107 protein-coding genes and 4 pseudogenes (1 of these 111 only partly in view) are annotated in these 115,104 nt (G+C 57.4%); 47 read left to right on the top strand and 64 right to left on the bottom strand.

What is annotated here, in order from left to right; translation table 11 throughout:
• From QLG10_RS12960 to QLG10_RS12950, 3 genes are all read right to left on the bottom strand, one after another.
• Nucleotides 1-625, bottom strand: partial view of an amidohydrolase gene (locus QLG10_RS12960; protein WP_188263851.1) — the 5' portion only. It extends 554 nt beyond the left edge of the window; the window shows 625 of its 1,179 coding nt (coding positions 1-625); the start codon lies at nt 623-625; the stop codon falls past the left edge of the window.
• Nucleotides 626-629: 4 nt separating this feature from the next.
• Nucleotides 630-1,919 carry an MFS transporter gene (locus tag QLG10_RS12955; RefSeq protein ID WP_282487468.1) on the bottom strand — a complete coding sequence of 430 codons (1,290 nt, stop codon included), beginning with the start codon at nt 1,917-1,919 and terminating at the stop codon, nt 630-632.
• Between the two features lie 336 nt (nt 1,920-2,255).
• The gene (locus QLG10_RS12950) at nt 2,256-3,179 is read right to left on the bottom strand and encodes a LysR family transcriptional regulator (RefSeq protein WP_110754860.1); all 924 of its coding nucleotides are present in this window, start codon (nt 3,177-3,179) and stop codon (nt 2,256-2,258) included.
• A 387-nt stretch (nt 3,180-3,566) separates the two neighbouring features.
• Here QLG10_RS12950 and QLG10_RS12945 point away from each other — a divergent pair, with 387 nt between their 5' ends.
• Complete coding sequence (locus QLG10_RS12945) at nt 3,567-4,436, top strand: methyl-accepting chemotaxis protein (RefSeq protein WP_282487467.1); 870 nt, start codon at nt 3,567-3,569, stop codon at nt 4,434-4,436.
• A 168-nt stretch (nt 4,437-4,604) separates the two neighbouring features.
• On the opposite strand, the gene QLG10_RS12940 is transcribed toward QLG10_RS12945, so the two are convergent.
• Together QLG10_RS12940 and QLG10_RS12935 are read right to left on the bottom strand one after the other, a co-directional pair.
• Entirely contained in the window at nt 4,605-5,246 is a 642-nt protein-coding gene (locus QLG10_RS12940; protein WP_188263854.1) for a 3-oxoacid CoA-transferase subunit B, read from the bottom strand.
• 8 nt (nt 5,247-5,254) lie between these two features.
• Nucleotides 5,255-5,947, bottom strand: a complete 693-nt coding sequence (locus QLG10_RS12935) for a 3-oxoacid CoA-transferase subunit A (RefSeq protein WP_168758081.1) — start codon at nt 5,945-5,947, stop codon at nt 5,255-5,257.
• A gap of 339 nt (nt 5,948-6,286) precedes the next feature.
• On the opposite strand from QLG10_RS12935, the gene QLG10_RS12930 reads away from it, so the two are divergent.
• On the top strand, nt 6,287-6,556 hold the full coding sequence (locus tag QLG10_RS12930) for a hypothetical protein (protein ID WP_110750204.1): 270 nt from the start codon (nt 6,287-6,289) through the stop codon (nt 6,554-6,556).
• On the opposite strand, the gene QLG10_RS12925 is transcribed toward QLG10_RS12930, so the two are convergent.
• The 3 genes from QLG10_RS12925 to QLG10_RS12915 form a co-directional block, all read right to left on the bottom strand.
• Entirely contained in the window at nt 6,543-6,779 is a 237-nt protein-coding gene (locus QLG10_RS12925) for a hypothetical protein (protein ID WP_110750202.1), read from the bottom strand. The genes QLG10_RS12930 and QLG10_RS12925 overlap by 14 nt on opposite strands.
• 93 nt (nt 6,780-6,872) lie before the next feature.
• Nucleotides 6,873-7,121: a hypothetical protein gene (locus QLG10_RS12920; RefSeq protein WP_042955357.1), complete on the bottom strand. Its 249-nt coding sequence runs from the start codon at nt 7,119-7,121 to the stop codon at nt 6,873-6,875.
• Nucleotides 7,122-7,257: 136 nt separating this feature from the next.
• Nucleotides 7,258-8,073, bottom strand: a complete 816-nt coding sequence (locus tag QLG10_RS12915; RefSeq protein ID WP_110750166.1) for a DUF1206 domain-containing protein — start codon at nt 8,071-8,073, stop codon at nt 7,258-7,260.
• 495 nt (nt 8,074-8,568) lie between these two features.
• Between QLG10_RS12915 and ilvA the strand changes: the two genes are divergently transcribed.
• Nucleotides 8,569-9,582 (top strand): threonine ammonia-lyase, biosynthetic, encoded by a 1,014-nt coding sequence (gene ilvA / locus QLG10_RS12910; RefSeq protein WP_282487465.1) that lies wholly within the window; start codon nt 8,569-8,571, stop codon nt 9,580-9,582.
• Nucleotides 9,583-9,617: 35 nt separating this feature from the next.
• Here ilvA and QLG10_RS12905 read toward each other — a convergent pair whose 3' ends face one another.
• Nucleotides 9,618-10,508, bottom strand: a complete 891-nt coding sequence (locus QLG10_RS12905; protein WP_110750162.1) for a LysR family transcriptional regulator — start codon at nt 10,506-10,508, stop codon at nt 9,618-9,620.
• A gap of 166 nt (nt 10,509-10,674) precedes the next feature.
• On the opposite strand from QLG10_RS12905, the gene QLG10_RS12900 reads away from it, so the two are divergent.
• From QLG10_RS12900 to QLG10_RS12885, 4 genes are all read left to right on the top strand, one after another.
• Nucleotides 10,675-11,757: a 4-oxalomesaconate tautomerase gene (locus tag QLG10_RS12900; protein WP_248677536.1), complete on the top strand. Its 1,083-nt coding sequence runs from the start codon at nt 10,675-10,677 to the stop codon at nt 11,755-11,757.
• A gap of 44 nt (nt 11,758-11,801) precedes the next feature.
• Entirely contained in the window at nt 11,802-13,133 is a 1,332-nt protein-coding gene (gene dctA, locus QLG10_RS12895; RefSeq protein WP_110750160.1) for a C4-dicarboxylate transporter DctA, read from the top strand.
• 141 nt (nt 13,134-13,274) lie between these two features.
• Entirely contained in the window at nt 13,275-14,579 is a 1,305-nt protein-coding gene (locus QLG10_RS12890; protein ID WP_020797484.1) for a citrate:proton symporter, read from the top strand.
• A gap of 92 nt (nt 14,580-14,671) precedes the next feature.
• The gene (locus QLG10_RS12885) at nt 14,672-15,925 is read left to right on the top strand and encodes an OprD family porin (protein WP_282487464.1); all 1,254 of its coding nucleotides are present in this window, start codon (nt 14,672-14,674) and stop codon (nt 15,923-15,925) included.
• Between the two features lie 190 nt (nt 15,926-16,115).
• Here QLG10_RS12885 and QLG10_RS12880 read toward each other — a convergent pair whose 3' ends face one another.
• From QLG10_RS12880 to QLG10_RS12820, 13 genes and pseudogenes are all read right to left on the bottom strand, one after another.
• A complete protein-coding gene (locus QLG10_RS12880; protein WP_248677534.1) occupies nt 16,116-17,414 on the bottom strand; it encodes an MFS transporter in 1,299 nt (432 codons plus the stop codon).
• A 47-nt stretch (nt 17,415-17,461) separates the two neighbouring features.
• The gene (tcuB, locus tag QLG10_RS12875; protein WP_282487463.1) at nt 17,462-18,619 is read right to left on the bottom strand and encodes a tricarballylate utilization 4Fe-4S protein TcuB; all 1,158 of its coding nucleotides are present in this window, start codon (nt 18,617-18,619) and stop codon (nt 17,462-17,464) included.
• On the bottom strand, nt 18,606-20,057 hold the full coding sequence (gene tcuA / locus QLG10_RS12870) for an FAD-dependent tricarballylate dehydrogenase TcuA (protein ID WP_110750200.1): 1,452 nt from the start codon (nt 20,055-20,057) through the stop codon (nt 18,606-18,608). Before tcuA ends, tcuB begins: the two co-directional genes overlap by 14 nt.
• 170 nt (nt 20,058-20,227) lie before the next feature.
• Nucleotides 20,228-21,163, bottom strand: coding sequence for a LysR substrate-binding domain-containing protein (locus QLG10_RS12865; RefSeq protein ID WP_110750156.1), 936 nt, complete (start codon nt 21,161-21,163; stop codon nt 20,228-20,230).
• A gap of 49 nt (nt 21,164-21,212) precedes the next feature.
• Nucleotides 21,213-21,317, bottom strand: a pseudogene (locus tag QLG10_RS12860) (DUF2256 domain-containing protein); the annotation flags it as partial.
• Nucleotides 21,318-21,330: 13 nt separating this feature from the next.
• Nucleotides 21,331-22,869 carry a cryptochrome/photolyase family protein gene (locus tag QLG10_RS12855; RefSeq protein ID WP_282487462.1) on the bottom strand — a complete coding sequence of 513 codons (1,539 nt, stop codon included), beginning with the start codon at nt 22,867-22,869 and terminating at the stop codon, nt 21,331-21,333.
• Nucleotides 22,870-22,895: 26 nt separating this feature from the next.
• Nucleotides 22,896-23,201 carry a DUF6482 family protein gene (locus QLG10_RS12850; RefSeq protein WP_110750154.1) on the bottom strand — a complete coding sequence of 102 codons (306 nt, stop codon included), beginning with the start codon at nt 23,199-23,201 and terminating at the stop codon, nt 22,896-22,898.
• A gap of 14 nt (nt 23,202-23,215) precedes the next feature.
• A complete protein-coding gene (locus QLG10_RS12845; RefSeq protein ID WP_282487461.1) occupies nt 23,216-23,926 on the bottom strand; it encodes an SDR family oxidoreductase in 711 nt (236 codons plus the stop codon).
• A 35-nt stretch (nt 23,927-23,961) separates the two neighbouring features.
• A complete protein-coding gene (gene folE / locus QLG10_RS12840) occupies nt 23,962-24,522 on the bottom strand; it encodes a GTP cyclohydrolase I FolE (RefSeq protein WP_110750152.1) in 561 nt (186 codons plus the stop codon).
• A 618-nt stretch (nt 24,523-25,140) separates the two neighbouring features.
• Entirely contained in the window at nt 25,141-25,911 is a 771-nt protein-coding gene (locus QLG10_RS12835; protein ID WP_218278469.1) for an EAL domain-containing protein, read from the bottom strand.
• 72 nt (nt 25,912-25,983) lie between these two features.
• Nucleotides 25,984-27,300 carry a PAS domain-containing methyl-accepting chemotaxis protein gene (locus QLG10_RS12830; protein WP_110750149.1) on the bottom strand — a complete coding sequence of 439 codons (1,317 nt, stop codon included), beginning with the start codon at nt 27,298-27,300 and terminating at the stop codon, nt 25,984-25,986.
• 262 nt (nt 27,301-27,562) lie between these two features.
• The gene (gene uraH / locus QLG10_RS12825) at nt 27,563-27,973 is read right to left on the bottom strand and encodes a hydroxyisourate hydrolase (RefSeq protein WP_083349085.1); all 411 of its coding nucleotides are present in this window, start codon (nt 27,971-27,973) and stop codon (nt 27,563-27,565) included.
• 10 nt (nt 27,974-27,983) lie between these two features.
• Nucleotides 27,984-28,487, bottom strand: a complete 504-nt coding sequence (locus QLG10_RS12820) for a heme-binding protein (protein WP_110750147.1) — start codon at nt 28,485-28,487, stop codon at nt 27,984-27,986.
• Between the two features lie 150 nt (nt 28,488-28,637).
• Between QLG10_RS12820 and QLG10_RS12815 the strand changes: the two genes are divergently transcribed.
• Both QLG10_RS12815 and QLG10_RS12810 read left to right on the top strand, forming a co-directional pair.
• Nucleotides 28,638-29,309, top strand: coding sequence for a heavy metal response regulator transcription factor (locus QLG10_RS12815; protein ID WP_110750146.1), 672 nt, complete (start codon nt 28,638-28,640; stop codon nt 29,307-29,309).
• On the top strand, nt 29,306-30,667 hold the full coding sequence (locus QLG10_RS12810) for a heavy metal sensor histidine kinase (protein WP_282487459.1): 1,362 nt from the start codon (nt 29,306-29,308) through the stop codon (nt 30,665-30,667). Before QLG10_RS12815 ends, QLG10_RS12810 begins: the two co-directional genes overlap by 4 nt.
• A gap of 171 nt (nt 30,668-30,838) precedes the next feature.
• Here the strand turns inward: QLG10_RS12810 and QLG10_RS12805 are convergent, their stop codons facing one another.
• The 3 genes from QLG10_RS12805 to QLG10_RS12795 all read right to left on the bottom strand — a co-directional run bounded on the left by QLG10_RS12805 (nt 30,839) and on the right by QLG10_RS12795 (nt 34,094).
• Nucleotides 30,839-32,134, bottom strand: a complete 1,296-nt coding sequence (locus QLG10_RS12805) for an OprD family porin (RefSeq protein WP_282487458.1) — start codon at nt 32,132-32,134, stop codon at nt 30,839-30,841.
• Between the two features lie 133 nt (nt 32,135-32,267).
• The gene (locus QLG10_RS12800; RefSeq protein WP_282487457.1) at nt 32,268-32,723 is read right to left on the bottom strand and encodes a type II 3-dehydroquinate dehydratase; all 456 of its coding nucleotides are present in this window, start codon (nt 32,721-32,723) and stop codon (nt 32,268-32,270) included.
• A gap of 15 nt (nt 32,724-32,738) precedes the next feature.
• Nucleotides 32,739-34,094: an MFS transporter gene (locus QLG10_RS12795; RefSeq protein ID WP_042955354.1), complete on the bottom strand. Its 1,356-nt coding sequence runs from the start codon at nt 34,092-34,094 to the stop codon at nt 32,739-32,741.
• A gap of 166 nt (nt 34,095-34,260) precedes the next feature.
• Between QLG10_RS12795 and QLG10_RS12790 the strand changes: the two genes are divergently transcribed.
• Complete coding sequence (locus tag QLG10_RS12790) at nt 34,261-35,145, top strand: LysR family transcriptional regulator (protein WP_282487456.1); 885 nt, start codon at nt 34,261-34,263, stop codon at nt 35,143-35,145.
• A gap of 253 nt (nt 35,146-35,398) precedes the next feature.
• Here the strand turns inward: QLG10_RS12790 and QLG10_RS12785 are convergent, their stop codons facing one another.
• A complete protein-coding gene (locus tag QLG10_RS12785; RefSeq protein ID WP_248677525.1) occupies nt 35,399-36,313 on the bottom strand; it encodes an SDR family oxidoreductase in 915 nt (304 codons plus the stop codon).
• A 70-nt stretch (nt 36,314-36,383) separates the two neighbouring features.
• Between QLG10_RS12785 and QLG10_RS12780 the strand changes: the two genes are divergently transcribed.
• The gene (locus tag QLG10_RS12780) at nt 36,384-37,304 is read left to right on the top strand and encodes a LysR family transcriptional regulator (protein WP_282487455.1); all 921 of its coding nucleotides are present in this window, start codon (nt 36,384-36,386) and stop codon (nt 37,302-37,304) included.
• Between the two features lie 176 nt (nt 37,305-37,480).
• Here the strand turns inward: QLG10_RS12780 and QLG10_RS12775 are convergent, their stop codons facing one another.
• A complete protein-coding gene (locus QLG10_RS12775; RefSeq protein ID WP_282487454.1) occupies nt 37,481-38,401 on the bottom strand; it encodes a LysR family transcriptional regulator in 921 nt (306 codons plus the stop codon).
• 275 nt (nt 38,402-38,676) lie between these two features.
• Here QLG10_RS12775 and QLG10_RS12770 point away from each other — a divergent pair, with 275 nt between their 5' ends.
• Nucleotides 38,677-39,588: an SDR family NAD(P)-dependent oxidoreductase gene (locus QLG10_RS12770; RefSeq protein WP_282487453.1), complete on the top strand. Its 912-nt coding sequence runs from the start codon at nt 38,677-38,679 to the stop codon at nt 39,586-39,588.
• A gap of 137 nt (nt 39,589-39,725) precedes the next feature.
• Here the strand turns inward: QLG10_RS12770 and QLG10_RS12765 are convergent, their stop codons facing one another.
• The 4 genes and pseudogenes from QLG10_RS12765 to QLG10_RS12750 all read right to left on the bottom strand — a co-directional run.
• Nucleotides 39,726-41,117: an MFS transporter gene (locus tag QLG10_RS12765; protein ID WP_282487452.1), complete on the bottom strand. Its 1,392-nt coding sequence runs from the start codon at nt 41,115-41,117 to the stop codon at nt 39,726-39,728.
• Nucleotides 41,118-41,462: 345 nt separating this feature from the next.
• Entirely contained in the window at nt 41,463-42,002 is a 540-nt protein-coding gene (locus QLG10_RS12760) for a cytochrome P460 family protein (RefSeq protein ID WP_110750137.1), read from the bottom strand.
• A 134-nt stretch (nt 42,003-42,136) separates the two neighbouring features.
• Nucleotides 42,137-42,913 (bottom strand): alpha/beta hydrolase, encoded by a 777-nt coding sequence (locus tag QLG10_RS12755; protein ID WP_110750136.1) that lies wholly within the window; start codon nt 42,911-42,913, stop codon nt 42,137-42,139.
• Between the two features lie 309 nt (nt 42,914-43,222).
• Nucleotides 43,223-44,053: pseudogene (locus QLG10_RS12750) on the bottom strand (AraC family transcriptional regulator); the annotation flags it as partial.
• Between QLG10_RS12750 and QLG10_RS12745 the strand changes: the two are divergent.
• From QLG10_RS12745 to QLG10_RS12695, 11 genes are all read left to right on the top strand, one after another.
• Nucleotides 44,003-44,350, top strand: coding sequence for a DUF417 family protein (locus tag QLG10_RS12745; RefSeq protein WP_282487451.1), 348 nt, complete (start codon nt 44,003-44,005; stop codon nt 44,348-44,350). The pseudogene QLG10_RS12750 and the gene QLG10_RS12745 overlap by 51 nt on opposite strands.
• Nucleotides 44,347-44,589: a hypothetical protein gene (locus QLG10_RS12740; RefSeq protein ID WP_282487450.1), complete on the top strand. Its 243-nt coding sequence runs from the start codon at nt 44,347-44,349 to the stop codon at nt 44,587-44,589. The genes QLG10_RS12745 and QLG10_RS12740 overlap by 4 nt, the downstream gene beginning before the upstream one ends.
• A 108-nt stretch (nt 44,590-44,697) precedes the next feature.
• Nucleotides 44,698-44,931, top strand: a complete 234-nt coding sequence (locus tag QLG10_RS12735; RefSeq protein WP_282487449.1) for a hypothetical protein — start codon at nt 44,698-44,700, stop codon at nt 44,929-44,931.
• 46 nt (nt 44,932-44,977) lie between these two features.
• On the top strand, nt 44,978-46,339 hold the full coding sequence (gene gorA / locus QLG10_RS12730) for a glutathione-disulfide reductase (RefSeq protein ID WP_110750133.1): 1,362 nt from the start codon (nt 44,978-44,980) through the stop codon (nt 46,337-46,339).
• A 412-nt stretch (nt 46,340-46,751) separates the two neighbouring features.
• Nucleotides 46,752-47,375 carry a glutathione S-transferase family protein gene (locus QLG10_RS12725; protein ID WP_110750190.1) on the top strand — a complete coding sequence of 208 codons (624 nt, stop codon included), beginning with the start codon at nt 46,752-46,754 and terminating at the stop codon, nt 47,373-47,375.
• 234 nt (nt 47,376-47,609) lie between these two features.
• Entirely contained in the window at nt 47,610-48,494 is an 885-nt protein-coding gene (gene cynR, locus QLG10_RS12720; RefSeq protein ID WP_110750131.1) for a transcriptional regulator CynR, read from the top strand.
• Between the two features lie 139 nt (nt 48,495-48,633).
• Nucleotides 48,634-49,263 (top strand): glutathione S-transferase, encoded by a 630-nt coding sequence (locus QLG10_RS12715; RefSeq protein WP_282487448.1) that lies wholly within the window; start codon nt 48,634-48,636, stop codon nt 49,261-49,263.
• A gap of 203 nt (nt 49,264-49,466) precedes the next feature.
• Nucleotides 49,467-50,387, top strand: coding sequence for a LysR substrate-binding domain-containing protein (locus QLG10_RS12710; protein WP_110750129.1), 921 nt, complete (start codon nt 49,467-49,469; stop codon nt 50,385-50,387).
• On the top strand, nt 50,387-51,298 hold the full coding sequence (locus tag QLG10_RS12705; protein ID WP_282487447.1) for a LysR family transcriptional regulator: 912 nt from the start codon (nt 50,387-50,389) through the stop codon (nt 51,296-51,298). Before QLG10_RS12710 ends, QLG10_RS12705 begins: the two co-directional genes overlap by 1 nt.
• A 222-nt stretch (nt 51,299-51,520) precedes the next feature.
• Nucleotides 51,521-52,144, top strand: a complete 624-nt coding sequence (locus QLG10_RS12700; protein ID WP_110750126.1) for a DJ-1/PfpI family protein — start codon at nt 51,521-51,523, stop codon at nt 52,142-52,144.
• A gap of 214 nt (nt 52,145-52,358) precedes the next feature.
• Nucleotides 52,359-54,431, top strand: a complete 2,073-nt coding sequence (locus QLG10_RS12695) for a pyridoxamine 5'-phosphate oxidase family protein (protein ID WP_110750124.1) — start codon at nt 52,359-52,361, stop codon at nt 54,429-54,431.
• A gap of 17 nt (nt 54,432-54,448) precedes the next feature.
• On the opposite strand, the gene grxC is transcribed toward QLG10_RS12695, so the two are convergent.
• The 4 genes from grxC to cynS all read right to left on the bottom strand — a co-directional run bounded on the left by grxC (nt 54,449) and on the right by cynS (nt 56,263).
• Nucleotides 54,449-54,712, bottom strand: coding sequence for a glutaredoxin 3 (grxC, locus tag QLG10_RS12690; RefSeq protein ID WP_110750122.1), 264 nt, complete (start codon nt 54,710-54,712; stop codon nt 54,449-54,451).
• Nucleotides 54,713-54,742: 30 nt separating this feature from the next.
• Nucleotides 54,743-55,405 (bottom strand): carbonic anhydrase, encoded by a 663-nt coding sequence (locus QLG10_RS12685; RefSeq protein WP_188263870.1) that lies wholly within the window; start codon nt 55,403-55,405, stop codon nt 54,743-54,745.
• 37 nt (nt 55,406-55,442) lie between these two features.
• Complete coding sequence (locus QLG10_RS12680; protein ID WP_188263871.1) at nt 55,443-55,691, bottom strand: DUF2790 domain-containing protein; 249 nt, start codon at nt 55,689-55,691, stop codon at nt 55,443-55,445.
• 104 nt (nt 55,692-55,795) lie between these two features.
• Nucleotides 55,796-56,263 (bottom strand): cyanase, encoded by a 468-nt coding sequence (cynS, locus tag QLG10_RS12675; RefSeq protein ID WP_110750117.1) that lies wholly within the window; start codon nt 56,261-56,263, stop codon nt 55,796-55,798.
• A 251-nt stretch (nt 56,264-56,514) separates the two neighbouring features.
• On the opposite strand from cynS, the gene QLG10_RS12670 reads away from it, so the two are divergent.
• Nucleotides 56,515-56,724 (top strand): hypothetical protein, encoded by a 210-nt coding sequence (locus tag QLG10_RS12670; RefSeq protein ID WP_282487446.1) that lies wholly within the window; start codon nt 56,515-56,517, stop codon nt 56,722-56,724.
• Between the two features lie 153 nt (nt 56,725-56,877).
• On the opposite strand, the gene QLG10_RS12665 is transcribed toward QLG10_RS12670, so the two are convergent.
• From QLG10_RS12665 to QLG10_RS12645, 5 genes are all read right to left on the bottom strand, one after another.
• Entirely contained in the window at nt 56,878-57,225 is a 348-nt protein-coding gene (locus QLG10_RS12665; RefSeq protein WP_282487445.1) for a hypothetical protein, read from the bottom strand.
• 470 nt (nt 57,226-57,695) lie between these two features.
• Nucleotides 57,696-58,838: an ABC transporter permease gene (locus tag QLG10_RS12660; protein WP_248677514.1), complete on the bottom strand. Its 1,143-nt coding sequence runs from the start codon at nt 58,836-58,838 to the stop codon at nt 57,696-57,698.
• The gene (locus QLG10_RS12655) at nt 58,835-60,322 is read right to left on the bottom strand and encodes an efflux transporter outer membrane subunit (RefSeq protein ID WP_282487444.1); all 1,488 of its coding nucleotides are present in this window, start codon (nt 60,320-60,322) and stop codon (nt 58,835-58,837) included. Before QLG10_RS12655 ends, QLG10_RS12660 begins: the two co-directional genes overlap by 4 nt.
• Entirely contained in the window at nt 60,319-61,212 is an 894-nt protein-coding gene (locus tag QLG10_RS12650) for a biotin/lipoyl-binding protein (RefSeq protein WP_282487443.1), read from the bottom strand. The genes QLG10_RS12655 and QLG10_RS12650 overlap by 4 nt, the downstream gene beginning before the upstream one ends.
• A complete protein-coding gene (locus QLG10_RS12645; RefSeq protein ID WP_282487442.1) occupies nt 61,209-61,841 on the bottom strand; it encodes an ABC transporter ATP-binding protein in 633 nt (210 codons plus the stop codon). Before QLG10_RS12645 ends, QLG10_RS12650 begins: the two co-directional genes overlap by 4 nt.
• A gap of 73 nt (nt 61,842-61,914) precedes the next feature.
• Here QLG10_RS12645 and QLG10_RS12640 point away from each other — a divergent pair, with 73 nt between their 5' ends.
• The gene (locus QLG10_RS12640; RefSeq protein ID WP_256874145.1) at nt 61,915-62,043 is read left to right on the top strand and encodes a hypothetical protein; all 129 of its coding nucleotides are present in this window, start codon (nt 61,915-61,917) and stop codon (nt 62,041-62,043) included.
• Between the two features lie 103 nt (nt 62,044-62,146).
• Here QLG10_RS12640 and QLG10_RS12635 read toward each other — a convergent pair whose 3' ends face one another.
• The 3 genes from QLG10_RS12635 to QLG10_RS12625 form a co-directional block, all read right to left on the bottom strand.
• Complete coding sequence (locus QLG10_RS12635; RefSeq protein WP_188263874.1) at nt 62,147-63,028, bottom strand: universal stress protein; 882 nt, start codon at nt 63,026-63,028, stop codon at nt 62,147-62,149.
• Nucleotides 63,029-63,262: 234 nt separating this feature from the next.
• The gene (polX, locus tag QLG10_RS12630; RefSeq protein ID WP_282487441.1) at nt 63,263-65,089 is read right to left on the bottom strand and encodes a DNA polymerase/3'-5' exonuclease PolX; all 1,827 of its coding nucleotides are present in this window, start codon (nt 65,087-65,089) and stop codon (nt 63,263-63,265) included.
• A gap of 173 nt (nt 65,090-65,262) precedes the next feature.
• Entirely contained in the window at nt 65,263-65,823 is a 561-nt protein-coding gene (locus QLG10_RS12625) for a nitroreductase (RefSeq protein WP_110747114.1), read from the bottom strand.
• Between the two features lie 215 nt (nt 65,824-66,038).
• On the opposite strand from QLG10_RS12625, the gene QLG10_RS12620 reads away from it, so the two are divergent.
• Together QLG10_RS12620 and QLG10_RS12615 are read left to right on the top strand one after the other, a co-directional pair.
• The gene (locus tag QLG10_RS12620) at nt 66,039-66,536 is read left to right on the top strand and encodes a BCAM0308 family protein (protein ID WP_110747116.1); all 498 of its coding nucleotides are present in this window, start codon (nt 66,039-66,041) and stop codon (nt 66,534-66,536) included.
• 67 nt (nt 66,537-66,603) lie between these two features.
• Complete coding sequence (locus tag QLG10_RS12615) at nt 66,604-66,780, top strand: hypothetical protein (RefSeq protein ID WP_158539226.1); 177 nt, start codon at nt 66,604-66,606, stop codon at nt 66,778-66,780.
• Between the two features lie 112 nt (nt 66,781-66,892).
• Here QLG10_RS12615 and QLG10_RS12610 read toward each other — a convergent pair whose 3' ends face one another.
• The 7 genes from QLG10_RS12610 to acsA form a co-directional block, all read right to left on the bottom strand.
• On the bottom strand, nt 66,893-67,354 hold the full coding sequence (locus QLG10_RS12610) for a hypothetical protein (protein WP_179055933.1): 462 nt from the start codon (nt 67,352-67,354) through the stop codon (nt 66,893-66,895).
• Between the two features lie 154 nt (nt 67,355-67,508).
• Complete coding sequence (locus QLG10_RS12605; protein ID WP_282487440.1) at nt 67,509-68,168, bottom strand: c-type cytochrome; 660 nt, start codon at nt 68,166-68,168, stop codon at nt 67,509-67,511.
• Nucleotides 68,169-68,301: 133 nt separating this feature from the next.
• Nucleotides 68,302-68,577, bottom strand: coding sequence for an acyl carrier protein (locus tag QLG10_RS12600; protein ID WP_110747123.1), 276 nt, complete (start codon nt 68,575-68,577; stop codon nt 68,302-68,304).
• 10 nt (nt 68,578-68,587) lie between these two features.
• Entirely contained in the window at nt 68,588-69,706 is a 1,119-nt protein-coding gene (locus QLG10_RS12595) for a dihydrolipoamide acetyltransferase family protein (protein ID WP_282487439.1), read from the bottom strand.
• A gap of 45 nt (nt 69,707-69,751) precedes the next feature.
• Nucleotides 69,752-70,738, bottom strand: coding sequence for an alpha-ketoacid dehydrogenase subunit beta (locus QLG10_RS12590; RefSeq protein WP_110747127.1), 987 nt, complete (start codon nt 70,736-70,738; stop codon nt 69,752-69,754).
• Nucleotides 70,735-71,730, bottom strand: coding sequence for a pyruvate dehydrogenase (acetyl-transferring) E1 component subunit alpha (pdhA, locus tag QLG10_RS12585; RefSeq protein WP_110747129.1), 996 nt, complete (start codon nt 71,728-71,730; stop codon nt 70,735-70,737). Before pdhA ends, QLG10_RS12590 begins: the two co-directional genes overlap by 4 nt.
• A complete protein-coding gene (gene acsA / locus QLG10_RS12580; RefSeq protein WP_110747130.1) occupies nt 71,727-73,490 on the bottom strand; it encodes an acetate--CoA ligase in 1,764 nt (587 codons plus the stop codon). Before acsA ends, pdhA begins: the two co-directional genes overlap by 4 nt.
• Before the next feature lie 457 nt (nt 73,491-73,947).
• Between acsA and QLG10_RS12575 the strand changes: the two genes are divergently transcribed.
• On the top strand, nt 73,948-75,627 hold the full coding sequence (locus QLG10_RS12575) for an HAD-IIB family hydrolase (RefSeq protein WP_282487438.1): 1,680 nt from the start codon (nt 73,948-73,950) through the stop codon (nt 75,625-75,627).
• Nucleotides 75,628-75,631: 4 nt separating this feature from the next.
• Here QLG10_RS12575 and QLG10_RS12570 read toward each other — a convergent pair whose 3' ends face one another.
• The gene (locus QLG10_RS12570; RefSeq protein ID WP_110747134.1) at nt 75,632-75,886 is read right to left on the bottom strand and encodes an Lpp/OprI family alanine-zipper lipoprotein; all 255 of its coding nucleotides are present in this window, start codon (nt 75,884-75,886) and stop codon (nt 75,632-75,634) included.
• A 223-nt stretch (nt 75,887-76,109) separates the two neighbouring features.
• On the opposite strand from QLG10_RS12570, the gene QLG10_RS12565 reads away from it, so the two are divergent.
• The 3 genes from QLG10_RS12565 (at nt 76,110) to QLG10_RS12555 (ending at nt 78,920) form a co-directional block, all read left to right on the top strand.
• Nucleotides 76,110-76,757, top strand: a complete 648-nt coding sequence (locus tag QLG10_RS12565; RefSeq protein ID WP_083349104.1) for a BON domain-containing protein — start codon at nt 76,110-76,112, stop codon at nt 76,755-76,757.
• A gap of 185 nt (nt 76,758-76,942) precedes the next feature.
• A complete protein-coding gene (locus tag QLG10_RS12560) occupies nt 76,943-77,461 on the top strand; it encodes a GNAT family N-acetyltransferase (protein WP_282487437.1) in 519 nt (172 codons plus the stop codon).
• 91 nt (nt 77,462-77,552) lie between these two features.
• Nucleotides 77,553-78,920, top strand: a complete 1,368-nt coding sequence (locus QLG10_RS12555) for an erythromycin esterase family protein (protein ID WP_282487436.1) — start codon at nt 77,553-77,555, stop codon at nt 78,918-78,920.
• A 230-nt stretch (nt 78,921-79,150) separates the two neighbouring features.
• Here QLG10_RS12555 and QLG10_RS12550 read toward each other — a convergent pair whose 3' ends face one another.
• The 3 genes and pseudogenes from QLG10_RS12550 to QLG10_RS12540 form a co-directional block, all read right to left on the bottom strand.
• A complete protein-coding gene (locus QLG10_RS12550; RefSeq protein WP_282487435.1) occupies nt 79,151-79,807 on the bottom strand; it encodes a dienelactone hydrolase family protein in 657 nt (218 codons plus the stop codon).
• A pseudogene (locus QLG10_RS12545) lies at nt 79,800-80,503 on the bottom strand (phosphoribosyltransferase). The gene QLG10_RS12550 and the pseudogene QLG10_RS12545 overlap by 8 nt, the downstream one beginning before the upstream one ends.
• Before the next feature lie 61 nt (nt 80,504-80,564).
• Nucleotides 80,565-81,455: a universal stress protein gene (locus QLG10_RS12540; protein ID WP_110747142.1), complete on the bottom strand. Its 891-nt coding sequence runs from the start codon at nt 81,453-81,455 to the stop codon at nt 80,565-80,567.
• A 311-nt stretch (nt 81,456-81,766) separates the two neighbouring features.
• On the opposite strand from QLG10_RS12540, the gene QLG10_RS12535 reads away from it, so the two are divergent.
• Nucleotides 81,767-82,333 (top strand): phosphoribosyltransferase family protein, encoded by a 567-nt coding sequence (locus tag QLG10_RS12535; protein ID WP_188263886.1) that lies wholly within the window; start codon nt 81,767-81,769, stop codon nt 82,331-82,333.
• Between the two features lie 56 nt (nt 82,334-82,389).
• Nucleotides 82,390-83,442, top strand: coding sequence for a phosphotransferase (locus QLG10_RS12530; RefSeq protein WP_188263887.1), 1,053 nt, complete (start codon nt 82,390-82,392; stop codon nt 83,440-83,442).
• 22 nt (nt 83,443-83,464) lie between these two features.
• Here QLG10_RS12530 and groL read toward each other — a convergent pair whose 3' ends face one another.
• Both groL and QLG10_RS12520 read right to left on the bottom strand, forming a co-directional pair.
• Nucleotides 83,465-85,081, bottom strand: a complete 1,617-nt coding sequence (gene groL / locus QLG10_RS12525) for a chaperonin GroEL (protein WP_188263888.1) — start codon at nt 85,079-85,081, stop codon at nt 83,465-83,467.
• A 169-nt stretch (nt 85,082-85,250) separates the two neighbouring features.
• Nucleotides 85,251-86,123 carry a DNA-binding protein gene (locus QLG10_RS12520; protein WP_110747149.1) on the bottom strand — a complete coding sequence of 291 codons (873 nt, stop codon included), beginning with the start codon at nt 86,121-86,123 and terminating at the stop codon, nt 85,251-85,253.
• Nucleotides 86,124-86,201: 78 nt separating this feature from the next.
• Between QLG10_RS12520 and QLG10_RS12515 the strand changes: the two genes are divergently transcribed.
• Entirely contained in the window at nt 86,202-87,311 is a 1,110-nt protein-coding gene (locus QLG10_RS12515) for a site-specific integrase (protein WP_282487434.1), read from the top strand.
• A 24-nt stretch (nt 87,312-87,335) separates the two neighbouring features.
• Here QLG10_RS12515 and QLG10_RS12510 read toward each other — a convergent pair whose 3' ends face one another.
• The 3 genes from QLG10_RS12510 to QLG10_RS12500 form a co-directional block, all read right to left on the bottom strand.
• Nucleotides 87,336-92,840 carry an AAA family ATPase gene (locus QLG10_RS12510; RefSeq protein WP_282487433.1) on the bottom strand — a complete coding sequence of 1,835 codons (5,505 nt, stop codon included), beginning with the start codon at nt 92,838-92,840 and terminating at the stop codon, nt 87,336-87,338.
• 182 nt (nt 92,841-93,022) lie between these two features.
• The gene (locus tag QLG10_RS12505) at nt 93,023-93,436 is read right to left on the bottom strand and encodes a hypothetical protein (protein WP_110747155.1); all 414 of its coding nucleotides are present in this window, start codon (nt 93,434-93,436) and stop codon (nt 93,023-93,025) included.
• A 210-nt stretch (nt 93,437-93,646) separates the two neighbouring features.
• Nucleotides 93,647-94,039 carry a response regulator gene (locus QLG10_RS12500; RefSeq protein ID WP_110747830.1) on the bottom strand — a complete coding sequence of 131 codons (393 nt, stop codon included), beginning with the start codon at nt 94,037-94,039 and terminating at the stop codon, nt 93,647-93,649.
• 334 nt (nt 94,040-94,373) lie between these two features.
• On the opposite strand from QLG10_RS12500, the gene QLG10_RS12495 reads away from it, so the two are divergent.
• From QLG10_RS12495 to QLG10_RS12455, 10 genes and pseudogenes are all read left to right on the top strand, one after another.
• Nucleotides 94,374-95,303, top strand: a complete 930-nt coding sequence (locus QLG10_RS12495; RefSeq protein ID WP_110747833.1) for a LysR substrate-binding domain-containing protein — start codon at nt 94,374-94,376, stop codon at nt 95,301-95,303.
• Between the two features lie 146 nt (nt 95,304-95,449).
• Complete coding sequence (locus QLG10_RS12490) at nt 95,450-96,124, top strand: response regulator transcription factor (RefSeq protein WP_110747157.1); 675 nt, start codon at nt 95,450-95,452, stop codon at nt 96,122-96,124.
• Nucleotides 96,125-96,369: 245 nt separating this feature from the next.
• Entirely contained in the window at nt 96,370-96,903 is a 534-nt protein-coding gene (locus QLG10_RS12485; RefSeq protein ID WP_188263950.1) for a lecithin retinol acyltransferase family protein, read from the top strand.
• A gap of 306 nt (nt 96,904-97,209) precedes the next feature.
• On the top strand, nt 97,210-98,061 hold the full coding sequence (locus QLG10_RS12480) for a TIM barrel protein (protein ID WP_110747161.1): 852 nt from the start codon (nt 97,210-97,212) through the stop codon (nt 98,059-98,061).
• A gap of 14 nt (nt 98,062-98,075) precedes the next feature.
• Entirely contained in the window at nt 98,076-99,146 is a 1,071-nt protein-coding gene (locus QLG10_RS12475) for a 2-oxoglutarate and iron-dependent oxygenase domain-containing protein (RefSeq protein WP_110747163.1), read from the top strand.
• 45 nt (nt 99,147-99,191) lie between these two features.
• Nucleotides 99,192-99,986, top strand: a complete 795-nt coding sequence (locus QLG10_RS12470; protein WP_110747165.1) for an ABC transporter substrate-binding protein — start codon at nt 99,192-99,194, stop codon at nt 99,984-99,986.
• A gap of 64 nt (nt 99,987-100,050) precedes the next feature.
• The gene (locus tag QLG10_RS12465) at nt 100,051-101,598 is read left to right on the top strand and encodes an amino acid ABC transporter permease/ATP-binding protein (protein WP_248677493.1); all 1,548 of its coding nucleotides are present in this window, start codon (nt 100,051-100,053) and stop codon (nt 101,596-101,598) included.
• 161 nt (nt 101,599-101,759) lie between these two features.
• Nucleotides 101,760-101,825 (top strand): annotated as a pseudogene (locus tag QLG10_RS29625) (outer membrane lipoprotein carrier protein LolA); the annotation flags it as partial.
• Between the two features lie 490 nt (nt 101,826-102,315).
• On the top strand, nt 102,316-103,104 hold the full coding sequence (locus QLG10_RS12460; protein ID WP_282487432.1) for an SDR family oxidoreductase: 789 nt from the start codon (nt 102,316-102,318) through the stop codon (nt 103,102-103,104).
• 266 nt (nt 103,105-103,370) lie between these two features.
• A complete protein-coding gene (locus QLG10_RS12455) occupies nt 103,371-104,708 on the top strand; it encodes an MFS transporter (RefSeq protein ID WP_248677491.1) in 1,338 nt (445 codons plus the stop codon).
• Nucleotides 104,709-104,846: 138 nt separating this feature from the next.
• Here QLG10_RS12455 and QLG10_RS12450 read toward each other — a convergent pair whose 3' ends face one another.
• The 4 genes from QLG10_RS12450 to QLG10_RS12435 form a co-directional block, all read right to left on the bottom strand.
• Nucleotides 104,847-106,220 (bottom strand): LLM class flavin-dependent oxidoreductase, encoded by a 1,374-nt coding sequence (locus QLG10_RS12450; protein WP_188263896.1) that lies wholly within the window; start codon nt 106,218-106,220, stop codon nt 104,847-104,849.
• Nucleotides 106,221-106,257: 37 nt separating this feature from the next.
• A complete protein-coding gene (locus QLG10_RS12445) occupies nt 106,258-107,103 on the bottom strand; it encodes an amino acid ABC transporter permease (protein ID WP_083349115.1) in 846 nt (281 codons plus the stop codon).
• Nucleotides 107,100-107,921: a transporter substrate-binding domain-containing protein gene (locus QLG10_RS12440; protein WP_282487431.1), complete on the bottom strand. Its 822-nt coding sequence runs from the start codon at nt 107,919-107,921 to the stop codon at nt 107,100-107,102. Before QLG10_RS12440 ends, QLG10_RS12445 begins: the two co-directional genes overlap by 4 nt.
• Before the next feature lie 135 nt (nt 107,922-108,056).
• Entirely contained in the window at nt 108,057-110,222 is a 2,166-nt protein-coding gene (locus tag QLG10_RS12435; protein ID WP_282487430.1) for a methyl-accepting chemotaxis protein, read from the bottom strand.
• A 288-nt stretch (nt 110,223-110,510) separates the two neighbouring features.
• Here QLG10_RS12435 and proS point away from each other — a divergent pair, with 288 nt between their 5' ends.
• Nucleotides 110,511-112,001 (top strand): proline--tRNA ligase, encoded by a 1,491-nt coding sequence (proS, locus tag QLG10_RS12430; RefSeq protein WP_282487429.1) that lies wholly within the window; start codon nt 110,511-110,513, stop codon nt 111,999-112,001.
• Here the strand turns inward: proS and QLG10_RS12425 are convergent.
• Nucleotides 111,993-112,208 carry a hypothetical protein gene (locus QLG10_RS12425; protein WP_282487428.1) on the bottom strand — a complete coding sequence of 72 codons (216 nt, stop codon included), beginning with the start codon at nt 112,206-112,208 and terminating at the stop codon, nt 111,993-111,995. The genes proS and QLG10_RS12425 overlap by 9 nt on opposite strands.
• A gap of 82 nt (nt 112,209-112,290) precedes the next feature.
• Here QLG10_RS12425 and QLG10_RS12420 point away from each other — a divergent pair, with 82 nt between their 5' ends.
• Both QLG10_RS12420 and QLG10_RS12415 read left to right on the top strand, forming a co-directional pair.
• Nucleotides 112,291-113,856: a PAS domain-containing methyl-accepting chemotaxis protein gene (locus QLG10_RS12420; RefSeq protein ID WP_188263899.1), complete on the top strand. Its 1,566-nt coding sequence runs from the start codon at nt 112,291-112,293 to the stop codon at nt 113,854-113,856.
• Between the two features lie 315 nt (nt 113,857-114,171).
• Nucleotides 114,172-114,852, top strand: coding sequence for a class I SAM-dependent methyltransferase (locus QLG10_RS12415; protein WP_282487472.1), 681 nt, complete (start codon nt 114,172-114,174; stop codon nt 114,850-114,852).
• Nucleotides 114,853-115,104: the final 252 nt, after the last annotated feature.

Raw genomic sequence — 115,104 nt, 5'->3', positions numbered from 1 at the left:
CGACGGCGCGCTCGGGCATTGCGCCATGGCCGCCGCGACCTTTGATCAACACGCGCACGCATTCCGAAGAGGCCATGGTCGGACCTTCCTGGGCCACAGCGGTGCCCACCGGTATTCCCGGCAAGTTGTGCAAGGCAAAGATCGCGTCACAAGGAAAACGGGTGAAAAGGCCGTCGTCCATCATGGCCTTGGCTCCACCCAGACCTTCTTCGTCAGGTTGAAAAATCAGGTTAAGCGTGCCATTGAAGTCCGACGACTGAGAGATTCGCCACGCGGCTGCCAACAGGATGGCAGTGTGGCCGTCGTGGCCGCAGGCGTGCATGCGGCCCTCGATCTGGCTGGCATGGGCGAAGCGGTTTTTCTCCTGCATTGGCAGGGCATCCATGTCGGCACGCAAGCCCAAGCGGCGAGTGCCGTTGCCTCGGCGCAGTACGCCGACCACGCCATGCCCGCCGATACCCCGATGTACTTCGTAGCCCCAGCTTTCCAGCTTGCTGGCCACCAACTCGGCGGTCAGCGGGGTATGCGCACCCAGTTCCGGGTTTTGGTGGATGTCCCGGCGCAATTGGATAAAAGCGTCCAGGTCCAGTTCGGCAAGGGGCCGGGTTTGGTTTATTGCATTCATCAGGTCACTCCCGACCAGGGTTTTCGGGGAATACCGCCAGGCACGCCAGACTGAGGGCGCCGCCGGCGAGCAGGTACAGGGCCGGTGCCTGGGGGGTATCCAGGGCCGACGTAAGCCATGTGGCGATCAAAGGGGAAAAACCACCGAACAACGTGACGCCGAAGCTGTAGCTGACGGCGGTGCCCAGGGCCCGACGATTTTTTGGAAAGGCTTCCATGATCAGGGCGAAGAAGGCACCCGAACCGATACAGCCAGGCAGTACCAGAATCGCTATGACGAACATCGCCACGAACAAATCGGTGCTCAAACTGAGCACATGGAACGCTGGCCACGCCAGCAACACGGGCAAGGTGATGGTCCAGGCCAGCAGTTTCTTGCGCAGGCCGTGGCGATCGGCAAAACGTCCTGCCAGAGGCGTAATGACTGCCAGGCAGGCACTTGCCACGCAGGCGATAGCCAAGGCACTGCGTTGCGGGTAACCCAGGGTGACCGTCAGGTAGGCGGGCATATAGAAAATGAACAGGTAGATGCCGATGGTGGCGCTGGCCATCAGCCCGATCGCCAGCAGGGTGTGACGCAGATCGATGTGATCGCGCAGTCGACCGGCGCGCTTGGCCGGTTCGGCTTCATGGGTTTCCGGCAGGCAGCGACGGATGTACCAGCCTAGCGGTCCGATGAGCAGCCCCAGCACAAAGGGGATGCGCCAGCCCCAGCTTTCAAGGTCTTCTGCGCTCAACGCGTTGTTGAGCAATAAACCCAGACCTGCGCCTACCATGGCCGCGTAGCCCTGGCTGGCCGCTTGCCAACTCACATTGCGACAGCGATTTGCGGTAGCGCTGGACTCCATCAGATACACCGATGCGGTGCCGATTTCTCCGCCAGCGGAAAAGCCCTGGGTGAGGCGACCCGCCACCAGCATCAAGGTGCCGAACAAACCTATGTCCTGGTAGGAAGGCGCGAAGGCAATCATCGCTGTGCCGAAGGTCATCAAGCTGATGGTGAGGCTCAAGGCGGCCTTGCGACCACGGCGGTCGGCAAAGCGGCCAATCACGAGTGCGCCCACCGGTCGCATGAGAAAACCCACGCCAAAGGTGGCCAGCGACATCAGTAGCGATGCCATGGCCGACTGTGCGGGGAAGAAGTTCTTGGCGATCACCACGGCAAAGAAGCTGTAGATCGTGAAGTCATACATTTCCAGGGCATTGCCTAGGGCGCAGGCGACGGTGGCTTTCCTGGAACCGATCACGGAGGGCGTTGCGGCGCAAGGGAGGGGAGACGCTTGCAGAGTTGTCATCGATTGATCCTGTGACAGTTTTGTTGTGGCCTGAATATCCGGCAAACATTGTCACTGCGCACTTGCGCTTTTTTTCGATGATTAACCGTTGGTTATGATGCCGGGACGCGGCGATGGAGGACCGCGCCAGCAAGGTTCGATTTCGCCCGATTATCGATCAAACGCACTGTTTGACGACAACGAGGCAGGCGTCGTGGCAAGCCACCACAAGAAAAGGGTACAGGGTTTGCCCCAATATGCCGGACGTCAGGGTGGTCGGCCCCAACGAAACAGGGACAGACTTAACCGTTAGGCATATCGTTGCGTTTTTCTTAAGCTTCTCGAATCGACCGCGCGCTAGCGTGAAGCACCCATTGGCTGATTCTGCGAGAGCACGCTGCGAATCGCGTAGTAGAGGTCTCGAGCCGTAGTGGTCAGGGCGTGTCGGTCAATGCAAACCAGGTAGATGGGATACTCGGGGATGCTTTCTTCGATCATGACCTGCATCAGGTCTTCAATGAGCCCCTTGGGCAGCGTGTTCTCCATTCCCGCTTCACTGAGCGTCATGAACCCATCCGCATGGTGCAATAGATCAAGGGCCAACAGGACCGATGAACACTCGGTTATCCGCTGTGGGGCAGGTATCTCGTTGTCTTCAAACATCTGGTAGAACTGAGACGAGTGATCGTCGATCGCATCGAGGCTGATCCAGTTCGCAAACTGCAACTGGCGCAGCGAGTGGGAGTGGCGAAGTGGATTGTTTTTTCGACACACCACCAGACCCCGCATGCGGCTCAGCGCTTCCCAATCCAGGTTGAGCCTTTGTGTATGCTGCTGCGAAGTGATGGCGAAATCCAGGGTGCCGTCCCGCAGTCGCTGCAGCATCTGGTTGGGACGAAGGTCCACCAGGCGGATGCGAACACGCGGATTTTTCGTCTGGAACCCGGCGATGCATTCTCCCAGTCCTTTGAGCACGGATGTCAGGGACGTGACACCGATGGTGACTTCACCGACCTGCATATCCCTGATGTTTTCAGCCTCCAGTTGTAGCCGTCGCATGCTCTCGACAGTCAACTGTGCATGGCGAATGATGCGACGGCCTTCGTCGGTGAGCGACATCCCCCTGTGGGAGCGTTGCAGCAGGGCCAGGCCCAGCTCGCTTTCAAGGTCCTTGATCGATCGGCTGATGGCTGGCTGGGTGACATGCAGAATCTGCGAGGCCTCACTGATGCTTCCGGTCTGGTGGATGGCTACCAGTGCCTTGATTTGATGGAGTTTCACGTACTGACAGGTCCTTGCGGTGCGATGAAGATTCAATCGCTTGCATAGTGTCATGCCTGTCACAGCTGCAACAATGCGATGGCAATCTGAAGAACCCCGGAATCAGCGCTGCTGGCGGACGCTTGTGACTGCAAGCCCCATGAGCCAAAAAGCCAGGCATCGTTTCTCTCGCGATATCACCCTTTGCACAAAGCGGATAGCGATAAGCGCAAAGCGGATATTGCCACTCTCACAGTCTCAATACCTTCCACTTGCTTCCTGCGTAACGGTGCTTTACATGGCGCGCAACAATGCTGCCGCCACGCCTTGCCTCGTTCATAACAACAATAAGAGCACACTGATCCTGAGCTGCACCTGGACGTTGCTGTGAGTGACCTGGAGACAAGTATGGATAATAAAATTCTGGCGCGATTGGCCCTGGTTGCAGCTGGCGGCGCGGTGCTGCTGCTCGCTGCCGGCAATGGCCTGCACCTGATATATGCCGGCATCATCGACCTGTTGCTGGTGGCAGCGGCGTTCCTTTATCACCGTCAGCCAGTGCGGGTGGTTGAAGTGCTCGTACAGCGGGAGCCGGAACCGATGATTTGCAGCGAGCCGGTCCCGCTCGTGTCGTTGCCAGTGGTCGAGCCTGCTTGGCCGGGGGCTCAAGTAAAGGTGGCACTTGAACACCTGACGCGAGTGGTGCTGCAAACTGAAGAAGACATGCGCTTTGCCAACCAGTTGGCGCGTGGCGCGGGCGAGCGGGTACAGGCCAGTGCGGTGAGCATGCAGTCTTCGGCTGCGGTGCTTGGGGACCTGGATCAGTATCTGCAGCGCCTGGATCAGGTGTTCGATGAGTTGGGCAGCCAGTCGGTGCGCATTGGTGCGATTGTCGGCAGCATCCAGGACATCGCCCGGCAGACCAACCTGTTGGCACTCAATGCCGCGATCGAGGCCGCACGGGCCGGTGATCATGGCCGCGGTTTCGCAGTGGTGGCGGACGAGGTCCGTAATCTGTCGCGCCAGGCAGCGGACTCCAGTGCGCAAATCCGGCAGATTGCCACAGGCCTGGAAAAGTCGGCCCAAGATGCCCGTCAGGGGCTTGAACAGCTTACCGATTCAACGCGCCTGGGCCTGGACAAGGCCGAGGTCGCCTTGCAATCGATGGGGGAGTTACGCAGTGGTGCGGTGGCCAGGCTGGAAGTGGTCGAGCGCATCATGCAGCGTTTGGCCAGCTTGCACGAGCTGGCGCTGCAGGCAACCCGGATAGCGGCCTGAACAGGCTGACTATTCTTCCCCGTTCGACCCAGGGCGACAACGTCGACATGACGTTCAATTTCAGCCTGCGTCCGGCTGCCCGCAAACAAGCAACCCAACGCAGCCACGTTGCCGGACAAGCTTGAAGCCGTCCGGCACATGGCTGCGTGGCCACGCAAACTCGAGCCGTTATCGAATCAACGGCACGCCACTGAGCGTTTGCAAGTCCTCAAAGCTGATATCGGCAACGATCTCCCGCACCTTCAAGCCTTGGGCAGTCACGTCCAGAATAGCCAGGTCGGTATAAATACGAGTCACGCAGCCAATGCCGGTCAGCGGGTAGGTGCATTGCGGCACCAATTTGCTTTCGCCAGTCTTGGTCAGGTGATCCATCATGACGAACACCTGGCGTGCGCCTGTCGCGAGGTCCATCGCGCCGCCCACTGCGGGAATGGAACCTTCGGCGCCGGTGTGCCAGTTGGCAAGGTCGCCGCTGACCGAAACCTGGAAGGCGCCCAGCACGGCAATATCGATGTGCCCACCGCGCATCATCGAGAACGAATCGGCGTGGTGGAAATAGGCACCACCGGGTAGCAGCGTCACATGCTGCTTGCCCGCGTTGATCAGGTCATCGTCTTCCTCGCCCGGTGCAGGACTCGGGCCCATGCCCAGCACACCGTTTTCACTGTGCAGGAACACTTCCTTGTCACCCAGGTAGTTGGCCACCAGCGTGGGCACGCCAATGCCCAGGTTCACGTAAGAGCCTTCGAGAATATCGTCGGCCACACGTTGGGCCATTTCGCTACGCGATAGTTTTTTCATGACAGTCATGGCGGGCCTCAGTTGACGTTGGCATTCGAGATAGGGGCGAGCGGCACTGCTACCACGCGCTGAACGAAGATCCCCGGGGTGACAATGTGTTCGGGGTCCAGCTCTCCCAACTCGACGATCCGGTTGACCTGGGCGATTGTCGTTTTCGCTGCCATCGCCATGATCGGTCCAAAATTTCGCGCGGCTTTGCGATAGGTGAGGTTGCCCCAGCGATCGCCCTTTTCGGCCTTGATCAAGGCGACATCAGCGTGCAACGGCATTTCCAGTACATAGTTACGACCGTCGATTACCCGGGTTTCCTTGCCTTCGGCCAGCAACGTGCCATATCCGGTAGGCGAATAAAACGCACCGATTCCAGAGCCTGCCGCACGAATACGTTCGGCCAGATTGCCCTGCGGCACTACTTCAAGCTGCACCTTTCCCGCCAGGTAGAGTTCGTCGAATACATAGGAATCGGATTGGCGCGGAAACGAACAGATGACCTTGGCAACGCGCCCGGCCTTGAGCAAGGCGGCCAGGCCGATTTCACCATTGCCGGCATTGTTGCTGATGATGGTCAGATCGCGAGCGCCCGAGGCGATGACGCCATCCACCAGCTGCGACGGCATCCCGGCCGTGCCGAAGCCACCCACCATGATGACCGAACCATCGGCAATACCGTCCAGTGCAGCAGCGACGGATTCAAATGTTTTATTGATCAAGGCTTACTCCTGTTTTCAAGTTGGCCGAACAGAATGCTCTGACGCCAAACCGCATGAATTCATGGTTACTGCAACGATGTGCATAGGGTGCCAAACAATGGGCGCAGGCGGGTGTCCTGGCAGGAGATGTCGTGCGATTAGCGAACGAAACCGTAACCCGAAGGCTTCGCTTAGAACTTTGAGCTGTGCAGCGGTGTCCAGACCCTTACATCTACCGCGCCGATGGCCCGAATCACCTATTCGCCATATCCACGGTTTGAGTGGACTGCCCACTCTCAACTCGCTGGCCAGTGCTGGCGTTGCACATTGAATAAGGCTGTAGCGCGAGGGGGGGCTGGCTTGGAATACATCGATCTTGTGCAATGGCCCGCTATGGTGGTCACGGTGATCTCGGCCTGGTTCGTCGGTTCCCAACGACCACGCCGACGGATGATCGCTTTTTGGGGGTTCATCGCAAGCAATGCGTTGTGGGTTGTCTGGGGCCTTCACTCGCACGCTTATGCGTTGATCGTACTTGAGTGTGTTCTTCTAGGGATGAACGCCCGGGGTTTCAGAAAGAATCTCAAGGGTTCGAGGGTATCCCGGGATCCTGATGCTACGGGGCTCTAGAGTTCTTTTTGAACCCACGGAGATTCATCAGGAACAGGCAAATCTGTAACACGATAAGGGCATGAGCTTGCGCATAAATGCCCCAAATCACCCATAGCACGTTACTCAAGCTGAACAATACGAACCCGGTCATTCGCCTTCCAGGGCGCTGTGATCCGATCAGCCACGCCGCAAGTACCGTGACGAACATCGCCGGCCATTGAACCCAATCAAGATTGTCCAAATGCTCCACCTTCATGGCGAAGGTACTGATCGCGGTTGCGAACAGCTCGGCCTGAGTAAGCTAGGGCGTAAAGCCCTAGCAAATACCAGGATGTCACTTTTTCTTTTTCGTGGACTTTTCTGCTTTCTCTGATTTCTTGGCCTTTTCTGGCTTGCTATCAGCTTTTTTTGCAGATTTCTTTGGTTCGGCATCTTTTTTCTTGTCTTTCTTTTCGGAAGACTTCGAAAGAGCCGAGGCCGCAGCTGATTTCTTCGCCGGTGATGCCTTTTTGTCTTTCAAATCCTTGCTTGCTTTCGAAGCGTCACCTTTGCTTTTCTTCTCGTCTTTAGCCACGTCGATCACCTCTCGGAGTATGCCGTTATTGGCACATTGCCTGTGCAATTCATCACAAGCTGATCATTAGGCGGGCACGTCCCAAAGCGGTTCAAATTAATTTAATACTGAGGGTTCGGCCTTGGCGGTGGCTCCTGCCACGCGCCTATGTTTTCGTTACCCCAGGCACATCCATGTTTATCTTGCGCCATGCGGCTTCGGAGAAGCTGTAGGCCGAAAAGGCGATCAATCCCAAAGCCATCACCATCAGAATCAAACCGCCAACAGGCAGGTTCTGAAGGGCATCGAGCGCTTCCTTCATGCCGGGTGGATCCGTGGCTTGATAACGGGAGCCGCTGATCGCCAGCAGCAGGGCGATCTCAATAAACACCACGCCGCGAGCCATGAGTCCGAAACGAGCCACCGGACGGACGTATCGCATCACGTCCTCATCAGCCTCAAGATACTTCTCGAACGACGCTTTCCATCCTTTGATGATGTGAGCAATTCCTACGCCTAATGGAACGAGCGCCACGAGGTAGACGACCACGTTTGAGTGATCCCAGGACAAAAGATGCGCCAGTAGATCCTTCGTCTCCCCAGCTCCGGCATTACCTGAGCTTCTGACGCCGCTAATGAGCAGCCCTAAGGCAAAAAACGCAAGAGCACCATTGAGTAAACCGCCCGCCAACAAACCCGCACGAATCACCAATCCCTTTAGTTTCGTACCGTGATGATCGACGTCGCGAATGGCTTGCAGCACTCGCCACCCTGCGAAGGCCAGCAGACCCGCCACCACTAGCCCAACCAGGACATATCCGAATGGCTGGCTCAACAACGCTTCAAGGCTCTTGTGGCTGTCCTTCGGTTTTGTTGAATCTTGAGCCGCCAGCAGCGCGAAGATACCAATGATCAGATACAGAACGCCGCGAGCGGCATATCCGCCCCGAGCGAGGACGACAAGGGTGTGTTGAGCGGACATTCGGTTATTTCCGTGGACGTGTACAAGAGCAGACCTATCGCTTCGGCAAGGGTTCGATAAAGGTCGAGTTCTTCAATCACTCAGAATGGACACTCTGTAGTGGGCAACTAATCCCGGACACGGCGTTCAGTTCTTTCTCGGCCTTAGCTGGGGCCAGTCCGTTGTTGAATGGGTGCGGTCTAATCCCACTGCGATGTTTCACATAAAGGGGCAACTGTGTGACGAAACACTTCCAAGTCGGTGCTTTTGTCGCCACGCAGACGTAGATGAAGTGTTGCCGATCAGCTACCGAAGTATTTGAAAATTGGCCGTTGACTTGCCATCGGCACCCGGTTAATTTCCGAGCATGACTTTCACCGTATTGCGCTGCCAGCCAAGCATTATTACCGCCATTCCTCATTTGGCGGGCTAGCTCACGACTGCAGCACCCAACCCGCCCTGGAGGCGGGTTTTCATTTTCTGTCTCGGGGCTCTGATCAATGTCAGGAGACGATCATGCCCAGTACGCTCGCCCAACACACCCTACTTGAGCAGTACGTCAAAAAGATCCTCGCCGCGCCGGTTTACGAACTGGCCGTGCATACGCCCCTGCAGCCGGCACCTGCATTATCCTTGGCCTTGGGTAACCAGATCCTGCTCAAGCGCGAAGATCTTCAACCGACCTTTTCCTTCAAGATCCGAGGGGCCTACAACAAACTGGTCAACTTGAGCGCGGCGCAAAAGAACCGTGGAGTGATCACCGCTTCCGCGGGCAATCATGCCCAGGGGGTGGCATTGGCCGCACGGCAACTTGGCATCGACGCCATGATTGTCATGCCCACCACGACGCCAGCGTTGAAGGTGTCAGGTGTCCGTAGTCGTGGCGCCCAGGCACTGCTGCACGGCGAAAGCTTTCCGTTTGCCTTGTCTCATGCACTAGAACTGGCAAGCCAAACCGGCAAAACGTTTGTTTCGCCTTTCGATGATCCGGATGTGATTGCCGGGCAGGGCACGGTCGCCATGGAAATACTGCGTCAGCATCAAGGAGGGCTGGATGCCATCTTTGTTCCGGTGGGCGGTGGCGGTTTGATCGCCGGCATCGCGGCTTACGTTAAATACTTGCGGCCAGAGGTGCGCATCATTGGCGTCGAGTCGCAACATTCAGCCTGTTTGGATGCAGCCCTCCAGGCCGATGAACGAGTGGTGCTGCCAAGTGTGGGTACCTTTGCCGATGGCGTGGCGGTCGCGCAGATCGGCGCCCACGGCTTTGAGGTGTGCAGGTTTTGCGTCGATGAGGTACTGACTGTCAGTAACGACGAGCTTTGCATCGCGATGAAGAATATCTACGACGATACACGCTCTATCACTGAGCCTTCTGGCGCCCTGGCCGTTGCTGGCATCAAGAAATACGTTGCGCGAACGGGTGTGCGGGATCAGACGCTGATTGCCATCGACTCCGGTGCCAATATCAATTTCGACGCTTTACGCCATGTGGCCGAACGCGCTGCATTGAGTGAGGCATCAGCGTAATGCCGGATTCCAGGGCGGGTTAATCCGGCCATGGGTCATTGCTCCCACTGTTCCAGGAGGATGGAGACGAATTTTTCCGCTGCCGGGGAGAGGGAGGCGCCCCGTCGGTAAACCAGTCCCAACGAACGGTTCACAACAGGCTCGGTCAAAGGGATGCTCACCAACGTTGGATGATCCACTGCAGGCATCGCCAGGCTCGGCATTGCCGAAACGCCTAATCCAGCTTCTACCAGACCCAGCGATGTAGACAGGTGTTGCACCTCATAAAACCACTGCGGACGCCAGCTCAAGCCCGACAGAGCGTGGTCGAGCAACATTCGGTTGCCGCTCAGGCGACCGACCCCGATCAGGCGGTAATTGCTGAGTTCAGACCAGGTGACGGAGCTTCGTTTGGCCAACTCATGATCGCGTCGACATGCCAGGACAAAAGGCTCGTTGACCAACGGCACGAATTCTATGTCCGGGTGCTGGCCGCTCATCATGTTGATGCCAAAGTCGGCTTCGCCGCGCAGGACAGCCTCCAGTCCTTCGTTCGCACTCAGGTCAAGCAAGCGAATGCGAATTTGTGGATAGCGCTCGTTGTAGAGGCGGATGACCGATGGCAGAAAGTAGAAGGCAGCGGTGGGGATGCAGGCCAGGGTTACCCGGCCGCTCTGGCGCTCCGCCAGCTCCCGGATGTTGAGTATCGAGTCGTCGAAGTCATCCAGTAAGCGTCGTGCCTTGGGCAGGAAGTCTCGCCCGACACTGGTGAGGCTTACCCGTCTTGTCGTGCGATCGAGGAGCGCTGTTCCCAATCCTTCTTCTAGCTTTTTCATCCTGCGACTCAACGCCGGTTGAGAGAGATGCAACGCATCGGCTGCTTCGTGGAAACTGCCAAGTTCTGCGATCTTCACGAAAGATCGGATGTCATTAAGCTCATAATTCACTTTTTTATCCCCTCAGAGGAGCGTTGTTCAGCCCAGTCATCCTAGATTTATCATTCGTCAAACGCAATAATCAGGCTGATATTTGCATTGGAAACAATTTTGAAAGCCTGCGACTCTTGCTCACAAGACATCAATAACCCCCATTGATCAACAAGAGTCAGTATTCATGCAACGAATTCCCTGTGTGCTAATGCGCGGTGGTACTTCCAAGGGCCCAGTGTTTCTCGCCTGGGATTTACCTGTTGCGATCGCAGAGCGTGATGAACTGCTGCTGAACCTTATGGGTTCTGGACATGAGCTGGAAATTGACGGTATCGGTGGCGGCAGCCCACAAACCAGCAAGGTGGCGATCGTCAGCCCGTCGCTGCATCCTGAGGCAGATGTCGACTATTTGTTCGTTCAGGTCATGGTGTCCCAACGTCGAGTCGACACCGCGCCCAATTGCGGCAACATGCTCTGCGCCGTTGGCCCGTTCGCCATCGAGCAAGGGCTGGTCAAAGCCTGCAAAGACCTGACCCGTGTGCGTATTCGCAACCTCAATACCGGGACTTTTGTGAACGCCGAGGTTCAGACCCCCGGTGGCACGGTCAGCTATGAAGGCGACACCGCCATCGATGGTGTGCCGGGTACCGCCGCGCCTGTGCAACTGACGTTCCTGGATGCTGCGGGCAGCAAGACCGGTAAACTTTTCCCGACGGGGCGAACGCAGGATTTTATCGACGGTATCGCAGTGACCTGCATCGACATGGCAATGCCGATGATGATCGTCGAAGCCGGCCAACTGGGTAAACGGGGTGATGAAAGTCCTGCTGAGCTGGATGCCGACAAAGAGTTCTTGCGTCGCCTGGAGTCCTTGCGACTGCAAGCCGGCCTGGCAATGGGCCTGGGTGATGTCAGCGATAAAGTGATTCCCAAGCCCGTGCTGGTATCTCCGGCCAAGGCTGGCGGCACAATCCAGGTGCGCTACTTCATGCCCCACAACTGCCACCGGGCCTTGGCGATCACCGGTTCCATCGGCCTGGCCACTGCTTGCGTCACGCCAGGCAGTGTGGTCGCGCAATTGCTTGGCGGGGTTAGCGAGCCGCGCTTGAAGCACGTACGCATTGAACATCCAAGTGGTGGAATAGATGTCGTTTTGTCCTACACCGGCGATCAGGGTGAGACCATTCGCGCCTCGGTGGTACGTACAGCGCGCCGGCTGTTCTCCGGTTTTGTCTACGCCGCGGCTTCCCAACGACTCGCCGGATAATTCCCCCTAGTCATTGCCGTTTTTGCATCAGCACAATTCTAAAAATGGGTGATGCCATGAAAATTGTAAAATCGCTCTACTTCCAGATCCTCCTCGCCGTGTTGTTGGGCGTGCTCGTCGGACATTTTTGGTCGCAACAGGCCATTGCCTTGAAACCGCTGGGTGATGCCTTCATCAAGCTGATCAAGATGATGATCGCTCCGGTGGTGTTCTGCACCATCGTCACCGGCATCGCCGGCATGAGCGACAAACGCTCCCTCGGCCGCCTGTTGAGCAAGACCATGCTGCTGTTCCTGGCGCTGACCGTGATCAGTTTGATCATCGGCCTGGTGTCGGTCTACCTGTTCAAGCCCGGTGTGGGCATGAACATTGACCCCACCCAGTTGAGCACCAAGGGCCTGTCGCAGTACACCGATTCTGCCGCGAAGCTGGGAGTGGTCGAGTTTTTCATGCACATCATCCCTGATACGTTCATCGGGGCTTTCAATAAAGGTGAAGTACTGCCGGTGTTGTTCATCGCAGTGCTTAGCGGTTTTGCACTCTCGGCCATCGGCGAGCGTGGCAAGCCGGTACTGGATGTACTGGAGTCTGCCTCGCACATGGTGTTCAAGATCTTCTCCTACCTGATGCGCTTCGCTCCGATCGGTGCCTTCGGCGCCCTGGCGTTCACCGTAGGCCAGTACGGTATTACATCGCTGGGCTCGTTAGCCAAGTTGATCATGACGTTGTACATCGCCTGTGCGTTCTTCGTCTTTGTGGTGCTGGGGAGCATTTGCCGAGCCAATGGTTTCAGCCTCTGGAAGTTGCTGCGTTACTTCCGTGAAGAATTCCTGGTGGTGTTGGGGACGTCTTCCACTGAGCCTGTGATGCCGCGGATGCTGGAAAAGCTGCAAGCCCTGGGTTGCAAGAAAGGTGTGGTGGGGTTGGTGCTGCCAACAGGTTACTCGTTCAACCTCGACGGTACGGCGATCTACCTCTCGCTGGCAGCAGTGTTCATTGCCCAAGCCTGCAACATCGAACTGGGCCTGACCCAGACCGTGACCATGCTGGCGATCATGCTCTTGTCCTCCAAGGGGGCAGCGGGTGTCACCGGCGCCGGTTTTGTCGCGCTGGCTTCGACACTCACCGTGATCCATGACATTCCCCTGGCCGGCCTCGCCCTGCTGATCGGTATCGACCGATTCATGTCGGAAGCCCGGGCATTGACCAGTCTGGCAAGCAACGCGGTGGCTACCGTGGTGATGTCCATCTCGGAGAACGCCTGCGATCGCGAGACCCTGATGCGCACCCTGGACGGCACACCTTTGCCCGCGGTAACCCCTACCCAAGTCCAGAAGCCGGACTGGGACGGCCTGAAGGTCACGGAACACGTCTGACCGGTCACGGCTGAATCGAGCTCCCTTAAATACCTCAATGAACACCCCCCGCCAGGTTACGTTGATCGTGCCATCTGGCGGGCGCGGGGTCGTGCGTCTGTGCGTCGGCCACGCTACTCATAAGAACAAGAGAACTTACCTATGCTCGCATTGCTTGGCTTGGCCATGGTGGTGGTCTTCACCGTCCTGATAATGACCAAACGGTTGTCGCCGATTGTCGCCCTGACAGTGGTGCCGATTGTGTTTGCCGTCATTGGCGGTTTTGGGGGCACTACCGGCAAGATGATGCTCGACGGCTTGAAAATGGTCGCACCTTCGGCCGCGCTCCTGCTGTTCGCGATCTTGTTTTTTGGCTTGATGATCGACGCCGGCCTGTTTGACCCGCTGATTCGCAAGATCCTCAAACGCGTCAACGGCGACCCGATGAAAATCGCGGTCGGCACAGCGTTGCTGTCGCTGCTGGTGGCCCTGGATGGTGATGGCACCACCACCTACATGATTACCTGTGCGGCAATGCTTCCCCTGTACAAACGTATCGGGATGAATCCAATGATCCTGGCGACCATTGCCATGCTTTCTCTGAGCATCATGAGTGGCATGACCCCTTGGGGAGGGCCCGCGACCCGAGCGATCGCGGCGCTGGGCCTGGATGCCGGCGCCTACTTCGTGCCGTTGCTGCCGACCATGATCGGCGGTGCAATGTGGGTGGTCTTCACCGCCTTCCTGCTGGGGCGTGCCGAGCGCAAGCGTATCGGTAATATCCAACTGGAAAGCGGCGGCGGTGATTGCTACATCAAGGCGATTCTTGAAGACACTCCGCACAAGCGCCCGAAGCTGGCCTACGTCAACCTGCTGTTGGTGATCGTGGTGATGGTCGCGCTGGTGATGGGGATCATGCATTCCGCAATCCTGTTCCTGATCGGGTTCGTACTGGCGCTGATGATCAACTATCCGCAACTGGATATTCAGAAGGAACGCATCCTTGCCCATTCGGGCAACGCGATGACAGTCGTACTCCTGGTGTTTGCCGCCGGTATCTTTGCCGGGATTTTTTCGGGCACCAAGATGGTGGACTCGCTGGCGCAAACCCTGGTTGACTGGATTCCACCGTCTTGGGGGCATCTGTTCCCACTGGTCGTGGCGATTACCAGCATGCCGCTGACCTTCGTCCTGTCCAACGATGCTTACTACTTCGGTGTGGTGCCCATCCTGGCGAATGCCGCCGCGGCGTATGGCATTGATCCGGTGGAGATCGCCCGCGCATCGATTCTCGGCCAGCCAGTACACCTGATGAGTCCGTTGGTGGCTTCAACCCTGTTGCTGGTGGGCATGGTTGATCGCGATATCGGCGACTTCCAGAAAGCCACCGTCAAATGGGCGGTGCTCACTTCCCTGGTGATTACCGCGCTAGCGCTGTTGACCGGGGCGATCAGTCTGTTTACCTGATTCCCCCAACTCCATTGCATTTTCCTGACGCGCCTCGCCAGTGAGGCGCGCGCTGTCCTGCACTCCAAAAAAACAACAATGAGTAGCTTGTCATGACCACTTTGCACACCCAACGGGCGCTGTTTCCACTTCTTTGTCTGTTGCCGCTGGCCAGTGCCAGTGCGCAAGGATTTATCGATGACAGCAAGCTCAAGCTGCAACTGCGCAATGTCTATTTCAATGAAAACTTCCGCGACGAGCATGGTTTGAGTGCCAAATCGGCAAGGACGGCCAAGAGCGAGCGAACCGAGTGGGCCCAGGGATTCCTGTTGGATTACCAGTCAGGGTTTACCCCCGGCACCATCGGGTTTGGTGTGGATGCCATTGGCCTGCTCGGGGTCAAGCTTGACTCCGGCCGGGGCCGCAGCGGCACTGGCTTGTTGCCCGTCCATGATGACGGACGTGCGGCTGACGAGTTTTCAAGCCTGGGCATGACCGCCAAGGCCCAACTGGCCAAGACCACGGCCAAATACGGCACCTTGTTACCCAAGACTCCGGTGCTGATCTACAACGATGCGCGACTATTGCCGCAAACGTTCCAGGGCACACAGATCAGTAGCGGCGACATCGACAACCTCACCCTCACCGGGGGCTACCTGGATCGATTCAAACAGCGTGACTCCACCGACAGCATGCCGATTGTGCCCGACGGTTATGGCGGTGATAAATCAGGCGACTTCAGCTACGCAGGGGCCGAATACAAGCTGGGGAAAACCATTCGCTTGAGTTACTTCTACGGCGAGCTGGAAAATTTCTACCGTCAGAATTTTGCGGGTATCCAGCACGATCTTCCGTTGGGCGGCGGCGTGCTGACCAGTGATTTGCGCTACTTCAACAGTGTTGATACCGGTTCTGCCTACAGCGGCAAGATCGACAACAACATGCTGAGCGGGCAACTGTCCTACGCCATCTCCGGCCATACCTTCGGTGGCGGATACCAGACCCTGAGTGGTGATGCTGGTTTGCCCTTTATCAGTGGCGCTACGGTTTACTCGTTCAGCAACGCCGGGATAGGCAAGTTCGTCGAGGAAGATGAAAAAACCTGGATGCTCAATTACGGCTATAACTTTGCTGCCGTTGGTGTGCCGGGCCTGACGTTCTCCACCCGCTATTTGAGCGGCAACGACGGTAAATCCAACACCACGGTAAAAGAGTGGGAGCGTGATGCCGAACTGGCTTACGTCGTACAGCAAGGCACCTTCAAAGGCCTGGGTGTGCGGTTGCGTAACTACGTTTACCGCTCGGATTATTCCCGTGGCCGAGACAGCAACCGGGTCTACTTTACCTACGACATCGTTCTTTGGTGATCCCCTGATCGCGGCCTCGCGCCCCCGTAATGTTGTTTGCTCTGGTTTTAGGTTTGGGCACCGAGGAGCAGGGCTCTGCAAAGGATAGGTCGGTTGTTGGCCTGCATTGAGACGAAAACCAGTCAATGCAGGCCAGGGCGCGATATTTATTCAGCGCGAAGCCCTGAATTACGCCGAAACCCCCGTTTGATCAAGCGTTGACTGGCACAGCTTTTTGCCTGCGATACAAGATCGTCGTCGCTGTGAACCCACACAGCGCAGCAAACATCAGCCAGTAGGCGGGCGACGCCTTGTCACCTGTTGCCTGCACCAGGATTGTTGAAATGGCGGGCGTAAAACCGCCAAACACAGCCGTTGCCAAACTGAATGCCAGCGAAAATCCTACGACTCGTACATTCTGTGGCATAACCTCGGTCAAAGCCGCAACCATCGCGCCGTTGTAAATGCCAAAGAAGAAAGAGAAGTACAGCAGCACGGCGAGCAGTCGTTCGAAGCTTGCCGCCGCGGCCAGCCAATGCATGGCGGGATAGGCGGTGAAGATGCACAGCAAGCTGACCGCCAGCAACAAGGGGCGGCGTCCAATGCGATCAGAGATCGTACCGCCGATGGGCAGCCAGATGAAGTTGCTCAGGCCGACGAAGAGCGTGACCACCAGACTGTCGCTGGTGCTCAGGTTCAGTACAGACCGACCGAAAGTCGGGGTGTAGACGGTAATGAGGTAAAACGTGGTGGTGGTCATCGACGCTAACAGACCGCCAGCCAGTACCGTGCGCCAGTTGTCGCGCATCGAGCGAAAGACTTCACTGGCACTTGGGTGATGGCTGCGCGCTTTGAAAGCATCGGTTTCCTGTAGCGAGCGGCGAATGATGAAGATGAACGGGATAATCAGGCAACCAATGAAAAATGGGATACGCCAGCCCCATGCTGCAACGTCGGCAGCGTCCATGGACGCGTTAATCGCATAACCCAATGAAGCCGCAAGAATGATTGCCACTTGTTGGCTGGCCGACTGCCAACTGGTAAAGAAACCCCGGCGTCCGGGCGTGGCGATTTCAGCCAGGTACACGGAAACACCCCCCATTTCCGCACCCGCGGAGAATCCCTGCAACAATCGCCCGAGCAACACCAATATCGGCGCTGCGATGCCTATGCTGGCGTAGCCGGGCACCAACGCGATCAATACCGTTCCGGCAGCCATGATCGACAGTGTCACGATCAATCCCTTGCGCCGTCCCACCTTGTCGATGTACGCCCCCAGCACGATAGCGCCCAACGGACGCATCAGGAACCCCGAGCCGAATACGGCGAAGGTCATCATCAGCGAAGCGAACTCGCTGGTGGCGGGGAAGAATGTCTGCGAGATGTAGGTCGCGTAGAACCCGAACAGAAAGAAGTCGAACTGTTCGAGAAAATTGCCGCTGGTGACCCGCAGGATGGCGCCCAGTTTCGACCCCTTGGATCGGGTGTCTTGAGTTGTTGTTTTCATCATGGCTACCGTGGTGATCAATATTGTTTTTGGAATGGATGACTCAACGATCAGTCGCTTCCAGCGTTGATCGGGTTCGGTTGGCGTTTTTCGATTGAGTATTTGAGCAGCGCGGCGCTGCGGAAGATGCCATGGGCGAATTTGCTGTAGGGCATGGTCAGGAAAAACGCCATGACCAGGCCGAGATGGATCGCCAGCAACAGGCCCAGGGCAGTGGTATCGCGAAACGCGAGAAGTGCGAGGCCGCTGGCGCTTACTAGAAACAGCAGCGCGATAAAGCCGCGATCCATGGGTTTCTGATTTTTGTCGCCGTGCTCGGGGTGGCGACGCAGGTTCAGCCACAACAGGCCTGCGGGGCCGATCAGCAGGCCGAGCCCGCCGGTGATACCCAGCATTACCGGCAAGCTCAAGACAGGGTAGGGCGCCGACCAGTCCAACAGGAAATGGTAGAGCGTGGCGACACCCGTGGCGGCGAAGCACAGCATGAAGCCGTAGAAGGTGAAGTGGTGGAAGCGCCGCCGCCACTGGGTGAATTGATCATCGGCGTTATTGCAGCCCTCGCCATGACCCCCGTCCAGGTATTTGAGTCGGGCGACGTTGGCCGTGGCTTCCAGCGCAGCGGCTGTCTTTTCCTGGTGGGGTGCATCCGCCGGTGAAACGTTGCGCCAGAAGCGCCGCACGCCAATCGTCAAAGCCAGTACCGCGAAACCGAAGACCGCACCGAACATCAGTGCCAGGGTGTTATGCGGGAAGATCCCATAGAAATTCCCCCCGGGCATTGCGGTAAACAGATTGCCCATGGCCAACAACGTGAGGCAGAGAAACAGCGCGAGCCCTGCACCGGATGCCAGCGCCAAAGTCAGTCCGTTGCGCCGGTACAACTTGCCCATCACCTGTGGCCAGGCGTACTCGGCGTAAGTGTCGAGGCGGACCTTGGCCATGGCCTTGGGCACATTGATTTCGAACTCGTGAGGGGCAGCATACTGACAGGCATGCAGGCACGCACCGCAGTTATGGCACAGGTTCGCCAGGTAATGGATATCCGCCTGAGAAAACTCCAGACGCCTTGTCATGGCCGGGAATACAGCGCAGAAGCCCTCGCAATAACGACAGGCATTGCAAACGGTCATTTGTCGCTGGACTTCGCTTTCTTCAAGGTTGAGTACCGGTATCAATTGACCCGGTGCCTGGGGATCAAACAGCTGCATGTTGGGGCTCCGTGGATGAAGAGGTAAGGAAGCCGGCCGCAGCCGCGGCTTGCACACCGGCGATGCGACCGAATGCGGTACCGATGGCCATGCCGATGCCGGCGGTATAGCCCTTGCCCAATACGTTGCCCGCCATCATTTCTCCTGCGACAAACAGGTTGGGGCTAGGCTTGCCGTTGAAGTGAACGGCGGCGGTTTCGTCGGTAGCGAGACCTAAATAGGTGAATGTCACGCCGGGCTTGAGTGGGTAGGCGCAGAACGGTGGCTTTACCAGCGGGCGGGCCCAATGGGTTTTGGCGGGCGCCAAACCCTCGGTGTGGCAATCGTCCAGTGCGGTGTGGTCGAACGTGCCGACGCGGCAGGCCGCGTTGTATTGCTCGATGGTTTTGACGAATTGGGTAACGGGAAGCTTCAACTGGCGGGCCAGATCTTCCAACGAGTTGGCTTTAGTGCCCGGAAACACAGGCGGCATGAACCGGCCGAGGGCTTGTTGGTCGATGATCGAGTAGGCCTGTTGACCGGGTTGACCCGCGACCAGGCGCCCCCAGATCGCATACCGCTTGGGCCAGAAGTCTTCGCCCTCGTCATAGAAGCGTTCACCGTCGCGATTAACCACCACGCCCAGCGATACGCAATCGATACGGGTACAGATACCTCCGTCATACAGGGGGGCGCGGGCGTCGATGGCCACCATGTGCGCTTGCGTCGGGTCACCAATGAAATCGGCACCGAGGGCCTGCATGCGCCGAAGCAGTACGCCGGTATTGAAACGCGTCCCGCGAATCAGAAAGTTGTCTGAAGGCCATTCTCCACGCTCGTTTTGACCCCAGGCTTCACGGAGCCATTCGCGGTTGGATTCGAATCCGCCAGCGGCCAGAACGCAGGTCTTGGCCTGGATACGCTCGGCGGGAAAGCGCTGACCATCGACCTCACGTTCACCGATGTACGCCGCGACGAACTCCCCACCCTTCAACTCAATGTCAGTGACTTGTGCGTTGTAGCGGATCTTGACGCCCAGCTGCTCGGCGCTGCGGAAGTAGGCATTAACCAACGCTTTGCCGCCGCCCATGAAAAACGCATTGGTGCGCGCAACATGTAGGGCACCAGACAACGACGGCTGAAAATGCACACCATGGGAGCGCATCCAGTCACGGCAGTTTGACGAGGCGCGGATGACAATACGAGCAAGCTTTTCGTTGGTAATCCCACCGGTGACTTTCAGCAGATCCTGCCAATATTCTTCTTCGGGATAGGCATCGACCAGTACATCTTGCGGCGCGTCGTGCATGCAGCGCAGGTTTCGGGTGTGTTGCGAGTTGCCGCCGCGCCAGATCTTCGGTGCGCCTTCCAGCAGCATCACGCTAGCGCCGGCCTCTCGCGCCATCAATGCTGCACACAAGGCGGCATTGCCGCCGCCAATTACTAATACGTCGATCATCATCACTCCTCAATCGCAAGGAGGCATGAACGAAGTGCTCCTCGCGAGTGGGGAGAAGGTAGAGCTGTCAGCTTATTGTCGAAAGGCGCGAAATGAGTTGGGGTGTTTAGTTTTCGTAAAGGCTTTTCCGGTTGGCGCTCATCGTAAAGCCGGGGCAGGGGGCATGGAGATCATGGCGCGACGTCTTCGATCCACGAAGCGCCCGGCCACTGATGATCAATCACCAACTGTCGCGCGACATCAGTGATGACCACCCGCGCCGCCAGAGCAGCGGGAGACAGCTCATCATCAGGCAGTGTCGCCAGCAGGTTTCGTCGACCCACGTGAGCATCGGAAATTTCCACCACTGAAAGTCCCGACTCACCCTTGAGCGCCGCTGCCGCACCGGGCTGGATGGTGGCGGCATGACCTGCGCGAACGGCGTTCATCAATACGGCAAGACCATCCACTTCCATGATGATGTTGGGCGCCAATCCCGAACGTTCAAACGCAACCATCAGCGTAGAACGCAAACCGTGTTGCACACTCGGCATCACCAGTGGAAGTTGACCCAGATCCGCGAGTTGCACGCTGGTTCCCTGGGGTGCGTGGAGCAGGTGAGGTGAGCTGATGACAAATAGTTTCTCGTCGAGCAGCGGTGTCACGCTCCAGCGCTTACCCCCTTCGAGTTGGAACAGAATGGCCAGGTCGATCTGGCGAGCATTGAGTTGCGTGGCCAAATGCCCGGACAGCATCTCGACCAGGTGCAATTGAATATCCGGGTAGCGCTCTCGCATCGCGTTGATCAATGGCAGGGCGAGAACCGTGGCAGTCGTGGGCGCCATTCCGACGGTGACATACCCACTCATTCGCCCACGGTGAGCCGCCATGATCGCATTGTCGGCCTGCCGCAAACACAGCTGGGCATGGTGCAGGAACGCCATACCGGAGCTGGTTGGTGTGACGCCAGTGGTGGTGCGATTAAGGAGGCGGGTTGACAGTTCACTTTCAAGTTTCGCGATCTGTTGGCTAAGGGCTGATACGCCCACGTCCAGTTCAAGCGCTGCGCGTCCCAGGCTGCCGTGTTCGAGGATTTTTACGAAATAACGCAGTTGTCTTAATTCCAAGCGTTGCTGCTCCAGGTCAATTTGTTGTTGGAATGCCTACGTCTGAAGACTACCTATGGCAGCATTCCGGGCAGTAGTGCACTTCCTCCCGGCCGTGAGCCCACTTCTTCCTCCATGTGAAGGGAACGCCGCATGCCAGGCATGCTTTGACAGGCGTTCACTCTTTTTCAGAATGACTCACCTTCATCTAGTTTCGCGAGCAAAAATTGGCCACGTTGCCATAGCGCCTGCTGCCTGGATTCAGGCATGCGATCAAGGTTCTTATAAATCATGCTCATGCGCTGATTGCCACGCAGAAGGTCACCGTGACGCATCAGGAAATGCCAGTAGAGCGAGTTGAAAGGGCAAGCGTCGTGCGTCATACTTTCACTGACTTTGTAAGCGCAGTTACGGCAGTAGTCAGACATTCGCTTTATATATTGGCCACTGGCGCAATAAGGCTTGGAGCCCACGTAACCGCCATCGGCGTGCATGACCATCCCCAACGTATTCGGCAGTTCGACCCAGTCGAACGCGTCCATGTATATCGCCAGGTACCAGTCGCAAATCTGGCTCGGCACGATGCCGGCCAGCAGCGCAAAGTTGCCGGTCACCATCAGGCGCTGGATATGATGGGCATAGGCGTGTTTCAAACTTTGACCGATCGCCTGGCTCATGCAGTTCATCTTCGTAGCGCCTGTCCAATAGAACTCCGGAAGCGGCCTGCTGTTGCCAAACAGATTGCCGCCGGCGTACTCGGGCATTTTCAGCCAGTAGACGCCTCGCACGTATTCACGCCAGCCGATGAGTTGGCGGATAAAGCCTTCGGCAGCGTTCAGCGGAATTCTGTGCGCCCAGTAAGCAGCTTCCACGTCATTGCACAATTCACGCAGATCCAGCAGGCCAATATTGAGTGCAGCGCTGATCCGCGCGTGGAACAGGAAGGGCTCATCACTGGCCATCGCATCTTGGTAGTCGCCGAAGGCTGCCAGGCCCCAATCGAGGAAATAGTCCCACAACGCCTGGGCATCGGCGTGGGTTACCGGGTAGTCAAAGGTGTCGAGGACGCCATAGTGGTTGGAGAAATTCTTTACGACCAGCGCCAGCACTTCCTGGGTAATCGCATCTGCCGAAAAGCGCACGGGCGAGGGGGGGCTCACGCCTTTGGGTAATGCCTTGCGGTTTTCGGCATCAAAGTTCCAGGAGCCGCCGACCGGGCTGCCGTCGCCATTGAGCAACAGGCCACTCTTGCGCCGCATCTCTCGGTAGAAGAACTCCATGCGCAGTTGTTTTTTATCTTTGGCCCAGGACGAAAATTCGGCGCGGCTGCAGAGAAAACGGCTATCGCTATGCCATTGGATCGCTAAGCCGCAGTCCTTGAGCGACTGCTCCAAGCGCCAGTCACCACACTCAGTCAGGTGCAGTTCCTCTGCGTGCAGCAGCGTCTGCCAGCGGCGCAATTCGCCCGGCACCGTTCCGCTATTGTGTGGGTCATCAAGGGTGACGTACTGCACGCGGATGCCACGCTGCTTCAACGCTTCGGCAAAATGGCGCATGGCGCTGAAGATCAGGGTGATTTTTTGCGGGTGATGGGGCACATGGCTGGCTTCCTCCATTACCTCCACCAGCAAAACCGTATCCTGCTCCGCATCCAGCCCTTTCAATGAGGCCAGGTCGAAGGACAATTGGTCGCCCAAGACCAGGTATAGTCGGTGAGTCTTGTTCATTTGACAGGATCCAGCGTAAGTGTGACTTACCAAGGCGCAGCCAGGGAGAAAGGAATGCGCAACGGCTCGATGGGACCCTCACGTGAGCCGCACATCTCGTCATGGACACACTGCTGCACAAGCACGCATGGAAATGGCGGGACAAGCTGCATTAACTCACGCAGGTGATTGATGGAGCGAAGGTGCATAGGCTTCGCTACATCGTCCAGTAACGTTAACTGGCCGTGATCCAGCCTGACTCGCGCCAGATAAAAACCGCCCTCCAGCGACAGCAACTCCAACTCGCGCACTTCGCCATTCGTGGCCCGTTCGGTCAACGCTTGCAGATTCAAGGTTCACTCCCTGCCTACCAAGGTAGGCGTTCTCCGTTATAAGCAAAGAAATTGCCGCTGTCCGCGGGCCCCAAGCGGTCAATCAGCGATAACAATTCATGGGCAGCGATATTTGCCGGCCTGGCTGCAGAGGCGCCACGAAAGGGTTGTGACAGGATGGAAATGACGGTGCCGGGATGTAGACTCAACAAGCGGGCATGAGGACGCGTTCTTGCCAGTTCGATGGCAGCGGTTTTAATCAGCATGTTCAACGCCGCCTTGGAGGCGCGATATGCATACCAGCCGCCCAAACGGTTATCGCCGATACTACCCACCTTGGCGGAGAGCACAGCCATCGCGCCACGAGGGTCAAGCAAGGGCAGAAAGTGACGCAAAACCAGCGCAGGCCCGAGTGCGTTGACTTGGAATACTGCCAGTAACGCATCCGCTTCAATTGCGGAGTAACTCTTTTCTGGCTTGATTTCATCACGATGGAGCAGACCCGCAGCATGCACAATCAACTGGTACGGGGCTTCTTGAGATACTGCGGCAGCCGCCCTGGCGATACTTTCGGGCTTTTCAAGATCCAATCCTGGAACACTGTTGCGTCCCAGCTCACGAACAACCGAGCATTTTGGATCTTCGTTGAGCAACTCACAAAACGCCGAGCCGAGCGCTCCATTGGCGCCTATCACCAAGGCACGGTAGCCCTCGCCAAGGGAGTTCATCCTCAAGGAACTGTTCATTTAGCCTCTGCGCAGACAGACATGATTTTTTGGCGCTAACCGATTCGCCCTATCAATTGGAGAAATTCGTGACGCGTAGCGGACGACTCGCGAAAGGCGCCCAGCATCACCGATGTAGTCATCACCGAGTTTTGCTTCTCCACGCCTCGCATCATCATGCACATGTGCTTTGCCTCAATAACCACTGCCACGCCCGCTGCATCGGTCATGTGCTGAAGAGCGTCGGCAATTTGTTTGGTGAGGTTTTCCTGAATCTGTAAGCGGCGGGCATACATATCGACTATTCGTGCGACCTTGGACAGGCCTAATACCCTCCCTGTCGGGATGTACGCGACATGAGCTTTGCCGATGAAGGGCAGCATGTGGTGCTCGCATAATGAATACAGTTCGATGTCGCGCACGATGACCATTTCGTCGTTCAGCGATTCGAACAGTGCGCCGTTGATGACTTCCTCCAGAGTCATCGTGTAGCCGTTGCACAGGTACTGCATCGCTTTGGCTGCACGCTTGGGCGTGTCCAGCAGTCCTTCACGCTCAGGGTTCTCGCCTACGGCGACGAGAATTTCACGGTAATGCTCGGCTATTGATGGGTTCATTTAGATTCCTCGCAGCCATGCTGCGCTTCATGTGATGGCAATCCTTGGCAGTAGGGGCGTTTCTGCTGCGTGTGATCTGACGCAGATAACACGGGGTTCGCCAAATCACCTATGTCTCTGGTTATTCGTCGGGCCAAAGTGAAGCGATCTCCGGCTGCTTTGCTTTGAAGGTGAGCAGGGTGAGGTAACCACGCCAAATGGGGACGGCGACTACAGCCTCAGCGGACGATGCTCTTTATTGTACAATCTGCGTTGTCTTGTATAGGTTTTGTATAAAATAGGCCGAAAATTACGTCCTGACAATCACCTGCTTTCTGATGTTTGCGTTTGCGTTTGCCGAGGTGGCTCCCTCTTTGCCGGCAATCAAGAGGGCGACAGCGTGCAAATCCCCTATGACGGTTGGCGTACGTTAGAACGGCCACCTCTGCGCTTTGCAGCCTCTGCTCTCAAAAAATCTGAGATCTCATTGGTAGGGTTAGCAAAACTGCTGGCGAAATCAAAAGGCAAAAAAAAGCCACCTGAAGTGGCAGCGCACGCGTTGAATAGCTCGATATTACTGTCGTACGGTCACAACGTGATGCGAACGTATACCGGCTTTAAGACAGCTCGGTCACAAGTCTAGCCAATGGTTGGGGCTGGCCAATTCACCTTTGGCAGCGTTTCATATTCTGGTTTTGCGAACAGATAGCCTTGATAGAGGTTAATGCCGAGCGTTAGTAACTGCTGTAATTCAGCATGGGTCTCGACGCCCTCTGCAATCACGTCAATTTTGAGCGCTTTGCATACACCGAGTATGCCTTGGACGATTGCCTGTCGCACCGGGTCAGTGCAGATGCTACGGACCAAGGCCATGTCCAGTTTGATGATGTCGGGTTGAAACTCTGCCAGCAAATTGAGCCCCGAGTACCCAGCACCGAAATCATCTATCGCTGTCTTGAAGCCTTTACGACGATATTCTCGAATGATGTTTTTTAGATGCTCCTTGTCCACCAGTTCTTCGTTTTCGGTGATCTCAAAAATCAGCCGTTCGGTGGGAAATCCAAATCTGCTTGCGGCTTCAAGCGTCGCACGAATGCACGTGGCTGCTTGATATACCGCATTGGGTAAAAAATTGATGCTGACAAAACAGGGGATTTGCAGGCGTGAAGCAAGCTCAACAGCCTTGACCCGACAGGCTTGGTCAAAGGCATACCGGTTTTGTTCGTTCACCTTTCCAAGAATGGCAGCGGCACCATTGCCATCGTCACCTCGTACCAAAGCCTCGTAGGCAAAAATACTGTTGTCGCGCAGATCGACGATTGGCTGGAACGCCATGCTGAACTCAAAATCCAGTTCTTCGCCATCCCTGCAGGCACTACAAGGAGGGACTGGTCGTGTTTTTTCGTTCATTCAAAACCCATTTATCAATGACTATTAATGTGTCGATCTAGTCAAGACTTTGCACAAGGCTGCAAGACTGAATCATCGCGCTAATGCCGACGAGAAATTGCTGATCGCGTGTACGACTTGGCGAGCACTGTCCTGAATATCCAGGATCACTTGTCCAGCCTCACCGGCTAATTTGACGCCTTGTTCTGCCTTGTCTTTACTCGCCTCCATCCTGGTCACTGCCCCCTTGGCCAATTCACGATTGTGTTGCACCACCTCGACAATCTTGATGGTGGCTTGGCTTGTGCGCGAAGCGAGATTGCGCACTTCGTCGGCGACCACCGCAAAACCACGACCCTGCTCTCCGGCACGAGCCGCTTCGATGGCTGCGTTAAGTGCGAGAAGATTCGTTTGTTCGGCGATGCCACGGATGGTCTGCACGATGCTGCTGATGACTTCCGACTGCTGACTGACAGCATTGATACCGTCGGCTGCGTGATTCAATTCGCCAGCCAGGCTTTGCATGACATCCACTGTCTCCTGCACCACTCGTGCTCCTTCGTGCGCTGCACCATCGGTTTTCAATGAAGTCTCATAGGCCATGCGCGCGGCTCGTGACTCAGCTTCCTGCTGGAGCACCTGAGCAGTGATATCGCTCGCAAACTTGACGAATTTGTAAAGGCTGCCGTTGGCGTCGAACACCGGATTGTAAGTCGCACGTAACCAGACGGTGTGTCCTTGGTTGTTGAGGCGCTTGAAGTTACCGGAGAAAAATTCGCCTTGATTCAAGCGCTCCCAGAACTGTCGGTAGTCATTGGATTCACTTTCGCTATGCTCACAGAACAGACGATGGTGCTTGCCAATAATCTCATCCAGGCGGTAACCCATCACTGCAAGGAAGTTTTCGTTGGCGCTGATCACTTCTCCCTGCCGGTTGAACTCAATGGTTGCCATGGAACGGTTAATCGCCTTGATCTGGCTCGCCTGCTCTTGTTCCTTCTGTACCCGGGCAGTGACATCAGTCGCAATCTTGACGACCTTGATCACCCGTCCGGATATGTCGCGAACTGGGTTATAAGTGGCCCCAAGCCAGATCTCACGCCCTTGTTTGTCCAGGCGCAGGAAGTGGTCGTTTATGACCTCACCCTTGCTCAGGCGCGACCAAAAATCTTGATAAGCAACGCTGTTGGCGTATGTCGGCGTACAGAACAAGCGGTGATGCCGGGATTGAATTTCCTCAAGGCGATAGCCCATCAGTCTCAGGAAATTGGTGTTGGCGTCGAGGACAGTGCCATCAGGTTGGAACTCAATCAAAGCCATGGAGCCACCCAGTGCAGCGAGGGTGGCTTCGCAGTCGGCCAAGCGCTGCTGGCTGATGGCCAGTTCTTTTTTGATTTGCGAGTTGAACATATGTACCTCAGTGGGATGGACTGCTTGGCACTTTCATTAAACGCAATACTTATACATGGTGATAGATATTGTACAAGAAAATCCGTGTTTAAACACAAGGGATGCACGTTGATCGCGGATCATGCATTGATCGGGTAGGGGATTGCGCATCGGCGTTATCGCCCAAGGTTTTGACGCCGCAAAGTCAGGCCACAGTGCCGCCCTCTCGAGTAGGGCGGCTGTCTTCACCTTCGGGCGGCTACCATTGGGTATCGCTTAACTATCAATTTCCTCGGTATGTGGAGAAACCGTAAGGGCTCAGAAGCAAGGGGATGTGATAGTGAGGAACGGTACCGTCCACCTCAAAAATGACGGGTACCTCCGGAAAGAAGCTGGATGTTTTGTGCGACTTGAACCACTCGCCAGTCTTGAAGGTGACACGGTAGGTGCCTTTCTCCAAACCTCGACCTTCCGGATACAGCCCGGTGATACGACCTTGCTCGTTGGTGGCCGCGCTGTTGAGCATGTCCCAGTTTTTCCCGTCCTGTTTTTCCAATGTGACATTGACGCCAGGGGAGGGCAGGCCATCCTGCAAGTTGAGTACATGCACGCTCAATGGATTTGCTGCCGCTGATGCAAGGGTTGAAAGGGCACTCAATACAGCGCCAGCGAAGAAACTTTTCAAAACAGTCATGGTGATGTCCTTAATTTTTAACGGCAGGTAAAACTTTGTTGATAGCGACCTCTGCACAACCTTCATCGTTTGCAGCGCCCCCTGCACCGGCCACTCCGATGGCGCCAATGACCTGACCATCGAATTTCAATGGCACGCCTCCACCGAGCAGTAACAATTCATCAAGGGTGTTGAGGTTTTCAGCATCCGGATTAGAGCGAGCGCGTTCAGCTAACAACCGCGTCGAAGTCTTGGTCGACAGGGCGGTATAGGCTTTGCGTTGCGCGGCTAACGTGTTGTGCGGGCCGACATTGTCATCGCGTTGCACGGCAACCAGATTGCCCCCTCGGTCAACAACGGCGGCAACGGCTGTGAGGCCATCGGCGTGACAGGCCGTCAGCGCGGCATTTAGCAAATCGTTGGCCATTGCAAGTGACACGTCCTTGCGCTGCGCAACTTGATCCGGGGCTGCAACGGCGAATGCAGAGCTCATTGCGAGTGTGATCAGCAATGAAGTCGATAGGCTTTTACGCATGCTGTTTCCTTGGTGGGTTGGGTCTGTCTGAGTCATTGCCAGACATCATGAACAGCGCACCCCGTCAGAATGATTGCCTGCGGATTACCAATATGTAATGTGAGAAATCAGCGAAGCGGGCTAGCCTGTGCTCCAGTCCTGGAGGAAAAAATGCGTATCCTGGTGGTTGAAGACGAAACGAAAATGGCGGATTACCTGCGCAAAGCCCTGACTGAATCGGGCTATGTCGTAGAAATCGCCCTTGACGGGCTGGATGGCCAACATTTGGCACAGGAGAGTGAGTTCGATCTGATCATTCTGGATGTCATGCTGCCGGGGTTGGATGGCTGGCAATTGCTGCAAATCATCCGGCGTAAGTGGCAGACCCCGGTGCTGTTTCTCACCGCACGTGATTCGGTTGATGATCGGGTCAAGGGGCTGGAGTTGGGGGCCGATGATTATCTGGTCAAACCCTTTTCCTATGCCGAGCTGTTGGCGCGCGTACGCACTTTGCTGCGCCGTGGCCCGCCTCGCGAGGTTGAGCATTTTGTGGCGGGCGACCTGAGCCTGGACTTGTTGCGGCGCAAGGTGACGCGCAACGGAGAGCGCCTCACCCTGACCAACAAGGAGTTCTCCCTGCTGCATCTGTTGCTGAGTCGTGAAGGGGAGGTTCTATCGCGCTCGCTGATCGCCTCTCAGGTCTGGCAGATGAACTTCGACAGTGACACCAATGTGGTGGATGTCGCTATCCGTCGACTGCGGGCCAAGGTTGACGATCCATACACGCTCAAGTTGATACACACAGTGCGTGGTATCGGATACATGCTTGAGGTGCAACCTTGAATCTGTTTCCGCGCACCTTGAGCCTGCGTCTGGCGATCATGTTCGCATTGGTCAGCGCAGTGTTACTGGGCTCCATTGGTTTTTATCTTTATCAATCATTACAGCGAGAGATTGCCTGGCGCGATGACCAGGCCTTACTGGGACGCCTGGAGCGAATGCAAGCCTTGATCAGCGATAGCGACAGCATTGAGCAACTGCGAGGTCGGCCCAAGCTCTATGAAAACATGTTGGGCAATCGCGACAGCCTGCTATGGATCGTCGATGACACTGGCAAGGTGTTAATCGAAATCAACCCAGTGCGAATGACTTTGCCTAAGTTGCCCGCTGCACCCCACGCACGCCTCGTCGACGATCACTCCTCCGAGCCAGTGCGGCTTGCCTGGCAGGATGTAATAGAGGGTGATCGCGGTTTGACCCTGATTGCTGGCAAGTTATTGGGGGAGCGCGACCAAATGCTGGGGGCTTACCGGCTCAAGCTCTGGCTGGCCATGTCAGTCGGTGCGCTGCTGGCGTTCGCATTCGGCTGGTGGGTCAGTCAACGAGGCTTGCACCCTGTGCGCCTGCTGGCCAAGCGCGCAGCGGGAATCGATGCGCAGCATCTGCATCTGCGGCTGGATCAGTTCGATGAACTGAATGAGCTCAAGCTGCTCTGTAGCGCCCTCAACCAGATGCTTGCACGCCTTGAGGATGGATTCGCCCAGCTTTCACGCTTCTCGGAAGACCTCGCCCATGAGATGCGAACCCCGCTTGGCAACCTGATGGGACATACCCAGCAAGCCCTGAGACGCAGTCGATCTATCGAGGACTATCAGAACTTGCTGGTTTCCAATCAGGAAGAGTATGAAAGGCTGGCGAGAATGATCGACAGCATGCTGTTTCTTGCTCGCACCGAGCAGCCAAACGCTTGCGTAAAACGCGAGCAAATCAACCTGCACGGTCTGATCGAGCAGCTATGTGAGTATTTTGAAGGCGTGGCGCAAGAGCGAGATGTGGAACTGATAAACCGGACTCAGGATCAGTTGGTGGGTGATCCAGGCTTGATCCGTCGAGCATTGGCTAACGTGCTGGCCAATGCGCTGCGCTACGCAATTCCCGAATCTGCAGTGACGATTAGCAGCAGGGTTTCGCAAGACACGCTCGAAATTACAGTGCACAACCACGGCGAGCCGATTGCAGCAGAACATCTACCGCGTTTGTTTGAGCGCTTTTACCGGTGCGACCCTTCACGCAATCAACCCGACGATTCCGGTGGTCTGGGATTGGCCATTGTTCGCTCAATCATGCAACTGCATGGCGGTCGCGTATCCGTTGATAGCATTGAAGCAGGCACGACCTTTCACTTGGAATTCCCTCTTTAAAGCCGGGTAGAGCTGTATAAAACTCAATGCTGCGAGAGAGGTTCACAACACATAAAGGCACAATTCATCGGCGGGCTGGCCCCAGCTCGCGCCGAAGAAAAACTTAACGTCGTGTCCGGGATTAGTTGACCACTACATACTGATGAGCGCAGTTGGCTCAACTGCCCCCCCCTACAACAACGACATTGGGTAGCTGATAAACAGCCGGTTTTCGTCAAACTCATTGGTGCTGAAAGTCTTGCGGATACTTGAGTTTCTCCATTTGACGCTTAGATTTTTCAACGTGCCGGACTGCACCACATAAGCCAGTTCTGACTCGCGCCCCCATTCCTTGCCATCGGTAAACGCTCCCGAGTGCACGTTGTCGCCACTGATGTAGCGGTTCATCATGGTCAGTCCCGGGAGGCCCACTGCGACGAAATTAAAGTCATGGCGCACCTGCCAGGAGCGTTCCTGAGCATTATCAAAACTTGCGTTGTAGCTGTCGTTCGCCAGCGTGCCGCCACTGGCTCCATTGACGCGCATCCAGGCAGTGTCTCCGGTCAGCTTCTGTAAGCCCACATAGAAGGTGTTGCCCCCCAGTTTTGCCGAGAACAGGCCGAAGGCGGTTTTGTTGTCCATGTCCCCAGCGAGGGCGGCACCGTCTTCCTTGCCGGTGAAAAAGCCCATGTTGGCGCCGAGCATCCAGTCGCCCACCGGCTGGCTGTGGGTCAAGCTGATGTATTGCTGCTGATAGATGTCTTTGAGTTCGTCATACCAGAGTCCAATGGTGGTGCGTTTCTCGTTGAAGGTGTATTCACCACCACCGAAGTTGAATCGGTCAGACGTGAACGCCGCTTTGCCGTTCATGGACATGTCTTCCATGCTGGCGTCGTTACGCGGGCTGTTCTGCCTGATCTGACCGCCGTACAACGTCAATCCGCTGATTTCCTGGGAGGTGATCTGGGCGCCTTGAAAGGTCTGCGGCAACGAACGGCCGTCATCGGAACGGAGAATCGGCAGCGTGCTGACCCACTCGCCCACCTTGACCACCGTTTTCGACACCTTGGCCTTGGCGGCAACGCCAAGCCGTCCGAAATTGTCGGCCGGGCGTCCGTCATCATGGATAGGCAAAAGCTGAGTGCCGCCCGTGCCTTTGCCACCGTCAAGTTTCTGTGAATAAAGCCCCAGCACATCAACACCAAACCCTACGACTCCCGGGGTGTAACCGGAGCGGGCGTCAAGGATGAAGTTTTGCGTCCACTCCTCAGCCTTACCCTGAGGCGCGGCGCTGCTGGGATAGGCGGGGTTGACGAAATTGCGGTTGATGTAAGCGTTGCGCAGATTCAGCGTGGCGCTGGCGCCCTCGATAAAACCGCTGTTTTCATCGGCCTGGACAACGGCGACCTGTCCCGCACCGAGTGCCAGGGCCAGGCTTATCAAGGAGCGTCGCACGGGCACGTTGCAGTGAAAAAGAGGGGAGTACATGGAGGTGTTCTCGCAGTGGATTATTGTTTTTTTGTGTGCACTTATGAGGTCGGCACCTGGATTTCAGGCGCAGGCGGCCCGGGCAACCTTCTGCCAAAGAGACCGCCGTATCAGGGGTAAGCGATGAGATGCGTCAGTTGCCCAGGGCCTTGCGGCGCAGCAGGCCATCAATGGCCCTGATAGCCAGGGGATAACCGTCGGCCCCCATGCCGCAAATCACGGCGTTGACCACCCCGGACATGATCGAGTGACGATGCAGTTCATCGCGGGCGTGGATGTTCGACAGGTGCAGTTCGATCAGCGGTGTGTCGAGCAACTTCAGGGCATCGAGCACCGGAATCGAGTGAAACGAAAAGCCGGCCGGGTTGATGATCAGCGCCGCGCCCTGTTCAAAAACCTCCTGGATCCAGTCGACCATCACGCCTTCGTGGTTGGTCTGGCGAAAGTCGCAGACCAGGTCAAGTTCCTCGGCCAGTCTTTCACTGGCCTGGCGAATCTGATCAAGCGTGGTGTGGCCGTAGATGTGCGGCTCGCGACGACCCAACAGGTTCAAATTAGGGCCGTTGAGGATGAAGACAGTGCGGTTCATGGTCGTCCTGCTGCTTTATTTAGTGAGTATGGCGGTGGGGGTGGTATCAACGGTGTCTTGTGCGGCGACGGTATTTAGGTCAATACCTCGGGTTTCCGGACCGATGACGATCATCGCCAGCGAGATCAGATTGATCACCGCGCACAGCGTCACCAGAGGCCACGGCGAGTTGTTCGACTGGGCCATCAGATAGACCGCGATCATTGGCATTGGGCCGCCAATGACCAGGTTGGCGCCGGTGTAGGCCAGTGCGGACCCCGAATAACGAACCTGGGTCGGGAACGCTTCGGCGAACGCCACGGGCTGGATGCCACTCTGGAATTGGGTGAAGCCCAGGAACAGCCCCATGATTGCCATGATGGCGGGGACGTTCAGGGTGTTGAGGATCGGGAAGTACACGAACAGGATCAGCAAGGTCATGCACGAACCCAGCGCCAGCGCCTTTTTTCGACCCCAGCGATCGGCCAGGTAACCACCGGCCAGTGCACCGAAAATCGCGCAGACGTTTGCCACCATCAGCGACATAAAACCCGTCTGCTGGCTAAAGCCCAGGTGCTTGGTCAGGTAGCTGAGGGAAAAGATCACGATCAGATAGAACAGGGCAGCGGGCGAGCAGAAGAACAACATCAAGCGCAGGATGGTCTTGTAGTGGCTGCCGACGGCGGATTTAAGTGGGCTCTTTTCCTGTTTGACCGGAGTTTTTTTCAAGGCAACGAACGCGGGTGTTTCATCGACTTTCAGGCGGATGAAGATTCCGACCACCACCAGTATGAAACTGAGGAGGAAGGGGATTCGCCAGCCAAAACTTTCAAACTGCTCGCTGGACAACGTGGCGGCCAGTCCCATGAGCACGCCGTTGGCCAAAATCTGGCTAAGCGGTGAGCACAGGCCCAGCATGCCCGAATAGCGACCACGGCGATCGGGTGAGGCGTGTTCCAAGGCCATCAGTTGGGCGCCGGTGGACTCACCGCCCAGCGCGAAGCCTTGAATGATGCGCAGCAGCACCAGAAGAATCGGTGCCCAGACGCCGATCTGACCATAAGTCGGCAACAGGCCCATCAGTACTGACGCCAGACCCATCAGGGTCACGGTGGCCAGCATCAGGTTGCGACGGCCCAGTTTGTCGCCGAGGTAGCCACAGGTAATCGCGCCCAATGGGCGAGCGGCCAGACCCACACCGAAGGTTGCCAGCGAGGCCAGAAGGCCCGCCGTTGGTTCCATCGCCGGGAAAAACAGCTTGGGCAAGATGGTTGCCGAAATCGCGCCATACAGCGTGAAGTCAAACCATTCCAGCGCGGTGCCAATAGTCGCGGCGGTCACCGCTTTGCGAGGCATGCGCGAATCATGAGTCTCGTGACTTGTCGTGCTCATAGAGGTGCTCGTCGTTGTTTTTATGGTTATGGGTACTCACGCGTTCCCGTTCAGGCCAAGGCTGCTGACAGAACGTGTCGAAGTGGGTAGACGTTAACGCATCCTGCTTGCAGAATAATTATCGAAATCTGCACAAATACATAAGCCAACCTTATGAGCACGCCTAATGGAACTGCGACATCTGAAGGCCTTTGTCGTTGCGGCCGACCTCCAGCACTTCAGCAAGGCCGCCGAGCAGCTGGGCATTGCACAACCGGCGCTCAGTCAATTGATGCGTACCCTTGAATCAGAGTTAGGCCTGGCACTGTTCAGGCGTGAGAACCGTGGCGTAGCATTGACCGCTGCCGGCGTGGCGTTTCTGCCCCATGCCAGGCAATCCATTGAGTCCAGCGAACTGGCGATTGCGGCTGCGCGGCGTGCCAGGAGGGGCGAAGTCGGCGAAATCAACATCGGCTACCATTCGGCATTGTTCGAGGCCAATTTGCCGCAATTGCTGCGGCATTACTTCAGCACTTTCCCCGAAGTCAAAGTGTCGCTGGTGGATGCGGGTATTCGCGCGCAGTTTGAAATGCTGCTCGATCACAAGCTGGATCTGGCATTTGCCAGGGTGTTCAAGGATCACCTTCCAGACCGGTTGCGCACGCATCATTTCAGTCAGTCCAGTCTCGTCCTGCTCATGCCGGACAACCACGAACTAGCCGAACGCTTTACCGGCGAGCTGGCGATGCTGCGGCACGAGAAATTCGTATTTTTGCAGGACACTGCCGGTATCGGCTTAACCTCGCACACACTCCAGGCCTGCCGACAGAATCAACTGCATCCGGAGAACATCATGTATGTGCCCTCGTTGATGAGCATCCCCGGACTGGTCGCAGCGGGCATCGGTTTGAGTATCGTGCCGGAAACCATGACCCGACTGACCATGCCTGGCGTACGGATAATTCCGTTGGCTCAGCCAGAAATGGTCAGTGAGCTTTCTCTGATTTCGCGCATTGATGAGCGTTCCAGCGCCGTGTTGCACTTCATCGAGGAAGCTCATGGTTGGGGTTGATGCTATTGCGAACTTAATCGCCTGGTAATTACATTTTCGCGCATGAAGGTCTTCTTTGACTCCAGCAATTCAACGTCGAAGGCGAGCGGCGGTTTGGCATGTTAATCCTTCCAGTTTCGAGCTGAAATGATAGCTGGAAACTGGAAGGAGTTTGATTCTATGACCTGACTTCGCAGCTGCTTGACCCGTACATACGTCCTGGCATCCAGGCCTCAACCCGCCGGCTCTTCACACAGAAGCTAAGAATGATGACTCACAGGGAGTAAACTTTCCGAAGCATTTCGTGTAGGGATTTTGGCTTACGCCCCAGCAGTCTTTCCAAGGCGTGACTGCTCTGGTCGAAAGCGCCTTTGTCGATGGCTTTACCCCAGCCACTGAGGAATTTCGCGACCGCAGTGGGCCAGCCCTCAGCCTCTCGAGCGGCGATAAATGCTTCAACGGAAATCGGTTGGTAACTAATCGCTTTGCCCGTCAGTAAGGCCAGGCCGTCAGCGATCTCCTGGAATGACCAGGTCTGTCCCGCGTTCAGCAGACAAGTGCGGTCTTCATATCCTGTTTGGGTTAACAGTGAAGCACCGGCCTCTGCCAGTTCTGCATAAGTGGCGAAGCTAGCGCGACCTTTACCTACTGGGGCACTGAAGTCTTCTTTTGCTGCATTAGCACCAATGAGGAAGGGCAAATCGTCGGCGTATAACGGGTGTTGAATGATTGTGTACGTGAGGCCGGACTTCACCAGCAATTGCTCGGTAGCTATATCGCTCTCTGTCACGCCCTCAATAGGAGCCAGCTCGTCGTTGATCCGCTGAATACTGGTGTAGACCACATGACGAACGCCCGCCCGGCTGGCGGCAGTGATCGCGTTTTGATGCTGGCCAATACGATCACTGAACGCGACGGCGGACACCAGGTAGATTTTTTCTACTCCCCTGAACGCTGCCACCAGCGAATCGTAGTCCGTGTAATCCCCGTAGCGTACCTCAACACCTAATTCGGCCAGAGGCCTGGCCTTTTCAGTATCACGTGCCATTGCTACGACTTCTGATGCCGGGATTTTTTGTACCAGTGACCGCAGGACAGCATTGCCCAATCTGCCTGTCGCGCCAGTAACGAGAATTTTTGCCATGGTGCTTTGATTTCCAATCTTGATAACCAGGTGAGAAGCCATCATGACCAAAGCATCAAGGATAAATTAGTCTTCAAAAGGTAGTATTAGCTTTAACCAAAAGTTGGAGATGAATATGGAAACCCTAGGTAATCTCGAATCCTTCGTCCGTGCCGCGGAAGCCAGCAGCTTTTCCGAAGCCGCACGGCGGATGGGGGTTTCCTCTGCTGCCGTGAGTAAAAACGTGGCTCGTCTTGAAGCCAACTTGGGGACTCGCTTGTTCCAACGCAGCACCCGCAGCCTCACCCTTACCGAGGCGGGAGAGTTGTTCTATCAACAGGTCTCCCAAGGTCTTGAGACTATCCAGGACGCCATCGCTCAAATAGGTGATGCCCGAGAAGTCCCCGAAGGGCGATTGCGGGTCAATTTGGCCCCATCACTCGCTTATGATTACGTATTGCCATTGCTCAAGACTTTTAAGCAGCGTTACCCCGCTGTGGTACCGGATTGGCACTTGGAAATCCGACGCGTAGATTTGATCGGCGAAGGTTTTGACGTCGCTATCGGTGGTGGAATGGAACTGTCACCTGGCGTCGTCGCGCGCGAGTTGTCCAAACTTCATCTCGTGGCTGTCGCAGCTCCGTCATGGCTTGAGGGTAAACCGCTACCCACTACGCCCAGCGATTTGCAGGGGGTAGATGGCATCGTGATGCGTTCGACAAACTCAGGGCGTTTGCTGAGCTGGACGCTTCGTGATTCTGAAGAGGGAAGGTTCGATCTTAACCTGAAACCAGCTGCGATCATGAACGACCCGGAAGCGCTATGCAGCTGTGCCGTGATGGGATTAGGTGTCGCACTGCTACCCTTGGATCGCGCGTGGCCCAGGTTGCAGCGCGGTGAGCTGGTTCGACTGTTGCCAGATTGGTATGTGGATCTAGGCGTTGTCTCGATTTACTACTCCTCCAAAAAATCTTTGCCGGCCAAAACCCGGGTGTTCATCGACTTTCTGTTGGAGCATTTTCAACAATCGCTCTGCCAACACTTTCGTGCCGATTGACGCCTACGCCAATTGAGCGCACGCCACAATTCCGCTTCGCTACAAGATCAATATCGAATTCACTGGATCCTCCGATGGATATAAAGCACAGGCAGTATCACCTTCGCTAAAAACTCCTCGCACGTTAATGCGAAGGCAGGTAGATGGGGTAGAGCCCCCAACCTGTGTGTAAAAGCTCAGCCTCTCTTTTTCATGTTTGAGGTCTGCGACACAATCTCACGGACGATGTTGACGAAAGCCCTGAGTCCCGCTGGCATATGGTGATTCGCAGGATAGTAAAGGCGCAGCCCCGGGTACGAAGGAGTCCAGTCCTCCAATACGCGGATAAGGCTTCCTGACGCTATATGGGCGCAAGCGGCGAAATCATTAGTCCAGGCGATACCGGCGCCTTGCAAAGCCGCCTCTAACATCAGGTGGTGGCTGTCAAGCGTCAACGATCCGCTGACGTCTACTGTTTGCTCTTCACCACGCTTCTCGAATTCCCATTTGTAGATCGTGCCACTGGGGAAACGCACGCGTATGCAGTTATGTGCGAGGAGATCTGCCGGAACCTTTGGTTTTTTGCATTTCGCGAAGTATTGAGGGGAACCGACCACTGCAAAGCGCAGTGGGGGAGTGATCGCAATGGCAATCATGTCCTGCGGAACGCTTTCCGCCAACCGTATGCCGGCGTCGAATCCACCAGCAACGATGTCAACCAGACTTCTATCGGTAACGATGTCTACCCGCATGTCTGGATAACGCCTCAGGTACTCCAGTACCACTGGAGTCAGCACCATTTGCGCAGCACCTTCGGAGGTGTTCAGACGAAGGGTTCCCGCCGGTGTATCGCGGAATTCGCTTACCGCCTCCATAGCCGCGGAAATATCACGCAGAGCGGGCTGCACACGAATCAGAAATTGCTCCCCGGCTTCAGACAGAGAAACGCTTCGCGTGGTTCTGTGGAACAACCTCACGCCAAGGCGTTTCTCCAGTGCAGCGATCGCATGACTGAGTGCTGATGGCGACATTCCCAATTCCACGGCCGCACGACGAAAGCTGCGATGAGTAGAAACCGCGACCACGGCGTTAAGTTCGAGCAGCCCGGATTTCTGCATTGTGCTAATTCCTGCATCAGTTCATCCAATATTAGCCCGATTGTTTGCGACAGTGCTGAGGCTTATCTTGGTCCACAGCAACTTTGCACGGATCGGGTTTCATAGGGAGATGTTGGCATCCAGAGCATTCAGGGATTTGATCGGGCTCAGCACGATCCGGCTCGGTACCCGGTGCAGTTGCCGCTTGGAGTTGAAGGCATCTTCCTCCGCCGGTCATCCGGCGGTCCCGCAAGTCAGTTCGACTCAGCGGCCATTAAACATGCGAGCAATAATTCATGACGCGTATCACTACACCGTTCGGGTTTCATTCAACCGCACAAGAGGTCATTGAAGGGGTCGATCTCACTGGTAAACGGGCGATCGTAACCGGCGGAGCCTCTGGTATCGGTATTGAGACAGCGCGCGCATTGGTCAATGCCGGCGCAGACGTGACGCTTGCAGTACGGCGTCCGGAAGCGGCGGAATCGGTTGCTGCCGAACTGCGCTCTGGGGGCAGGGGCACCGTTGAAATCCGCTCAATCGAACTGGCGGATCTGTCCTCTGTGAAATCGTTTGCTATGTCTTGGTCAGAGCCACTTGATATCCTGGTCAATAACGCAGGGATCATGGCCGTTCCTGAGAGGAAGCTGACATCACAGGGTTGGGAAATGCAATTTGCAACCAACTTTCTCGGACATTTTGCGCTCGTGCTTGGCTTGCAAGACGCCCTGATCAAAGCTGAAGGTGCGCGAATTGTATCGCTGAGTTCAAACGCTAATCTATTAGGGCCAGTGGTTTTCGATGACATCAATTTCGACTTCCGCACATACGATGCTTTCGCGTCATATGCCCAGGCCAAGTCGGCATGCGCACTCATTGCCGTAGAAATCACCCGCCGCTGGGCGGAGCAAGGCATTTTCGCGAACGCTTTGAACCCTGGGGCAATCGCAACCAACCTTCAGAAGCACACCGGTGGGCTCAAGACCCCAATTGAACGTCAGAAGAACGTGCAACAGGGTGCAGCGACATCTGTATTACTGGCGGCGTCTCCACTGTTGGAAGGCATTGGTGGTCGTTATTTCGAGGACTGTAATGAAGCGTTGGTGGTCACCAAGCGTCCTGCCGATTTCACAGGCGTGGCACCCTACGCCGTTGACCCAGATAACGCGCAGCGGTTGTGGGAAGTTGCCACGCGGATGATTGGGTGAGGTTATGTCCAAAAAAAACAACCTTGATAGGCATCGGAAGTGTTCAGGTTGTTGGCGAAGGCACGCTTCTGGCCGATGACTGCCTATGAGGGAGCAATCGGCTGAGCGGTCATTAAAGTATGCTGGCCTACGAGATTTCAAGTTCGCACAGCAACGACTCGGGCAAAGCTTGCAATGCTTGCGGTCGCTGCGAACCCAGCGGCTGCCCATAACGCGAACGTTGCGCCATGCTCGCTCGATAACATGAAGCAATAAGCAACCAGCGCCGCACCAATTGACTGTCCAACCAACCTTGACGTGGCCACCATGCCACTTGCACTGCCGGCACGTGTCGTTGGTGCGCTACCCATAAAACCTTTGAGGTTAGGTGCCTGGAAAAAACCAAACCCAATGCCTGACATAGCCATGCGCCAGCTAATATTCAAAGTCGACGGGTCATCAGGCATAAGTACTAGCGTTACCAACCCCACCGCCAGTATCGAAAGACCGATTCCGCCTAATGCGCCAGGAGAGTAGTGATCACTCAAGCGGCCGGCAATTGGGGCCATTGTCGCGACCATGACAGCCCATGGCGTCATTAGAAAACCAGCCTCTACTGGGGATTTTCCAAGGGCCGTGTAGAAATAAAACGGCAGGGCTACGAACGCCAGTCCTTGTGCTGCGAAGGTGCATACGGACGTCACGACAGAAAGCGCAAACATGGGCCGGCGCAGCAGATCAATCGGCAGCATCGGTGCCTTGTGGTCTGCCTGCCGATTCAAGAGCAGTGTGAAGAACAAGGCAGTTGCGGCCAATTCCAATGCTAGGGTGGTGAACTTTTCCTGGTGAGCAGCATCCCCGAATAACAAAATCAAAAAGCTGAACGCGAGTATGTTGTAGAGGGCAGTAAGACCATCAAACTTGTGGCTCGCCCGGCGGGTATCAGGCAATACTTTGCGCCCTAGGAAAAGTGCGACCAAGCCAAGCGGAACGTTGATTGCGAATAACCATGACCAGCTCGCGACTGACAAAATAAGGGATGACAGGGTCGGCCCGATTGCAAAAGCAACCGCAACAACCAAGGCATTGGTTCCGTAGCCACGACCTAGCATGCGCGTCGGATAAATAGCTTTAAGCATGGCTGTATTTACACCCATAACGGCGCTAGCCCCTATTCCTTGAAATAACCGAGCTATGACCAGTGAAGGCAACGACCAGGCTAGAGCACAGGCAAGCGATGCCAATGTGAATAAAAACAGTCCGAAAAGTAGAACCCGCCGGTAGGAGATGATTTCACCCAGCGCAGCGAATGGAAGGAGCGTTGCAACCATCGCCAACTGATAGACGTTGATGATCCAGACCGATGATGCAGGTGTTGTCTGCAATTGAGTGGCTATTGCAGGTAAAGCGACATTGGCTATTGCAGTATCGAGTGACGCCATGGCGACACCGATCGCCAAAGAAAATATAGCGAGGCGGCGGGCGTTTTCAGGCAACCCATCAGGCTGAGAAATGGTGGTCTGCGCATCCATTGTTGTTAGTCTGGACATGCTGGCTCCTAGATGTAGAGGGGTGGTTTCTTCTATCAAGTTTGCTTCGTTGGAATTGCTCAATGGGTGGTGCTTAGGTGTGAAGCAATCTTCTGTCGCTTGCTTGATAGCGTCCAAGACCGATATGCAATCCTTTGGATAAGTCCAGCCTATGGATATACGTCGTGTCTTCTTGATCGCAGGGAGACACTCATTGGCCAACCCCCGCCTTACGTGAAAGTCAGCTTTGTGGCGGTTAGCGGCCACCATGCACTGCGACTGATCCACCTTGTTGTCCCCCGACGAGGAGGACAAGGCATGAGCACATTCATGATCGATACAAAGCTGAGTAACTGAGACGGTCAATTACTCGGAGTATTTTGTGAAGATCAGGTCCGTCGCTGGGGGCAATTTCTTATGGCAAGCGAAGCAGCCATTGATGATCTGTTCACTGGGATTGGGCTTGCCTTTTTCAAACTGCCCGTAGCCCCATCCGCCCGTGCTGGCATAACGCTTAGAGTCTTTGACTTCGATCTGGACGTTGGTGGGCTCCCCAGCGATGAACGATTGTTCCCGGCCAAAAGCGGCATTGTTTTGCGCGGAAGACTCATACTTGTAAGCGAGTCGAGCGATGATCGTGCCATCTGGAAATGGAAGAGTTCCATCCCGAAATGCCTTCATCGCGACATCATTTCCCAGAATGACTCGAATGTCAGGCTTGTCACCTTCTTCATGAGCAATGCTGACGAACTGCCAATTTCGGTAGCCCGGCGGGAGTGTTACGCCAAACACTGGAGATCCTTCTGCGACTGGGCCAGGGGTTGAATCAGCGGATGCAGCAACTGAAAAAACTAGCCCACAGAGAAAACTGACGGTCGCGGTTAGAACAAGCAATTTGGAAGTCATCACGAATTCTCCGACGATGAATGTACGCAATTTTGTCGACTACATTGTCGAGGGTCTGCAAGTGCATCCGGCCTTGCGGCCAGATGCGGTAGATCGATTGCCGCGACCGCTCCATTGACGGTTGCGAGCAGTCGTCATTTGGCGGTGGCAGCCGTTTCAATCAGGCTGGCAACAACCTTCGGATTGGATACCATCACGACATGGGACGCGCCTTTGACCACAACGGTCTTTTTGGCGTGCGCACGTTCAGCCATGAACACTTGGGCTTGTGCCGGAATGTTCTTGTCCTTGTCGCCGTAAACGAACCATGAAGGGATCGTTTTCCACGCGGGTTCGCTCGACTTTTCATTGAGCGCTGCTGCAGTCACAGGGCGTTGGGTCGCAGCCATCACTTTCGCGTCGGCGTTCGACACGTCTGCAGCGAACTGATCGTGAAACTTGTCCTGTTGGATGTAGAGGTCCTTACCGCCGTCGGCCAATTCAACGGGCGGAGCCAGGGTTGGACCCAGGGTGTTACCTGGGAAGCGGCCAGCCAAGTCGGCAGTGGATTCACCTGTATCGGGTGCAATACCGGCGACGTACACCAGAGCTTTGACGTTGGCATTTCCGTAGGCAGCTTCGCTGATAACTGGACCGCCATAAGAGTGACCGACCAAGACGATGGGTGTCTTGATGCTGGCCAGCACATCAGCTACCGATTGTGCGTCGCCCTTGAGCGAACGAAGAGGGTTGGAGGCCGAGATCACCGGGTAGCCATCTTTCTCCAAGATCTTGATTACACCATTCCAAGAGCTGGAATCGGCGAAGGCACCGTGCACCAGCACCACGGTTGGTTTGACCGGAGCAGCGAGCGCAGCGGTCGAACTGACCATCGCCGTCGCCAGGGCCAGACCTGCGAATAACTTGTTCATCTCATGTTCCTGTATATGAATAGGTTTGACGCAGTGGGGGCGATTTGACATTGATGTGGAGGCGCCTATGCGTCCCAAGGGAAGGGGAGTGGCATAGCGTCCGTGGAGCGTTTAGAACACGCGCCTCTATGACCGACAGCAAATCGGGCAACTGCGAGGGTCATGGTCTGCTTGAATCAAGAGGGTGAGAACGACCAGAAAAAACAATCTTCTGTTTCACTGCATGAAATGGTCGTGGATGCGTTCTCAATGGAGAGATCCTTCCTTTCGAGCGCATAGTTCTCCGACAAATGGAAAGCTCGGAGAACGTTAAATTCCGCGCCGCACCCGACCTGGTGCCTCACCATAAATCTCCTTGAATTTCTTGCTGAACGCCGCCTGCGATTGATACCCAACCTGGGCTGCAATATCGCTCAATCCCAAGTGGGAATGACTCAGTAGGCTGAAGGCCAATTCCATCCGGACCTGCGTAAGCAACACCCACGGTGAAACGCCGGCCACCTTTACAAAAGCCCGCATAAATGTTGCACGAGACATACTCGCGGTCTCGGCCAGGCCCTCTATTGTCCATTCATAAGCAGGATCAGCCAGCATCGCCTGCCAGGCACGACCCAATCGTTTATCACTGAGTAATGCAAGCGTGCCGCTGTCTTGACCGTGACTTACCAGATGCGCGCGCAGAATCAAAGTGAACAACGCTTGAGACAACGCATCGAGCAAAAATCGAGCGCCTATCTGGTCGCCATCTGCTTCACTGCGCAATATCTCGACCAACGCCGTTAACACACCATTGTCCGCTAAGGCCCCCCTGGGAATCACCAGGTACTCAGGTAGAGCTGCAAACAACATCGAAGCCCGATTGTAGTGAAAGCCACCACACAGCATGTCCAGATCTGTGCTGACACTCCCAATGCGGTATGTCGGCAAAATCCCACCTGAGACGAGCGTCGGTGATGTTGGTTGTACCGTTTTCCCGAGGCTATGCATGACATGTGGTGCGCCCCTGGGCAGCAGCAAAATGTCACCGGCGCGCATGGGGAGGCGCTGACCATCCGGAAACTCCACTCGGCACGCTCCCTCCAACACAATGTGATAGGGCGCTTTCCCCAAGGCTTCCTGTTTGTGATCTCGAGCCCAATCTCGACTGGATTGGGTATTGTCGAACTGCTAATTGGCTTGTTGGTACTGTCCAACCCGATCTCACGGCGCACCGGGTTGCTCGGTGGTGCATTGGCCTTCGGCACGCCACTGGTGACGTTGAGCTTTCTGATCACTACGCCCGAAGCCTGGGTGGGTGCTCTTGGTGACGCTCAACACGGTTTTCCTTACTTGTCCGGTGGCGGTCGTCTGGTGCTCAAGGACGTGTTGATGCTTGCCGGCTCTTTACCCGTCATGGCCGACTCCGCTCGCCAGCTCCTGCGGGAAAGTCGCGCATGAATCGCTTATCGGAAAATATCTGGAAACCCGTGATGGCTCAAACGTTTGCCATCTTATCCAGCAGCGCCTTGGCCGCACCGGCGGCGGAGGAGGTTGCTTGGACTGGGGTGCCCCTCGATATCGCCAAAACCTACACGCCATCGCCGGAGAGAATCGCGCTGCGGGCGAACAGGCGGCCGCTCTTCCAGATACATTTCCAGAGCAATGCATCACCGGATTGTTTCACCCAGCACAATTAAGTCATGACATCCGTGCTTGTTCTCTAATCGCCTTTAGATGGCGAGACTGGCCCTCAGAAGCAATTACTCATTTCGGGCTAATTCGTTGTCCACCCTGGGAGTCCCCACATGATTGAAGTTACTCATTCCTGCGACGGTAATCTTTGGTTGGACACTCCAGCCATAAACGCTACCGAATTCGAAGGCGGCTTCTTGTTGCCACACCTGATGGGGGCGCTGGCTAGCGAACTCAGGGCGGCGCCTGTCACGCGCAGATTCAATACGCACCAGAACAAGACTTCGGTCTTGAAACTGTATGCGCCATTTTTTCGTGCATTGAAACTTCGTTTTTCTCCCCTTTAACGACATTCGACAGCACCTGTGTAATGCTGCCTTGCAGAGAATTGAGATGACTTACGACTTTGACTTATTTGTGATCGGTGCAGGTTCCGGTGGTGTGCGTGCAGCGCGTTTTGCCGCAGGATTCGGTGCGAGAGTAGCGGTAGCGGAAAGTCGCTACCTCGGTGGTACCTGCGTCAACGTCGGTTGCGTACCGAAAAAGCTGTTGGTCTATGGGTCGCATTTTGCAGACGACTTTGAGCAGGCCGAGGGCTTTGGCTGGACTGCTGGCAAGGCCCAATTCGACTGGGAAAAATTGATCTCAAACAAGAACCGTGAAATCGAACGGCTCAATGGCATTTACCGCAAACTGCTGATCAACAGCGGCGTAACACTGCTTGAAGGTCATGCACGACTGGCCGATGCGCATCATGTAGAGATCAATGGGCAGCGTTTCAGCGCCGAACGCATTTTGATTGCCACAGGCGGCTGGCCGCAAATTCCGGAGATTCCAGGCCGCGAACATGCCATCACCTCGAATGAGGCGTTCTTTCTCAAGCAGCTGCCGAAACGTGTTCTGGTTGTCGGTGGCGGTTATATCGCCGTCGAGTTCGCCGGAATCTTCAACGGCCTGGGTGCCGACACGACTCTGCTGTATCGCGGCGATTTGTTTCTCCGTGGTTTTGATAAATCAGTTCGCACGCATCTGGTTGAAGAACTGACCAAGCGTGGACTGCAACTGCAATTCAACACCGATATAGTGCGGATCGACAAACAGTCAGATAGCAGCCTGCTGGCGACGCTCAACGACGGTCGTCAACTAGAGGCTGACAGCATTTTCTACGCCACGGGTCGGCGGCCGATGCTCGACAATCTGGGGCTGGAAAATACGCGCGTCGAACTCAACGAGCGGGGATACATCGACGTTAATGACAATTTCGAAACTCACGAGCCATCGATTCTTGCATTGGGCGATGTGATTGGCCGAGTGCAACTGACTCCAGTGGCGACAGCGGAAGGTATGGCAGTTGCACGCCGACTGTTCAAACCCGAGCAATATCGTCCAGTGGATTACCGCCACATCCCCACTGCGGTATTCAGCCAGCCCAACATCGGCACCGTTGGCCTGACGGAGGAACAAGCGCTCGAAAACGGCCACGAAGTCGTGGTGTTCGAGAGCCGATTCAAACCGATGAAACTGACCCTCACGGAGTCGTCCGAACAGACGCTGATGAAGCTGGTGGTGGATGCTCATACTGATCGTGTACTGGGCGCGCACATGGTGGGGCCCGATGCTGGAGACATCATCCAGGGCTTGGCCATCGCGCTCAAAGCGGGCGCCACCAAGCGACTGTTCGATGAAACGATCGGCGTGCACCCGACCTCAGCAGAAGAGTTTGTGACCTTGCGGACACCAGTCTCTGGTCCATGAGCGCCTGGTATGTGTTGCCGTTTGGCATCATGTTTTCGGCCGTTGCGATCCGGTTGGTAGGCAAGCTCGCACTGAAGAACAGGCGGAATCGGCCTCGCGCCTTTGCTTGAAATTGAGCTGGGTTTGAACGGAGTAGTGGAAGTAAGCCTCGATGAAACTCGTCGTCAATGCTCCGTTCACTCATCATCGGATGGTCTACATTAAATGGGCTTGCCCGGGTGTACGCCAACTCCAACATCGGTTACAGCAGCGTCAAACTGACGTTGACCTCCTTAGTGGCCTTCACGCCCCCGTTGCTCCCGTATGCCGACAAGCTCGTTTTTGATGTGTTGCAGACTCGGTTCTTCTGGCACCGCAACAAGGAGTGCAGGCCAGGGTCTCGATAATGTCCATCCAGGTTGGAGCAATTGTCATGAGCCTCACTCTCTATGGTTTTGATGGCAGCCCATACGTACGCACGGTAAAGATGCTGCTAAAGGAGAAAGGTGCGGAGTTCAATCAGCTACAAGTAAACGTGATGAAAGGTGAGCCGCATTCACCGGAACATCTTGCACGTCATGCATTCGGCAAGGTGCCGGTAATTGATCACGATGGATTCAGGGTGATCGAAACGGCGGCGATCATGAGTTACCTGGACGAGGTCTTGCCTGGGACTTCGCTTACCCCAAAAACGCCACGGGATCGAGCCAGAAGTCATATGGCTCAGTCAATCTACGACTCCTATGGCTATGGCTCGATGGTTCCAGTCTTCGGTTATTACCTGTTCCCCGACTTTATCGGAGGACAGAACGATGCCTCCCGCCTCCAAGGCATCGAAAAATCCAAACTGGTGCTAACCGAGTTGATGAAGATCAAAGGCAGTGATCCTTTTCTTGCCGGCCCGGCATTGAGCATTGGCGATTTGTACCTGGCACCGGCGTGCGCTTATCTGGCGATGACTCCGGACGCGGAGCAAGTATTTGCCATCAGCGGATTCGCTGACTGGTGGAATCGGATTCAGGCACTACCCAGCTTCAAAGCCACACCACCGCAGTAGGTATGTGGTTGGTCACCCTTGCGAAAGCCAAGCATGCGAACACCCTGGAATAAGCACTGAAAATTCCCCTTTGACGTTTTTACACATCCTCGATAGAGGTTGTGTAAAAACGTTTTTTAAAGCTCGCATCCAGCCTGTTTCTTGGGTGTGAAGCAATGTTCTGCTGGTTGCTCGATAGCATCCAAGACCGATATACAATGTACGCATAAGCGGGGCCTATAGAGGGAACCTCCCATGCTGCTACGACACTTGCGCTATTTGTTGGCTGTCGCCGATAACGCCGGCTTCACCCGCGCCGCCGAGGCGCTGCATGTTTCCCAGCCAACCTTGTCGCAACAGATCCGACAATTGGAAGAGACGCTCGGCGTAGTGCTGTTCGACCGAACCTCGCGCACGGTAAAACCTACCGATGCGGGGCAGGCCTACATCGAATGTGCGCGTCGAGTATTGGTTGAGTTGGAAGCTGGCAAGCGCGCATTGCACGATGTGAAGGATCTGTCCCGCGGCACCCTGCGCCTGGCCATGACACCGACGTTCATGGCTTACCTGGTAGGACCGTTGATGCGCGACTACATGGCTCTCTATCCAAATATCCATCTGGAGATCTTTGAACTCTCCATGGCCGATATCGAAACCGGCCTGGCGGATGACTCACTGGATATCGCCATTGCGTTTGATGAGGTGCGAAACCCGGACATCGAAACGATCCCAGCGTTTATTGAAACCCTGGGGCTGGTGGTGGGGCGGGATCATCCGTTGTACGACTGTAAGAAACCGTTGACCGCCGAGCAGGTCGCTCAATTGGACTTTGCGTTGCTGACTCCCGACTTCGCCACCCGCATCTGTATTGACGAGTACTTCGCCAAGACGCAGATCACACCCAAGGTGGTGATCGAGGTCAATTCGGTCAACACTCTGCTGGAAGTCATGCGGCACACGGCGGTCGCCACTATTCTTCCGGAGCCCATCGCTACCCAGGACAGAGCCCTGCGCAGGATCGCGCTGCTGGACAAGGGGCCACGGCGCGGAGCCGCCCTGTTACGGCGTAAAAACAACTATCACAGCGCGGCGTCAGTCGCTTTTATGGACTTGATGCTGGGCGTGTCGGTGGGGCAGTAGGTTCGGAAAAAAATGATCATTACACGTAATGTAATGCTGGATTGTAATTGCTGGTCATTCCGCTGTTTATGAGAGGAGGGGAAGATAACTCCATCGACGCGATCACCGGGTCGAACTCAAACAACAATCGGAGCACGTCATGTCCCAGCAAGCGATCAAACTTTATCGTCACCCTTTGTCTGGCCACTCTCATCGGGTCGAACTGATGCTGTCCCTGCTTGGACTGCCAACCGAACTGGTATTCGTGGATCTGATGAAGGGTGCGCACAAAGCGCCTGACTTCCTGGCTCTCAACCGTTTTGGCCAAGTGCCGGTGATCAATGACAACGGCACCGTCCTGGCAGACTCTAACGCCATCGTGGTTTATCTCGCCGCCAAATATGGCAAGGGTCAATGGTTGCCGACCGATCCGCTAGAGCAAGCCAAGGTTCAACGCTGGTTGTCGGTGGCCGCCGGTCAAATCAATTCGGGCCCTGCCACCGCGCGATTGATCACCGTGTTTGGTGCCGGTTATGACGCCGAAGAAACGATCAAACGTTCTCATGCCCTGCTCAAGGTCATGGAGGAGGAGCTGGGTCAGAGCAAATTCCTGGCCGGCGACAAGCCGACCGTCGCCGATGTTGCCGCCTACACTTACGTGTCCCACGCACCGGAAGGTAACGTGGCGCTGACTGACTACCCGAATGTCCGTGCCTGGTTGAGCCGCATCGAAGGGTTGCAGAACTTCGTTGGCATGCAACGCACTGCTGTAGGCTTGCAAGAGGCTTGACTCGATTCAGAAGGGGCTTGCCGGGAGAATAATTCCGGTAAGCTCCTTTTCCTTGTTTCGCAGTTCTCCCAGGACGCTTTACGTACATGCTGCCAGCCCGACGGCGCGTGCCAAAGTCGCTGTAGCCGACGATACTGGCAATCAGGTCTTCCCGCTCAAGCGGCCAGATACCTCGCTGTCCTCTCATCAAGACAGGGGCGCCTATGGATCGTTTTCAAGAAATGCAGATATTCATGGCAGTAGCCGAGGAAGAAGGCTTTGCCGCCGCCGCTCGCCTGTTGAATATCTCTCCCCCCAGCGTGACCCGTGCCATCGCCGCGATGGAAGAGCGAATCGGCACACAGCTGCTTTCTCGAACCACTCGCAGCCTTCATCTCACCGAAGCGGGTCAACGCTATCTCGAGGATTGTCGGCGTATCCTCAGTGATATCGACGAGGCGGAGGAGGCGGCTGCCGGTAGTTACTCGATACCGTGCGGGCATTTGACCGTGACCGCGTCGGTGCTGTTTGGCGAGTTGTACATCGCGCCGCTGCTGGCCGACTACGTGGACCAGTTTCCTTCGGTGCACCTCAATGCCTTGCTGGTGGATCGTGTCGTGAACATGACGGACGAGGGTATCGACGTGGCGATACGCATCGGCCACTTGCGTGAGACTAATCAGCACGCCATAAAAGTCGGCGAAGTACGTCAGGTGATCTGCGGTACCCCCGATTATTTCGAACGCTACGGCAGGCCGCGTCATCCCGGTGAACTCAGTAACGCCAACATTGTCATGTCTTCGGCCAGCCATTTGCTGAGCGACTGGCAATTCGTCAACGACGGCAACGCCCTGAGCTTTCGATTTGAACCGCGATTGGTGGTCACCGCCAATCAGGCCGCGATCAATATCGCCAGCCTGGGCTGGGGTGTCACGCGGGTGTTGTCCTATCAGGTGGCCAGCCAAGTGGCGGCTGGCGAACTGGAACTGGTGCTGGAGGACTTCGAACCACCGGCGCTGCCCATTCAAGTGGTCTACCTCAAGAGCACCCGCATACCGGCAAAGGTTCGTACCTTCGTGGATTTTCTCGCGGATCGACTCGGCAAGGACTCGGCGCTCAAGGCTGTGGTGAAGGGTTCCAACTGATGGATCGCTATCATGAAATGCTGATGTTCGCAGCGTTATCGGAGCGTCCCAGTCTGGCTGCTGCGGCCCTTCGCCTGGGTGTGTCCGGACCTACGGTCGTTCGCGCCATTGCACGGCTGGAGCAACGTCTTGGCGTGCCTCTGTTAATTCGAAGCACCCGTGGGGTGTCGCTGACCGAGGCCGGCGCCGGTTTCATGGCCGATTGTTCACGCATTCTCGCAGCCATCGAAGACGCAGAGGCTTCGGCCAGGGGCTTGCACGTTCAGGCCCAAGGCAATCTCACGGTGCTGATGCCTTTGCTGTTCAGCCGTTATGTCATGACCTCGATTCTGACGGACTACATGTGTCTTTATCCTGAGGTAAAAGTCTTCGCGCAATACCATGATCGTTTTCCGAACATGAATGAAGAGGGCATCGATGTGGCGGTGCTGGTCGGCCATTTACCAAGTTCCTCATTGATCGCACGACAGGTGGGCTATGTACGCTCGATGGTATGCAGCAGCCCTGCTTATCTGGCTACTCACGGTGAGCCCGGCGTACCTGAGGATCTGCAAAAACATCGACTGGTCGCCACCCATGCTTATCGAGACAGGGTCCAGTGGGACTTCCAACACGACGGTGAGGTGAATCACTTAAAAGCCCGGGCACGGATCAGTTGCGCGACGGTACAGGCGGCCATCGATGCAGCCGCTTATGGCGCCGGCATTACCCGTTGTCTGAGCTATCCGTTGTACGAGTATTTGAACACCGGGCGATTGCGGCGTGTATTGCAGCCCTATGAGTTACCGGCGCTGCCGGTGCACGTGGTGTACCGCGAAGGGCGCAAGGCCTCGATGCGGGTGCGCAGTTTTGTTGACCACATCGTTGGCGGCCTGCGCGAGCATCCGGCCATGCAGCCGGATTTTCTTTGAACGCTTGCAGCGCACGCAACATCGGAGCTCACTGCGGGTTGGAAGCCGCCATCACCGGGTAGTCGTCTTTTTCCAGAATCTTGACCACGCCGTTCCATGCCGTTTGGGCATTTCAGTGAGCGAAATAGTGGATTGTATTTTGTGGTCGTTCTCTACATCACGGTTAAGGCGGAGCATAAGCACACATACTTTTCCATGCTGTACAGCAGAGGTTCATGACCGATGAAACGCGTGCTTATGTTACTGGCCAACGGCGTAGAGCCTCTGGAAATGGCCGCTTTTACCGATGTGCTTGGCTGGGCCAACCTGCTGGGTGATCACCCTGTGGAGCTGGTCAACGCCGGCCTTCGCAGAAAGATCGTGACTACCTTCGGTCTCACGCTCAATCCGAGTTTTTTATTGAGCGAACTGGACTTGAGCAGCTTCGATGCCTTGGCACTGCCGGGTGGTTTTGAACCCTCGGGTTTTTACGAGGAAGCCTTGAGCGAACCCTTCCTGGCAACCATCCGGCATTTCGTCGAAGCCGATAAACCCGTTGCGAGCGTTTGCGTGTCTTCCGTGTGCCTGGGCGTGGCCGGCGTGCTGCGTGACAGGAACGCCACGACCTACCACCAGGAGGGCGGCAAGCGGAAAAACCAACTGTTGGAAACCGGTGCACGCTTTGTCGATCGCCCCGTGGTTGTCGATGACCAGATCATCACTTCAAGCGGGCCGGGCACTGCCACCGAAGTTGCATTCGTACTGCTCGAAAAAATAACCAGCGTCGAAAATGCCGCTTTCATCCGCAAGAAGATGCGCTTCGCAACCCCCGACCGTGGTTGGTACGAAACGCCGCAAGTGCCCTGAAGATGCTCGATGGTTATCCTAACGTCGCTGCTTGGCTAGAGAGAATCAGCAGGCGCCCAGCAGTGGTTCGGGCCTACGCTAAAGGGGAGCAAATTCGTCCATCTGGTCAAACTGATCAAGACAGAAAAAAGCTTTATGGGCTTCCATAGCGGGGTCGCTCCCCCCGCCGGGCGGCGGGTGAAGGGCACCTGTTTACGAATGCGTAGAGGTGATCATGAGTCAGTCGGACGCGCCAGGAGCATCCCCTTGGCATGCGGGTGAGCGTGAATTGCAGGAAAGCGTCGGCGTCGCCGATCAAATGGAGATATTCGGACGCAAGGTCGTGCGTGACTTCATGCCTGATCAGCATCGATTGTTTTACAACCAGTTGCCTTACCTGGTGGTGGGTGCGGTCGATGAACAAGGGATGCCTTGGGCCACGTTGATCGAAGGCCCCACTGGCTTCATCCATTCTCCCGATCCGCGAATGCTGCAACTCGACCGCCTGCCCGCCGAGGGTGATCCGGTTCGGGCTGCCCTTAAGCAGGGCGCTGCGGTGGGACTGCTGGGTATTGACCTGAAGACCCGAAGGCGCAATCGCATGAACGGCAACATCAGTACCGCCTCGTCAGGCGGTTTTACCGTTTCTGTGGTGCACGCTTTCGGCAACTGCCCGCAATACATTCAGTTGCGAGGCGTTGAGCCGGTCAGCCTTGGCCACACTTCAGCAAACGTAGCAGCCGAATGTCTAAGTGAACTGGATGACGCCGCAAAGTCGACCATCAGCAAGGCCGATACCTTTTTCATCGCCAGCTATGTCGACCTGGATGGCGATGCATCCCGGCGCTCGGTGGACGTTTCTCACCGGGGGGGCAATTCAGGTTTCGTCAGGATCGAAGGCAACGTGCTGACCATTCCCGATTTTGCTGGCAACCTGCACTTCAACACCTTGGGTAATTTCGTGCTTAACCCGCGCGCTGGGCTGGTGTTCATTGATTTTGAAACAGGCGACATGCTGCAAGTCAGCGGGCGTACCGAGATTATTCTCGAGGGTCCGCAGATTGCTGCCTTTCAGGGGGCCGAGCGACTCTGGACGCTGACTGTGGAACAGGTGGTCCGACGTCAGGCTGTGTTGGCCCTCCGTTGGCAGTTTGAAGGTTTTTCGCCTAACAGCCTGATGACGGGCAGTTGGGAGCAAGCTGAGGGCCGACTGCAAGCCGATAACCTGCGCGATCAATGGCGACCGCTGAGGGTGACGCGGATCGTTGACGAGAGCAGCTCCATTCGCTCCTTCTATTTTGAACCGGCCGATGGCGCGGGCTTACCGCGGTTCGAGGCTGGCCAGCATCTGCCGGTGCGCTTTTGCCTTGCTGAAGGACAGGCACCTCTGGTTAGAACCTACAGCCTGTCGAGTGCGCCGTCGGACAGTTTTTTCCGCATCAGCGTCAAGCGTGACGGACTCATCTCGTCGCACCTGCACGATCGCGTTCAGGTAGGGGATCTGGTTGAAGCCCGTGCCCCTCAAGGGCGCTTCACGGTCCAAGCCGATGAATGTCGACCGTTGGTTTTGCTGGCCGCGGGTGTGGGCGTGACCCCACTGCTGTCCATGCTGCGTGAAGTGATTTATGAAGGCGAACGAATCCGTCGCACTCGACCGACCTGGTTCATCCAAAGTGCGCGCAGCCTGAGTGAACTCGGGTTTCGCGATGAGCTGTACGAACTGGCGACCCGTGCCAAGGATAAAATTCGTGCGCTGCGACTACTCAGTCAGCCGGAAACTGATGCTCGCGTGGGTGAGGATTTTGAGGTCGCGGGGCGTGTGGATGTCGATTTGCTCAAGGCATTGCTGCCCCTGGACGATTACGACTTTTACCTGTGTGGCCCTGGTGCCTTTACCCAGGCGCTGTACGACGGTCTACGTCAGTTGCGTATTGGCGATGATCGTATCCACGCGGAGACTTTCGGTCCTTCGACCCTGGTTCGCCAACGGGATCATTTAACCCCGGAGGTCGAGCAGATGCCCGCGGCAAGCAGCCCGGTCAAGGTGCTGTTTTCGGCATCGGCGAAGGAAGCTCGTTGGGAGCCGGGTGGCGGGAGTTTACTGGAACTGGCCGAGAGCCGTGGCTTGAATCCGGACTTCAGTTGCCGGGGCGGATCGTGCGGTACATGCCGGACCCGATTGGTCAGTGGCCAAGTGCATTATCTGAACATGCCGGCCGAGATGCCGGCCGAAGGGGAGGTGCTGATTTGCTGTGCGGTGCCAGCGCAAGCCAAGGAGGGCGACGCCCCCTTGGTGCTGGATTTGTGAGCTGGCGTCATCGGTGCTCATCCCGCCATGCGCGGATTGAGTACTTTGTCGATGCCGCCTTCGCTTTCAAGTTGAGCCAAGTCATCGAAGCCGCCAACGTGCCAGTTTCCGAAAAAGATCTGCGGGACGGTACGGCGACCGCTTCGGCTGACCATTTCGTTCTTCACGTCGGCTGAGCGTACATCGTTTTCCTTGTACGCAATCCCTTTGGCATCAAGCAAGCGCTTGGCACTACGGCAGTACGGGCAGGTCGTGGTGGTGTACATAGTGACTTCAATCATGTTGAGTACTCCTGAAAATCAGAGGCTGATTTAGGCAACAGCTTTTGCTGGACGGGCATGAACGGCAACGGTGTTCGGATGCTTGACCAGTGACTTAAAGGTCTTGTTGTCGGCATCCAGGGCGTCGATTGAACCGGTCCCGATGTCGTAGACCCAGCCATGCAGATTCACCAGGCCTTTTTCCTGAGCCAGGCGCACGCTTGGATGAGTCTGAATATTGGCCAGCTGGGCGATGACGTTTTCACGCACCATGGAACTGACTTTGGCGGCTTCACTGGCGTGAGAACGCAATTCATTGATGACTTTCGCCGACTCGGCATGTTGCAACCAGCCGGCGACCGCAGGCAGGTGATCCATGCACTTGCACTTGGCGACAGCGGTCATGGCACCGCAATCGGAATGGCCGCAGATCACGATATCGGTCACGCCCAGTACGGCGACGGCGTATTCGACTGTGGCCGACACACCACCGGAATGCGGGCTGTAGGACGGCACGATGTTGCCAGCGTTACGGATCACGAACAGTTCGCCAGGCTCTTGCTGCGTCAGCAATTCCGGTACAACACGGCTGTCGGAGCAGGTGATGAACAACGTGCCTGGATGTTGCGTGGTGGCCAAGTGTTTGAACAGGTCAGTGCGTTGCGGAAATGCCTCTTTTTGGAACTTCAAAAAACCTTCGATGAGCGCTTTCATGATGTTTACCTTTCATTGAGTGCTGAGTGAGTGACAATTAGTTGGTACAGCCGCTACCGATCACGTTGTATTCCAGGATGTGGATTTCACCGTGCAAATCGCGGTAAGTCATTTGCACTGGCGTCGGGCCACAGACATCAGCCGTCGGGGTGATGTGAATGACTTTGGCGACATCCAGGTGCATGCCATACGCATATGGAACGGCCTCAGGTGCTACAACAGCTTCCTGTGCGTAGGCTGACAGCGAAGCCGTCAGGGCCAGGGCGAGAAACAGAATTTTTTTCATGACGATTCCTCCATTCAAATGTGGTGATTGATAGAAAAGGGTTAAGAACTTTGTTGAAGCAGGCCCGCAAGGCTGCGGGCCGATTTACAGGTCCGGTTGCATCCTTAGAAAGGACGCAGTGGCAGGAACTTGCCATCGAGGGTGATCACCGCACGGTGACCGCCTTCTGGGTCTTCGACTTTCTTCATGTCCAGTTTGAAGTTGATGGCGCTGATAATGCCGTCACCGAACTGTTCGTGAACCAGAGCTTTCAGGGTGGTGCCGTAGATCTGGATCATTTCGTAGAAGCGGTAGATGGTTGGATCCGTCGGGACACCCGACAGGCTGCCGCGCAGCGGGATGACTTGCAGGCGGGCAACCGAGTCGGCGTCCAGATCCAGTTTTTCACCGATCACTTTGGCAGCAGCTTCAGGCAGCGGGTGCTGACCGAGCAGGGCGGCGGTGACATAAGCCAAGCCGAGGCCGGTGCCTTTGGTCACGTCTTCAAAGGACAGGTTCTTGCGAGCTTTGGCGTCCAGAATTTTCGCGGTCAGCTCAAGGCTGGTGTCGTTGTAAGCGTGGGACTGTTGCATGGTGTTTCTCCTATCGGGTTTGCTTGGTTGGCGTTACTAGGTTGGTTTTGCTTGGGTGTGAAGCAATCTTCTGCGGTTATCTCGATAGCGTCCAAGACCGATATACAATCCTTCGCATAAGTCCTACCTATAGATGCATTTCGAAGTGCTCATGAACGTTGAAAACTCAGAGGCGCTGCTGTTGATTCCCCAACGGATATCCGGTTTGGATTGATGTAGCCGAGGCAAGCATCTGAGGGGCGGGCGCAGCCATGCGTTTTGTCTTGCCTCTGCATGCGCACAACTTGCCGTTGTTGCATCGTCGGGAAACCAAACTGGTGGTGGCGCTTAAAGGCGGATTGGATATTCGTGCTGGTCGACGACGGATTGCGTTGCTTGAGGAAGACGAGGCGATAAAGCTCGATACCGGAATCGCTTACCGAATCCATCAGTACGGCAGTGCTTTAGCCTGGCGCGATTGAACAGGAGTGGACGTCAGAGCCGGGTTTGCCGAATCACTGGTTTAATCAGTGCATGAACATATCTGACATAGCACCTGATTTAACATAATATACATTATGCGTACTGTTATATACGCACGTGTGAGCGTGTAGTGGTCAGATTTGAAGCCTGGCTCACAACCTCTTCGACTCCAGATCGGAATCCGATAGCTGCTCCTGCGACGGCATTGCGTAACACACGATGAACAGATCTTTGCAGCCCAGTTCGCGATACCAGTCCACCACGTCATCAATCAGCTCGTCCAGGATCCCGATCAAGATGTCGTCGGAACCTTTCGCGGCACTTTTCTCGTATCGATAACGCGCCTTGGTGAAAACGTCGCGATATTTCTCGATCCAATGATCTCGACGATCAAGCCGAACTCGTTGCCGGATCGGTTCAGGGATCGCATAAAACAGCGTCAGCAGATCGTGCTTATTTGGGTATCTGCGGTTAGCCGGAACTCTCTCTGCTGTTTTCAAATACGCGTGTGCAGCCTCAACCGCATCGTCGTCCAGTTTTTAGGTTTCATTGACCTGGCCAAGCTTGTCATCCGGCTTTGATATGAAGCTTTTCAGGACGATTTCCATGCCGATTGCAGCATTAACCTGGGCAATGTCCAGCATGTCATGACCACGCCTAAGTTTTATTGCAGCCTTCAAATAACGGTAAGCGCTCTCAACCATCCATGGCGTCAGATGCGGCGGCAGCAGGCTTACTTCCGATTGAAATTTTCAACCAGAGCTTAACTCGAACGGATCTCGTGCGTTTAATGTTGAGATGAACTCGCCCCTTCAGCTGCCCGCTCCGTTATGACCAAAAAGAATAACTAAACTAAATGTCTGTTTAGTTGAGTTACTAATAGCCGATTTAAGCATCACTGATGTAAAACCGCCCTCCTCTAAGGCTAGACAATACGCTGGGAATATAAAACTGGATTCAGACACCGCTTTTAGCCTCTGAAAATCTCGAATGGTTCAATCCTCAATACCTTGCGGATGCCCAGGTAACTGGAAAACCCGGCGATGAGAAGGACCAGGCCAAAAGCCAAACCCAGATTCCAGAAGGTAATAATCGCCGCGTAATTGGGTAAATACGTCCGTACAAGGGCAATCATCAGGGTGACCAGGCCGATGCCCAATCCATAGCCGGTCATGGCCGTGAACAGCGCCATGAACAGGATCATGTACACCAGCTCTCGCCTTTTGGCACCGATTGCCCGAAGAGCAGCGAATTTGTCCAGGTTTTCCAGGATAAAACTGTAGAACGTTTGACCGGAAATCGATAAGCCGACCAGAAAGCTGATGGCCGTCATCATCAGGATGTTAGTGCCCACCCCGGTCTGATAAATGTAGTAATTGGCGATGCGCTGGTTGAATTCAGCCCGGGTCAGCGCGATGTAGCCTAACTGCGCGACTTGTTGCTTGATGGCCGCCTCAGCCCGCTTGCTCCTGGGCTTGAGCAAAATGTAAGACACCGTGAAACGGGTGGTGGGTATGTATTCGATGGCGCGCCGGTAGGTGGTGTAGAGCGTCGGCACGCCAGTTAATCCGCCGACCAGAACCTTGGCAATGCCGACGATGGTGCCGCGGTGGTCATTGAGTTCAAAGGTGGTGCCGATGCGGGGGTTGCCCAACTTCGCAAACTCGGCATCGTGAACCATGATGAAGGCGTTTTCGGCGTAAATATCCTCGATGACCCCCTGCTCCAGCTCCGGGCGGCCGAGCAGGCTCGTATCGTCCAGCCCGATCACGCTGACCCCCTGGTAAGTGCCGTCGTTGAGCCGCACCTGTGCACTACCGATGAAAATCGGCACCGCGTATTCCACTTGCTTCATGCTGCGCACCGCATCGAGCAGGTAGTCAGGCAGTGGGGTGACGATGGTAGGTGTGTTCACCGCCGGATCGATGATCCACATCGGTGCCCCGATGTTGGTCACCGTTGAATAAGCACGGTTCAGGATACCGGCGAACATGGCAGTCATTTGCATCATCAGGAACACCGAAAAGGTGATGCCCACCAGCAGAGCGGAAAACTTGGCGCGATCATTGACCAGGAGCTTGTACCCGATGCGCAGCAGGCCGGCGTATTTCATGGCGCTGGCCTGCCGCCGCCCGCATCCGCGCGGTTCCACCAACCGCCGCCCAGGGCAATGAACAGGGCCACGGTGTCCTGATAACGCTGGGCCAGCGCCTGCAAATAGGCAATGTTGACCTGATGCAGCTGCACGTCGGCCACTAACAGATCCAGATAAGTCACCAGTCCCGAGCGATAGTTGGCCTGCAATAATCTCAAGGCCTCTTGCGCCGAGGCCTGCGCTTCAGCCTGCTTTTGCAGTGCCACTGCATCGAACTCCAGCGCTTTAAGCACATCGGCCACCTGCGCGAACGATTCCAGCACCACTTGCCGGTAATTGGCTGATGCTTGCTGGTAGGCGTCGATGGCGGCCTTGCGGCCAAACCACAGGCGACCGCCCTGGAACAATGGGATGTCGACCGCGTGACCGATGCTCCAGAGTCGTCCACCGTCGGCGAACAGCGAATGGGCGGAAGAGCCGGCCGTACCGTAGGTACCGGTGAGGCTGAAACTGGGGAACATCGCCGCCGTGGCCACCCCGATGGCAGCGCTCGCCTGGTGTAATTGCGCTTCGGCAGCCAGGATGTCCGGGCGCTGGCGAACCAGCATGGAAGGCAGGCTGACAGGCAAATCTTCGGGCAGCATGAGCTCCGACAATCGGATCTGCGGGAGTTCGACCTGGCTCGGTGCGACGCCTTCGAGCGTGGCCAGCAAATGCTCGGCCTGGCTAACTTTTTGTTTCAGGGCTGGCAATTGGGCCTGGTTGGCGGCAATCAGGCTTTTCAGGCTGAGAGTCGCCGAGTACGGCACCGTACCGCCACGCACTTGTGCTTCGGTGGAACGAAGCTGCTGAAGTTGCAGGTCGATGAGTTGCTCCGTGGCTTCAATCTGCGCGGCATAGGCGGCGCGGGCGATTGCGGCATTGACCACATTGGCTGTCAGGGTCAGGTAAGTCGCCTGCATCAACCAGGTCTGCTGATCGACCTGTGCTTGCAGCCCTTCGACGGTACGCCGCGCGCCGCCAAACAGGTCGAGGGTATAACTGATCGTGCCGCTCAATGTCAGCAGGTTAAAGATCGAATCGGTTGTCGTCAGCCCCTGCCGGACGGCACTGTTACGCTGGCGACTGGCCTCGAAGCGAGCATCCAGCCACGGGTAGAACACCCCATTGCCGGCCATGAGCAGGTGCTGGCTCTGCCGCAGACTGGCCTGCGCGGCTTGCAACGTCATGTTTTGGGCAATCGCCTGCTGCACAAGGGCATCCAGCGACGGGTTGCGAAAAAGTCGCCACCAGTACGCCGAGACATCGGCACCGGCACTGAAGCGTTGCGTCCGGCCCTGTGCCGCCACGGTATTTGGCAAGGCATCGCGCACATAGCCCTGTTGCGTGGGCGCTGAGGGGCGGGAAAAATCCGGCCCGACGGTGCAGGCACTGGTCAGCAATAACAGGCACAGGAGGCGTCCGCAGGCGGCCCATAGGCAACCGCGGCGTGGCCTGGTCATTGCTCTTTCTGACCTATGAAGACATCGACCAACTGCCCTGGATACACCATGGACAGGTCTTTTTTTTCAAAGCGAAAAATAACCGCCAGTACCCTCAGGTCGACTTTCTCCTGACGGTGATTGGACAGCTCTATTTTCGGCGTTACGTAGGGTTGCACCCGCACGAACTCGAGCGGCACGCGGATATCCGTGCCATGGACCAGCATCTGCGCCCGTATGCGCTCGGGCGGGGGTAAACGGGCAATCAGGATCTCGTCGACGTAACAGCGCACCGCCAGGTAATCCTGTTTGCCACTCATCACTATCAGCGGGCTGAACGCCTGGGTATACACGTTGTAGGCGCCCTGGGGAGAAACATAGCTGCCCACCGAACTGTTGACGGCCAGAACCACCCCGTCCGTGGGTGCCTTTATCACGTACTGCGCCAACGTCGCCGCCGACGACTTTAACGCGGCTTGAGCCTGGGCCATCTGATTTTTCGCGGTGTCGAGGCTGTCTTTGCTGATGGACTTCGGATCAATGGCGTAGGACGCCAGCCGTTTGTTGTACTGGTCCCGAGCGGTGGTCAAATTGGCCTGCGCCAATTCGAAATTGGCCTTGGGGACAGCGTCGTCCAGGGTCGCCAACGGCATACCGCGGCTGACCGCTTGCCCCTCGTACACCATCAACTGAGTCACAGGCCCGGCCACCTGCGGGTAGATCACGATATTGTTACCACCGGGCTGCTCGCTTTCGATAATCCCGTTGGCATAAATGGCGGTGTCGTAGGTGCTACTCGCCGGTGCGAATGTTGGCGGCAGCGTGTGCGGTGTACGACCGAACAGGTATGCGGCAATCAAACCGCCCAGCACACCGAGCACCGCCAGCATGAACAGCAGCGGTTTTTTCACGGCGAAGTTCGCTTGGGCTCGGCGATGCGGCCATCTTCCATGCAGATGATGCGATCGGCGTATTCATTGATCCGCGTGTCATGCGTGACAATCAGAATGCATCGTTGCTGATTGAGGATATGAGCCTTGACGAAGGCAATGATCATCTTGCCGGTATCGCCATCAAGGGACGCGGTGGGCTCATCCAGAATCAGGATCGGCGGTTTGCCGACAATGGCACGCGCGATGGCAACTCGCTGTTGTTCACCGCCGGAAAGCTTGACCGGCAGGATATCCGCGCGATCCTTGAGGCCAACGATCTCAAGGCTCGCCCTCGCCTGTGCGATGGCATCGTTCCAGTCGTAATGCTGGAGAATCAACGGAATGGCGACATTCTCGGCAACGGTCAACCGGGTGAACAGGTGATAATCCTGAAACACAAAGCCGATGTCGTTCAGGCGCAGTTGCGCCAACTGTTCGCTGTCCAGGCTCCAGATATCCTGGCCATTGATCGTCACCGTGCCGGCATCCGGGCGCAAGATTCCGCTAATCATGCTCAGCAGCGTGGTTTTGCCGCTGCCCGAAGGTCCGACGATAAACACCATCTCACCGTATTGAACAACCAGCGCCACATCATCGACGGCCTTCATGCGCGCACTCCCCTCGCCAAACCATTTACTCAGCCCGCGTGACACGATGGCTGGATGATCCGCAGGAGTAACCATGGCGGTGCTCATCATCTCTCCTGCCATACGGGCGAATACAAAAGCGCGTTATGGCGATCAATCGGCACGTGCAAGTTCGATGTCGCAATACTCCGGCACTGACACCGACAACCCAATTGCGGGCTGATGATATGTCGACGCAGTCGTTCACATGATCGCCGCGTGGAGCAGCCCCCTCCCCTACATCCAGTTTCTACAAAGGCCCAATACGCGCGCCTGTAACGCCGCTTCTATACCGCCAGAATGCTGCACGGCGCCTGGTACAGGATGTGCTCGGTGGTGCTGCCCAATAACTTGCCCAGACCATGGGACTGGACTTTGCCCATGACGATCACATCCATTTGATGGTCGTGGCTAAACTCATTCAAGACTGCGATCGGGTGTCCTTCTATGAAATGTCGGCGATCGGACGGCACGCCGAACTGGTCGGCCAGCGCCAGAAAGGCTTTTTTCAGATCCCTGCCGAGCGCCTTGGTCAGTTCAGCAAGGGTAAGGCCGTCATAGTCCGCCAGGTACGCTGCCGAGATGGTGCAGGCGTACAGCAGATGCAGCTCGGCATCGCACTGCAGGGCAAGGCTACTTGCCTGCTGGATGATCCGTTCGTTCAACGTGTTGTCGGCGGGCGTGGTATCGGTGACCTCGACAGCAGCCACCACTTTGCGTGGTAACACGTGCCGGCTGCTTCCCACCAGATACACCGGCACTTGGCAATGGCGCAGCAGCTGCCAATCCAGCGGGGTGAAGATTGCCCGTTTGAATGCCGACTCGTGCCGGATTTGCTTGATCAGCAGATCAGGTTGCATGTCGGTCACATAATCGATGATGTCCTTTTCCATATCTTCAGCCCACGTCAGTTGCGTGGTCACTGTAATCCCCCTGCCATGCAACGGGGTGGTCTGCTCATTGAGCCAGTCGCGATGGGGTCGCAGGCAATCCTCACGAAGCTGTAACCTGTCGCGCTCCTCAAGCATCCACAACCCTTTTATAGCGGGAACAAGTGCCAGGATATGCAGACTGGCGCCGCTGGCCCTGGCCAGCGCCATCGCATGTTGTGCCGGGTATTGGCGCAGCGTCGGATCGATTATCAGCAACAAGCGTTGATACTGGCTCATGACAGGTCCTCCAGTCAGATGAAAGTCCTACATGGACGAGTGCCCGAGCGCCCCGTCCCAGGCGTCCAGCCCTTCCAGTTACTCAGCATTCAGACAGTCGCTCATGTATTTCTGCGCCCATGAGCCAACCCCGCCACTTTTTTTGATTTTGAAAGTCTGCCCTGCTTGCGACTTGATCTACATCAAGTCTGCGATCCCTTGTTCCAGCTGAATCGAATGGCCGGGTGATGTTGTCTAACGCTGACATAAGCTTTGATCCCGTTCTGTATGCCTGTCCCCGACACCGCGCAGAAACGACTTCAGCGCTGATAGCGACCGAGTGTTGAGCACGTTATGGGGTTCCAGCCAGGCTCGACGTGCCTGCGCGACCCCGAAACGCAACTGGGAAAAATCAGCCGTGCGATGCGCATCCGAATTGATGCTGATCAGCACGCCTTGATCCTTGGCGATTTGGCATTGCAGATCGAACAGGTCCATGCGCTGCGGCTGCGAATTGAGCTCCAGACAGCAGCCTCGCTCAGCGGCAGCCTTGATGATGGCGAGGAGGTCCAGGTTCAGCGGCTCGCGCTCATTGATCAACCGACACAGTGGGTGCGCCAGGATCGTGAAATAGCGATGTTCGATAGCCCTGAGCAGGCGCCGGGTTTGCTGGCGTCGAGTCAAATTGAAATGACTGTGGACGGCACCCACCACGAGGTCCAGGCGCCCCAGAATATCGTCTGGCAGATCCAGGCGACCGTCTTCGAGAATGTCGACCTCGACACCCTTGAGCAAGGTCATGCTCTGCAACCGGCCATTGAGCGCATCGATCTGGTCGATCTGCTGCAGCAACCGGTCGCCGTCCAGACCATGGGCCACCCTGAGGGAATGGGAGTGATCGGTGATTGCCAGGTATTGCAAGCCCGCGGCCTGCGCCGCAAGCGCCATATCTTCCAGGCTGTTGCCGCCATCCGACTCACGGGTATGGGCATGCAAGTCACCTTTGAGATCGCTTGATTCGATCAGTCTGGGCAAGCGATTGGCCAGCGCCGCTTCGATTTCACCGCGATTCTCGCGAAGCTCCGGCACTATCCAGGGCAGGTCCAGCGCCCGATAAACGTCGACTTCAGTGCCACTGTCCAGACGTCGGTTTTCCTTGAATACCCCGTATTCACTGAGTTTGAGCCCCTTCTTCTGTGCCCTTTGGCGAATCGCGATGTTGTGCGCCTTGCTGCCAGTGAAGTACACCAGGGCCGCGCCATAGACCGCAGGTTCAATGACCCGTAGATCCACTTGCAGGCCTGTTCCCAGGAGAACGCTGGCACGCGTTGGCCCTTGAACCAGCACGGTGGCTACATCCGGGTACTTGATGAACTGCGCGGCAACCTTCACGCCAGGTGCGGCAGCAACGAGGATGTCGATATCGCCGACCGTGTCGCGCATGCGTCGCAGGCTTCCGGCCACGGTCGCTTGCTCGACACCCGGGATCTGCTCCAGATAACGCGCCAGCCGCTCTGCCAATGGCTCGACATGGGCGAGCGGTAAACGCCGTTCCTTGCCGATTCCTTTCTGCGCGGCACTCAATAGCCGGGCCTCCAACTTTTCACCAAAGCCTGGAAGATGGCGAATGCGCCCCTTTTCAGCGGCCAGACATAACTGTTGTACGGTTTCGATTCCAAGATCGTGATAGAGGTGCCGGACCCGCTTCGGACCCAAACCGGCGATAGATAGCAATTGGGCCAACCCCTTTGGCAAGGTGGCGCGCAACCGTGAGTGCAATGCGCAATCGCCGGTGGTGACGATTTCATTGATCTTGCAGGCCAGGTCAACACCGATCCCGGACAGTTTGGGCAGTGGTTCGCCACGCGCGATGATCTTCGCCAGATCGACGGTCAACGCCCTCAGGGTTCGCGAAGCGTTGCGGTAAGCCCGAATCCGGAAAGGGTTGGCATCCTCCAACTCGAGCAGGTCGGCAATATCATCGAAAATCGAGGCAATCTCGTCATTCGCGGTGCCCTGGCCGAGCGATGAAGGCGCAAGGGTGAGCAATGGCGCGTGTGGTGATCCGTCCGGCCGCGGCATGGGGAAATCCCGCTGTTATGGGCATCGATGCCAACAGCATTGCCGATCCCGATGTCTGCTCCTTGATGTAGATCAGATGCGCCCAACGAACGGTCCCGACGACCGGATAGCCGAAGAGGCCGGGCAGTGCTTCCCAGGGGCGATCGTCCTGCCCAGCCCGTGGGCGTCGCAAGTCAGCCTATCCAGCAAACCTGCGGCTCCTTGTGCGTGACGGGCATTGGCGTGGACTTCGGATGGCCGATGATGATCGGTGCCACCGGCACCCACTCTGTGGGCAAACCAAGGGCATTCTTTCCCTGGGGCGTGTTGAGAAAACCCTGGGCAAAACCGATCCAGCAGCTCCCCAGCCCTTGAGCATAGGCAGCGAGCATCAGATTCTCGGCAGCCAGTGAACAGTCTTCAACGATCCACTGGCCGGGGGCGTTTGCCGAAATCAGGATAAGCACAGGCGCATGATAGAAAATCTGGAAACTGTCATCGTTGAGCAACGATAAAAAGTGCCCGGAGTGCAATCCTGAAGGCAAGGCCTCGAGCATGTAAGCCTTGGCTTCGCGCGAAATCCGATCGAGCAATGCCTGGTCACGTAATACCGTGAACGTCCAGGGCTGTTGGTTGACTGCGCTGGGCGCCTGAATCGCGGCATTGATCAAACGGCCTATGAGCGCTTTATCAACAGCTTCAGTCGTGTACTCGCGCGTAGAGCGACGGCCGTAAATCGCCTCATCGATATTCATGGGTGCAAACCTCAAGAAGTTTGTTCATAACGTCGTCCAGCCAATGGGGTGGGCTGTTGATTTACATCAAGTCTGCGCACTCGTTTCGTCCGATGGCGTGCGGCCCTGCGAATGGCCTCGCAACGCTGGAAATTGATCTGCATCAAATTGACGAAGCGTGCTGATCGCACACTGAGCGTGGATTGTTTTTTTCCCAATGGCCGAGGAGAACCACGATGGATAAGTATCAGCAGAGCCACAAAGACAAGTTGTTCAAAGCCTCTACCCATGATCCTTATTGCTCGCAGCGGGTTGAAGGCTCAGCCATTTGTTCGCAGTGTGGTGCGGTGTATCACGCCGGGAACTGGACCTGGAGTCGTCCTGAAAATACCGTGGTGCATGGAGCCAAAGACACTACCTGCCCGGCTTGTCGACGCGTCGCGGACGACATGCCTGCGGGCACCCTCACCTTGTCGGGCAGCTTCTTGCAAAAGCATCGAGATGAAATCATTCACCTGATGGAACATACGGAAAAGGCGGAGAAAGCCGAGCATGCCCTGGAGCGCATCATCAAACTGTCGGACTCCGCGGATGACCTGATCGTGACCACGACCGGCATCCATCTGGCGAATCGCTTGAGTCATGCGCTGGAAAGTGCTTTCAAAGGGAAATCCGATTACCGGTACGGTGCGGATCAGTATGGCGTGAGCATCCACTGGACGCGCGACGAGTAGGGCCGAATGCGTAAGTTTTCCGAGGAAAAAACGCGCCAGTAAAAAATACCGGTGAGCCTTGGCAAGCGTGGATGCGACCATTCAGCCCGCCGCCCCACGCTCAATCGCAACGTTGTTCCAGGCCTGGGCAACGCAGGCTCAACGAAAACTGGCGCGCGAAGGCCTTGGTGGCGCCGTATACGTGGTCACGGCTTTGGCCGGGGTCAACCTGATGGCCGGTTTCATCCAGCCCAGCAGTGCTTGATCAACCTGGGGCGATTTCCCAGGCCAAGTGCCGCAACAGGCCTCGGCGGTGGCGCAACTGCGCGACCACCTCACCGGGCCAGGCGGCGAACGCAGGCACGATTTGCAGTATGTCACTCAAGCGTCAGGCGCTTGGCCAGTTCGGCGTCTGGCTTCCACAGGGCGTTGATACAGGCCTCTCCGTCTTCCTCCGTTACAGGCTCGAGTGACTGCGGATCCAGTAGGTGGCTGTCGACCAGCGCAATGCGCACGACGCCGTTTTTGTTGAGCAGTGTTTGTGCCTGACACTCGCACAAGGATCGCGATAGGGCTTCGATGGGAGGCTCTATCTCGGCTTTTTCCAGCTCGATCTCGAAACGCGCGGAGCAAGAGCTCACCAATTCCCTCAATGTATGGGCAGCAAAGTGATACGCCATGAAATAACCCGCCGGCAATGCCAGCGAGATCAACAGCAGGTAGGTTGCGTCACGTTTCCAGAGCCTTTTGCCGGGCCGACGCAGGTTTCCTATTGTCGCTCCCCTGCTCCGCCACCAACCTTGCACCGCGTGAATCCCGATCAGCTTGTTGATGTTCATGACCCAGCGCCCTTACCCATCCATGACACCAGCATGCGGCCGATAACAGGATGCCCATTGATTTAGATCAATCTGGCTGCACCCGAGCAGCGCTGGCGTGATCACGTCATGTCCAGCCCGCACTTCGCTTACACCTTTTCGCCCTGTCAGCCGCTCATTGCCTGGCCCCGAGTGTCGCCATGTACTGCGCGACCGACTGGGCATCCACCTGAGACAGCGCATGATCCACCTGCTGCATCGGAGCCCCGTGGGGACGCTGCACACTTTGCTGAAGCCGCAGGATCTGGCGAGCCATGTACATCGCATGCTGACCCGCCACCCGTGGAACCTGCCCATTGCCCCGCCCATCCGCACCATGGCAGCTGCTGCATGCGGCGACGCCCGCCTGCGGCAAGCCCTGGCGGAAGATCGATTCACCGCGCGCATCCGGCGTATCGGCTTGCGCCTTCATGGCACTCTGGCTCGAAAAATAGTCGGCCAGTTCAACAATCTGAGTCCCGGTCAAATGGGTCAATCCGCCCATGTAGCGATTACCGGGTACATCGGTGTGGCCATGCTGTGTGAAGTCGGTCAGCTGTGAGATCAAATAGTCCTTTTGCTGGCCAGCCAGCTTTGGAACAAGGGGCGAGACAGACTCCCCCGTCAGCCCGTGGCACAACGAACACAGATTGTCGGCCATGGCGATCGCGGACATCGGTGCCGTTTCTGGCGCCCCGCCTTCGTTGGACCCGGTGCAGCCCATGAGCGTGGTCAGGCCAATGGCCAGGAGGGTGGGTGACCGGTTGTCAGTACGCTGCATGCCCTTGACGTTCATGACCTGTACCCCTGAAGTGCGCTTTCAACTATTTTCGCCCGGCGATCGCACCTGCAATTGACAAACCTCAATCAATCCTGCGGAGCGCGTTGCAGCAATGGTGCTCCCCCACCTGCTTCATCGAGCGCATGGGCTACGTCTGGCTCGAGGGCCCGTCGGCGCTCGACTGGCGCCTTTGTCCCAGGTAGGCGATGAGCTTGTCCAGGGTATCCACCTGGCGATAATCGGCTTCGGGAATGGCGACACCCAGGCTGCGATTCAGCGCCTCGATGAAACGCAGCCAATCCATGGAGTCCAGGTCCACCTCTTCACGCAATAACCGATCAGTGTGCAGCTGTTCGACTTCGACTTCCGGGGCGATGCCTTTCAATGCGCGCAGCACCTCATTGCGGAGCACTTGCGAATTCATGTGCGCCTCCTCAAAGAGCCTGCGGTGTTTGCAAGAGACGACGCACTTCACTAAGGAAACGCGCCCCATAATGACCATCGCTGACCCGATGATCGGCAGACAAACTGCCAATGACGGTGGGCACGACGCACAGTTGGCCCTCCCTCACCCAAGGCCGTTCGCTGATACGCCCGAAGCCGACCAAGGCAACCTGGGGCGGGTAGATTACCCCCAGCACGCTGTCCACCCCCTGATCGCCGAGTTGCGTCACGGTAATCCCGGCGCCGCCCAACTCAGAGCTGCGCAAGGAGCCGCTGCGCGCCCGTTCCACCAGGCTGGCCAGTTCACTCATCAGGTGGGTCAGGGTCGCATCCGCCACTTGATGCAGCACCGGGGCGACCAGGCCGCCCTGACGCAAGTTTATGGCCACGCCAAGGTCGATATCGCGTGCCGGCTTGAAGGCGTTGTCCTGCCAGACACCATTGAGTTGGGGATAGTCACGCAACGCCAGTGCCACCGCTTTGAGCAACAAGACATTAGGCAACAGGCGTTCTTGCAGAGTGCTTTGTGCGTTGTGCTCCTGCAACCAGCCCATGGCCTTGTCCAAAGCGATGGTTTCGCTCAGGTAATAGTGGGGGATCTCGCGTTTGGATCGACTCATGACGGCGGCGATGGTCTGGCGCATGGCCTGTTCATGATCGGGTTCATGCGTCAGGTGGGCGGCCACTTCGACATCTTCCAGGGTGATAGCGCCTTGCGCCCCGTGGCCTTTCAATTGATCAACATCGAGTCCCAACTCGACAGCGCGCCGACGCGCCGCAGGAGAAATACGTGGGCGGCGACCCGACAGGTCTTGCGCCTCGTTCACCAGGGGCGCTTCTGGCGATGTCCGCCTTACGCTTTGCGGATCCTCCCCTGGCTCCAGCAACAGTGCGATGGGTGTACCGACAGGTATCTTGGTACCGATGTCGACCAGCAGTTGCAGGACGGTGCTTTCATGCAAGCACTCCACGTCGATGGCCGCCTTGGCCGTATCGACGACGGCAATCACCTGCCCAGGCTTAACCTTATCACCAGGTTGTATTTTCCATTCCAGTAGCGTGCCTTCATCCATGTCGGCACCCAGCGACGGCAGTTTGAACTCGATCATGGATGACTCTCCAGATTCAACCCGGCAGCCGGCAGGCTGCAGCAATCAGGTTTTTTTTCCTTGGCACAGTTCGTGAGCGGCGGTGATGATCGACGCCACTTGGGGCAGCGCCGCCTCCTCCAGATGCCGTGGATAAGGGATTGGCACTTCGGCGCTGCACACCCGCGCCGGGGGCGCATCGAGCTCGTAAAAGCCTTGCTCGACGATCCGGGTGATGATTTCCGCCGACAGACTGCCGCTGCACCATCCCTCATCGACTACCAGGGCACGGTGGGTCTTGCAGACAGAAGCCAGGAGCGTTGCGTCATCCAGGGGGCGCAGGACCCGCAGGTCAATGACTTCGCACTCGATGCCCTCCCCGGCCAGTTCCTCGGCGACCGCCAGGGCCTTGCCCAACGAGCCGCCATACGTGATCAGGGTCAGATCGCTGCCGGCCCGGCGAACTTTGGCGCGACGGATGTCCATGGTTGCCCATTCGCCGGCATCGCCTTCCAGGTTGTACAGCTGCGCATGTTCGAATATCAGCACCGGGTCGGGGTCGAGCAGCGCGGGCCAGAGCATGCCGCGTGCATCTTCGACGGTCGCCGGCGTCAGGATCTTCAATCCCGGAATATGGGCGAACCAGCCTTCGAGGCTATGTGAGTGTTGGGCAGCCAGCTGACGACCAGCCCCGGTCGCCATGCGCACAACCAAGGGCACCGAGAATTGCCCGCCTGACATATGCCTCAGGGTCGCCGCGGTATTCATCAGGGGGTCGAGAGCGAGCAGGCTGAAATTCACCGTCATGATTTCGACGATTGGCCGCATGCCTGCCAACGCCGCGCCGATACCGGCCCCGACGAAACCCAGTTCGGACAGTGGCGCGTCGCGGATACGCTCGGGGCCGAAGGCTTCCAGCAATCCAAGGGACACCGCATAACTGCCGCCATAACGCCCCACGTCTTCGCCCATCAGGAACACCCGCGGGTCCCGCTGCAGGGCGTCACGCAACGCTTCGCGCAGCGCTTCGCGATAGGTCATGGACAGGCTCATGGCGCAGGCTCCGGCGCAGGTCCCGACGTATAGACATCGTGGGACAAATCCTCGATCGGCTCCCATGTGCCTTTTTCGGCGAAGGCGATGGCGTCTTCGACCTCGGCGTCGACCTGGGCCAGGATCGCCAGAAAACCCGGTTCATCCAGCAGCCCTTCAGCCTTGAGTCGCGTGCTGTAGGTGTGGATGGGACCTCGGGTTTTCCATTGTTCGATTTCTTCCCGGGAGCGATACAACTGCGGATCGAACATCGAGTGGGCCCGAAATCGATAGGTCCGAAACTCCAGGAAAAAGGGCCCCTGCCCTGCGCGGATGTGTTCAACCGCGTCACGGGCGGCTTCATGCACCGCGATCACGTCCATGCCATCGACCGTCCTGGCCTGGACCTTGTATGCCGAAGCTTTCGCACACAGGTCGGTCTGGGATTGCGAACGCTCCAGCGCCGTGCCCATGGCATAGAGGTTGTTTTCACAGCAGAACAGCACGGGCAGGCGCCACAATGCGGCAAGGTTGATAGACTCGTGAAAGGCCCCTTCCGCCATCGCCCCTTCGCCAAAAAAACAGACGCACAGACGGGTTCCACCTTGCATGTGTTCCGCGAGCGCCAGCCCAACCGTCAATGGCAAGCCACCGGCGACGATGGCATTGCCGCCGAAGAATCGTGTACGGGCATCGAACAGGTGCATCGAGCCACCACGGCCTCGCGAGCATCCTTGCTGCCGCCCGAACATCTCGGCCATGATCGCCTTCATGGAAACACCCTTGATCAACGCATGACCATGTTCGCGGTACGTGGCGACGACCGCATCGTCAACGGCCAGGGCATGCAGAACGCCGACCGCCACCGCCTCTTCACCGATGTACAGGTGCAAAAAGCCGCGAATCCGGCTTTCCCCGTACAGCTCGCCGGCACGTTCTTCGAGACGGCGGATGCGTACCATGTCCCGCAGCAGATCCAGTTTGGTCTCCCGGGGCAGCGACACGGGCGTCATGACGGATTCTCCAGGGCGGATGTATCGCCTTCAGGCAGGCCCAACTCGCGGGCCTTGAGCAGACGCCGCATGAGTTTGCCGCTACGGGTGTGAGGCAGCGTGTCGACGAACGCCAGCTCCTTGGGGGCGACCACGGCCCCCAGGTGCTTGCGCGCGTGACCGAGCAATTCATCGTGCAGGGCCTGGCTGGCGGTGAACCCACTCTTGAGGGAGACGAAGGCCTTTACCGTTTCGCCCAGCAACGGATCGGGCTTGCCGATCACGGCGGCCTCAGCGACCGCCGGATGCTCCATCAGCGAGCTTTCGACTTCGAACGGACCGATCAGGTGCCCGGCGGACTTGATCACATCGTCGCTGCGTCCAATGAACCAGTAATAGCCATCGGCATCACGACGAGCCAGATCGCCGCTCAGGTACCAGCCGCCGACAAAGCAGCGCCGATAACGCTCCTCCTGTCCCAGGTAACTGCGAAACATCGCGGGCCAGGGTTGCTTCAGCGCCAGTTCGCCCACTTCATCGCTGCCCAAAAATTGCAAGGTATCGTCGGCGTTGCGCAGGACAACGGCCGTCTCGACGCCCGGCAGTGGCTTGCCCATGGAGCCGGGCTTGATGTCCATCGCGACCGTGTTGGCAATCATGATGCCGCCGGTTTCGGTCTGCCACCAATTATCGTGGATCGCCAGCCCCAGTACGTCCTTGCCCCACCACACTGCCTCGGGATTGAGAGGTTCGCCGACACTGGCAATGAACCGCAGGCAGGGAAAACGATGGTTGTGCGCCAGCGCGGCACCGGCTTTCATCAGCAAACGGATGGCGGTGGGTGCCGTATACCAGACCGATACCTGTTGTTTTTCGAGAGTGCCGTACCAGCGCTCGGCGTCGAATTCGAAGCCCTCGACCACGCAGGTCACGCCCAGCAGCAACGGCGCAATGATGCCGTATGAAGTGCCCGTGACCCAGCCCGGATCGGCGGTGCACCAGTAGATATCCCCGGGGTGCAAGTCCAGCGCATATTTTCCGGTGACCAGGTGGGTCAGTGCTGCGCCATGAACATGCAAGACCCCTTTGGGGGTGCCTGTCGTACCGCTGGTGAAATGCAAAAGTGCCGGGCTGTCAGCGGTTGTGCGGGCGATGCTGAAATGGTCATCGGCTTCGGCCAGCAACTGATGCAGGTTTAACGCACCCTCCAAGGGCGCAACATCCTCGGCATTTTCGTTGTACACCAGCACATGCTTCAGGGTTGGCAGACGATCACGGATGGTCGATATCTTGCGTCGATACAGGGCGTCACTGGTGAGCAACACGCAGGCTTCGCCAAGACACAGACGGGTTTCAAGGGGTTGCGGGCCGAAGGCGCAAAACAGCGGCGATACCACGCAGCCGGCCTTCATTGCGCCGAGCACGCCCAGGAACAATTCCAGGCCGCGGCCACACAGCACGAACACTCGCGCTCCGGGAGTCACGCCCAGGCTCTTGAGCACGTTGGCAAATCGGTTGGTCAGCACGCTCAGCTCGGCGTAGCTGACATCGCGGTGCCCGCCGTTGCGAACAAGAATGCGCAGTGCCGTGTGCGGTCCAGCGTCTCCCAGTGCATGACGATCCACGGCTTCATAAGCCAGGTTCAAACCACCGCCGGGCAGTCCCGACAGCCCACACATTTGTGCTGCCCAGGAAAAGTGCTCACGGGCTTGCACGCTGTCGACCCAGTTCGGCGCTACAGGCAAGTCATCGAGCGTTTTTTTGATGATCCTGGAACGCATGGTTGGGCCTCTTGTACTCAACAGCATCAGTAACCCTGCCTACCGTTTTCAAGGAGTAGACAGCCAATACGCTGCAGAAGTGGCTGTGGCGCAATGCCCAGAAAACCTGTCTGTGCTAGGCGCCGACTGCACAACCGGGTTTGATTTAACTTGCTCCGCCCAATTGTTCCTGGCGTTGATAAATATCAAGTGGAACGGGACTAGCCTTGTTCATTGTCGAAAAGACCCTGGACGGCTTGCGGCCGACAAGGCAAGAACCCGTAACGGGCAAAATGCATGACTGCCTCGCACTCCAGCCCGCCTGGCCGGGAAGACCGACTGTCTGCTCTCACCCTGAAATTGACAAAAATCAATGCTGGCGCAAGGAATCAGCATCCCAATACAGACGTGAAATCGGTAGACAGGCAGCTCGTGTTCTGCCCAGCCCCTCTCAATTGAGTCAGACAATGGAGCAAGCATGCACTTCCTGGCCTTGGCAGTGGACTATGACGGGACCATTGCCGAAAACGGCAGCGTTCCACCGCAGGTCTGCGCAGCGCTCGGCAAGCTGAAAAAAAGCGGGCGCAAGCTTGTGCTGATTTCAGGCCGGGAGTTGCAAGCGCTCAAGCATCATTTTCCACACCTGGATCTGTTTGACCGGGTCGTTGCGGAAAACGGCGCGATCTTGTACGACCCGAGCACAGACACCGAGGAGCTTATTGCAGACCCCGCTTCGACCGAGCTGGTTGGCCACCTGCGCGACAAGGGTGTCACGCCTTTGTCGATCGGTCGTTCGGTCATCGCCACCTGGCAGCCGTTTGAGAATGCGGTGGTCAGCAGCATTCGAGAGCTCGGCCTTGAACTGCAGATAACGTTCAACAAGGATGCGATCATGATCTTGCCAACCGGCGTGAACAAGGCGTCTGGCCTTGTTGCAGCCTTGCGCGAGTTGGGCATATGCGAGCTGAACGTGGTGGGCGTGGGCGATGCGGAAAACGACCACTCCTTTCTATCGATCTGCGGCTGTGCCGCGGCGGTGAACAATGCCATAGCGTCGATCAAGTCCAGCGCTGACCTGTGCCTGACTCATGATCATGGCCAAGGTGTCTGCGAACTGGTCAACATGCTGCTGGAAAAAGACGCGGCGCTGGTTTGCGTCGAACGCATTGGCGTCCAGTTGGGCCAGTCCACCCATGGCCGCAAGCTCTGGCTGCCTGCGGAATCGGTGATGTTGGTGGTTGGCAATTCGGGTGCCGGTAAATCCAGCTACATCACCTGGCTGACAGAACGAATGGTGCAGGCTCATCAGGGATTTTGCATCATCGATCCTGAGGGAGACTATCTGACGCTGGAGGATGCGGTGACGATCGGCGGGCTGACCGCCCCCCCGACGACAGAAGAGTCGGTGCATTACCTTCTACAGGCTCAGCTCAATGTGGTGGTCAACGCCCTTGCCCTGGATCCCGCAGCGCGCGTGCAGCTGTTTGGCGAACTGCTGCCCTTTATCCAGCATCTGCGCAGCGCTTCCGGCCGGCCTTACTGGCTGATCGTCGACGAAGCGCATTACATGCTTCCCCACTGCGCAGGTTGGCCGCCGGGTTTTCTCGGGGACATTGGCGCAATCATCGTTGCCCTCGACTTCGATCAGGTCTGTCCGGCACTGCTTGAGGGGGTAGACGTACTGGTGACACTCGGCAGCACCGCCCGGGAACTGGTCGAACAGTTCGCCAAACGCATGCAGCGCCCGAGCCCAGGGTTTCCAGAACGCTCGCCAGGCCTCGAAAACGCCTGTCTTTGGAATGTGCACGAAGGCGACGAGGTCTTCCTGCTCGATCAGGTGCAGCCTCATCAAAAGCACCACCGTCACAGCGGCAAGTACGTCGCGGGAGATGTGGGTGCATGGCGATCATTCCACTTTCCTGCGCTTGGCCAAAGTGCCTCTAACCTGACTGAGTTTTTGTCCTGTTCAACGCGACTTGAAGAGCCCGCCCTTCGCGAACATATCAATGTCGGGGATTTTTCCAATTGGTTTCGCAAAGTGATCCGGGACGATGTGCTTGCCAATAAGACCCGCCTGATCGAGACGGACACCAGCCTGGCACCCGGGCAGGCAATGGAACAGATCAGGCGACTTGTACAGTCACGCTATCACCTCTGAATCGTCACTTAGGCGTCGCCTTTTCGATCATTCGGCTGGTGCGGGCATTGGCTTCGTCGGCGGTCCGTTGTGCCTGACGTGCCACTTCCATCGCCAGTTCCGCCTTGAGGTGCGCCTCATCGGCCCTCAATCGCGCCATTGCGGCGTTGTTTTCAGCATATTCCAGCCGGGCATCCAGTTCCTTGGCCTGCTTGTTACTGCATCCGGCAGTCGTGGCTAGAAGAATACCGAGGCAAACAACAGGCAAGCGCTTGTCCATGATCTTCTCCAAATAAGTCCCGGCTGCAAAGGCCAGTCAAACGCAGTATCCAACGCCACTGCAGGCTTTCTCTGACATTTATCAAAAAACCGGCTGGCCAATGGCAGAGCGGGCGACTGCGGCCTTTTTGATTTAACTCAATGTCCTGGTGCCGCTCAGGCGTAAAAAAAGACATGGGCTTTGGCAGCCCATGTACTTCAGTCATGCGGGAGAGGACAGGATCATGAGCGACATAACCTTGCGCAATACCATTTTGGATGAGCTTGATTTTCAACCCGATATCGACGCCGCCCACATTGGCGTGAGCGTGGACAATGGCGTTGTCACACTCTCCGGTCACGTGAAAAGCTATGCCCAGAAAGTCAGTGCCGAACGGGCGGTCAAAGCGATCAAAGGCGTGCGTGCCGTGGCGGAGGAAATACAGGTCCGGCTGGAAAAAGGCGCAGGTACGGCCGATGACACCATCGCCAATCGTGCCGTCAACATTATCTCGTGGCGCTCCGATACGCCCGAAGGCGACGTCAAGGTCGTCGTGCAAAAAGGCTGGGTAACCCTGGAAGGCCAGGTGGACTGGCAATATCAAAAGGAACTCGCCGAAAGCGCGGTGCGCAAATTGTCGGGTGTTGTGGGCGTGGACAATCGCATCACCCTGCGCCCGAGAGTCAAAGTCGTCGATATCCAGCAAAGTATCGAAGAAGCCCTCAAGCGCAACGCTGAAGTCGACGCCAAGGGCATACGTATCAAGGTCGAAGGCAGTGTCGTGAAACTGGAAGGCAAAGTGCACTTCTGGCGCGAGCGCGAAATCGCCGAACGTGCCGCCTGGTCGGTGCCGGGTGTCACCAAGGTGGAGGATCAATTGCTGATCGCCTGAATGATCACCCCGGGTAACCCCTGGTTACCCGGGGTGATCCAATGAACGTGCGTGGCGGACTCACCTTGATCGCCTCACTCGTGCCTGATCCAGATCAAATCCGGGAGCGGCCAACGGCGTAGAAAAGAATTGAAACGCGCAGGTTTTACTACGCATCAAGAGAATGTTGGATGGAGGGCCGCACGATGCTCGCTTCCAAGAGCCCCGATGATTGGCATGACTGGGACTACGCCCGTGGAAAATCCCGGATTGATGTACTCAGCAACGGTCGTGCGGTGTTGATCCGGTATGTCGCGCAAGCAGATCGAGCTCATGAATGCGCCCTTGTCCGGCAGTTGGCGCCGGCGTCCCGGCACGGGCTTTTACTCGGGCAACAGCACGACGCTCGCAAGGGCCAAGGCTGCATAGCGCTGGTCCACGAAAATGGCCGTTTGAGCGCAATCGGCGCCAGTCGTTATGCCGCCATGGGTCAATACCAGTGCGAATGCGCGCTGACCGTCGCCGTTGCGTGGAAACGCCTGGGCCTGGGAACGATATTGATGGAGCACTTGATCGACGCCGCCCGCAGTAACGGCGTCCACCTGTTGTACTCGGTTGGCGCCTCCAGCAACGCGCCCCTGCGCGACCTGGCCAGATGCCTTGGTTTTGAAGCCCACGACGACCCCTTCGACCCCCAACAGGTCATTCACCGCCTGTACCTGTAAACCCGTGCAATGTTTTCGGGGCGCTTGAGCCTCTGGTACGACCCGAGCGCCATGCCGCCACCAGCAGCCTACCTTTCGGAGGATGGCGTTCATGAACTCTCATACGCAATCATTGCTGGAACAACTTTACGGTCAGCAACATCACGATGACACGTCGCACATAGCGCCGGTGTTGCATCGCTACGCCGAACCGTTGCCGGACCTGGATTCCCCCGCTTTTGGCGACCTGTTTGACCGCTACGCCGATGCACGGGTGGTGATGATCGGCGAGGCGAGCCATGGAACCCGGGAATTCTATCGAACCCGGGCTGCGATTACCCAACGGCTGATCGAGCGGCACGGCTTCAATATCGTCGCGGTGGAAGCCGACTGGCCGGACGCCGGCCATGTCGACCAGTATGTCCGGGGATTGGCGCACACGGCGTGGAAGCGCCACATTTTCAGCCGCTTCCCCACCTGGATGTGGCGCAACAGCGAGGTGAAGGCTTTCACCCACTGGCTGCATCAGTTCAACCATCAGCAAGCGCCTGAACATCGCGTCGAGTTTCGCGGCCTGGATGTCTACAGCTTGCGTAATTCCATTCATGAAGTACTGAGCTATCTGGATCGGGTTGACCCGCGCCTGGCCCAGGAAGCACGTCGGCGCTATGGCTGCCTGACCCCATGGCAGGATGACCCTGCGCTGTATGGCCATTTTGTCGAGCGTGCCGGTGTAATGCCCTGTGAACAGCCGGTGATCGATCAGCTCAACGCCATGCTGGCTGAACAACTGGCCGGGCTCATCCGCAACGACGAAGCTTTCTTCAATGCAACGCAGAATGCCCGGGTAGTGATGGCGGCCGAGCAGTATTACCGCGCGATCTATCGGGGCTCGACAGCGTCCTGGAACCTGCGTGACCGGCACATGTTCGATACGTTGCGCGCGTTACTCGAACACCGGGGCTCGCAAGCGAAGGCCGTGGTCTGGGCCCACAACTCCCATATCGGCAATGCCGGCGCCACGGAAATGGGCTGGAAGGGGCAATTCAACATCGGTCAACTGTGTCGCAGCGCCTTCGGACGCGATGTCGTACTCATCGGCATGGCCACTGACCGCGGCCAGGTGGCGGCCGCTGATGACTGGGACGGCGAGATGTTGATCAAGGACATCCGCCCCTCCCGGCCAGACAGCTGGGAGCATCAGTTCCTCAAGGCGGGCGTTGCAGCGTCGCTGACCGACTGGCGTGACCCGCAGCGCAAAGAGCTGCGCAGCGTCCTGTCCACGTGCTTGCTGGGACGGGCCATCGGGGTGATTTACCGTCCCGAAACCGAACGCTTCAGTCACTATTTCGAGTCGATGCTGGCGGAACAGTTCGATGCCATGATCTGGGTCGAGCAAACCAGGCCGGTTACCGCGCTGCCGCTGCCGAAAAACCAGCAACTGGAAGCGGAGGACGAAACCTATCCGTTTGGCGTGTGATGTGCTGTCGGAGTACATATCCATTGCTGCGGTACATCGTGGTTAACGGGGCGCCCGCGATCAAAAGCAAAGCGAGGCGGCCTTAAAGCCGACCTGCTTGTGGTGATGCCTGTGTTCCCCCTGTAGGAGCGAGCAAGCTCGCGATGGTCGTCAACGATAACGCGGGGCACCTGTCAGCCCGCGGCGCTCTCAGGTTCATCGTCGGAACACCGCCCGGAGCATGCTCGCTCCTAAAGAGGGGCATGCAGGTATTTTTCAAACCAGTCGCCAGCGAGCCTGGCGACTGCCTCCAGCGTGCCAGGCTCTTCAAACAGATGCGTGGCGCGCTCCACGACTTCCAGCCGTTGCACGCACCGCAGGGTCTGGCTGCTTTGACGATTCAAGGCCAACACCACCGGGTCCTGTGCGCCGACAATCTGCAAGGTCGGCGCCTTGACCCGAGGCAGGGCCGGCCCAGCCAGATCGGTTCGCCCACCCCGACTGACCACTGCCCCTATCACTGGCGCACGCTCGGCGGCGGCCACCAGTGCCGCCGCCGCGCCGGTACTGGCACCGAATAGCCCCATGCGCAAAGAACGCAATTGGCGGTCACGCCCTACCCAGTCGATCACATCGATCAACCGCCTGGCCAGCAAAGGAATATTGAAGCGCAACTCCCCGCTGAGATTATCCAGGCGCTGCTCCGGTTCCGTTAGCAAGTCGAACAGCAGCGAAGCCAGGCCCCGATCGGCCAGGACATCGGCCACATATTGATTGCGCGGGCTCGAACGACCACTGCCGCTGCCGTGTACGAAGATGACCAGGGCGCGCGCGTTCGCCGGCAAACGCAAATCGGCGGACAATTCAACGCCCGGAAGGTCCAGTGATCGATATTTAGCTTCAAGCATCGCGATGTTCCGTTCGGGAGGCCCCCGGCAGTTCCCGCTGCCAGGCCCGTTGCATGAGATCGATGACCTCTTCGTCCGAGGTCTGGGAAAAATCCAGGTACCAGTAGCCGATCGACATCATCCACTCAGGGATGAGTGGGCAGATCACTTCGTCCACTTGCATGGACAAATCCTCGACCGTTTCCCGGGAGCAACCGGTACCGCGACAACGATGCGCTCAGGCGCCTGCATGCGCACCGCATGGATCGCTGCCATCATTGATGAACCTGTCGCCAGGCCGTCGTCGACCAGGATCACCACCTGGTCCTTGAGTTGCGGTGGCGGGCGGTCTCCCCGATACGCCTTTTCACGTCGCGACAGCTCCAACGCTTCCCGGGCGACCACTGCCTCGAAACTGGCTCGATCGATCGGGTGCGCCCGCAGCGCGTCATCATTGAGGATTTGTACACCGCCGCTGGCAATGGCGCCCATGGCGAATTCCGGGTGCGAAGGCACACCGAGCTTGCGCACCAGCATCAGGTCCAGGCGCACATCCAGGGCGGTGGCGACTTCATAAGCCACCGGGACACCACCACGGGGCAAGGCGAGAATGATCACATCAGGCCTGTTGGCATACTTGAGCAAGGGTTCCACCAGGCGTCGGCCGGCCTCGGCGCGATTGGGCAAGGTGGTTTGTAATGAAGGACTCTGGATCACGGCAACCTCCTGCGGCGCTGACGAATGACGTCTCGAAACCTGTGGCCCTGGCCGGACCGCGCTAAACGGCCAGGATGCTGCACGTCACCTGGTACAGGGTATGTTCGGTGGTGCTGCCCAATAGTTTGTCCAAGCCATGGGACTGGACCCTGCCCATCACAATCACGTCCATCTGTTGCTCATCGGCGAACGCATGCAGCACGGCCACGGGATGGCCCTCGATGAAATGTCGCCGGTCAGCCGGCACGCCATACCGGCCAGCCAGGTCGAGGAAGGATTTTTCATGGCCCTTGCGCAACTGACTGTAGAGGTCCGCGAGCGTCAAGCCCCCGCCGCCCATATCGCCCAGGAACAGCGCAGAAGCGTCGCAGGCATACACCAGGTGCAATTCGGCCTGACACTGGATAGCCAGGCTGGACGCCTGCTGGATGATCCGCTGATTGAGCTCGTCGTCCTGTACCAGGGGATTGGAAACATCCACCGCTGCCACGACCTTGCGCGGCAAAGGGTGATCACCTTCGCCAGGCAGGTAGACCGGTATCGGGCAATGACGCAACAGACGCCAGTCCAGCGGGGTAAAAAACCCACGCTTGAGCGCCGGTTCCCGTTGTACCTGCTTGATCAACAGGTCGGGCTGCATTTCTGCGACGTAATCGAGAATGTCTTGCTGCAAGTCGTCGGCCCATTTCGCCTCGGCGGTCACTTCAAGACCCCTGTTGCGCAGATGATCGGCCTGGTATTTGAGCCAATTGCGCTGGTCTTGCAGATATTCTTCGCGAGCCTTTTCCCGGTCGCCTTCTTCGAGTAGCGACAACAGCTTCCAGGATGGAATCAAGGCGCCAATGTGCAGGCTGGCACCGCTGGCCTTGGCCAGGGCGGCTGCATGATCAATGGCTTGAGACTGGCGCAGGGCCGGGTTGATGATAAGCAATAACCGTTGATACTGGCTCATGATCGGACTCCACGAAGCTTGCTTTTATGTCGCTGCCCGCCACCACCCATTGCTGTGTTCGCCAGGGGCTCGGACACCTGTGTCATAGACTCAGAATCCTCCGTGGAGGCGACCTTGGCGTTGATTTATATCAAGTGCCTGCGCAAGCAAGCGACTCACACCAGGCCGCTGCCGCCCATGCGCGTCACCCGACCGTCGAATCGGCCGACGTTTGATTTGATCGCGATTGATCAATATCAATCGCGCCAGGGCCAACCGGGCTACATTGACCGAAAACGCACGTGCCCATGGCTCACAGGCAGGAGAAGGCAATGACGATCCTATTGGCAAGTCAGCGGTTGCGCCTGTATGAGCGCAACGAACTCGATGACGTGCTGCAGACGATGGCGCGCCAGGCCGCCACCCTGCTGCCACCGGCGCACGCCGCCCTGATCGGAATCAAGCGCCGCGGTGAGCCCTTGGCTCAACGATTGCGCCAGCACATTGCGCACCAGACCGGCCAACCGGAACTTCCTCTCTACCCTCTTGAGGTCAAGCGCTATGCCGACGACCTGCAAGTGCTGCATCCGTTCACGCAATTGACCGAAAATCCGCTGCTGGCCAAACTGGACCTCGCCAACACCACGTTGCTGGTCGTTGATGATGTGTTGTTCGAAGGCCATTCGCTGCTGCGTACCTGCGCCTATCTGGCACAACTGGGAGCTCGCCGGGTCTACACCGCTGTATTGGTCGACCGGCACATCTGCCAGCAGCCAATCCGGGCCGACATTGTCGGTGTGCATCTGCAAGTTGCCGCCGCTGACATCGTCGAGTGCAACGTGCCGCCCTTCGAACAGGACTTTTGCATAGAGGTCGTGCGCCACGGCGCCGCCCGTTGACGGGAAGACGGCAAGCGCGGGCGGGCCTCAGGGCGGCTGGAGATGAGGAGGCCGGGATGAGCAACGAACAAGACGAAGTGATTGCCTTTCTCTCCCGACCATCCGCCTACGATACGTCCAACCGGCCTGTAGAGCGAATCGAGACCCATGGTTCGGTGATTTTCCTGCATGCCGACCGTGCTTATAAACTCAAGCGTGCAGTGGCGTTTGCCGAGCTGGACTTCCTCAGCCTGCACAGCCGGAAAAAAGCCTGCCGGGCAGAATTGTGGCTCAATCGACGAACAGCGCCGTCGCTGTATTTGCGCGTGAGTTCGATCAACCGCCAGGCCGATGGCCAATTGGTGCTCGACGGCCAGGGACCTGCGGTGGACTGGCTGGTGGTGATGCGCCGCTTTGCTCAGGATGGCCTGTTTGACCGCATGGCCGTCCAGGGGCATCTGACCGAACCGATGATGCAGCAGCTAGGCATCGAGATCGCCCGCTTTCATGCCTGCGCCCGGATCACTCCGTCCTTCGGGCGCATCCCGGACCTGTATGAGGAGATCGAGAAAAACTATCGGGAAATGTCCCGCTATGGCTCTTTTCTCGACAGCGCGAAAGTCATCTCGATTGCCCATGCCTCCAGGACGCTGCTGGCATCTTTGACTGCGTGCCTCGAAGAGCGACGCAGTCAGGGCCGCGTACGCCGCTGCCATGGCGATTTGCGCCTGGCCAATATCTGTCTGTTCGACGGGCAGCCGACCCTGTTCGACGGCATCGAGTTCAGTGAACGGATCGCCTGTATTGACGTGCTGTACGACCTGGCATTCGTGCTGATGGACCTGCAACACCACGGCCTCAACACGCTCGGTGCAGGTCTTTTGGCCACTTACATCAACCACTGCACCTGGAAAGAAGACTGCGAACCCTTGGCGCTGTTCCTTTCCCTGCGTGCCGCTACACGCTGTTTCTCCTTCGCTGGTGCAGCGCAACGTCATGCCGACCCGGCCACGCGCCATGAGAAAAGACAAAAAGCCATCTCGCTGATGCAGCAGGCGCTCGGTTATTTGCACGGTGAAAATCCGCTTCTCAATCACCTGGCGTTAACCGAGACAGCCGCCTATACCTGAATGCGCCCCCAAGCCGGCCTGCTCATTCAGGAAAAGGCGGCTGGGCGGGTGATTCCTTTTCCGGAATATCAGTGATGGTCGCCTCCGTCAGCAACAGAATGCTGGCCACCGATACGGCATTTTCGAGGGCAATACGCACCACTTTGGTCGGATCGATAATGCCGGCTTCGTACATGTCCACGTAACAGTTGGCGGACGCATCGAAACCGACGTTGCCGGGTTCTGCGAGCATGCGCGCAACCACCACGCCCGCGTCCACCGCCGAGTTTTCCGCGATGAGCCTGGCCGGGGCTTCCAGGGCCCGGCGAAGGATTTGCAGACCGGTCCTGACATCCCCCTCACAACGGGCTTCTTCGGCCGCGATCAGCGGGACCGCCTTGAGCAGGGCCAGCCCGCCCCCTGGCACAGTGCCTTCAGCAATCGCCGCGCGAGTCGCCGAGATGGCGTCATCCAGCGCATCCTTGCGTGCCTTCATTTCCGCTTCCGAAGGCGCCCCAACCCGGATCACTGCCACTCCACCAGACAGCCTGGCCAGTCGTTCCTGGAGTTTTTCCCGGTCGTAATCGCTGGTGGTGTGCTCCATTTGCGTGCGAATCTGTTGCAACCGCGCTTCAATCGCCTCCCGCGTACCTGCCCCACCAATCAATGCCGTGCTGTCCTTTTGCACCACAACGCGGTGCGCCCGCCCAAGCTGGCCCAACTCCACTTGCTCCAGCGTGATGCCCAAATCGTTGGAAACCACCGTCGCGCCTGTCAGCACAGCCATGTCCTGAAGCATTTCCTTGCGCCGATCACCAAAACCGGGCGCCTTGATGGCCACGGCTCGCAAGATGCCGCGTATCTGGTTGACCACCAGCGTGGTCAACGCCTCACCTTCGATGTCATCGGCGATCAAGACCAGTGGTTGACCACTTTTGGCAACAAGCTCGAGCAAGGGCAGCAGGTCCTTGAGCGCGCCTATCTTGTGGTCGCAGAGCAGCAAGTAGGCGTCATCGAGTTCTACCTGCATTTTCTCGGCATCGGTGACGAAATACGGCGAGACATAACCGCGGTCAAAACGCATCCCTTCCATCACCTCAACCACCGTTTCGGTGGTCTTGGACTCCTCGACGCTGACCACACCCTCAACACCGACCTTTTCCAATGCATCGGCCACCAACTGACCGATCACAGCATCGTTATGCGCCGACAGCGTGGCGACCTGGGCCTTTTCCTTGGGTGTGCTGACGGGGCGCGCCTGGGCGACGAGTGATTCCACCACCAACGACAAGCCGCGATCCAGGCCACGCTTGAGGTCGATCGCGCTCGCCCCCGCGACGACGTTGCGAATGCCATCGGCCAGGATGGCATGGGCCAGCACCGTCGAGGTACTGGTGCCGTCCCCTACTGCCTCGCCTGTGCGCTCGGCGGCCTGGCGCAGCATTTGCGCGCCCAGGTTTTCCTCGGGGTCTTGCAGGTCAACGCGCTTGGCAATCGTCACACCGTCGTTGCAGACCGTGGGATTGCCCCATTTATTCTGGATCAACACCGATTTGGATTTCGGGCCCAGTGTCACGCGCACGGCGTCCGCCAACTGCGTGGCACCACTGAGGATTTTCTCGCGGGCTGCAGCACGAAAGTCAATTTTACTGTGGGCCATCTGGGTGCACTCCTCGCCATTTGCATCACACATGCATTGAGGAATGCTCATATGGCGTCGCCCGTGTCATGTTGATCTTTATCAACAAAATCACCGGGTCAGTCCGCCCGGCAAACAGGGATGAAGCTAACAGGTGACAACCCATGTCGACAGGCGCTCGTCACCCTCCTCAGGAAACGGTCTTCGGCGCAGCGGGCTTTCGTGTCCTTGGCTTGCGTTTTGTCGCGGGTGGCTGACGTACTTGGGCCAGTTGCTGCTCCAGTGTTTCGGCACGCGCGTGCTGTGCTGCGGCCCGTTGCTGGGTTTGGCTGAGTTCGGTTTGAATGGACTCCAGCCGCCGCTGCAACTGCTCGATCTGCCGCCCGGCCTCCTTGAAGTGGGCCGTCACGGCTTTGACCTCCTCCCGGGCGCGGTCGACCTCGCGGTGAGCACGATCCTCCACATTGCGTACGTAGCTCTCCTGGGCAACGCGCTCCTGCTCGGCCTTGAGCCGCAACGCCTGCAGATCCTGCTGCAATGCCTGATTCTGTTGCTGAGCATCACCGCGCTCACGCAGCAGAGCTTCGCGCTGTTGCTGCAGGTCCTCGATCTGCGTCTGACGCTGCGCCAGCAGCAACTCGAGATCTGCCAGCCGTGTCTCGACGGCCTGGCGTCCCGCCATCGCCTCCGACGCCTGCTGACGAAACCGCGCCGCATCCTGCCGCGCCTGCTCCTCTACGGAGGCGACACGTTCGCGTTCGGCAGCTATCACCTGCCGTTGTTCGTCCAGCGCCTGTTCGGCCACGCCCTGTGCCAGGTGAATCGCCTGCTGCCACACCGCAACAAAAGCCTGCGACACCTCGCCCGGCAGTGTCGGCAGTCGAGTCTCGCCGCTCAGCCGCTCGGACAGGCGCGTCCACCATTGATCGAGCAAACCACCCACCCGCGCCGGACTGCCACGGCCCAACTCCAAGCGTACGCGCTCCACCGTCGGTCGCTCGCCACGGCCCAACACCGCGTCCGCCGCAGCAAACACCTCGTTTTCCGGCACCCCTACTGCCATGGTCCACCTCCGGGTATATTAGGTCTGATAATAGAATGTTATCCGACGTTATTTTTCAATTATTGGAATTATCATACGTTGAACGTATTAAATATTACACATCAGTTGACCTTGGTCGCTGAAACCCCGCTAGATCCGCATTTGCTCGCTGTAAACGCACAGGAAGCGGCGGCGGCGTTTATCGCTGCCGGCACGGCGGCGAACACGGTGCGCAGCTACCGCAGCGCCCTCGCCTACTGGTCGGCGTGGTTGCAGTTGCGTTATGGCCAAACCCTGGGCGGCCATGCGCTGCCGGCCGCAGTGGCCATTCAGTTTGTTCTCGATCACTTGGCTCGACCGCTGGAGGGCGGTGGGTGGAGTCATCTGCTGCCGCCGTCGATCGATGCCGCATTGGTGGCGGCAAGGATCAAGGCCAAGATCGGGCCACTGACCTACAACACGGTCTGTCACCGGCTGGCAGTGCTTGGCAAATGGCATCGGCTCAATGACTGGGACAGCCCGACCGAAGTGGCGGCGCTCAAGAGCTTGTTGCGCGAAGCGCGAAAGGCGCAGTCCCGCCAGGGCATCAACGTGCGCAAGAAGACCGCCCTGGTGCTCGAACCCTTGCAGGCACTGCTTGCCACTTGCAACGACGGCCTGTGCGGCGTGCGCGATCGGGCCCTGCTGTTGCTGGCCTGGAGTGGTGGCGGTCGACGGCGCTCTGAAGTGGTGAGCCTGCAGATCGGGGATGTGCGAGCGCTGGATGCCGACACCTGGGTGTATGCCCTGGGCGTCACCAAGACCGACACCGGCGGTACGCGTCGCGAGAAACCGCTGCGTGGCCAGGCGGCGCATGCCCTCGCCGCCTGGCTGGTCGCCGCACCCGCCACCCAAGGGCCGCTGTTTCGCCGGCTATACAAAGGCGGCAAGGTCGGCACCAGCGCATTGTCGACCGATCAGGTGGCGCGGATCGTTAAGCGTCGGGCGAAATTGGCCGGACTCGAGGGGGATTGGGCGGCGCACAGCCTGCGTTCGGGTTTCGTCACGGAAGCTGGACGCCAGGGCGTGCCACTTGGCGAAGTGATGGCAATGACCGAGCACCGTAGCGTCGGCACGGTGATGGGCTATTTCCAGGCAGGATCGCTGCTCAATAGTCGCGCCGCAGCGCTATTGCCGCCCCCGGAATCGACAGATACCGAGGGAAACTGATGCCCTGAGGGTTGGCGCGGCGTATCACGATTGAACGACAGGCACGGTGAACTCAAAAACTGCGCCGCGGGGCACGTTCGCGCTCGCCCACAATCGACCACCGTGTGCTTCGATGATCGAACGGCAGATGGACAACCCCATCCCCAGGCCGGTGGACTTGGTCGTGTAGAAAGGACCGAAAATATGCTCGGCGACCTGTGGGGCAAAGCCTGGCCCGGAATCGCGGACGGCCACCAGCACGCTGCCCGCGTCCGCCTCCCGCGTACTGATCAGCAACTCGCGCACGCTATCGCCGACACCATCCATGGCCTCCGTCGCATTGATGAGCAAGTTCATGAGCACTTGCTGTAACTGGATTCGATCGCCCTGGATGAGCGGCAGGCCGTCTGCAAGCTGGACTTGTACCGAGATGCCGTGCTTGCGTGTTTCGCCACGGGTCAGCTCGATCACTTCCCGGATGGCCTTGTTGATGTCCAGCGGCTCCTTCAGTGGTGGCGCTTTCTTCACCAGTTCACGAATGTGGCTGATCACTTCAGCCGCTCGATTGCCATCGCTGACGATGCGGCTGAGCGCCTGCCGCACCTCTTCCACGTCTGGCGGCTGGACGGACAGCCACCGCAGCGCAGCCTGGGCGTTGGTCACCGTCGCGGCGATCGGCTGCTTGACTTCGTGGGCAATCGAGGCCCCGAGCTGCCCCATCGTGGCGAGACGGTTGGCATGCGCCAACTCTGTCTGCACTTCACGATAGCGCCGCTCGCTTTCCCGCACGCTTTCCTCCGCCTGCTTGCGTTCGGTCAGATCGATGACGAAAGCGACACCATCCTTGTGACTGGCTTCGAACGTCGCAGCGCCGACCATGACAGGCACGCGACTGCCGTCCTTTTTTACGAACTCCTTCTCGAAGGGCTCCGCCCGCCCCGTTTCTTCGATTTCTCGTAGTACGCGTTCGTCGCTCTCGCGCCATTGCGCAGGTGTCATGTCCCTCCAGCGCAGACAACCTGCTTCAAAATCATCACGCGTGTATCCCACCATGCGAAGAAAAGAGTCATTGGCCTCCAGAATGTCACCCTCGATATTCCAGACAACGATCCCGATGATGTTCGCATCGACAAGACGACGGATATTCGCTTCGCGCTCCACGAGCTCCTGGTACAGATGGGCATTTTCCAATGCAATGGCGGCCTGCGAGGCCACCAGCCTCAGTACAGCGATGCGGGCGGGTGTGAACGCACGGGTGGTGAGATTGTTTTCCAGGTAGAGCGCTCCAGTGAGCTTTGCCTGGTTCATCAACGGCAAGCAGAGAATGGAACGAGCACGATGCCGGGCAATGTAAGGGTCGTCAGCAAACGAGGAATCGGCCACCGCATCATCGAGGATGACGCTCTCCCCGGTCCGCAGCACGTAATTCAGAACGGACTCCGGCAGCACCGCCGCGGACACAGGCCAGTCTGACAGATGCACGACGACCGTTTCGCAACTGGTCGTTGCCTGCGCATTGATGCGCTGTTCGCCGCCATCCGGGAGAATCAACAGGCCGCGTTCGGCGCCTGCCTGTTCAAGCGCCGTACGCATCACCATCTCGATCAGTTTTTCGAGAACGATGTCACCCGAGACCGCCTGCGACACCTTGATTACGGTCGCCAGGTCAAGGTGCTCGACTGGCGTGGCGATCGTGCCTGTCGGGCCGGGCGCGACCTCTTGCGTTCCAAGGTGCGGATACATCTGCTCGAGTTGCCGCACCTTCCCGTCGGCTCGCCAGCGCAGGTAACAGTACCTGGCGTTTTGCCGATACGTCTCGGCAATGACCTCGAATTCGCGCGCCGCATAAAACTGTGCAGCGCGTTCGTAGGCCAGCGCCTCGATGTGCACAAAGCCGTTGGCGCGCGCCGAGCGGATGGCCAGCTGGTAGAGGCGCATAGCCTCAAGATCACGGTCTTCGATCCGCGCAACTTCCGCGCCCACCAGCGCGGCCCGGTGCTCGAAATTCTCGGGGCAATGTTGCGCCCAGACCTTGTGCTGGTCGTGATGCGTCGCCAGCGCTGCCATGTGTCGTTGTCGCTCGAGGGCTGGCACGCCATCGCAACTGGCGGCGTGGGACAGCGCGCTATAGAAGTGATACTCGGCTTCCTCGAAGAACGAAGCCGTGGTCCAGAGCAGCCCCTGGGCCTTCGTTGCGGCGTCCAGGGCCGTCGAATGGTCGCCGGCGATACAGCGCGCCTGCAATTTACGGATCCAGTACCAACAGGCGGCGATCGCCAGGTCCGGGTTTTCCGAAAAGCGGCGCTCGATGCGATGTTCATCAAACTGGCTGTCATCCAGACAACCGAATTGGGCCGTTAGCCCCCGAAGCGTGCGCATCAGCGCGACTTGCGTCGAGATGATGTCAACGGCAAGGCCGAACCGTGACTTCTCGGCAAACGCCAGGCCTTCTTCGGCTTCGCTGAGTGCCTCGGACAGCGACTCACCGGAAAAAATCAGATTCGAGTTCAGATCGTTACGCGTGTAGGTTGCATATTGGAGGTCACCGACGCGGTTTGCCGCTTCAAAAGCGCGGCGCTGCAGATCACGGCAGGCCCTCACGTGGGTCATCCAGGGCACGACAAAAAGCGCGAAGCAAACAAAGGTTCTTGCCTCGAGGCGTTTCAGCCCGCGCTGCTCGACGAGATCGTAGCCGAGCTGGCCGAAGCGAAAACCGGCCTTGTAGTCGCCAAAATGAGGTCCTGCGATCCTGATGAGGATGGCATAAGCGAAACAGGATGCATCGCAGTTGCCGCGTTCAAGGCTCAGGCTGACCGCCTTGCAGATCGTCAGGGAAGCCAGGTTCTCATCGGTATACAGGGCCGGCGTCCACAGCTTCATCAGGACATCGACGGTGGCCAGAGACGCGGGATCTTCCATCAGCGGCAAATCGATGAGCGCATCGATCGCCCGACTCCCCAGCGCGACCCAGATGCGCTCGTATTCGCGTCGCACCTCTTTGTCTTGCGGGTGGGGTGACCACTCGATTCCGAAATGCCGCAAGCAATCGAGGCCCACACCAATGGCGCGGCTGCTCTGATCGAGCACCAGGCAGACATCCATGTGCAGGCACGCGATGAGGGCTTGTTCGACGGCTGTGGTGGCGTGATTTGACAGCGCCGTCAAGCGCTCGTCCGCGACCGCTAACTCGCCGGTCAAAAATTCGCATTCGGCCCGGTTAAGCTCCAGTGCGAAGATTATTTCGTGCTGGAGCTCCCAACTGTCGTGAGCCAATAGCGCCATGCCGAAATTGAGATAGATCAGCGCCGACGCATAGGCGGTGGAGCCTTTGGCCCGTTTTCCCGCAATAAGGTTGAGCTCGGCGAGCTGGACCCGCTCCGCTTGCTGCGTGATCAGCTCAACGCCGCGATTAAGCTGATTGACGATCTCGAAGATCGCCTCCTCCCGCCTCTCGGCAGGAGTTTGTGCAACGAGCAGGCGACCGATGCGCAAATGGACCTCGGCACGCATTGCTGCCGGGATCAGCGAATAGGCCGCCTCCTGGATACGATCATGAATGAATTTGTAGGCGCCCTCCAGGCGCTCGACCAACCCCTGGCGAACGGCCTCCCAGAGAACCGTATGGACCTGCTTCTGCGAGGTCGCGAGAACGGTCGACAATATCGTGGTCTCGGCGATGTTGCCCAGGCAAGCGAGCTGCTGCAACGCATGCTGTGTTTCGACTGGCAGGCGGGTCAGTTTGCTCACCATCAAATCCACGACGTTGTCCGTGTAACCCTTGGCGCGGATGCGATCAAGGTCCCAGGACCAGCACTTCGCGCCATGATCGAAGTGGAACATGCCCGCTTCGGCAAGCGAATAGAGAAACTGAACCACGAAAAACGGGTTACCGCCGGTCTTCTCGTGCACCAACTGCGCCAGCGGCTCGACGCGAGCGGGCTCAGAGCAGGCTGCATCGGCAATCAGTTGCCCTAGGTCATCACGGGCAAGCCGTGCCAGCGCGATCTCTTCCAACTTGCCGCCAGCGTCCTTGATGGCTTGCAGCTTGCGCATCAACGGATGAGCGGGGCCGACCTCATTGTCTCGGTAGGCACCGATCACCATCAGGTACTGCAGATCCGTCCCCGTCAGCAGATCCTCCAGCAAGTCGAGCGTCGCCGAGTCGAGCCATTGCAGATCATCAAGGAACAGGGCCAGCGGATGTTCGCGCCGGGCGAACACACCGATGAATCGGCGAAGCACCAGTTGGAAACGGCTTTGCGCCTGCTGCGGCTCAAGCTCTGGCACCGGTGGCTGGTCACCCAGGATAAGCTTCAGCTCGGGAATGAGGTCGGCCATGAGCCGGGCATTGGGCTCCAGAGCCCTTAGTAGCGCGACGCGCCAGCTCGCCAGTTCGGTGTCGCTTCTGCCCAGCAGCGGCCGCACCAGGCTCTGAAAAGCCTGTACCAGGGTTGAATAGGGAATGTCACGCTTGTACTGGTCGAATTTGCCGGATGCAAAAATCCCCCTCGGCGGTACCAGTACCTTATGCAACTCATTGACGACCGAGGTTTTTCCGATGCCGGAATAGCCTGAGACCAGTACGAGCTCCGGCGCACCGTTTGTCACCACACGATCAAAGGCCGCGAGCAATGTATCGACCTCGCGCTCCCTGCCATAAAGCCTCTCGGGAATCACCAGCCGGTCAGGTATGTCGTGCTCACCCAGCTCGAAGTCGTCGATCTTGCGATCCCGCTCCCAACCAGTGAGGCAGCGTTGCAGATCGTGCTCAACGCCGGCCGCCGTCTGGTAGCGCTCCTCGGCCGTCTTCGCCAGCAGCTTCATGACTATGCGGGAGAGGAGCGAGGGAATCGGCTTCAACCTCTCGCAGGGCGGCACCGGCGTTCGGGCGATATGGCAATGCACCCATTCCATCGGCTCGACCGCTGAAAACGGCAGCGAGCAGGTGAGCATCTGGTAGAGCACGATTCCGAGCGAATAGAGGTCGCTGCGCGAATCGATGGAGCGATTCATCCGCCCGGTTTGTTCGGGTGCCATGTAGGCAAGGGTGCCAGCAATGGTTTCGGGCGGTTCGGGTGCCTGATGCTCGCGCGGCAGCCGCGAGGCGATACCAAACCCGGTGATCCGCGGCAGTCCGTCCCTGCAATTGACGAGGATATGACTGGGTTTGAGGTCCTTATGGACGAAGCCGCGCTGATGGAGTTGACCCAGCGCTGCCGCGATGCCGACGGCAAAACGTAAGACCTTGCCCACGTCGATGGGCGCGACGAGCATCTGCTCGAGGGGCTCACCGCCCGGGTCCTCCAGCACCAACAGGGTCTGCCCGTCTGCGCGCAGAAGTTCCAGCGGCCGCACCGCCCACGCGCTATCGAGTTCATCCTTGAGCCTGAACTCGTGAGCGAGGCGGTCGAGGCTGGCGGATGACGGATATTCGGCGGCGGGTCGCGCAATCAGTACGTTGTCAGTGCCCCCATTGCCCGGATACTGGCCCCGGCAGAAGAGGCGCTCGCCGTCCTCCCACGAGATTTGACGGCTTAGGTTGTTAACCATGGGCGCTGAAACCTGGTGTAGGGTTTACCTTGCAAATACTCTCCGCTGCCTGGCATGAAGCCAAGAGGTCGGCGCTTTCGCCCGCCAGAACCGCGTTGGAATCAGGATACTTGCCAAGCGTCGAGGTTGCAGTAGTTAGCGTTTTGCTAGATTACACCTGTGCCACCAGAAACGCCTATGGATCAGATAGCCGTTCGCGCGGTTCGCATCTCCTCCCTTTGATACATGCTGGTTTCAGCACCTGAGCGGAAACTGCCTGGAACACCGGCGATGTAACAATAGCCGCGGTCCATCAACCATACAGCAGAATGTCGGTTGATCGAGATGTCGCCGCTTGCTCGATGCCATGCAGTCGTCGTCGGTGGTCGACCACCCGGCGCGGCCGGTCGCTTCCAACGCAAGCGTCGACTGGAACCGCAGCAAAATGCGCCTGCGGTCAGGGCTTTGAGGTGGGGCAACGGGTCGATACAGAGGTCAATCAGCGACTTGATGAACGCCGGGTATCCGCTGTCAAGTTTGGCAAATACCTGAATCGACGCCTTGTTTGCGGTTGATGCTCCAATGTCGGAACTTGCATCAATATGCAGCAGTGCCATGGCACCTCCTTAAAACACGTAGTCGTTAAAACAGTGTCTTTGGGTCATGCACTCAGGTGTCGCAACTTGCCACAGCAAATCACGCTCCGTGCATTCATGATATTCACGGACACTCTCAGATGAACTTCTACATAGGTGCAATTACGATACGCATAGGACGAGTGCACTTATACGAACGTATATGTTGGCTCATCGCAAAACGTTTTATGTTCAGCGCCGCTGGCGGAGGCCGGCTTCGATGCAGCTCAGCAGTTTGTCGGCGTCAAAGGGTTTAGGCAGGCAGGTGATTAGCCCCACGGCACTGGCGTCGACGCACGGGGCTGCTTCGGGGTAAGCGGTGATGAATATGGTGGGAATGTCGAAGCCCTTTGCCACAAGTCTCTGATGCATTTCGACACCATCCATTCCTGGCATCTGGATGTCGGAAAGCAGGCAATGCGTTTCGGCGGGGCCACTGGAGTCTAGAAACGCCAGGGCGTTGCAATAGGATCGGACCTGGTAACCGCTAGACCGCAATAAATTCTCCAGTGCCGTACGTATGGATTCGTCGTCATCGACAATGGCAATCATCGCCGTTATGCAAACCTGGGAACCTTGTTTCATCTGGGCGCTTGTGATGTAACCTGTCATCACTTGAAAATACGCTGTCCTATAAGACGGGAAACTATACCAAGGTATAGCCTGCTGAGACCAACGTGTAATGGGGAGCACCTGTTAAATCATTTATCGCCCAGGTTAACTTGCCCAACCGGCAGAGTATACCCACGTACAGGATCGTCAAACCCAGGGATACTTCGTCTGGACGAAGGTACAAATGACGTCGCGTCATTACCTTACATAAGCTGGCCTCACATTGCTGGTCACCGGCGACACTGCGCCGCTGCCCGTTGTTCGAGTCCACCCAGCCAGGAAACCATGCGACCAGGCGGTGAATATGATGAACAGAAATGACCTGCGCCATGCTGATATCAATCTGCTGGTTATCTTCGAAGCCATGATCCAGGAGCGCAATGTTACCCGTGTCGCAGAGAAGCTGTTTTTGGGGCAGTCAACTATCAGTAGTGCCCTCGGCCGGCTCCGTTCGATGTTCAACGATCCGTTGTTCATTCGCACCGCAGGGGGGATGGAACCGACCGCTCGGGCCGCGCAGATCCATACACAACTTGCTCCAGCCCTCGATGGCATTGCCGTTGCGTTGAGCTGTACCAAGGGGTTCGATCCGCAAATCAGCGACGCGTCATTCCATGTCGGCCTCTCGGACGATGTCGAGTACGCGCTTCTTCCGCGCCTGATCAAACCTCTTCGCAAGGAGGCCCCGAACATCACCCTGATAGTGCGCAGGGTCGATCAGTGGCAATTGCCTCAACTGTTCCTCTCAGGGGAAATATCGGTGGGCATCAGCCCTGCACTGGGGTTACCAGCCAATGCCTATTGCAAGAGCTTGCGATCGATGCAGCCGATGCTGCTGCGTGCGGATAATACCCCCTGCCCCCTGGAGCTGGAAGAATTCTGTGAACGCCCCCATGTGGTAGTGTCTTCGATGGGAAAAGTTCTCGATGACGTAGACCACGCGTTGAGCCAGGTGGGACGACAGCGCAAGGTGGTGCTGGCCGTGCCTCAATTCAGCGCCCTGCCCGCGCTGCTCGATGGTAGCGACATGGTTGCCATCGTACCCGACTATGTCGCCCAGGCCATGGTTCGCCTGGAGGGAATGAACGCCGAGACCGTCCCGCTGGACCTCCCGGCTCCGGAACTGTCCATTGCCTGGCGCGGCGCTAGCCATAACGACCCCCGCGAGCGTTGGCTGCGCTCGTACCTTTGCCGCTATCTAAGTCAGCCGCACGAGCAGCCCGCAATTGCCGCTTGAAAGGCCAGGTTCTGCCGGTTGTCATCCGGTGCCGCACGGGCGTGTCCCAGGACAACCCAGCGCTGCGTAATTGCTGCCCGCTGTGTTAGGGAGTAAATTTGTCGGCGTGCATGCCACACCCTACCGGTCGGTAGAACGGAGGCGAAATGAGTTCGTGGTCGCGTTCCACTTCGGTCCAAAGCCCAGACAAACACAAGGTTCCGGTGGTTTACATAGTCGACGACGATGAGTCAATTCGACTGGCCCTTGACGCACTGCTTCGCTCGATCGGTTTGCACGTCGAAGCATTCGAATCCACGCAGGACTTTCTTGCCTTCCCCAAGAGCGATGTTCCGAGTTGCCTGATTCTCGATGTGAGGCTGCGTGGCGAAAGCGGCCTCGCTTTTCAGGAGCAGGTCGAGAAGAGCGCCGTGCGCATGCCGATCGTATTCATGACCGGGCATGGCGACATTGCGATGACGGTCAAGGCCATGAAAGCAGGCGCAGTCGATTTCCTGGCGAAGCCGTTTCGCGATCAGGATATGCTGGACGCTGTCGCTAACGCGCTGGCGCGTGACACTGAGCGCCTGGCGGTCGACCAATCGAACCTGGCGCTGCATGCCGCCTACGAATCGTTGACACCCCGTGAACGTGAGGTCATGAGGTTCGTCGTGGCCGGCCTGATGAATAAACAGATTGCCTGCGAACTGAATCTCAGCGAGGTCACGGTGAAGGTCCATCGCGGGCAAGTCATGAAGAAGCTGGCCGCGCGCTCCGTCGCAGACCTTGTCAGAAAATCGGAATCACTGGGCATCGAGCCGCAGTCACGCAAGTTATCCTGACATCGTCAACGTTATTGGAACCTGTCGCGCAGGGAGTCGTTACTGGCGAACCGGTTTTATACTTACGTGTAAGAACGATATATTCATTGGTCACTTGATTTAAACATGCGCACAAATGAAGTCACGCAACCCCTGGGATAAATTGAACATCAAGGGTTGCGGAGGACTTTATCGTGAGCCATTTAACCAGTCAGGCAGCAAGTGAATCCTTGTCGATCCGTTCGACAATACTTATCTGCTTAACCATGATAACCACTCGCCTCTCGCGACAGTTGATGGCCCTGTCAGGCAAGAGCCCGCTATCGGTCGAATTTCGCAACAGGCACCGAGTGGCAAAAGGTTCAGCCAATCCATGCAGGTTGCTGGACATAACGCAAGACATTGGAAAACTACCCGTAGGATCGCACTTGATCAGTCCACGCAGATTCTATACGCATCACGGAATCCATCTGGGTGGCGGAGAGATTGCCCACTATTCGGGCTTTTGCAGTTCATTCAGGCCCGGGCCCATCGAAGCGACGACTATTGAACGTTTCGCCAATGGCAATACGGTCTGGGTAGTGCAAGAACAGTGTGAGTTTTCCAACGATGAAATAGCCAGTCGTGCGCGCTCAAGAATCGGCGAGTGCCAATACAGATTGCTTTCAAATAACTGCGAGCATTTCTGCAGTTGGTGCATCAACGGAAAAAGCTACAGCGCTCAAGTCAATGCGTACTTTGGTTTTTCAGTCAGTCTTTTCACTTTGAATCCTGCGTCGCAGCCAGACTTCATAGCGTAGTTCCCACCGGAAATTCGATGCCTGGGCGCCGACCAGGTGCTCACATCCTCTCCACATCCACCCAGGGCGGGCCATCGGTAGTCCAGCGTCTCTTGGCACTCTTCAAAATGATGCCGAAACAATGGCACGTCACGCCAGTGCCCAGCGTAGACGCCTACACGGAGCTAAATTCTTGCGTGAAATGCTGAATAAGTAGCTCGCTATTTGTTTATGAAAGTCTGAAGTATTGATTTGAATTTTGCGATTCTTCGAAGCCGCCGCCTATGCCTAACATCGGCTCCACAGCGAACTGGCCGAGGATCACCGATGAAGCTGGAAATATTCCGCACGTTGTGGGGTTACACCGCCAGCAAGGCCCAGGCGCTTGAGGAGCTCCTGCATGCAGGCTTTGACGGGATGGAAGCGCGTCTGCCACTGGATGCGCATGAAAGAGCAGAATTCAGGGCCTTCCTCCAGGGCAACGGCGTGGGTTACATCAGTACCGTTTTCACCGCTTACGATGTACTGCCGGACCAGTCGGCCTCCCCTGCCACCCACCTCGATGACCTCGATCGCAAACTGGCCTTGGCCGCCGAGCTGCGCCCACGCTTTGTCAACGTGCTGGCGGGCAATGACCGCTGGGCCATGGCGCAACAAGTGGAGTTCTTCGGCCAGGCACTGGAACTGGCGCGCAAGCACGGCCAGGTCTGCAGTTTTGAAACCCACCGCTCGCGGTCGCTGTTCAACCCTTGGGTGACCCTGGAGTTGATCCGGCAGCTGCCCGACTTGTTGTTCACCAGTGACATCAGCCATTGGGTCGTGACCTGCGAGCGGCTGTTAAATGATCCGGCCGATGACCTGAGCGCTTTCGTCGAGCGGGTTCACCATATCCAGGCCCGGGTCGGCTATGACCAGGGCCCACAGGTTCCGCACCCGGGAGCGCCTGAATATGCCAAGGAACTGGCATTCCATCAGCAGCACTGGGAAAGCATCTGGCGCTCGCAGCAAGCCCGCGGTTACCAGGTCAGCACCCTGACCCCGGAATTCGGCGCCGACGGCTACTTGCATCATTTGCCCTTCACCAATGTCCCGGTGGCCGACTTGTGGTCATTGAACGTGTGGATGGGCCAGACCGAGCGCGAACACTTCGAGCGTTTCTACCACTCAAGCCATCCTTAGGGAGCCGACGCGTCATGCCTGACAATAAAAATAAAAGCATCAGCACTGACACACGCAAAGCCAACTTCAACAGCATCCCGGTGGTCAACATCGCCGGCCTGTTCAGTTTTGAACTGGAACACCGCCTGGCCGTGGCAGAACAATTGGGGCGCGCCGCCAGCGATGTCGGGTTTCTCTATATCACCGATCACGGCATCGACCCGCAGCTGATCGCCAACCTGCGCAAGGCGGCCAAGGACTTTTTCGACCAACCCTTCGACACCAAGATGCAGCACTACATCGGCACTTCACAAACCCACAAGGGTTTTGTACCCGAAGGCGAAGAGGTTTATTCCAAAGGCAAGCCGGACCACAAGGAAGCCTTCGACGTCGGTTTCGAAGTCCCGGCCGATGACCCGCTGGTGCTGGCCAACACGCCGCTGCTGGGACCTAACGACTGGCCGCAGCTGCCAGGTTTCAAGGCGGCGGTGCAGGCCTACTATGAAGCGATTTTCGCCTTGGGCCGGCGCCTGTTCGCAGGCTTTGCCCTGACCTTGGGCCTGGAAGAAAACTATTTCGACAGCCTGGTCACCCGTCCGCCGTCAAAACTGCGCCTGATCCACTACCCGTTCGACGGGGCCGCCCATGACGCACCGGGACTTGGCGCCCATACTGATTACGAGTGCTTCACCATTCTCCTGGCCGACAAACCGGGCCTTGAGGTGATGAATAACCTCGGACAATGGATCGATGCACCACCGATTGCCGATGCCTTTGTGGTCAACATCGGCGACATGCTGGAAGTGATGACCGCGGGCGCATTCGTTGCCACGGCGCACCGGGTGCGCAGTGTGAAGGAGGAGCGTTATTCCTTTCCGCTGTTCTATGCCTGCGACTATCACACCCAGATCAAACCGCTGCCAGGATTCGCCCAGGCCGGCAACGACTACGAAGAGATCACGATCGGCGAACACATGTATGGCCAGGCGCTGCAGACCTATCAGTATCTGCGCCAAAGGGTGGCCAATGGGGACGTTCAACTGCCAGGCAAGGCACGCAAGCCCGCCAGTTTCGGACACCTGAAAAATCAGGCGCAACCGTCCTGATTGAAGTTTTCAGCTACACCCTACCAACGCCGGAGTCAGTAAAAAATGAAAAACAAGAACAAGAACCTGTTGGGCCTGGCTGTATTGGCAGCCGGTATGCTCGGCGCCTCGATGAGCATGGCAGCGACAGACACGTTCAAGGTCGGGATGGAAATCACCTACCCGCCGTTCGAGTCCTATGACAAGGACAAGAACGTGGTGGGCTCGGATCCCGAGCTGGCTGCGGCCCTGGCCAAACACATGAACGCCAAGGCAGAGTTCGTCGACACCAAGTTCCCCAGCCTGATCCTTGGCCTGAACTCCGGCAAATACGACGCGGTGATTTCCGGCATGTACATCACCCCAGAGCGCCAGACCCAGGCCCAGACGATCGCCTATGCCAACACCGGTGCCGCCGTCATGGTGCCCAAGGGCAGCGAGATCAACGCAAAAAAACCTGAAGACCTGTGCGGGTTGAAACTGGGCCTGGAACAAGGCACGACCTGGGTCAAGGAATTCAGGAAGCTGTCCGATGAGTACTGCGTGCCCAACAACAAAGGCGCCATCACCGTCAGCGAGTACCCCTCGGCACCCGAAGTGACCCAGGCCCTGCTGTCCAAAAACATCCAGGCCCAGGTCGAAATCGCCGGCGCGGCAAAAATGATCGCGGAAAAGACCAATGGCCGGGTGGTGATCACCACTGAGCACCCGATCTATCAACAAACCCTGGGCATCTTCGTCAAGAAAGGTAACGACGAAACCTTCCAGGCTGTGCAAAAAGCGTTCGAGGAAACCAAAAAGAGCGGTGAGTACGCCGCTATTCTGAAGAAATATGGCCTGGAAGAACCAACCTCCCACTAAGAACCTGTCCTTGTAGTCTGGTCATCTGCCGCCTCTGCACGGGGGCGGCAGATCGAGGTGCCCCATGCAATTCGATTGGTCGTATTTCTTCTCCCTGTTCTCCCTGCCAGACTTCTGGAATGCCTGCGTCACGGTGGTCCAGCTCAGTGCCCTGGCCTGGTTCATCGGCATGCTGCTGGGCTTTGTCCTGGCCACGGCCAAGCTGTCCCACTCGCCTTTGCTGCGCATTCCCGCAGCGGTCTATATCTGGTTCTTCCGCAGCATCCCGCTGCTGGTGCTGGTGGTCTTCGTCTACAACTTGCCGCAATTGTTTCCTGGCAGCGGACCCATCCTGTCCAATCCTTTCTATTCCGGCTTGCTGGCCCTGGTGGTCACGGAAGCGGCGTACATGGCGGAAATCCACCGCGGTGGACTGATCTCCGTGGCCAAGGGGCAAAAGGAGGCCGGACGCGCGCTGGGTATCGGCCTGTTCGGCATGCAGCGCTTGATCGTGATCCCCCAGGCGTTCCGTATCTCGCTGCCGACCCTGATCAATGAATACATCACGGTGGTCAAGCTGACGTCGCTGGTCTCGGTCATCTCCCTGACCGAAATCCTCACGGTCGGCCAACGCCTCTACGCCACCAACTTCCTGGTCATGGAAACCCTGGCGGCGGTCGGCGTGTACTACGTGTTGATCGTCACCGTGTTCGGCTTTTTCCTGCAGCGCCTGGAGCGCTACCTGGACCTTAACTTCCGCAAGCCGCACACCCTCGATGACGCCGCCGTGGCCAAGTTCAAGGCCTGCGCCGAAGCCTTGCCCGACAGTGCGCGCAAGGCAGCCGGCAATAACACGACGCCTATCCTGCAACTGAAGAACATCCAGAAGAGCTACGGCACGCACAAAGTGCTGCTGGGTATCGATTTGAGTGTCGACTACGGCCAGGTGGTCTCGATCATCGGGCCATCCGGTTCCGGCAAGACGTCGCTGATCCGCACGGTCAACGGCCTGGAAAGCATCGATAGCGGCGACATCTCGTTGTTCGGCGAAACATTCATCGAAGCCTCGGACAAACCCAACAGCGCCCGCCTGCGCAAAGGCGTGCGGCACATCGGCATGGTGTTCCAGAACTTCAACCTGTTCCCGCACCGCACCATTCTCGATAACGTCACCCTGGCACCGCGTTACCACGGCCAGCCGGGCGAGCTGAGTGAACATCGTGCGTATGCGTTGCTGGACAAGGTCGGCCTGCTGGCCCATGCCCACAAGTACCCGCACCAGCTCTCCGGTGGACAGCAACAACGTGTGGCGATCGCCCGGGCCCTGGCCATGGAGCCGCAGATCATGCTGTTCGACGAGCCGACCTCGGCCCTCGACCCTGAACTGGTCAACGACGTGCTGAACGTGATCCGCGACCTGGCCAGGGAAGGCATGACCATGCTGATCGTGACGCACGAAATGGACTTTGCCATGTCGATCTCCGACCGGGTGATCTTCATGGAGAACGGCAATATCCAACTCGATGCCGCACCTGAAACCATCCTGTGCGATGCCCAAGGAGAGAGGGTACGGCGTTTTATGGGAATTGCGGCACGATCGACAAAACCGTCTGCAACGGTGGATCTTGCATGAATAGACAGCCCTTTTCTTGTAATGCTGTTCACTTTAGGTTGGCGCGGCGGCGGGGTTGGATTGGGTGCATATCCATTCCTGCGGTAACGACCACCTAGGGTTCCGCTTTTACAGCGGGTCACTTGGAAAAACGGAACGCCGCCCGGCCTGTAGGAGCGAGCATGCTTGCGATGGTGGTCAACGATGACGCGGGGAGCCTGACACCCCGTGGAGCCCTCAGGTTTTTCGTCGGAACGCCGCCCGGAGCATGCTCGCTCCTACAGGGCACGCCGCGAGGGGCAAGAAAATCAAAAGCAAAAGCAAAAGCGAGGCGGCCTGACAGCCGACCTGGTTGCAGGTGTGTCTGCGATCCCATTGTGGGAGCGAGCCTGCTCCGGGCGGCGTTCCGACGATGGACTTCCAGGCACCGCGTTCATCCAGACGGGGCGCGTTATCGTTAACGTCAATCGCCAGCAGGCTGGCTCCCACAGGGGATTGGGGGTATCCGCAAAGATCAGGTCGGCTATAAGGCCGCCTCGCTTTGTTTTTGGCGCCCCGTTAACCATGTGTCCGGTCCGTACCGGCGCTTGAAAAAGGGAGTCGCCGTAAGGGCAAAACCATAAGTCGCCGTTACCGCAGGAATGGAAACACACCCAATCCAGTTCTTGACTACAACCCCATGCTTGAGTGAACAGTATTGCCCCTTCACCTAAGTTTTTTTCTTACAGGAACACACGCATGAATCTTGGAATAGCAGGACGCTGGGCGCTGGTGTGCGCTGCCAGCAAAGGCCTGGGTAAAGCCTGCGCCCAGGCACTCGTCAGCGAAGGCGTGAACGTGGTGATTACTGCCCGAGGCGAACAGGCGCTGAATGAAACAGCCCGTCAGCTCAGGTCGTTGAATCCTGAAGTGACTGTGATCGCCGTCGCCGGCGACATTGCAACACCTGAGGGACGTGCGGCAGCCCTCGCTGCCCACGGGCATTTCGATATCCTGATCAACAATGCTGGAGGCCCTCCTCCCGGGGATTTCCGCGACTGGAACCGCGATGCCTGGCTCAAGGCGCTGGACGCCAACATGCTGACCCCTATCGAGCTGATCAAGGCAACGGTAGACGCCATGGCGACCCGCGGATTTGGCCGCATCATCAACATCACCTCGAGTGCGGTCAAGTCGCCCATCGAAAGCCTGGGCCTGTCCAACGGCGCACGCAGTGGGCTCACAGGGTTTATCGCAGGGCTTGCCCGGCAGGAAAACCTGGCCAGTCGTAACGTGACGATCAACAACCTGCAACCGGGCTCGTTCGACACCGATCGCCTGCGTGACAACCTGGTCGCCGCCGCGCAGGAACTGGGCCAGGACAGTGAAGCCTTCCTCGACGAATGCCGTCGCGAAATTCCCGCTAAACGCTTCGGCTCACCCGAGGAGTTCGGTTCTCTTTGCGCCTTCGTGTGCAGCAGTCACGCGGGCTACCTGACCGGGCAGAATCTGCTGATTGATGGAGGGGCCATTCGCTCCAGCCAATAAAATGGCAGGCACACTGGCCTGGATGCTTTCGCCCTTCGCTCAGACCCGTCACTACAGCGCAGTTTCGAACTGCGCTTTGTTTTTCTTCAGCCCGTAAATCTTTTCAATGACAAGTGCCTCGCTGGCGCCTGCCTACCATACCTCCAAGGTATCGCTTAGCACCCAAATGATATTAGACCCCACCGGACATCACACTTAGCCTGTGATTCGGCAGGGTCTGCCTGCGCGTAAAAACTATAAAAAATGCCTTACTGATTGGAGCAGTCATGAGCACTCACTATTCAATTCCCGAGCTGATCGATAGCACTCGAGTCAGCTCTTTTCAGTGGCGGGTTTTCGCCCTTTGTTTTTTCGTCGCCATTCTTGATGGATTCGATACCCAAGCCATTGCCTTCACCGGTCCCTCGATCACTGAGGCCTTCGGACTTGGCGCAGGCGCCTTGGCGCCCATCCTGACCGCCGGAATTGTCGGCATGGTGCTCGGCGCCATGGTACTGGGCCTGATGGGCGACAAATTCGGCCGCCGGCCCGCCATTATCGGGTCGGTTGCCTTGTTCGGTTTCGCCTCCCTGGCAACGGCATTTGCCCAGACTACCGAGCAGATCCTGGTCTTGCGCTTTATCGCCGGGCTTGGCATGGGCGGTGCGACACCCGTGGTTCTCTCGCTCGCCGCCGAGTATGGCAGCGCAAGACAACGCGGCACGATCATGACCACGGTCCTGCTCGGTTTACCTGCGGGTGCCATTCTGGGCGGCTTGCTGGCGGCCAGGATGCTGCCCTCGATTGGCTGGCAAGGCATCTTCGCCGTTGGCGGTATCGTGCCGCTGGTACTGGTGGTGGTCTTGATGTTCGCACTGCCGGAGTCGTTGTATTTCCTGACCCGGCAACGGACCCGTGGCAGCGTTGAACAGATCGGGAAAATTGTCGCCAGCATCACCAGGAATCCAACACTCCCGGGCAGCACCTATAGCGTCCCGGAGGCCGATGTAAAAACCAGCGTAACGTCCCTGTTCTCTGCCGGCCTGGCGCGCAATACCTTTGGCATATGGACGGTCTACCTTTTCAACTGGGTGGCATGGTTCATGTTCCTGTCCTGGCTGCCCACTGTTCTCAAAGCAACGGGACTGCCGGCAGAGCAGGCACCCATGGGCACTGTTGCGGTCAACGCCGTGTTTGTCGTGTGTGCCATTCCGCTGTCAATCATCTTGCCGAAAATCAACGTTCGGCTATTGCTGCTGGCCTTGTTTGTCTTTGGTATTGCCCTGTGCCTGGGCTTGGCGAATAGCGGCACCCATTGGGCGCTGGTGTTCACCCTCGCAGGTCTCGCAGGCCTGGGCATTGGTGGGCAGCAAATCGTCTTGAACTACATGGTTGCCCAGGCGTATCCCACCGCATTGCGGGCAACCGCCACCGGCTGGGCGATTGGACTGGGCCGGGTGGGCGCCATCATCGGATCGGCAAGCGGCGGCTGGTTTCTGGAGCACGGAGGTCCTGCCGGTTATTACTCAGCGCTGATCGTGCCGTTGGCGATAGCAGCGGCAGCACTCTTGATCATTCGCACCCAAGCCGATGCACCGGCTAGCCAACCTGTCGCGGCGCATTGAAGGACAAGGACCAACACAATCGCGCCCCAGCGCCATCGCGCGGGGGCGTTCCTTTCATCACCAGGCGATGACGACGCTGACAACCGGGGTGCAGGCGCATGTGCCGTTTGACCTCAACTGCGCATTCGCCTGCAACACTCAGTCAAAACGGAACGAGGCCCCATAAGCCGAAGCCGGCAAATGACTCGAACCGTCGGCGCGCAACCGTGAACGCAAGGTGCCACTTTGCGGCCGGGTGCGGTATAGCCCGCGCTTTTGCAACTCGGGGATGACCAGTTCAACGAAATCCTCAAGGCTGCCGGGACTGATCAGCGGGTTGAGCATGTAGCCGCTGGTGCCGGAGATTCGCGCATGCTCCTCGATGCGCTCGGCCACCTGGTGTGGCGTGCCCACCAGGATAAGATCGCTACCTCGGGTGACCTTTGCAAAACGCTGTTTGACGTCACCCGCGGTCAAGGGTTTACCACTGCCATCAGGGTGCATCACGTAGGAGGTCATGCCCTCGGTGTAGGTGGAAAGTGCCTCACTGTCGGCGTAGCGGCCGATATCGATACCGGTGTCACCCGCATAACTGACCAGCTGTGCCTGCAGGTGATAGTTGCTTTGCAGTTCGTCATATTTGCGCTGGGCTTCGCTTTCTGTCTTCGCCGTGACGATACGCAGCACCGTCAGCGACTTTACATCCTCGCGCTGACGGCCACGTGCCTGGGCCTTGGCCCATATTTCCTCCAGCCCCAGACGAATTTCCTGCGGGTTGGACTTGGCAATGAAGATCAACTCAGCGTGTTTGGCGGCGAAATCACGACCGCGCCCCGACCAGCCCGCCTGAATCAACAAAGGCGTGCGTTGTGGCGATGGCGAGGTCAGGTGCGGCCCGGCCACCCGGTAATGCTCACCCGCATGGTTGATCGCACGCACGCGCTCGCCCCGGGCATAGAGCTGGCGCGCCTTGTCCGCGACCACAGCATCGTCGGCCCAACTGCCCTCCCAGAGTTTGTAGGCCACATCCAGAAACTCTTCGGCGCGCTCATACCGGTCATCGTGCTTGATCATCTGCTCCAGACCGAAGTTGCGGGCGGCGCTGGACAGGTATGAAGTGACGATGTTCCAGCCGACCCGGCCATTGGTGAGGTGATCCAGGGTGCTGAAGCGTCGGGCGTGGGTAAAGGGATGTTCGTAGCTGGTGGTCACGGTAACGCCAAAGGCCAGGTTCTGCGTGACGGCGGCCAACGCCGGGATGATCATCAGCGGGTCATTGGCCGGTGCTTCAACGGCCCATTTCATCGCCGCATCAGCGTTGCCGCCAAACACGTCGTAGAAACCCAGTACATCGCCAAAAAACAGCATGTCGAGGTGCGCCTGGTCAGCAATGCGCGCCAGGTTCGACCAGTAGCCGAGGGAATTGATTGCCAGGCGTTCATCAGCCGGGTGAGTCCAAAGGCTTGGCGCACCGCCACAGCCCACGCTGGCTTGCTCATAGAGCGCAAACAGAAGAGGAGTTGGATCGGACATCGTGGTTCCTGATTGAGTAAGAAACGGGGGCGAAACATCAACGCGGGTTCTTGAAACCTTTGCCGTAGTGGCGTTCAAGGCGGTGCTGGATCAGTTCCAGCCCGATGGACAGCAACCAATAGATGACGGCGGCGGTGGTGAGCATTTCGATGTAGCGATAAGAAGAACGCCCATAGGACTGCGCCAGGAACATGACCTCCCACACACCCATCACTGAGATCAGCGATGAGTCCTTGAGCATTGAAATGAACTGACTGGTTGTCGGCGGGATGATCGTGCGCATCGCTTGCGGCAAAATGATGTGCAAAAAAGTCGCTGCCGGCCTGAGGCCCAACGCCATCGCCGCTTCCCGTTGTCCGGGGGCTACCGCCTGGATACCGGCACGAAAGATCTCGCTGAGGTAAGCCCCGTAATTAAGCGAAAGCGCAATGATCCCCGCACTGATAGCGCCAGGTACGACGCCCAATTGCGGCAAGCCCAGGTAAATCAGCAGGATCTGGATCAGCAGCGGCGTGCCGCGAAAAAAAGAGGCATAGAAACTGGCGATGCCGTAAGCCACTGCGCTGCGTGACAGTCGTGCAAGCGCCGTCACGAAGCCCAGCAGCAAGGACAGGCAGATCGAACACAAGCATAGGAACAACGTCAGCGCGGCGCCTTGCAGGAAACCGTTCGGCCCCAGATGCAGTCCAAGCAGATTCGGCAACTTCTCCAGAATGATCGAGAACTTCAGATCGAAGCTCATGAAAAACATGACGCACAATCCCAACAGCGTCGCCCACGTCAGATACAGGCGCGTGCGAAATCCCGATAACAGGTGAACACGACGCTTCTCGGTTTCGGCGGCCACCGTCGCTTTGGCCGGGTATGGGTTCTGGGCTGTCATTGGCTGATGTCGGCACCGATCCACTTCTGCGAAATGTTGCCCAGCGTTCCGTCAGCCTTCAGTTGGCCAATGACTTCGGTCACCTTGGCGTTCCATTGCGCATCGCCCTTTTCAATCGCCACCACGTTCGGTTCGGCATACAGCGCATCGCCAGCAATCTTGAAGCGAGGGTCCTGGGCGATACGCTCGCGGGCCGTGATCAGGTTGGTGACCATCGCGTCAAGGCGCACGCCTGTACCCAGTGCCAGGTCCTGGAAGGCAACCGTCTCGTTGTCGTACGGCGCCACCTGGACGTTATCGAAAGGAAAACTCAAAGGCTTGTCTTCGGCACCTTCGATCACCAGGTCCTTGTTCAGGTAGGCTTCATAAGTCGAGGCGCTGATCACCCCGATTTTTTTGCCAGACAAATCCTTGCCTGCCGTGATCTTGTTGTCATTTGCATTCACCACGATCACCGCCGGCGACTGGTAATACTCGACAGGGAAATCGAATACTTCGGCGCGGGCCTTGCTCGGGGTCATCGAGCACACGCAGATATCATAACGACCGTTCCAGTGACCGGCGGCGATGACATCCCAGGATGGCGTTTCCAGCTTGAGCTTCACGCCAAGACGTTGGGCAACCGCCTTGGCCACATCCACGTCAAACCCGTCCAACTGGTTTTGCTCGTTGAGAAAAGAGAACGGCGGATAGCTCTCCATCAGGACGCCGGTCAACTCGCCTTTTTGCGTGACGCGATCAAGGATGGCCCCTGCGGACGCTGTTGAGCAGAGAGTCAGCAAGGCCAGGCCAAGGGGTAAAAACGCTTTGCTTTTCAAAGACAAGTACTCCAATCAATCGAAAATAACTGATTAGATTAAAACGCAATATAAAAATCGTTAGTACTTGTTTTATGGAATAACAGGCTCATTTCAAGGTATATCAATCAGCACCGAATACACCGGCGTACGGACTCAAACAGCCGCCACACTCGCGCCATTGCCGCTCACCTCGAACTGCCCCACCAGCTTCTGCAGCTTGTTGGCATTGAGTCGCACCGTTTCGGCACTGTTTTGCAGCACCACCACGGTCTGGCGCATTTGCGTGGAGCAGTGGTCGACCTTCTTGATCGTCTTGCCGTAGTCGAGGCTGCGCGTGTTGAGCTGCTGAATGATCGCAAACATGCTCTCTACCGCCTGATGCAACTGCACGTTTTCCGAAGAGGCATCCTCGGCCAGGCGCAGGCTGTTATCGACGTCCTTGACGCCCTCCTCCATGAAGCTGACGGCTTTTTGCGTTTCGTTCTGCAAGCCTTCGACCATCTGCCGAATGTCATCGGCCGCCCGTGAGGTGCGTGAAGCGAGACTGCGTACCTCGTCGGCGACCACTGCAAAACCTCGCCCATGTTCCCCTGCGCGCGCGGCCTCGATGGCCGCATTGAGCGCCAGCAGATTGGTCTGGTTGGTGATGTCGCTGATCAGGCCGGTGATCTTGCCGATCTGGGTCATCCTGCTGTCGAGCAACTGCACACTCGAAGAAGAACGTTCGACCACATCGCGAATGGATTGCGTGCCTTGCTGCACGGCCAGAAATTGCTCGCGGGCACGGGTGACTACTTCATCCATCGCCTGTTTCATTTGTTCGGCGCTGGCAGAGGCCTGCTGGATCTCGCCCAGTTGGTCTTCGACGATCAGCATCATGCGATGCACCGCTTCGGAGACTTCGCTGGAAGTGTCACTGGCTTGCTGGCTGCGTCCGAGCATCATCTGATTGGTGGTGCCGACGTTGCTGCTGGCCTTCACCACTTGCCCTACCACCGAGTCCAGATGGTCGATGAAACTGTTGATCCAGCGCCCCATGTCGCCCGTCTCATCATTGGCCATGCGCTTGATGTCCAGGCGCTGACGCAGGTTACCCTCGCCTTCGGCAATGGTCCGGATCACGCCTGTCATCTCGTTCAACCTTGTCGCCAGGCGCTTGGGCCCGAGCCGGCTGAACAGGAGCGCGGCGCCAGCCATGCTCAAGACCTCGACGGCATCGATCATGCCCTGGTTCAGGCCACTGTAGTGCTGGACCAGGAAATTACAGGCGAACAGTCCGGTCATGGTCGCGATGTAGGGCTTCATCAAGCCATGGCTGAGCGAGCGCCGGCGGTAAACTTCCTCAAGGTCAGCCTCGCACATCATGCCCCAGCGGTCCGGTGACCCTGGCAACTGGAAGGTAACGCCCTTGCCCACCACTGGAATGTGCCGGTAGTCGGAGTAACCGGGATACGTCACGAAGAGGTTGGAGCCCTTACGGATAGTCTCGCGTACGCCGGGGTGCAGTTGTTGCGTCGCCGGGTCGGTGAAGCGCAGCTCAAGCTCGGTGTGCCGCTGGATCTGCACGGTCTTCCAGGGGGTGTGTACGCCACTCTTCAGATTTTCACCGTGGCTGAAGGTGCCGTCCTCGAAACGTGAACGTGACAATGCGGTACCGGGCTCAATGGCGGGATCGAAACGCGATTGCGCCATGAACAGGTAATTGTCACCCGACTCGGCAAAAATGTGCCCGGCCTCACGCTGGATAAGATCGCCCAACACATCGTTGGGTATGCGGCCGCAGAGGCAGCCCAGGACTTTTCCATCGACCCTCAGGGGCTGATAGAACATCAGCGTGACTTCATCAAAGAAGCGCGAAGACGAGGGGCCGATTTGCAAGGTCAGCGGATCGCTGTAAGGGCCATGCAGGAACGGCGCCTTCAATCCTTGCGCCAATGCGCGGGTGTGCTCCAGCCGAGCTTTGCCGCGCTGGCTCCAGGTTGAAACGATGACACTGCCGCTGGCGTCAACGACAAACAACTCCGAAAAATCCTCCGCCTGGACGAGCTTGTCCACCAACGATGTGCTGTCGAGGCTGGCGAAATCAGCACTCAGGTGTTGCGCCAGTTCCGCCAGGTGCTCCCACTTCTCGCGTGTCCAGTTCTGCAGCAACTGCACCCGGGTTTCAGCGATGGCTTCGAAGGTTTGCTCGATCACCGGATAAGCCGAGCGATTGAGCCAGCATGACCAGCCCATCGTGAGTTTTCCAGTCTTGCCGAACCAGGGTAGCCAGCGTTTTTCGTTGGCGGACAATTGCATGAAATTACTTGATAGCGACATCCAATTTACTCACCGCGACATTCAGATGGCATTTCGATAGCAAATACCAGGCCAGTTCGTGAGCAGGCTAATGAAAGGCGCTGCGGTTGCGCAAATCGATGCCCACGCAAAGCAATGTCTGGTGATGCCCAAGCGTCTCGCGAAAAAGAAAAGCTCTTACAAAAAAGATAGATCTGTCTGAAGGAATCTTCCGAAAAATCAAACAAAAAAACATGAGTCCTTGAAATTTCAAACATCAGAAAATATACATACACCTACACAACACAATCTCAAAATCACAGGGGGATTATGAAAAACGCCATATCACCGACAAGAAGTGAAAACTTTTCCGAATGGTATCAACAAGTCATCATCCAATCTGAACTGGCTGAAAACTCTCCCGTCAGAGGTTGCATGGTCATCCGCCCTTGGGGCTATGGCATATGGGAGCAGATTCAGATCGAGCTTGATCAAAAACTCAAAGACACCGGCCATGTGAACGCCTATTTCCCACTTTTGATCCCATTATCCTTTCTTCAAAAAGAAGCAGAACATGTCGACGGTTTTGCCAAGGAGTGCGCTGTCGTAACCCATCACCGCCTAGAACAGACACCAGATGGAAAACTCACTCCCACTGGCGAACTGGAAGAGCCTTTGATCATCAGGCCAACCAGCGAAACGGTGATCGGGGCCTCCTTTTCACGGTGGGTGCAAAGTTATCGGGATTTGCCGTTACTCATCAACCAGTGGGCTAATGTCCTGCGCTGGGAAATGCGTCCAAGGATCTTCCTGCGCACCTCGGAGTTTCTATGGCAGGAAGGCCACACCGTTCACGCCTCCAGGGAAGAGGCTTTGGACGAGACGCTAAAGATGCTGGATATATATGAGCGGTTTACTGTCGAGCACTTGGCTTTACCAGTGATCAAGGGCGAAAAGTGCTCATGGGAACGTTTCCCGGGCGCCGTCAGCACCTACACCATCGAGGCAATGATGCAGGACGGTAAGGCCTTGCAGGCAGGCACCTCACATTTCCTGGGACAAAATTTTGCCCGGGCATCAGACATTCGCTTTGTTAACAAGGATGGGATAAAAGAACTGGCCTGGACCACTTCGTGGGGCGTTTCAACGCGTTTAATTGGTGCCATGATCATGGCCCATGGTGATGACGATGGACTGGTGATCCCACCGTTGGTTGCACCGACACAGGTCACCATTGTGCCGATCGTACGCACTGAACAAGATGCTGAAGCCATTTATAACTACTGCGATAAATTGCAAAAGAAGCTCTCCCGAAAAACACTGAAGGGGCAAAACCTGCGTGTCAGCGTTGATAAACGGGATATAAATGGCGGCGAAAAAAAGTGGTATCACATCAAGCGCGGCGTACCTGTTCGAGTCGAAGTCGGGATTAAGGAACTGGAACGAAATATGGTCTCTTATGTGTGCAGAGACAACATCAAGAATACATTGAGCGCTGAGTTGGATAGCTTTGTTAAAGAGCTACCAAAAATTCTACAGTCTATTCAGACAGGCATGCTTGAAAGCGCAAGAAAAAAGCTGTCGGACAACACCGAAACAGTTACAACACTGGAAAACTTCAAACAAGCTTTCAAGCGTACGGACAAACTCAATACATTCGTCATTGCGCCTTTCATCGACGACGAGAAAGTTAAAAGAACCATTACTGATCTTGGTGTAACAGTTCGGTGCATCCCACTCGCTCAACCCAAGATCGCGACCGCGTGTTTATTTACAGGTCAAGCCACCCAGTCCTGGGCACTGTATGCGAAGTCATATTGATTTTTTATCAACTTCATTGCGACCGCGCAGTCCCCCGATGTGAAACGCGACATCGACGATCCCCTCAAGCGCTAGTTTGTAGTGCTTCCACCGCTTGTTCATCGGCCAAGCGGTAACCCAGGCACCGGTTTTGGGAGCCGAGAAAAACTCAGCCTCCCTGTCATCAAATGAAAAGAAAGTGTCGTCCGATGCGGGGTCGGCGCTCACGGGATACGCGTAGAACACATCGCGTATTTTTTGATTTACGTGTTCCAGACCATAATAAAAATCCGTATAGGGATCGCATTTTATGCGTGTGAATTTGCCCGTAACCGACCATGAAAGATTATTCCCTGCCGATCAACGCCTGATCTCCACTACCGATCTCGATAGCCGAATCACTTACTGCAACGACGCGTTTGTCGACATCAGCGGTTTCACCTACGACGAACTGGTTGGTCAGACGCATAATCTGGTCCGGCACCCCGACATGCCGCCCGGGGTATTCGTGCATATGTGGCACACCATCAAGCAAGGCAAGCCCTGGATGGGGATTGTGAAAAATCGTGCGAAGAATGGTGATTTCTATTGGGTCAGTGCCTACGTCACGCCCATCTATGAAAACGGCCGCCTGAGCGGTTACGAGTCGGTTCGTTCGGTGCCCAGTCGCGACCAGGTGCGCAGGGCTAGCGCGCTTTATGCAAGGATGCGCGCCGGCAAGCCGATCGTCGCGCTGAGTGCGCGGATTTTCCGGCCGCTGCAACAGGGTTGGCCATTACTGATGGCAACCACGGTTTCACTGCTGGCTGATCAGTGGCTGGAAAAAGCGGCGGCCCAAGGGGTGCTGGTCGTGAGCCTGGGGATTGCCTGGTTTCTGATCGTGTCCCGACAACGCAGCGCCATACAGCGCACCCTGGCCGAGCATCCGAAAGCTTTTGCCGATCGCTTGGTCGCACTCACCTACAGCGATAACCATGGTCCCCAGGGGCAACTGGACATGGCCATGCTCAGTGAGGAAGCCCGCTTGCAGACAGCCTTGAGTCGGCTCGTGGATGCCGGGGTCAGTGTCAAGGCCAAGGCGGCGCAATCATCCGAGTTGTCCGGCTTGCAAGCGCAGGCACTTGACCGCCAGCGCAGCGAAACCGATCAGTCCGCCGCCGCCATCTCACAGATGGCGGCCACCAATCAGCAGGTGACGCAAAACGTCATCAGCACCGCGCATGCCGCCTGCGAGGCGGACCAGTTGACCAGGGATGGCAGCGAATTGGCCGGACAAAGCCTGCGCGCCATGGAGGCCATGAACGCCGCCGTCAACGAAATCGCCCAGGCGGTCAATGCGTTGGCGAGCGAGACGCAGTCGATCGGCAGCGTCGTGGATGTCATCACGTCGATTGCCGAACAGACCAACCTGCTGGCGCTCAATGCGGCGATCGAGGCGGCCCGGGCAGGTGAGCAAGGTCGCGGTTTTGCCGTGGTTGCCGATGAGGTGCGATCCCTGGCCCAACGCACCCGCACCTCCACCGAACAGATCCACGGCATCATCGCTTCCCTGCACATCGGTGCCGATCGCGCAGTCACGACGGCCACCCGGGGTGAGCAGATTTCCCGCGACAGCATGCAGCGTGTCGAGGCGGTGCAGGCCGCCTTGGTCGGTATCAGCCAGGCCGTCAGCCGGATCACCGATATGAGCCAGCAGATGGCGTCGGCGTCGGAAGAGCAAAGTCACGTGACCGAAGATATCAATCAACAGATCACGCGAATTGCTCAATTGTGCGACCACAGTGCGGGGCAGGCCAAGCAAGGCGCGGCCATCAGCCAGGATCTTGAAGGGATGGCCGAGTACCTGCACAGCCTGGCCGAGCGATTTAACCGATAACCTAAAGCTCAGCGACGGGCGGGCTCTGACCGTCGCTGGTGCCCTTGACACGCGTTATGCAAATCCAAGGAACGACAGGACGACCGCGATAACCACCACCAGTCCGACGATGTAGATAATGTTGTTCATCAGTCCACCTCTCAATCTGAACAGGATTGAAAAACGCGGGTGCGATAACGTGCAGCTCATGCACCTTTGCTTGTCACTCCATTCGACAACGCTCAGGGCGCATTGTCCCAATCAGGCGCAGCAGGACCAATGGTCCGCGTTCACCTGACCTATGCTTCTATCCAGCCCACCACTTCGGACATCGCCATGCCTGCCGACGAAACCACGCTCCTCCAGAGCTGGCACCACAATGCCCACGCGTGGATCGAAGCCGTGCGCACCGGCGCCATTGAAAGCCGCCGCAATGTCACTGACCAGGCCATCCTGCTGGCGATAATGGGCCGCCAACCTGCGCGCGTGCTCGACCTCGGTTGTGGCGAGGGCTGGCTGTTGCGTGCATTGGCGGAACGAGGCATCGAGGCCGTCGGCGTGGACGGCGACGCTACGCTGGTCGAGTCAGCGCGCGCGGCCGGCGCCTCAACGGTGTACCTGGCCAGTTATGAAGAGCTGGCGGATTCGAAGGTTTGGATCGGCAGCGACTACGACCTGATCTGCGCCAACTTCGCCTTGCTGCACCAGGACATCATCCCCTTGCTCGCAGCCATGAACGCCCTGCTCGCCCCCGGCGGTGCGCTGGTGATCCAGACGCTGCATCCCTGGACCGTCGCTGCGGGCGACTATCAGGACGGCTGGCGGGAAGAGACTTTTGGCGGATTCGAGGGGCAGTGGCAACCGATGCCGTGGTACTTGCGAACCTTGTCCAGTTGGTTCAATGCGCTGGACATGGCCGGGTTCCGGCTGGCCGGACTGCAGGAGCCACAGCACCCGCAAAGCCCAGCGCCGCAGTCGTTGCTGTTGGTGGCTGAGCGGCGGGATGGTTTTGTTTAGAGGATTTTTCCAGTTTCATCGTGTGGCCGAGCCAGGAGCGCAGGGCCTGCGCATATTTTGACTGGGTGTATGAACTCGCCCCCACTGGGCAGAACATTCAAAAAGCCAATGTAGAGCAAAAGCTATGCGAGGCGGACTGACCTGATCGTTTTCATCCTGTGATGTTCCGCATCACGGTTGCGCACGGCTAAATTAACGCGTCGTCAGCGGAACGCGGAGCGTCCCTGGCGGCATTCCCACGCAGAGCGTGGG

It is taken from the genome of Pseudomonas sp. V98_8, assembly GCF_029967975.1.
Lineage (GTDB): Bacteria > Pseudomonadota > Gammaproteobacteria > Pseudomonadales > Pseudomonadaceae > Aquipseudomonas > Aquipseudomonas umsongensis.
Note: the sequence above shows the minus strand (reverse complement) of the source record. Positions and strands in the feature narration are given on the sequence as shown.

Coding starts and splice junctions, on each gene's coding strand:
- QLG10_RS12955 (WP_282487468.1), bottom strand. CDS start 1,919: ATGACAACTCTGCAAGCGTCTCCCCTCCCTTGCGCCGCAACGCCCTCC.
- QLG10_RS12945 (WP_282487467.1), top strand. CDS start 3,567: ATGGATAATAAAATTCTGGCGCGATTGGCCCTGGTTGCAGCTGGCGGC.
- QLG10_RS12940 (WP_188263854.1), bottom strand. CDS start 5,246: ATGACTGTCATGAAAAAACTATCGCGTAGCGAAATGGCCCAACGTGTG.
- QLG10_RS12915 (WP_110750166.1), bottom strand. CDS start 8,073: ATGTCCGCTCAACACACCCTTGTCGTCCTCGCTCGGGGCGGATATGCC.
- ilvA (WP_282487465.1), top strand. CDS start 8,569: ATGCCCAGTACGCTCGCCCAACACACCCTACTTGAGCAGTACGTCAAA.
- QLG10_RS12900 (WP_248677536.1), top strand. CDS start 10,675: ATGCAACGAATTCCCTGTGTGCTAATGCGCGGTGGTACTTCCAAGGGC.
- dctA (WP_110750160.1), top strand. CDS start 11,802: ATGGGTGATGCCATGAAAATTGTAAAATCGCTCTACTTCCAGATCCTC.
- QLG10_RS12890 (WP_020797484.1), top strand. CDS start 13,275: ATGCTCGCATTGCTTGGCTTGGCCATGGTGGTGGTCTTCACCGTCCTG.
- QLG10_RS12885 (WP_282487464.1), top strand. CDS start 14,672: ATGACCACTTTGCACACCCAACGGGCGCTGTTTCCACTTCTTTGTCTG.
- QLG10_RS12880 (WP_248677534.1), bottom strand. CDS start 17,414: ATGATGAAAACAACAACTCAAGACACCCGATCCAAGGGGTCGAAACTG.
- tcuB (WP_282487463.1), bottom strand. CDS start 18,619: ATGCAGCTGTTTGATCCCCAGGCACCGGGTCAATTGATACCGGTACTC.
- tcuA (WP_110750200.1), bottom strand. CDS start 20,057: ATGATCGACGTATTAGTAATTGGCGGCGGCAATGCCGCCTTGTGTGCA.
- QLG10_RS12855 (WP_282487462.1), bottom strand. CDS start 22,869: ATGAACAAGACTCACCGACTATACCTGGTCTTGGGCGACCAATTGTCC.
- QLG10_RS12845 (WP_282487461.1), bottom strand. CDS start 23,926: ATGAACAGTTCCTTGAGGATGAACTCCCTTGGCGAGGGCTACCGTGCC.
- folE (WP_110750152.1), bottom strand. CDS start 24,522: ATGAACCCATCAATAGCCGAGCATTACCGTGAAATTCTCGTCGCCGTA.
- QLG10_RS12835 (WP_218278469.1), bottom strand. CDS start 25,911: ATGAACGAAAAAACACGACCAGTCCCTCCTTGTAGTGCCTGCAGGGAT.
- QLG10_RS12830 (WP_110750149.1), bottom strand. CDS start 27,300: ATGTTCAACTCGCAAATCAAAAAAGAACTGGCCATCAGCCAGCAGCGC.
- uraH (WP_083349085.1), bottom strand. CDS start 27,973: ATGACTGTTTTGAAAAGTTTCTTCGCTGGCGCTGTATTGAGTGCCCTT.
- QLG10_RS12820 (WP_110750147.1), bottom strand. CDS start 28,487: ATGCGTAAAAGCCTATCGACTTCATTGCTGATCACACTCGCAATGAGC.
- QLG10_RS12815 (WP_110750146.1), top strand. CDS start 28,638: ATGCGTATCCTGGTGGTTGAAGACGAAACGAAAATGGCGGATTACCTG.
- QLG10_RS12805 (WP_282487458.1), bottom strand. CDS start 32,134: ATGTACTCCCCTCTTTTTCACTGCAACGTGCCCGTGCGACGCTCCTTG.
- QLG10_RS12800 (WP_282487457.1), bottom strand. CDS start 32,723: ATGAACCGCACTGTCTTCATCCTCAACGGCCCTAATTTGAACCTGTTG.
- QLG10_RS12795 (WP_042955354.1), bottom strand. CDS start 34,094: ATGAGCACGACAAGTCACGAGACTCATGATTCGCGCATGCCTCGCAAA.
- QLG10_RS12790 (WP_282487456.1), top strand. CDS start 34,261: ATGGAACTGCGACATCTGAAGGCCTTTGTCGTTGCGGCCGACCTCCAG.
- QLG10_RS12785 (WP_248677525.1), bottom strand. CDS start 36,313: ATGATGGCTTCTCACCTGGTTATCAAGATTGGAAATCAAAGCACCATG.
- QLG10_RS12780 (WP_282487455.1), top strand. CDS start 36,384: ATGGAAACCCTAGGTAATCTCGAATCCTTCGTCCGTGCCGCGGAAGCC.
- QLG10_RS12775 (WP_282487454.1), bottom strand. CDS start 38,401: ATGCAGAAATCCGGGCTGCTCGAACTTAACGCCGTGGTCGCGGTTTCT.
- QLG10_RS12770 (WP_282487453.1), top strand. CDS start 38,677: ATGACGCGTATCACTACACCGTTCGGGTTTCATTCAACCGCACAAGAG.
- QLG10_RS12765 (WP_282487452.1), bottom strand. CDS start 41,117: ATGTCCAGACTAACAACAATGGATGCGCAGACCACCATTTCTCAGCCT.
- QLG10_RS12760 (WP_110750137.1), bottom strand. CDS start 42,002: ATGACTTCCAAATTGCTTGTTCTAACCGCGACCGTCAGTTTTCTCTGT.
- QLG10_RS12755 (WP_110750136.1), bottom strand. CDS start 42,913: ATGAACAAGTTATTCGCAGGTCTGGCCCTGGCGACGGCGATGGTCAGT.
- QLG10_RS12740 (WP_282487450.1), top strand. CDS start 44,347: ATGAATCGCTTATCGGAAAATATCTGGAAACCCGTGATGGCTCAAACG.
- QLG10_RS12735 (WP_282487449.1), top strand. CDS start 44,698: ATGATTGAAGTTACTCATTCCTGCGACGGTAATCTTTGGTTGGACACT.
- gorA (WP_110750133.1), top strand. CDS start 44,978: ATGACTTACGACTTTGACTTATTTGTGATCGGTGCAGGTTCCGGTGGT.
- QLG10_RS12725 (WP_110750190.1), top strand. CDS start 46,752: ATGAGCCTCACTCTCTATGGTTTTGATGGCAGCCCATACGTACGCACG.
- cynR (WP_110750131.1), top strand. CDS start 47,610: ATGCTGCTACGACACTTGCGCTATTTGTTGGCTGTCGCCGATAACGCC.
- QLG10_RS12715 (WP_282487448.1), top strand. CDS start 48,634: ATGTCCCAGCAAGCGATCAAACTTTATCGTCACCCTTTGTCTGGCCAC.
- QLG10_RS12710 (WP_110750129.1), top strand. CDS start 49,467: ATGGATCGTTTTCAAGAAATGCAGATATTCATGGCAGTAGCCGAGGAA.
- QLG10_RS12705 (WP_282487447.1), top strand. CDS start 50,387: ATGGATCGCTATCATGAAATGCTGATGTTCGCAGCGTTATCGGAGCGT.
- QLG10_RS12700 (WP_110750126.1), top strand. CDS start 51,521: ATGAAACGCGTGCTTATGTTACTGGCCAACGGCGTAGAGCCTCTGGAA.
- QLG10_RS12695 (WP_110750124.1), top strand. CDS start 52,359: ATGAGTCAGTCGGACGCGCCAGGAGCATCCCCTTGGCATGCGGGTGAG.
- grxC (WP_110750122.1), bottom strand. CDS start 54,712: ATGATTGAAGTCACTATGTACACCACCACGACCTGCCCGTACTGCCGT.
- QLG10_RS12685 (WP_188263870.1), bottom strand. CDS start 55,405: ATGAAAGCGCTCATCGAAGGTTTTTTGAAGTTCCAAAAAGAGGCATTT.
- QLG10_RS12680 (WP_188263871.1), bottom strand. CDS start 55,691: ATGAAAAAAATTCTGTTTCTCGCCCTGGCCCTGACGGCTTCGCTGTCA.
- cynS (WP_110750117.1), bottom strand. CDS start 56,263: ATGCAACAGTCCCACGCTTACAACGACACCAGCCTTGAGCTGACCGCG.
- QLG10_RS12670 (WP_282487446.1), top strand. CDS start 56,515: ATGCGTTTTGTCTTGCCTCTGCATGCGCACAACTTGCCGTTGTTGCAT.
- QLG10_RS12660 (WP_248677514.1), bottom strand. CDS start 58,838: ATGAAATACGCCGGCCTGCTGCGCATCGGGTACAAGCTCCTGGTCAAT.
- QLG10_RS12655 (WP_282487444.1), bottom strand. CDS start 60,322: ATGACCAGGCCACGCCGCGGTTGCCTATGGGCCGCCTGCGGACGCCTC.
- QLG10_RS12645 (WP_282487442.1), bottom strand. CDS start 61,841: ATGAAGGCCGTCGATGATGTGGCGCTGGTTGTTCAATACGGTGAGATG.
- QLG10_RS12640 (WP_256874145.1), top strand. CDS start 61,915: ATGGCGGTGCTCATCATCTCTCCTGCCATACGGGCGAATACAAAAGCG.
- QLG10_RS12635 (WP_188263874.1), bottom strand. CDS start 63,028: ATGAGCCAGTATCAACGCTTGTTGCTGATAATCGATCCGACGCTGCGC.
- polX (WP_282487441.1), bottom strand. CDS start 65,089: ATGCCGCGGCCGGACGGATCACCACACGCGCCATTGCTCACCCTTGCG.
- QLG10_RS12625 (WP_110747114.1), bottom strand. CDS start 65,823: ATGAATATCGATGAGGCGATTTACGGCCGTCGCTCTACGCGCGAGTAC.
- QLG10_RS12620 (WP_110747116.1), top strand. CDS start 66,039: ATGGATAAGTATCAGCAGAGCCACAAAGACAAGTTGTTCAAAGCCTCT.
- QLG10_RS12610 (WP_179055933.1), bottom strand. CDS start 67,354: ATGAACATCAACAAGCTGATCGGGATTCACGCGGTGCAAGGTTGGTGG.
- QLG10_RS12605 (WP_282487440.1), bottom strand. CDS start 68,168: ATGAACGTCAAGGGCATGCAGCGTACTGACAACCGGTCACCCACCCTC.
- QLG10_RS12600 (WP_110747123.1), bottom strand. CDS start 68,577: ATGAATTCGCAAGTGCTCCGCAATGAGGTGCTGCGCGCATTGAAAGGC.
- QLG10_RS12595 (WP_282487439.1), bottom strand. CDS start 69,706: ATGATCGAGTTCAAACTGCCGTCGCTGGGTGCCGACATGGATGAAGGC.
- QLG10_RS12590 (WP_110747127.1), bottom strand. CDS start 70,738: ATGAGCCTGTCCATGACCTATCGCGAAGCGCTGCGCGAAGCGTTGCGT.
- pdhA (WP_110747129.1), bottom strand. CDS start 71,730: ATGACGCCCGTGTCGCTGCCCCGGGAGACCAAACTGGATCTGCTGCGG.
- acsA (WP_110747130.1), bottom strand. CDS start 73,490: ATGCGTTCCAGGATCATCAAAAAAACGCTCGATGACTTGCCTGTAGCG.
- QLG10_RS12575 (WP_282487438.1), top strand. CDS start 73,948: ATGCACTTCCTGGCCTTGGCAGTGGACTATGACGGGACCATTGCCGAA.
- QLG10_RS12570 (WP_110747134.1), bottom strand. CDS start 75,886: ATGGACAAGCGCTTGCCTGTTGTTTGCCTCGGTATTCTTCTAGCCACG.
- QLG10_RS12565 (WP_083349104.1), top strand. CDS start 76,110: ATGAGCGACATAACCTTGCGCAATACCATTTTGGATGAGCTTGATTTT.
- QLG10_RS12560 (WP_282487437.1), top strand. CDS start 76,943: ATGCTCGCTTCCAAGAGCCCCGATGATTGGCATGACTGGGACTACGCC.
- QLG10_RS12555 (WP_282487436.1), top strand. CDS start 77,553: ATGAACTCTCATACGCAATCATTGCTGGAACAACTTTACGGTCAGCAA.
- QLG10_RS12550 (WP_282487435.1), bottom strand. CDS start 79,807: ATGCTTGAAGCTAAATATCGATCACTGGACCTTCCGGGCGTTGAATTG.
- QLG10_RS12540 (WP_110747142.1), bottom strand. CDS start 81,455: ATGAGCCAGTATCAACGGTTATTGCTTATCATCAACCCGGCCCTGCGC.
- QLG10_RS12535 (WP_188263886.1), top strand. CDS start 81,767: ATGACGATCCTATTGGCAAGTCAGCGGTTGCGCCTGTATGAGCGCAAC.
- QLG10_RS12530 (WP_188263887.1), top strand. CDS start 82,390: ATGAGCAACGAACAAGACGAAGTGATTGCCTTTCTCTCCCGACCATCC.
- groL (WP_188263888.1), bottom strand. CDS start 85,081: ATGGCCCACAGTAAAATTGACTTTCGTGCTGCAGCCCGCGAGAAAATC.
- QLG10_RS12520 (WP_110747149.1), bottom strand. CDS start 86,123: ATGGCAGTAGGGGTGCCGGAAAACGAGGTGTTTGCTGCGGCGGACGCG.
- QLG10_RS12510 (WP_282487433.1), bottom strand. CDS start 92,840: ATGGTTAACAACCTAAGCCGTCAAATCTCGTGGGAGGACGGCGAGCGC.
- QLG10_RS12505 (WP_110747155.1), bottom strand. CDS start 93,436: ATGGCACTGCTGCATATTGATGCAAGTTCCGACATTGGAGCATCAACC.
- QLG10_RS12500 (WP_110747830.1), bottom strand. CDS start 94,039: ATGAAACAAGGTTCCCAGGTTTGCATAACGGCGATGATTGCCATTGTC.
- QLG10_RS12495 (WP_110747833.1), top strand. CDS start 94,374: ATGAACAGAAATGACCTGCGCCATGCTGATATCAATCTGCTGGTTATC.
- QLG10_RS12490 (WP_110747157.1), top strand. CDS start 95,450: ATGAGTTCGTGGTCGCGTTCCACTTCGGTCCAAAGCCCAGACAAACAC.
- QLG10_RS12485 (WP_188263950.1), top strand. CDS start 96,370: ATGATAACCACTCGCCTCTCGCGACAGTTGATGGCCCTGTCAGGCAAG.
- QLG10_RS12480 (WP_110747161.1), top strand. CDS start 97,210: ATGAAGCTGGAAATATTCCGCACGTTGTGGGGTTACACCGCCAGCAAG.
- QLG10_RS12475 (WP_110747163.1), top strand. CDS start 98,076: ATGCCTGACAATAAAAATAAAAGCATCAGCACTGACACACGCAAAGCC.
- QLG10_RS12470 (WP_110747165.1), top strand. CDS start 99,192: ATGAAAAACAAGAACAAGAACCTGTTGGGCCTGGCTGTATTGGCAGCC.
- QLG10_RS12465 (WP_248677493.1), top strand. CDS start 100,051: ATGCAATTCGATTGGTCGTATTTCTTCTCCCTGTTCTCCCTGCCAGAC.
- QLG10_RS12460 (WP_282487432.1), top strand. CDS start 102,316: ATGAATCTTGGAATAGCAGGACGCTGGGCGCTGGTGTGCGCTGCCAGC.
- QLG10_RS12455 (WP_248677491.1), top strand. CDS start 103,371: ATGAGCACTCACTATTCAATTCCCGAGCTGATCGATAGCACTCGAGTC.
- QLG10_RS12450 (WP_188263896.1), bottom strand. CDS start 106,220: ATGTCCGATCCAACTCCTCTTCTGTTTGCGCTCTATGAGCAAGCCAGC.
- QLG10_RS12445 (WP_083349115.1), bottom strand. CDS start 107,103: ATGACAGCCCAGAACCCATACCCGGCCAAAGCGACGGTGGCCGCCGAA.
- QLG10_RS12435 (WP_282487430.1), bottom strand. CDS start 110,222: ATGTCGCTATCAAGTAATTTCATGCAATTGTCCGCCAACGAAAAACGC.
- proS (WP_282487429.1), top strand. CDS start 110,511: ATGAAAAACGCCATATCACCGACAAGAAGTGAAAACTTTTCCGAATGG.
- QLG10_RS12420 (WP_188263899.1), top strand. CDS start 112,291: ATGCGTGTGAATTTGCCCGTAACCGACCATGAAAGATTATTCCCTGCC.
- QLG10_RS12415 (WP_282487472.1), top strand. CDS start 114,172: ATGCCTGCCGACGAAACCACGCTCCTCCAGAGCTGGCACCACAATGCC.